This window comes from Mycobacteroides sp. LB1, assembly GCF_013449725.1.
Taxonomy (GTDB): domain Bacteria; phylum Actinomycetota; class Actinomycetes; order Mycobacteriales; family Mycobacteriaceae; genus Mycobacterium.
The window spans coordinates 115,343-230,685 of sequence record NZ_JACCFF010000006.1 but is presented as its reverse complement, the minus strand read 5'-3'; the positions used below and the strand labels follow the sequence as shown (position 1 = coordinate 230,685).

General features: G+C 64.3%; 111 protein-coding genes, 3 tRNA genes and 1 pseudogene (1 of these 115 cut by a window edge). 39 read left to right on the top strand and 76 right to left on the bottom strand.

Features of this window, described 5'->3' with window-relative positions; genetic code table 11:
- Positions 1-83: 83 nt before the first annotated feature.
- Positions 84-392: a type II toxin-antitoxin system VapB family antitoxin gene (locus tag MLB1_RS21155; RefSeq protein ID WP_180751802.1), complete on the top strand. Its 309-nt coding sequence runs from the start codon at positions 84-86 to the stop codon at positions 390-392.
- 27 nt (positions 393-419) lie between these two features.
- Here MLB1_RS21155 and hemW read toward each other — a convergent pair whose 3' ends face one another.
- Positions 420-1,595, bottom strand: a complete 1,176-nt coding sequence (gene hemW, locus MLB1_RS21150) for a radical SAM family heme chaperone HemW (RefSeq protein WP_180751801.1) — start codon at positions 1,593-1,595, stop codon at positions 420-422.
- Between hemW and MLB1_RS24330 the strand changes: the two genes are divergently transcribed.
- From MLB1_RS24330 to MLB1_RS21120, 7 genes are all read left to right on the top strand, one after another.
- Positions 1,521-1,826 carry an Ms4527A family Cys-rich leader peptide gene (locus MLB1_RS24330; RefSeq protein ID WP_371750675.1) on the top strand — a complete coding sequence of 102 codons (306 nt, stop codon included), beginning with the start codon at positions 1,521-1,523 and terminating at the stop codon, positions 1,824-1,826. The genes hemW and MLB1_RS24330 overlap by 75 nt on opposite strands.
- Before the next feature lie 106 nt (positions 1,827-1,932).
- Positions 1,933-3,615, top strand: a complete 1,683-nt coding sequence (locus tag MLB1_RS21145; RefSeq protein ID WP_180751800.1) for a nitrite/sulfite reductase — start codon at positions 1,933-1,935, stop codon at positions 3,613-3,615.
- A complete protein-coding gene (locus MLB1_RS21140; protein WP_180751799.1) occupies positions 3,612-4,334 on the top strand; it encodes a phosphoadenylyl-sulfate reductase in 723 nt (240 codons plus the stop codon). The genes MLB1_RS21145 and MLB1_RS21140 overlap by 4 nt, the downstream gene beginning before the upstream one ends.
- Positions 4,331-5,260, top strand: a complete 930-nt coding sequence (gene cysD, locus MLB1_RS21135) for a sulfate adenylyltransferase subunit CysD (RefSeq protein WP_255486065.1) — start codon at positions 4,331-4,333, stop codon at positions 5,258-5,260. The genes MLB1_RS21140 and cysD overlap by 4 nt, the downstream gene beginning before the upstream one ends.
- 1 nt (position 5,261) lies before the next feature.
- The gene (locus tag MLB1_RS21130) at positions 5,262-6,542 is read left to right on the top strand and encodes a GTP-binding protein (RefSeq protein WP_180751798.1); all 1,281 of its coding nucleotides are present in this window, start codon (positions 5,262-5,264) and stop codon (positions 6,540-6,542) included.
- Complete coding sequence (locus MLB1_RS21125; protein ID WP_180751797.1) at positions 6,535-7,242, top strand: sirohydrochlorin chelatase; 708 nt, start codon at positions 6,535-6,537, stop codon at positions 7,240-7,242. The genes MLB1_RS21130 and MLB1_RS21125 overlap by 8 nt, the downstream gene beginning before the upstream one ends.
- A 93-nt stretch (positions 7,243-7,335) precedes the next feature.
- Positions 7,336-7,488, top strand: coding sequence for a zinc transporter permease (locus MLB1_RS21120; protein ID WP_180751796.1), 153 nt, complete (start codon positions 7,336-7,338; stop codon positions 7,486-7,488).
- A gap of 77 nt (positions 7,489-7,565) precedes the next feature.
- Here the strand turns inward: MLB1_RS21120 and MLB1_RS21115 are convergent.
- From MLB1_RS21115 to MLB1_RS21090, 7 genes and pseudogenes are all read right to left on the bottom strand, one after another.
- A pseudogene (locus MLB1_RS21115) lies at positions 7,566-7,859 on the bottom strand (hypothetical protein); the annotation flags it as partial.
- 90 nt (positions 7,860-7,949) lie between these two features.
- Positions 7,950-8,969, bottom strand: coding sequence for a TOBE-like domain-containing protein (locus MLB1_RS21110; protein WP_180751795.1), 1,020 nt, complete (start codon positions 8,967-8,969; stop codon positions 7,950-7,952).
- Positions 8,970-8,984: 15 nt separating this feature from the next.
- Positions 8,985-9,800 carry a sulfate ABC transporter permease subunit CysW gene (gene cysW, locus MLB1_RS21105; RefSeq protein WP_180751794.1) on the bottom strand — a complete coding sequence of 272 codons (816 nt, stop codon included), beginning with the start codon at positions 9,798-9,800 and terminating at the stop codon, positions 8,985-8,987.
- Positions 9,797-10,696, bottom strand: a complete 900-nt coding sequence (gene cysT, locus MLB1_RS21100; protein WP_180751793.1) for a sulfate ABC transporter permease subunit CysT — start codon at positions 10,694-10,696, stop codon at positions 9,797-9,799. Before cysT ends, cysW begins: the two co-directional genes overlap by 4 nt.
- Entirely contained in the window at positions 10,693-11,748 is a 1,056-nt protein-coding gene (locus tag MLB1_RS21095; protein WP_180751792.1) for a sulfate ABC transporter substrate-binding protein, read from the bottom strand. Before MLB1_RS21095 ends, cysT begins: the two co-directional genes overlap by 4 nt.
- Before the next feature lie 131 nt (positions 11,749-11,879).
- Positions 11,880-11,972, bottom strand: coding sequence for an Ms4533A family Cys-rich leader peptide (locus MLB1_RS24325; protein WP_358146360.1), 93 nt, complete (start codon positions 11,970-11,972; stop codon positions 11,880-11,882).
- Positions 11,973-12,139: 167 nt separating this feature from the next.
- The gene (locus tag MLB1_RS21090; RefSeq protein WP_180751791.1) at positions 12,140-12,388 is read right to left on the bottom strand and encodes a hypothetical protein; all 249 of its coding nucleotides are present in this window, start codon (positions 12,386-12,388) and stop codon (positions 12,140-12,142) included.
- Between the two features lie 59 nt (positions 12,389-12,447).
- On the opposite strand from MLB1_RS21090, the gene MLB1_RS21085 reads away from it, so the two are divergent.
- Genes MLB1_RS21085 through MLB1_RS21065 form a run of 5 tightly spaced genes read left to right on the top strand, consistent with a single transcriptional unit; the run spans position 12,448 to position 17,325 of the window.
- Positions 12,448-14,019, top strand: coding sequence for a hypothetical protein (locus MLB1_RS21085; protein ID WP_180751790.1), 1,572 nt, complete (start codon positions 12,448-12,450; stop codon positions 14,017-14,019).
- Positions 14,016-14,429 (top strand): hypothetical protein, encoded by a 414-nt coding sequence (locus MLB1_RS21080; RefSeq protein WP_180751789.1) that lies wholly within the window; start codon positions 14,016-14,018, stop codon positions 14,427-14,429. The genes MLB1_RS21085 and MLB1_RS21080 overlap by 4 nt, the downstream gene beginning before the upstream one ends.
- A 1-nt stretch (position 14,430) precedes the next feature.
- On the top strand, positions 14,431-15,567 hold the full coding sequence (locus MLB1_RS21075) for a hypothetical protein (RefSeq protein ID WP_180751788.1): 1,137 nt from the start codon (positions 14,431-14,433) through the stop codon (positions 15,565-15,567).
- Entirely contained in the window at positions 15,564-16,085 is a 522-nt protein-coding gene (locus MLB1_RS21070) for a hypothetical protein (protein WP_180751787.1), read from the top strand. The genes MLB1_RS21075 and MLB1_RS21070 overlap by 4 nt, the downstream gene beginning before the upstream one ends.
- Positions 16,072-17,325 carry an FAD-dependent oxidoreductase gene (locus MLB1_RS21065; protein ID WP_180751786.1) on the top strand — a complete coding sequence of 418 codons (1,254 nt, stop codon included), beginning with the start codon at positions 16,072-16,074 and terminating at the stop codon, positions 17,323-17,325. The genes MLB1_RS21070 and MLB1_RS21065 overlap by 14 nt, the downstream gene beginning before the upstream one ends.
- On the opposite strand, the gene MLB1_RS21060 is transcribed toward MLB1_RS21065, so the two are convergent.
- From MLB1_RS21060 to MLB1_RS21040, 5 genes are read right to left on the bottom strand one after another with little or no spacing between them, the layout of a single operon-like run.
- Positions 17,315-18,100 (bottom strand): hypothetical protein, encoded by a 786-nt coding sequence (locus tag MLB1_RS21060; RefSeq protein WP_180751785.1) that lies wholly within the window; start codon positions 18,098-18,100, stop codon positions 17,315-17,317. The two genes, MLB1_RS21065 and MLB1_RS21060, sit on opposite strands and share 11 nt — an antisense overlap.
- Before the next feature lie 18 nt (positions 18,101-18,118).
- A complete protein-coding gene (locus MLB1_RS21055; protein ID WP_371750674.1) occupies positions 18,119-18,877 on the bottom strand; it encodes a hypothetical protein in 759 nt (252 codons plus the stop codon).
- Positions 18,874-20,844, bottom strand: a complete 1,971-nt coding sequence (locus tag MLB1_RS21050; protein ID WP_180751784.1) for a glycoside hydrolase family 15 protein — start codon at positions 20,842-20,844, stop codon at positions 18,874-18,876. The genes MLB1_RS21055 and MLB1_RS21050 overlap by 4 nt, the downstream gene beginning before the upstream one ends.
- Positions 20,845-20,885: 41 nt before the next feature.
- The gene (locus MLB1_RS21045; RefSeq protein WP_180751783.1) at positions 20,886-21,068 is read right to left on the bottom strand and encodes a hypothetical protein; all 183 of its coding nucleotides are present in this window, start codon (positions 21,066-21,068) and stop codon (positions 20,886-20,888) included.
- 8 nt (positions 21,069-21,076) lie between these two features.
- A complete protein-coding gene (locus MLB1_RS21040; RefSeq protein ID WP_180751782.1) occupies positions 21,077-22,075 on the bottom strand; it encodes a nitronate monooxygenase in 999 nt (332 codons plus the stop codon).
- A 55-nt stretch (positions 22,076-22,130) separates the two neighbouring features.
- On the opposite strand from MLB1_RS21040, the gene MLB1_RS21035 reads away from it, so the two are divergent.
- Positions 22,131-22,895: a DUF899 domain-containing protein gene (locus tag MLB1_RS21035; protein WP_255486064.1), complete on the top strand. Its 765-nt coding sequence runs from the start codon at positions 22,131-22,133 to the stop codon at positions 22,893-22,895.
- 90 nt (positions 22,896-22,985) lie between these two features.
- Here the strand turns inward: MLB1_RS21035 and lepA are convergent, their stop codons facing one another.
- Positions 22,986-24,839: a translation elongation factor 4 gene (gene lepA / locus MLB1_RS21030; RefSeq protein WP_180751780.1), complete on the bottom strand. Its 1,854-nt coding sequence runs from the start codon at positions 24,837-24,839 to the stop codon at positions 22,986-22,988.
- Positions 24,840-24,940: 101 nt separating this feature from the next.
- Between lepA and MLB1_RS21025 the strand changes: the two genes are divergently transcribed.
- Positions 24,941-25,528, top strand: a complete 588-nt coding sequence (locus MLB1_RS21025; protein ID WP_180751779.1) for a type II toxin-antitoxin system PemK/MazF family toxin — start codon at positions 24,941-24,943, stop codon at positions 25,526-25,528.
- 22 nt (positions 25,529-25,550) lie between these two features.
- On the opposite strand, the gene MLB1_RS21020 is transcribed toward MLB1_RS21025, so the two are convergent.
- The 4 genes from MLB1_RS21020 to MLB1_RS21005 all read right to left on the bottom strand — a co-directional run bounded on the left by MLB1_RS21020 (position 25,551) and on the right by MLB1_RS21005 (position 29,732).
- Entirely contained in the window at positions 25,551-26,198 is a 648-nt protein-coding gene (locus MLB1_RS21020; protein ID WP_180751778.1) for a TetR/AcrR family transcriptional regulator, read from the bottom strand.
- 62 nt (positions 26,199-26,260) lie between these two features.
- Positions 26,261-27,100 carry a transglutaminase family protein gene (locus MLB1_RS21015; protein ID WP_180751777.1) on the bottom strand — a complete coding sequence of 280 codons (840 nt, stop codon included), beginning with the start codon at positions 27,098-27,100 and terminating at the stop codon, positions 26,261-26,263.
- A complete protein-coding gene (locus MLB1_RS21010; protein ID WP_180751776.1) occupies positions 27,100-28,077 on the bottom strand; it encodes an alpha-E domain-containing protein in 978 nt (325 codons plus the stop codon). The genes MLB1_RS21015 and MLB1_RS21010 overlap by 1 nt, the downstream gene beginning before the upstream one ends.
- Positions 28,077-29,732, bottom strand: a complete 1,656-nt coding sequence (locus MLB1_RS21005; RefSeq protein WP_180751922.1) for a circularly permuted type 2 ATP-grasp protein — start codon at positions 29,730-29,732, stop codon at positions 28,077-28,079. The genes MLB1_RS21010 and MLB1_RS21005 overlap by 1 nt, the downstream gene beginning before the upstream one ends.
- Positions 29,733-29,974: 242 nt before the next feature.
- Between MLB1_RS21005 and rpsT the strand changes: the two genes are divergently transcribed.
- On the top strand, positions 29,975-30,235 hold the full coding sequence (rpsT, locus tag MLB1_RS21000) for a 30S ribosomal protein S20 (protein ID WP_180751775.1): 261 nt from the start codon (positions 29,975-29,977) through the stop codon (positions 30,233-30,235).
- Between the two features lie 84 nt (positions 30,236-30,319).
- Here the strand turns inward: rpsT and holA are convergent, their stop codons facing one another.
- The gene (gene holA, locus MLB1_RS20995) at positions 30,320-31,270 is read right to left on the bottom strand and encodes a DNA polymerase III subunit delta (protein ID WP_180751774.1); all 951 of its coding nucleotides are present in this window, start codon (positions 31,268-31,270) and stop codon (positions 30,320-30,322) included.
- A gap of 134 nt (positions 31,271-31,404) precedes the next feature.
- Here holA and MLB1_RS20990 point away from each other — a divergent pair, with 134 nt between their 5' ends.
- A complete protein-coding gene (locus tag MLB1_RS20990) occupies positions 31,405-32,820 on the top strand; it encodes an FAD-dependent oxidoreductase (RefSeq protein ID WP_180751773.1) in 1,416 nt (471 codons plus the stop codon).
- Between the two features lie 92 nt (positions 32,821-32,912).
- Here MLB1_RS20990 and MLB1_RS20985 read toward each other — a convergent pair whose 3' ends face one another.
- From MLB1_RS20985 to MLB1_RS20940, 10 genes are all read right to left on the bottom strand, one after another.
- The gene (locus tag MLB1_RS20985; RefSeq protein ID WP_180751921.1) at positions 32,913-34,430 is read right to left on the bottom strand and encodes a ComEC/Rec2 family competence protein; all 1,518 of its coding nucleotides are present in this window, start codon (positions 34,428-34,430) and stop codon (positions 32,913-32,915) included.
- Positions 34,431-34,444: 14 nt separating this feature from the next.
- Positions 34,445-35,245, bottom strand: coding sequence for a helix-hairpin-helix domain-containing protein (locus MLB1_RS20980; RefSeq protein WP_180751772.1), 801 nt, complete (start codon positions 35,243-35,245; stop codon positions 34,445-34,447).
- Positions 35,246-35,339: 94 nt separating this feature from the next.
- Positions 35,340-36,176, bottom strand: a complete 837-nt coding sequence (locus MLB1_RS20975) for a DegV family protein (RefSeq protein WP_180751771.1) — start codon at positions 36,174-36,176, stop codon at positions 35,340-35,342.
- 3 nt (positions 36,177-36,179) lie between these two features.
- Positions 36,180-36,929, bottom strand: coding sequence for a diglucosylglycerate octanoyltransferase (gene octT / locus MLB1_RS20970; protein WP_180751770.1), 750 nt, complete (start codon positions 36,927-36,929; stop codon positions 36,180-36,182).
- Positions 36,916-37,581, bottom strand: coding sequence for a glucosyl-3-phosphoglycerate phosphatase (gene gpgP, locus MLB1_RS20965; RefSeq protein WP_180751769.1), 666 nt, complete (start codon positions 37,579-37,581; stop codon positions 36,916-36,918). Before gpgP ends, octT begins: the two co-directional genes overlap by 14 nt.
- Positions 37,578-37,979, bottom strand: a complete 402-nt coding sequence (gene rsfS, locus MLB1_RS20960) for a ribosome silencing factor (RefSeq protein ID WP_180751768.1) — start codon at positions 37,977-37,979, stop codon at positions 37,578-37,580. Before rsfS ends, gpgP begins: the two co-directional genes overlap by 4 nt.
- Positions 37,976-38,608, bottom strand: coding sequence for a nicotinate-nucleotide adenylyltransferase (gene nadD / locus MLB1_RS20955; protein ID WP_358146393.1), 633 nt, complete (start codon positions 38,606-38,608; stop codon positions 37,976-37,978). The genes rsfS and nadD overlap by 4 nt, the downstream gene beginning before the upstream one ends.
- 59 nt (positions 38,609-38,667) lie before the next feature.
- Entirely contained in the window at positions 38,668-40,083 is a 1,416-nt protein-coding gene (locus MLB1_RS20950; protein WP_180751767.1) for a VWA domain-containing protein, read from the bottom strand.
- Complete coding sequence (locus MLB1_RS20945; protein WP_180751919.1) at positions 40,083-40,931, bottom strand: MoxR family ATPase; 849 nt, start codon at positions 40,929-40,931, stop codon at positions 40,083-40,085. The genes MLB1_RS20950 and MLB1_RS20945 overlap by 1 nt, the downstream gene beginning before the upstream one ends.
- Positions 40,932-40,969: 38 nt before the next feature.
- Positions 40,970-42,316 carry a glutamate-5-semialdehyde dehydrogenase gene (locus tag MLB1_RS20940; RefSeq protein ID WP_180751766.1) on the bottom strand — a complete coding sequence of 449 codons (1,347 nt, stop codon included), beginning with the start codon at positions 42,314-42,316 and terminating at the stop codon, positions 40,970-40,972.
- Positions 42,317-42,372: 56 nt separating this feature from the next.
- Here MLB1_RS20940 and MLB1_RS20935 point away from each other — a divergent pair, with 56 nt between their 5' ends.
- Positions 42,373-43,239 carry a ribokinase gene (locus MLB1_RS20935; RefSeq protein ID WP_180751765.1) on the top strand — a complete coding sequence of 289 codons (867 nt, stop codon included), beginning with the start codon at positions 42,373-42,375 and terminating at the stop codon, positions 43,237-43,239.
- A 1-nt stretch (position 43,240) separates the two neighbouring features.
- Here MLB1_RS20935 and MLB1_RS20930 read toward each other — a convergent pair whose 3' ends face one another.
- The 14 genes from MLB1_RS20930 to MLB1_RS20865 all read right to left on the bottom strand — a co-directional run bounded on the left by MLB1_RS20930 (position 43,241) and on the right by MLB1_RS20865 (position 58,532).
- Positions 43,241-43,783: a hypothetical protein gene (locus tag MLB1_RS20930; protein ID WP_358146399.1), complete on the bottom strand. Its 543-nt coding sequence runs from the start codon at positions 43,781-43,783 to the stop codon at positions 43,241-43,243.
- 70 nt (positions 43,784-43,853) lie between these two features.
- Positions 43,854-44,447, bottom strand: coding sequence for a hypothetical protein (locus MLB1_RS20925; protein ID WP_180751917.1), 594 nt, complete (start codon positions 44,445-44,447; stop codon positions 43,854-43,856).
- Between the two features lie 189 nt (positions 44,448-44,636).
- Entirely contained in the window at positions 44,637-45,254 is a 618-nt protein-coding gene (locus tag MLB1_RS20920; protein WP_180751764.1) for a hypothetical protein, read from the bottom strand.
- A gap of 32 nt (positions 45,255-45,286) precedes the next feature.
- Positions 45,287-45,928, bottom strand: coding sequence for a hypothetical protein (locus MLB1_RS20915; RefSeq protein WP_180751763.1), 642 nt, complete (start codon positions 45,926-45,928; stop codon positions 45,287-45,289).
- Positions 45,929-46,041: 113 nt separating this feature from the next.
- On the bottom strand, positions 46,042-47,160 hold the full coding sequence (proB, locus tag MLB1_RS20910; RefSeq protein WP_180751762.1) for a glutamate 5-kinase: 1,119 nt from the start codon (positions 47,158-47,160) through the stop codon (positions 46,042-46,044).
- Entirely contained in the window at positions 47,157-48,605 is a 1,449-nt protein-coding gene (obgE, locus tag MLB1_RS20905) for a GTPase ObgE (protein WP_180751761.1), read from the bottom strand. Before obgE ends, proB begins: the two co-directional genes overlap by 4 nt.
- Before the next feature lie 94 nt (positions 48,606-48,699).
- Positions 48,700-48,972, bottom strand: coding sequence for a 50S ribosomal protein L27 (gene rpmA, locus MLB1_RS20900; protein ID WP_180751760.1), 273 nt, complete (start codon positions 48,970-48,972; stop codon positions 48,700-48,702).
- Between the two features lie 12 nt (positions 48,973-48,984).
- A complete protein-coding gene (gene rplU, locus MLB1_RS20895; RefSeq protein WP_078291167.1) occupies positions 48,985-49,296 on the bottom strand; it encodes a 50S ribosomal protein L21 in 312 nt (103 codons plus the stop codon).
- Positions 49,297-49,481: 185 nt separating this feature from the next.
- The gene (locus MLB1_RS20890) at positions 49,482-52,217 is read right to left on the bottom strand and encodes an Rne/Rng family ribonuclease (RefSeq protein ID WP_371750682.1); all 2,736 of its coding nucleotides are present in this window, start codon (positions 52,215-52,217) and stop codon (positions 49,482-49,484) included.
- Positions 52,218-52,679: 462 nt separating this feature from the next.
- The gene (ndk, locus tag MLB1_RS20885) at positions 52,680-53,090 is read right to left on the bottom strand and encodes a nucleoside-diphosphate kinase (RefSeq protein WP_180751758.1); all 411 of its coding nucleotides are present in this window, start codon (positions 53,088-53,090) and stop codon (positions 52,680-52,682) included.
- A gap of 189 nt (positions 53,091-53,279) precedes the next feature.
- Entirely contained in the window at positions 53,280-53,606 is a 327-nt protein-coding gene (locus MLB1_RS20880) for a DUF4233 domain-containing protein (protein ID WP_180751916.1), read from the bottom strand.
- Between the two features lie 68 nt (positions 53,607-53,674).
- Positions 53,675-55,099: a folylpolyglutamate synthase/dihydrofolate synthase family protein gene (locus tag MLB1_RS20875; RefSeq protein ID WP_180751757.1), complete on the bottom strand. Its 1,425-nt coding sequence runs from the start codon at positions 55,097-55,099 to the stop codon at positions 53,675-53,677.
- 6 nt (positions 55,100-55,105) lie between these two features.
- On the bottom strand, positions 55,106-57,742 hold the full coding sequence (locus MLB1_RS20870) for a valine--tRNA ligase (protein ID WP_180751756.1): 2,637 nt from the start codon (positions 57,740-57,742) through the stop codon (positions 55,106-55,108).
- A 175-nt stretch (positions 57,743-57,917) separates the two neighbouring features.
- A complete protein-coding gene (locus MLB1_RS20865) occupies positions 57,918-58,532 on the bottom strand; it encodes a DUF937 domain-containing protein (RefSeq protein ID WP_180751755.1) in 615 nt (204 codons plus the stop codon).
- A gap of 126 nt (positions 58,533-58,658) precedes the next feature.
- On the opposite strand from MLB1_RS20865, the gene MLB1_RS20860 reads away from it, so the two are divergent.
- Positions 58,659-59,813 (top strand): FAD-dependent oxidoreductase, encoded by a 1,155-nt coding sequence (locus MLB1_RS20860; protein WP_180751754.1) that lies wholly within the window; start codon positions 58,659-58,661, stop codon positions 59,811-59,813.
- A 21-nt stretch (positions 59,814-59,834) separates the two neighbouring features.
- Entirely contained in the window at positions 59,835-60,506 is a 672-nt protein-coding gene (locus tag MLB1_RS20855) for a VOC family protein (protein ID WP_180751915.1), read from the top strand.
- Positions 60,507-60,526: 20 nt separating this feature from the next.
- On the opposite strand, the gene MLB1_RS20850 is transcribed toward MLB1_RS20855, so the two are convergent.
- From MLB1_RS20850 to MLB1_RS20830, 5 genes are all read right to left on the bottom strand, one after another.
- Positions 60,527-61,762 carry a YibE/F family protein gene (locus MLB1_RS20850; RefSeq protein ID WP_180751753.1) on the bottom strand — a complete coding sequence of 412 codons (1,236 nt, stop codon included), beginning with the start codon at positions 61,760-61,762 and terminating at the stop codon, positions 60,527-60,529.
- A 4-nt stretch (positions 61,763-61,766) separates the two neighbouring features.
- Positions 61,767-62,345, bottom strand: coding sequence for a molybdenum cofactor guanylyltransferase (gene mobA / locus MLB1_RS20845; protein WP_180751752.1), 579 nt, complete (start codon positions 62,343-62,345; stop codon positions 61,767-61,769).
- 100 nt (positions 62,346-62,445) lie between these two features.
- The gene (locus MLB1_RS20840; protein WP_180751751.1) at positions 62,446-62,766 is read right to left on the bottom strand and encodes a transglycosylase family protein; all 321 of its coding nucleotides are present in this window, start codon (positions 62,764-62,766) and stop codon (positions 62,446-62,448) included.
- 920 nt (positions 62,767-63,686) lie between these two features.
- Positions 63,687-64,784 (bottom strand): 2-oxoacid:ferredoxin oxidoreductase subunit beta, encoded by a 1,098-nt coding sequence (locus MLB1_RS20835; protein ID WP_180751750.1) that lies wholly within the window; start codon positions 64,782-64,784, stop codon positions 63,687-63,689.
- Positions 64,781-66,742, bottom strand: a complete 1,962-nt coding sequence (locus MLB1_RS20830; protein WP_180751749.1) for a 2-oxoacid:acceptor oxidoreductase subunit alpha — start codon at positions 66,740-66,742, stop codon at positions 64,781-64,783. Before MLB1_RS20830 ends, MLB1_RS20835 begins: the two co-directional genes overlap by 4 nt.
- A gap of 274 nt (positions 66,743-67,016) precedes the next feature.
- On the opposite strand from MLB1_RS20830, the gene MLB1_RS20825 reads away from it, so the two are divergent.
- Together MLB1_RS20825 and fdhD are read left to right on the top strand one after the other, a co-directional pair.
- Positions 67,017-69,365 carry an FdhF/YdeP family oxidoreductase gene (locus tag MLB1_RS20825; protein WP_371750673.1) on the top strand — a complete coding sequence of 783 codons (2,349 nt, stop codon included), beginning with the start codon at positions 67,017-67,019 and terminating at the stop codon, positions 69,363-69,365.
- A complete protein-coding gene (fdhD, locus tag MLB1_RS20820; protein WP_180751747.1) occupies positions 69,358-70,179 on the top strand; it encodes a formate dehydrogenase accessory sulfurtransferase FdhD in 822 nt (273 codons plus the stop codon). Before MLB1_RS20825 ends, fdhD begins: the two co-directional genes overlap by 8 nt.
- Before the next feature lie 4 nt (positions 70,180-70,183).
- Here fdhD and MLB1_RS20815 read toward each other — a convergent pair whose 3' ends face one another.
- Positions 70,184-70,864, bottom strand: a complete 681-nt coding sequence (locus MLB1_RS20815) for a guanylate cyclase (RefSeq protein ID WP_180751914.1) — start codon at positions 70,862-70,864, stop codon at positions 70,184-70,186.
- Between the two features lie 72 nt (positions 70,865-70,936).
- On the opposite strand from MLB1_RS20815, the gene MLB1_RS20810 reads away from it, so the two are divergent.
- A complete protein-coding gene (locus MLB1_RS20810) occupies positions 70,937-71,098 on the top strand; it encodes a hypothetical protein (protein WP_180751746.1) in 162 nt (53 codons plus the stop codon).
- Positions 71,099-71,110: 12 nt separating this feature from the next.
- Here MLB1_RS20810 and MLB1_RS20805 read toward each other — a convergent pair whose 3' ends face one another.
- On the bottom strand, positions 71,111-71,767 hold the full coding sequence (locus tag MLB1_RS20805; RefSeq protein ID WP_180751913.1) for a TetR family transcriptional regulator: 657 nt from the start codon (positions 71,765-71,767) through the stop codon (positions 71,111-71,113).
- A 104-nt stretch (positions 71,768-71,871) separates the two neighbouring features.
- Here MLB1_RS20805 and MLB1_RS20800 point away from each other — a divergent pair, with 104 nt between their 5' ends.
- The 3 genes from MLB1_RS20800 to MLB1_RS20790 are packed head-to-tail and all read left to right on the top strand — an operon-like array spanning position 71,872 to position 74,424.
- On the top strand, positions 71,872-73,029 hold the full coding sequence (locus MLB1_RS20800) for a ferredoxin reductase (protein WP_180751745.1): 1,158 nt from the start codon (positions 71,872-71,874) through the stop codon (positions 73,027-73,029).
- Positions 73,030-73,058: 29 nt separating this feature from the next.
- Positions 73,059-74,216 carry an acyl-CoA desaturase gene (locus MLB1_RS20795; protein WP_180751744.1) on the top strand — a complete coding sequence of 386 codons (1,158 nt, stop codon included), beginning with the start codon at positions 73,059-73,061 and terminating at the stop codon, positions 74,214-74,216.
- 10 nt (positions 74,217-74,226) lie between these two features.
- Positions 74,227-74,424, top strand: a complete 198-nt coding sequence (locus MLB1_RS20790) for a hypothetical protein (RefSeq protein WP_180751743.1) — start codon at positions 74,227-74,229, stop codon at positions 74,422-74,424.
- 64 nt (positions 74,425-74,488) lie between these two features.
- Here the strand turns inward: MLB1_RS20790 and MLB1_RS20785 are convergent, their stop codons facing one another.
- The 7 genes from MLB1_RS20785 to MLB1_RS20755 all read right to left on the bottom strand — a co-directional run bounded on the left by MLB1_RS20785 (position 74,489) and on the right by MLB1_RS20755 (position 80,067).
- A complete protein-coding gene (locus tag MLB1_RS20785; RefSeq protein WP_180751742.1) occupies positions 74,489-75,028 on the bottom strand; it encodes a GNAT family N-acetyltransferase in 540 nt (179 codons plus the stop codon).
- Between the two features lie 19 nt (positions 75,029-75,047).
- On the bottom strand, positions 75,048-75,659 hold the full coding sequence (locus tag MLB1_RS20780; protein WP_180751912.1) for a maleylpyruvate isomerase family mycothiol-dependent enzyme: 612 nt from the start codon (positions 75,657-75,659) through the stop codon (positions 75,048-75,050).
- Between the two features lie 18 nt (positions 75,660-75,677).
- Positions 75,678-76,958 carry an ATP-dependent Clp protease ATP-binding subunit ClpX gene (gene clpX, locus MLB1_RS20775; protein ID WP_180751741.1) on the bottom strand — a complete coding sequence of 427 codons (1,281 nt, stop codon included), beginning with the start codon at positions 76,956-76,958 and terminating at the stop codon, positions 75,678-75,680.
- Between the two features lie 217 nt (positions 76,959-77,175).
- A complete protein-coding gene (locus tag MLB1_RS20770) occupies positions 77,176-77,832 on the bottom strand; it encodes an ATP-dependent Clp protease proteolytic subunit (RefSeq protein WP_078298432.1) in 657 nt (218 codons plus the stop codon).
- Positions 77,829-78,422, bottom strand: coding sequence for an ATP-dependent Clp protease proteolytic subunit (locus MLB1_RS20765; protein ID WP_180751740.1), 594 nt, complete (start codon positions 78,420-78,422; stop codon positions 77,829-77,831). The genes MLB1_RS20770 and MLB1_RS20765 overlap by 4 nt, the downstream gene beginning before the upstream one ends.
- Before the next feature lie 131 nt (positions 78,423-78,553).
- Entirely contained in the window at positions 78,554-79,927 is a 1,374-nt protein-coding gene (tig, locus tag MLB1_RS20760; protein WP_180751739.1) for a trigger factor, read from the bottom strand.
- A gap of 66 nt (positions 79,928-79,993) precedes the next feature.
- Positions 79,994-80,067: transfer RNA gene (locus MLB1_RS20755), tRNA-Pro, on the bottom strand.
- 164 nt (positions 80,068-80,231) lie between these two features.
- On the opposite strand from MLB1_RS20755, the gene MLB1_RS20750 reads away from it, so the two are divergent.
- Positions 80,232-80,305, top strand: a tRNA-Gly gene (locus tag MLB1_RS20750).
- Positions 80,306-80,537: 232 nt separating this feature from the next.
- Positions 80,538-81,359 (top strand): DUF1542 domain-containing protein, encoded by an 822-nt coding sequence (locus MLB1_RS20745; RefSeq protein ID WP_180751738.1) that lies wholly within the window; start codon positions 80,538-80,540, stop codon positions 81,357-81,359.
- Here the strand turns inward: MLB1_RS20745 and MLB1_RS20740 are convergent.
- The 3 genes from MLB1_RS20740 to MLB1_RS20730 all read right to left on the bottom strand — a co-directional run bounded on the left by MLB1_RS20740 (position 81,356) and on the right by MLB1_RS20730 (position 83,381).
- Positions 81,356-82,015: a TetR/AcrR family transcriptional regulator gene (locus MLB1_RS20740; RefSeq protein ID WP_180751737.1), complete on the bottom strand. Its 660-nt coding sequence runs from the start codon at positions 82,013-82,015 to the stop codon at positions 81,356-81,358. The two genes, MLB1_RS20745 and MLB1_RS20740, sit on opposite strands and share 4 nt — an antisense overlap.
- Before the next feature lie 82 nt (positions 82,016-82,097).
- Positions 82,098-82,895, bottom strand: coding sequence for an Fpg/Nei family DNA glycosylase (locus MLB1_RS20735; protein ID WP_180751736.1), 798 nt, complete (start codon positions 82,893-82,895; stop codon positions 82,098-82,100).
- Positions 82,896-82,901: 6 nt separating this feature from the next.
- Complete coding sequence (locus MLB1_RS20730) at positions 82,902-83,381, bottom strand: ribose-5-phosphate isomerase (RefSeq protein ID WP_180751735.1); 480 nt, start codon at positions 83,379-83,381, stop codon at positions 82,902-82,904.
- 60 nt (positions 83,382-83,441) lie between these two features.
- On the opposite strand from MLB1_RS20730, the gene MLB1_RS20725 reads away from it, so the two are divergent.
- Entirely contained in the window at positions 83,442-84,398 is a 957-nt protein-coding gene (locus tag MLB1_RS20725; protein ID WP_180751734.1) for a M48 family metallopeptidase, read from the top strand.
- Between the two features lie 9 nt (positions 84,399-84,407).
- Here MLB1_RS20725 and MLB1_RS20720 read toward each other — a convergent pair whose 3' ends face one another.
- Positions 84,408-85,025 carry a DsbA family protein gene (locus MLB1_RS20720; RefSeq protein ID WP_180751733.1) on the bottom strand — a complete coding sequence of 206 codons (618 nt, stop codon included), beginning with the start codon at positions 85,023-85,025 and terminating at the stop codon, positions 84,408-84,410.
- 138 nt (positions 85,026-85,163) lie between these two features.
- On the opposite strand from MLB1_RS20720, the gene pepN reads away from it, so the two are divergent.
- On the top strand, positions 85,164-87,725 hold the full coding sequence (pepN, locus tag MLB1_RS20715; RefSeq protein WP_180751732.1) for an aminopeptidase N: 2,562 nt from the start codon (positions 85,164-85,166) through the stop codon (positions 87,723-87,725).
- A gap of 75 nt (positions 87,726-87,800) precedes the next feature.
- Here pepN and MLB1_RS20710 read toward each other — a convergent pair whose 3' ends face one another.
- The 4 genes from MLB1_RS20710 to MLB1_RS20695 all read right to left on the bottom strand — a co-directional run bounded on the left by MLB1_RS20710 (position 87,801) and on the right by MLB1_RS20695 (position 90,072).
- Entirely contained in the window at positions 87,801-88,643 is an 843-nt protein-coding gene (locus MLB1_RS20710) for a hypothetical protein (protein WP_180751731.1), read from the bottom strand.
- A 104-nt stretch (positions 88,644-88,747) separates the two neighbouring features.
- Positions 88,748-89,215, bottom strand: a complete 468-nt coding sequence (locus tag MLB1_RS20705; RefSeq protein ID WP_180751730.1) for a DUF5130 domain-containing protein — start codon at positions 89,213-89,215, stop codon at positions 88,748-88,750.
- Positions 89,202-89,465: a hypothetical protein gene (locus MLB1_RS20700; protein ID WP_180751729.1), complete on the bottom strand. Its 264-nt coding sequence runs from the start codon at positions 89,463-89,465 to the stop codon at positions 89,202-89,204. Before MLB1_RS20700 ends, MLB1_RS20705 begins: the two co-directional genes overlap by 14 nt.
- Before the next feature lie 55 nt (positions 89,466-89,520).
- Entirely contained in the window at positions 89,521-90,072 is a 552-nt protein-coding gene (locus MLB1_RS20695) for an HNH endonuclease (RefSeq protein ID WP_358146700.1), read from the bottom strand.
- Between the two features lie 237 nt (positions 90,073-90,309).
- Here MLB1_RS20695 and MLB1_RS20690 point away from each other — a divergent pair, with 237 nt between their 5' ends.
- Both MLB1_RS20690 and MLB1_RS20685 read left to right on the top strand, forming a co-directional pair.
- Positions 90,310-90,729 carry a globin gene (locus MLB1_RS20690; RefSeq protein WP_180751728.1) on the top strand — a complete coding sequence of 140 codons (420 nt, stop codon included), beginning with the start codon at positions 90,310-90,312 and terminating at the stop codon, positions 90,727-90,729.
- Between the two features lie 52 nt (positions 90,730-90,781).
- The gene (locus MLB1_RS20685; RefSeq protein WP_180751727.1) at positions 90,782-92,371 is read left to right on the top strand and encodes a glycoside hydrolase family 13 protein; all 1,590 of its coding nucleotides are present in this window, start codon (positions 90,782-90,784) and stop codon (positions 92,369-92,371) included.
- Here MLB1_RS20685 and MLB1_RS20680 read toward each other — a convergent pair.
- From MLB1_RS20680 to MLB1_RS20660, 5 genes are all read right to left on the bottom strand, one after another.
- On the bottom strand, positions 92,368-93,015 hold the full coding sequence (locus MLB1_RS20680; protein WP_180751726.1) for a hypothetical protein: 648 nt from the start codon (positions 93,013-93,015) through the stop codon (positions 92,368-92,370). The genes MLB1_RS20685 and MLB1_RS20680 overlap by 4 nt on opposite strands.
- Complete coding sequence (locus tag MLB1_RS20675) at positions 93,012-93,437, bottom strand: thioesterase family protein (protein WP_180751725.1); 426 nt, start codon at positions 93,435-93,437, stop codon at positions 93,012-93,014. The genes MLB1_RS20680 and MLB1_RS20675 overlap by 4 nt, the downstream gene beginning before the upstream one ends.
- Before the next feature lie 7 nt (positions 93,438-93,444).
- Positions 93,445-98,118: an NAD-glutamate dehydrogenase gene (locus MLB1_RS20670; protein ID WP_180751910.1), complete on the bottom strand. Its 4,674-nt coding sequence runs from the start codon at positions 98,116-98,118 to the stop codon at positions 93,445-93,447.
- 227 nt (positions 98,119-98,345) lie between these two features.
- On the bottom strand, positions 98,346-100,019 hold the full coding sequence (gene ettA / locus MLB1_RS20665) for an energy-dependent translational throttle protein EttA (protein ID WP_180751724.1): 1,674 nt from the start codon (positions 100,017-100,019) through the stop codon (positions 98,346-98,348).
- 118 nt (positions 100,020-100,137) lie between these two features.
- Positions 100,138-100,620 carry a single-stranded DNA-binding protein gene (locus tag MLB1_RS20660; RefSeq protein WP_180751723.1) on the bottom strand — a complete coding sequence of 161 codons (483 nt, stop codon included), beginning with the start codon at positions 100,618-100,620 and terminating at the stop codon, positions 100,138-100,140.
- 182 nt (positions 100,621-100,802) lie between these two features.
- Here MLB1_RS20660 and atzF point away from each other — a divergent pair, with 182 nt between their 5' ends.
- Positions 100,803-102,416: an allophanate hydrolase gene (gene atzF / locus MLB1_RS20655; protein WP_180751722.1), complete on the top strand. Its 1,614-nt coding sequence runs from the start codon at positions 100,803-100,805 to the stop codon at positions 102,414-102,416.
- Here atzF and MLB1_RS20650 read toward each other — a convergent pair.
- The gene (locus tag MLB1_RS20650; protein ID WP_180751721.1) at positions 102,413-104,422 is read right to left on the bottom strand and encodes a cytochrome c oxidase assembly protein; all 2,010 of its coding nucleotides are present in this window, start codon (positions 104,420-104,422) and stop codon (positions 102,413-102,415) included. The genes atzF and MLB1_RS20650 overlap by 4 nt on opposite strands.
- Before the next feature lie 73 nt (positions 104,423-104,495).
- On the opposite strand from MLB1_RS20650, the gene MLB1_RS20645 reads away from it, so the two are divergent.
- A tRNA-Arg gene (locus MLB1_RS20645) sits at positions 104,496-104,569 on the top strand.
- Between the two features lie 201 nt (positions 104,570-104,770).
- Entirely contained in the window at positions 104,771-105,295 is a 525-nt protein-coding gene (locus tag MLB1_RS20640) for a hypothetical protein (protein WP_371750672.1), read from the top strand.
- Between the two features lie 218 nt (positions 105,296-105,513).
- Here MLB1_RS20640 and MLB1_RS20635 read toward each other — a convergent pair whose 3' ends face one another.
- From MLB1_RS20635 to MLB1_RS20620, 4 genes are read right to left on the bottom strand one after another with little or no spacing between them, the layout of a single operon-like run.
- Positions 105,514-106,281: a MerR family transcriptional regulator gene (locus MLB1_RS20635; RefSeq protein WP_180751720.1), complete on the bottom strand. Its 768-nt coding sequence runs from the start codon at positions 106,279-106,281 to the stop codon at positions 105,514-105,516.
- Complete coding sequence (locus MLB1_RS20630; protein ID WP_180751719.1) at positions 106,278-107,777, bottom strand: NAD(P)/FAD-dependent oxidoreductase; 1,500 nt, start codon at positions 107,775-107,777, stop codon at positions 106,278-106,280. The genes MLB1_RS20635 and MLB1_RS20630 overlap by 4 nt, the downstream gene beginning before the upstream one ends.
- Positions 107,778-107,788: 11 nt before the next feature.
- Positions 107,789-108,709: a ferritin-like domain-containing protein gene (locus tag MLB1_RS20625; protein WP_180751718.1), complete on the bottom strand. Its 921-nt coding sequence runs from the start codon at positions 108,707-108,709 to the stop codon at positions 107,789-107,791.
- A 35-nt stretch (positions 108,710-108,744) separates the two neighbouring features.
- The gene (locus MLB1_RS20620; RefSeq protein ID WP_371750671.1) at positions 108,745-109,623 is read right to left on the bottom strand and encodes an SDR family NAD(P)-dependent oxidoreductase; all 879 of its coding nucleotides are present in this window, start codon (positions 109,621-109,623) and stop codon (positions 108,745-108,747) included.
- A 59-nt stretch (positions 109,624-109,682) separates the two neighbouring features.
- Here MLB1_RS20620 and MLB1_RS20615 point away from each other — a divergent pair, with 59 nt between their 5' ends.
- Positions 109,683-110,744, top strand: a complete 1,062-nt coding sequence (locus tag MLB1_RS20615) for a ferredoxin--NADP reductase (RefSeq protein ID WP_180751717.1) — start codon at positions 109,683-109,685, stop codon at positions 110,742-110,744.
- A 45-nt stretch (positions 110,745-110,789) separates the two neighbouring features.
- Here the strand turns inward: MLB1_RS20615 and MLB1_RS20610 are convergent, their stop codons facing one another.
- Positions 110,790-111,383, bottom strand: a complete 594-nt coding sequence (locus tag MLB1_RS20610; protein ID WP_180751716.1) for a TetR/AcrR family transcriptional regulator — start codon at positions 111,381-111,383, stop codon at positions 110,790-110,792.
- Between the two features lie 98 nt (positions 111,384-111,481).
- Between MLB1_RS20610 and MLB1_RS20605 the strand changes: the two genes are divergently transcribed.
- From MLB1_RS20605 to MLB1_RS20595, 3 genes are all read left to right on the top strand, one after another.
- Positions 111,482-112,384, top strand: coding sequence for a hypothetical protein (locus MLB1_RS20605; RefSeq protein WP_180751715.1), 903 nt, complete (start codon positions 111,482-111,484; stop codon positions 112,382-112,384).
- A 129-nt stretch (positions 112,385-112,513) separates the two neighbouring features.
- A complete protein-coding gene (locus MLB1_RS20600; protein ID WP_219603400.1) occupies positions 112,514-112,966 on the top strand; it encodes a GNAT family N-acetyltransferase in 453 nt (150 codons plus the stop codon).
- Between the two features lie 54 nt (positions 112,967-113,020).
- On the top strand, positions 113,021-115,343 hold the 5' portion of the coding sequence (locus MLB1_RS20595) for a Tex family protein (protein WP_180751714.1). The gene runs 32 nt beyond the window's last position; 2,323 of the gene's 2,355 nt are visible here — the first part of the coding sequence; the start codon lies at positions 113,021-113,023; its stop codon lies beyond the right edge, outside the window.

Genomic DNA, 115,343 nt, shown 5'->3' with positions numbered 1-115,343 from the left:
CGCCAACCCTCCATCGAGGCCGTTCACGCTAACCTCAGGTGTTATGACGGCCGATACGGCGGATCGATACGGATTGATTTGCAGTGATATTTAAAGGCGTTCGCGAGGGAAAGCCCTATCCGGAGCACGGGCTATCGACCCGAGATTGGTCACGCATCCCGCCCCGGCAGATTCGTCTCGACGAGCTCGTCACCACCACCACGGTGCTCGCATTGGACCGCCTGCTCAGTGAGGACTCGACGTTCTACGGGGATCTGTTTCCGCATGCCGTGAAGTGGCAGGGCGTCATCTACCTGGAGGACGGGTTGCATCGAGCCGTGCGAGCGGCGCTTCGTAATCGGGTTGTGCTGCACGCCAGGGTTTTCGATATGGACCAGTTGCGGGCTGTTTGATTCCCAGGTCGGCCCCGCACGCGACACCTAGTCCAGGATGGTGCGCACCACGCCGTCGGCCAGGAGCCGTCCCTGATCGGTGAGCACCAGCCGATCACCCACCAGCTGCCCCAGCCCCTTGGCCACCACGGCGGGTACCCGCTCGCGCTCGTCAACTGTCAAGTCCGCCAAGGCGATTCCGGCGCTCAATCGCACCGCCAGCAGCACCTCCTCGGTGTGCCGTTCGACGGGACTCAGGATCTCGTACCCAGCGACGGGGAGCTGCCCCTCCCCCAGCTGCTTCGCATAAGTGTTGGGGTGCTTGACATTCCACCACCGCACCCCGTTGACGTGTCCGTGGGCACCGGGTCCGGCACCCCACCAGTCGCCGCCTGCCCAGTAGCCGAGGTTGTGCCGGCACTGCCCGCCGGGACGTGCCCAGTTGGAGACCTCGTACCAGCCGAGCCCCGCCTCCGACAGCGCGGTGTCGAGGAGCTGGTAGCGATCGGCCAGGGCGTCCTCGTCGGGGTTCGGTAGCTCGCCGCGGCGAACACGCCGCGCCAGGGCCGTGCCCTCCTCGACGACCAGCGCGTAGGCCGACACATGGTCCACTCCGGCCTCGAGCACCGCGTCGACGGACCGGCGCAGGTCGTCATCGGTCTCTCCGGGGGTGCCATAGATGAGGTCGAGGTTGACGTGCCCGAGACCGGCCTCGCGCGCTTCACGCGCGGCCGCCACCGCACGTCCGGGTGCGTGCACGCGGTCCAGCGTCGCCAACACGTGCGGGGCCGTGGACTGCATGCCCAACGAGACGCGGGTGTACCCGGCGGCGCGAATGGTCTCGAAGAACCTTGGTGAGGTGGATTCGGGGTTGGCCTCGGTGGTGACCTCGGCGCCCGGCGCAAACGTGAAATGGGCACGGATCGCGTCGAGAACCTCGGCGAGCCCCGAACCGCCCAGCAGGGAAGGTGTCCCGCCGCCGACGAATACCGTCTCCACCTGCGAATTCCCGTCCAGGGTCCGCGCGGCCAGCTCCAATTCCACACGCAACGCCTCCAACCAGCCACCGGTCGAGGTGCCCTCGCCGAGCTCATCGGCGGTGTAGGTGTTGAAATCGCAATATCCGCAGCGTGTCGCACAGAACGGCACGTGCACGTAGATCCCGAAGGGACGCCCCGCCGCCGGCACCAACGGCGGCAGTATCGCGATTGCTTCGGGTCTCACCGATCAAGTGTGTGCCAGTGCCCGGCAGGAGAAAAATTCTGTGCGGTTCCTGCCGGGATTAATGTGAGCCCGCTGGGAGTTTTGCTCAGTGTGAGCAGAATTACGACCCGGTCGCGCAGGGTATCAACTTCGCATGGCACAATTGGCCGGGTGAGCACACATCAGGTTCCTCTTGTCGCGCGGCGACACATCGACCTGAAGCGTGTCTGTAGCGCGTGTTGTCTCCCCTAGTGACGTAGTCCTACCCCGTCTGCCACCCAACGGTCGTGAGGATCTGCGCCTCCGGTCAGCCCCCGGTGTGTCGCCCACGACTGTGTCTGCCTTTTTGAGGAGCACCATGACCACCAGCGAGACACGGCCCGCTCGCCCCAAGCAACAGCGCAGCGAAGGCCAGTGGGCGCTTGGATACCACGAACCGCTCAACTCCAACGAGCAGGTGAAAAAGGACGACCACCCGCTCAACGTGCGTGAACGCATCGAAACGATCTACGCCAAGCAGGGATTCGAGAGTATCGACAAGACCGACCTGCGCGGCCGCTTCCGCTGGTGGGGTCTGTACACCCAGCGCAAGCCCGGCTACGACGGCACGTGGACCGGCGACGACAACACCGACATGCTCGAGGACGAGCACTTCATGCTGCGGGTCCGCTGCGATGGCGGCGCGTTCTCGGTCGATGCACTGCGCACCCTCGGTGACCTTTCCACCAAATACGCCCGCGATACCGCCGATATCTCCGACCGGGAGAACGTGCAGTACCACTGGATCCGCGTCGAGGACATGCCCGAGATCTGGCGGCGTCTCGACGAGGTTGGCCTGTACACGACTCAGGCCTGCGGCGACTGCCCCCGCGTGATCCTCGGCTCCCCGCTGGCGGGCGAGTCGCTCGATGAGGTGCTCGACCCGACACCGGCTGTCGACGAAATCGTGCGCCGGTACATCGGGAAGAAGGAGTACTCCAACCTCCCCCGCAAGTTCAAGACGGCGATTTCCGGTCTGCAGGATGTGGTGCACGAGATCAATGACGTCGCCTTCATCGGTGTGGTCCATCCCGAACACGGCCCGGGTCTCGACGTGTGGGTGGGCGGCGGCCTGTCCACCAACCCGATGCTGGCTCAGCGCTTGGGTGTGTGGGTGCCGCTCGACGAGGTTCCCGATGTCTGGGAGGGCGTCGTCGGCATCTTCCGCGACTACGGTTACCGGCGACTGCGGGCCAAGGCGCGGCTGAAATTCCTGGTCAAGGACTGGGGCGTGGAGAAGTTCCGTGAAGTTCTCGAAACCGAGTACCTGAAGCGGCCCTTGCTCGACGGCCCCGCGCTGGTGCCCCCCGCGCATCCGATCGACCACGTCGGTGTGCAGCGACTCAAGAACGGGCTCAACGCCGTGGGTCTCTCCCCGATCGCGGGCCGGGTATCGGGAACCATCCTTTCCGCGGTCGCCGACCTCGCCGAGAAGGCGGGCTCGAACCGAGTGAGCTTCACGCCCTACCAGAAGCTGATCATCCTCGATGTCCCCGACGACAAACTTGGCGAACTGACCGAAGGACTGGACGCACTGGGACTGCCCTCGCGTCCGTCGCATTGGCGCAAAAACCTGATGGCCTGCACGGGTATCGAGTTCTGCAAGCTGTCCTTCACCGAAACCCGTAAACGTGCACAGGATCTGGTACCCGAGCTGGAGCAGCGGCTGGACGACCTGAACGCCCAGCTGGACACGCCGGTCACCATCAACATCAACGGCTGCCCGAACTCGTGCGCACGTTCACAGGTCGCCGATATCGGCTTCAAGGGCCAGATGGTCGACGACGGCGACGGCGCGAGCGTCGAAGGTTTCCAGGTGCATCTGGGCGGAAGCCTGGGACTGGACAGCGGTTTCGGCCGCAAGCTACGCCAGCACAAGGTCACCAGCACCGAGCTCGGCGATTACATCGACCGGGTGGTGCGCAACTTCGTCAAGCAGCGCACCGACGGAGAGCGCTTCGCGCAGTGGGCGGTTCGCGCAGAGGAGGCTGACCTTCGATGAGCGTTCTGGAGGGCCAAAAGAACGCCGACCAGCTGCGTGACATCGCGGCTCGCGGTGCCGCCGAGCTGGAGGGCGCCTCCGCCGAGGAGCTCCTGCGGTGGACCGAAGAGAACTTTGGCAGCGACCCCCACGGATACGTCGTCGCCTCCAACATGCAGGACGCGGTGCTCATTGACCTTGCCGCGCAAGTGCATCCGGGTGTCGACGTGTTGTTCCTGGACACCGGATACCACTTCGCCGAGACGATCGGCACGCGCGATGCGGTGGAATCGGTGTACGACATCCACATCGTCAATGTGGGCCCCGACCAGACGGTGGCACAACAGGACGAGCTGTTGGGCAAGGACCTGTTCGCGAGCGATCCCGCCGAATGCTGCCGACTGCGCAAGGTGGTGCCGCTACGCAAGTCCCTCGCCGGATACTCGGCCTGGGTGACCGGGCTGCGCCGCGTCGATGCACCCACCCGGGCCAATGCGCCGCTGATCAGTTTCGACGAGGCGTTCGGGCTGGTGAAGATCAACGCGATCGCGGCCTGGACCGATGAAGACATGCAGAAGTACATCGACGAGCACGGAGTGCTGGTGAATCCGCTTGTGGACGAGGGGTATCCGTCGATCGGCTGTGCCCCGTGCACAGCCAAGCCCGCGCTCGACGGCGATGCGCGGAGCGGACGCTGGCAGGGCCAGGCCAAGACAGAATGCGGGTTGCACGCCTCATGACGACAACCGAAATCGGAACGGAATCTGTGTTGAATCAGACTGAGACCCTCACCGACCTCGAATCCGAGTCGATTCACATCATCCGCGAGGTGGCCGGCGAGTTCGAGCGCCCGGTGCTGCTGTTCTCTGGCGGCAAGGATTCGACGGTGCTGTTGCACACCGCGCTCAAGGCCTTTTGGCCTGCGCCGCTTCCTTTCGCGCTGCTGCATGTCGACACCGGACACAACCTCCCCGAGGTGCTGGCCTTCCGCGACGAGATCGTCGAACGCCACAACTTGCGCCTAGTCGTCGCGAAAGTTGAGGACTACCTGGCCGACGGCCGACTGACCGAGCGGCCCGACGGTATTCGCAACCCGTTGCAGACCATCCCGCTGCTTGAGGCCATCACGGACAACAAGTTCGACGCCGTGCTGGGTGGCGGACGTCGCGATGAGGAGCGCTCGCGTGCCAAGGAGCGAATCTTCAGCCTGCGCAATGCGTTCGGCCAGTGGGATCCGAAGAAGCAGCGTCCCGAACTCTGGAGCCTGTACAACGGCCGGCACGCACCGGGCGAGCACGTCCGGGTATTCCCGATCAGCAACTGGACCGAGCTGGACGTGTGGCGTTACATCGCTCGCGAAAATGTGCAGCTGGCCGATCTCTACTACGCGCATGAGCGCGAGGTGTTCAACCGTGACGGCATGCTACTGACACCCGGCCCGTGGGGCGGGCCACGCGACGGCGAAGAGCTGCAAACACTTTCGGTGCGCTACCGCACTGTTGGCGACGGATCGACCACCGGTGCCGTGCTCTCGGATGCTGCCGACGTCCATGCAGTGCTCGCCGAGGTGGCCTCATCGCGGATCACCGAGCGGGGCGCGACCCGCGGCGATGACCGAGTGTCCGAGGCGGCGATGGAAGACCGCAAGCGAGAAGGGTATTTCTGATATGTCTGATCTTCTGCGCATTGCCACCGCCGGCAGTGTCGATGACGGCAAGTCCACCCTGGTGGGCCGGTTGCTGTACGACACCAAATCGGTGCTCATCGATCAGTTCGATGCCGTCGCAAAGGCTTCGAAGTCACGTGGGCTCGACGCCCCCGACCTATCACTGCTTGTCGATGGTCTGCGCGCCGAACGCGAACAGGGCATCACCATCGACGTGGCGTATCGGTATTTCGCCACCCCGAAGCGCTCGTTCATCCTCGCCGACACCCCCGGGCACGTGCAGTACACCCGGAACACGGTATCGGGGGCTTCGACCGCACAGTTGGTGATCCTTCTCGTCGACGCACGCAAGGGCGTCATCGAGCAGACCCGTCGCCACGCGGCGGTGCTGGCACTGCTGGGTGTGCCACGGCTGGTGTTGGCGGTCAACAAGATCGACCTGGTTGCCGATAGCGCACGTATCTTCGAGGCGATCAGCGCCGAATTCCACGAGCTGACCAGCTCGTTGGGTTGGAAGCCGGAGAGCGTCGTGGAGATCCCCGTATCGGCATTGCACGGCGACAACATCGCCACCCGCAGCGAGCGGACAGGTTTCTACAGTGGGCCGACCCTCATCGAGCATCTGGAATCGATTCCGGCACAACAGGAGTCGAGCACCGTGGGTCTGCGTTTCCCGGTCCAGTATGTGATTCGGCCGCGTACCGCCGAGTACCCCGACTACCGCGGCTACGCCGGGCAGGTGGCCGCCGGTGTCGTGCGGGTGGGCGACGAGGTGGTCATCTCTCCCGCCGGGCAGCGCACCACGGTGGCGGGCATCGACACCGCCGATGGGCCACTTGAGGTCGCCGAGGCGGGCCGCAGCGTGACGCTGATCCTGGCCGATGACGTGGATGCGTCACGTGGCGATCTGATCGCATCACCCGATGTGCCAGATCCGGTTTCAGAGATTGACGGCACGGTGTGCTGGCTGGCCGATAAGCCATTGAAGGCTGGCGCGCGCCTGCTGCTCAAGCATGGAACCCGCACCGTTCCCGCGATCATCGGGGAGCTGGTGGAACGCTTCGACGAGCAGAACCTGTCGGCAGATCCCCAGCCGGAGTCATTGGAACTCAACGATATCGGTCAGATAAGCATCCGCCTCGCCGAGGCGATCAGTGTCGACGAGTATGTCGACGACCGGATGGCGGGGAGCTTCCTGCTGATCGATCCGTCGAGCGGTAACACGTTGGCGGCAGGGCTGGTCGGCGATGCCCTGCGCGCCGTCGAACTGAATCGTGCGTAAACCAACGCTTGTCGCCGTCGCGCACGGGAGCCGTGACCCGCGGTTCGCGGAGAATGCGCACCGCTTGATAGCGCAGGTACGGACGCTACGGCCAGACCTGGATGTTCTGCTGGCGTTCCTGGAGCTGTCCGAGCCGAATCTCGTTGATGTGCTGGGTGACCTGAGCGGTGACGCCGTTGTGGTGCCGCTACTGCTGTCCGACGCCTACCACGCACGTATCGACCTGCCGACGCTGTTGTCCGACCATGCGCCCATCGGGCTGCGGGTGGTGCAGGCCCCGGTGCTCGGAGCCGATGAACGGCTGCTGCGGCTGGCCCGACGTCGCATCGCCGAGCTCGGCGTCGACAATCCGGGTGTCATCCTTACTGCGGTGGGATCGTCGGACGTCACCGCCAATGCCCGCACCCGGACTCTGGCCGCGCAGTGGACGAGGTCAACCACGGTCTTCGCGACAGGTGAGTCGACCACCCTCGCCGACGCAGCAGACGCGCTCAGGTCTCGCGGCGCCACGGAAATCGTTGTTGCACCGTGGTTCCTGTCCCCCGGCCTGCTGCTGGACCAGGTGCGCGCCGTGGCCGCTGAATCCGGCATCCGCGTGGCGGCCCCGCTCGGTGCGGACCGACTGGTTGCCGAGGTTGTGGTGGAACGGTACGTGTCGACAGTGGCGGCGCTGGACCGCCGCACCCCGTTGCCCCGCTAATCAGTCCCCTGCCGCCCGGATCAAATACCTTGCCGTCCGGCACTTCTGTTCAACACATTGTTACATGCGCATGTATGCGATAGTCTCGTCCACATGACGAGCACCGAGCACGAAACCCACGCGCATCCTGATCATGTTCACGGCCCTGATTGCGGTCACGAGGCAGTCACCCACGACGACCACGTGGACTACATCCACGACGGGCATCGCCACGCAGCGCACGGCGATCACTACGACGAGCACTAAACCTCAGGTAACGAATGGCCTCCGGATAACACCGGGGGCCATTTCTTTATCTGTCCCGCACAGAAACACTCACCTTTGTGCCCGGCTACGAGCGACAACAGCGCCTTCTCCCGCAGAAGTATGCGGTGTTCGGTACCGCGTGGAATTCCGCCAGGGCCATAGCTCCCCCAGTCGTGGTGGATCACCCGGCCTCGGCGTACCTCCCGGCACAGCGCGTCGGATATCGCCTTCGAGGCACGCCCGCCGGTATCGAACCCCTTGTGATCCAACATGTCCACAAGTTCCGACACTGTCGTCGCGCCAAACCGATGCACGTACAACGTCAGCAGATACCGCAGCTCAATCCCACGTACCCGAATCTTCGCCGTCATGACCGCACGATGACACGCGCCACCGACAGAGCGGGATTTGTCGCTCGTAGCCGGGCACCTGCTGGCGTCTTCCGGAAACGCTAAGGCGCCCTAGGACGCGACTTCGATCACGTCGCCCAGATCAGGGACTCGGGTCACTCGCACATACACGTGGTCACCTTCGTGCAGCCCGAGCGCTTCAGCATCACCCCGCGTAATCTGCGCGGTGAACTGCTCCCCGGTGGCGGCACTGGTCAACTCCACACGCACCTCGAAACCGAGATGCACGACCCGTCCTACCGTCGCCTTGGTAACCCCGGTGGTCTCTCCGGTGCCCTCCGCGGCAGCGCGAGAGAGGTCGGCATTGCGGCCCACCCGAATATCGTGCGGGCGTACCAGAATTCCGTTCAGTTTGGCCACCGGACCCAGGAACGACATCACGAAGCTGTTCGCCGGGCGGTCGTACAGGTCGTCGGGGGAACCCACCTGCTCGATGCGGCCCTTGTTGAGCACCGCGATCCGGTCGGCGACATCCAGAGCCTCGGCCTGGTCGTGGGTCACCAGCACCGTTGTGACATGCACCTCCTCGTGCAGTCGACGCAGCCAGGCTCGCAGATCCTCACGCACCTTGGCATCGAGCGCACCGAACGGCTCGTCCAGGAGCAGCACTTCGGGGTCAACGGCGAGCGCCCGGGCCAGCGCCATGCGCTGACGTTGTCCACCGGATAGCTGGTTGGGATAGCGGGCGTGGAAACCGCTCAGCCCCACCACTTCCAGCAGATTGTCGACCTTCTCCTTGATCTCGGCCTTTGGCTTCTTACGGATCTTGAGGCCGAATCCGACATTCTCGCGCACGGTCAGGTGCTTGAAAGCGGCGTAATGCTGGAACACGAACCCGATACCGCGTCGCTGTGGCGGGACACCGGTGACATCACGCCCATTGATGGTGATCGTGCCGGTATCGGGCTGGTCCAGCCCGGCAATAGCCCGCAGCAGGGTCGACTTGCCCGAACCACTGGGCCCCAGTAGCGCGGTCAGCGAGCCCGACGGCACTTCGAAGTCGATATTGTCCAGCGCGGCGAAGTCGCCGTAATGCTTGTTCGCGCCGCGAACGGTAATCGCGTCAGTCATTCTGTGGCTCCTTGCTCATTCGCTATTGGCTTTTGCTCGTCGCGCATCGATGACCACCTGGACGACTAGGACGATCACCGCAACAGCCATCAGCAACGCTGAGACGGCATAGGCGCCGTACTCGGCGCCGCGCTGATGGCGATCGGACACCAGCAGAGTCAGAGTCTGCGATGTCCCGGGCAGGTTCGACGAGACCATGATCACCGCGCCGTACTCACCTAGCGTGCGCGCGATGGTCAGCACGATGCCGTAGGTCAAACCCCACCGGATCGACGGCAACGTGATACGCCAGAACGTCTGCCAGGCAGTGGCTCCCAGCGTCGCGGCCGCCTCTTCCTGCTCCGTGCCGAGTTCATGTAGCACCGGCTCGACCTCACGGATCACGAACGGAATCGTGACGAAGATGCTGGCGAGCACGATGCCCGGGAACCCGAAGATGATCTTGAGACCGAAATCGTTCTCAACGAATCCGAACACGCCCGCCGACCCCCACAGCAGGATCAGCGCGACGCCCACTACCACGGGCGAGACCGCGAACGGGAGGTCGATGATCGCCTGCAGCACCGCTTTACCGCGGAACTTGTTCCGCGCCAGAACCAAGGCCGTGGGAATGCCAAAGATAACGTTCAGCGGCACCACGATCGCGACGATCAGCAGCGACAGCTGCAGGGCCGACACTGCGGCCGGGGTGGCGATCGAGTCGAAGAACGCCCCAACCCCTGGCTCGAACGCGCGCCACAGGATGAGCCCCACGGGGACGATCACCAGGATGCCGACATACAACAGCGCCGCGTACCGGGCCAGATACTTGACGAGCGGTGACGGCGTCACTGCGCCAGCTCCTCTCGCTTGGCCGCACGCGACCCGATGGTGCGCAGGATGAACAGCACAACGAACGAAATAAGCAGCAGCACAATCGAGATCGCTGCGGCACCGGTTCGGTCGTCGTTTTCGATCAGCGTCCTGATCCACTGCGAGGACACTTCCGTCTCACCGGGCACGGCGCCACCGATCAGCACCACCGAACCGTATTCGCCGATCGCACGTGAAAAGGCGAGTCCCGCACCAGATAACAATGACGGGAGCAGCGCCGGAAGGATCACCGCCCGGAAGATCGTCCAGTTGTCGGCCCCCAGGGAGGCGGCGGCCTCCTCGACAGACTGGTCGAGTTCCAGTAGGACCGGCTGCACGGATCGCACCACGAACGGCAAGGTGACGAACAGCAGCGCAATCCCGATACCCCAACTGGTGTGCTGGATGTGGATGCCCACCGGGCTGCCCGGGCCGTACAGCGCGAGCATCACCAGACTCGCCACGATCGTCGGCAACGCGAACGGCAGGTCGATGACGGCGTCAACCAACCGCTTTCCGGGGAAGTCATCACGCGTCAGCACCCAGGCCACCAGCAGCCCGAAAAACAGGTTGATTACGGCCACCGCGAACGAGACCCCCAGGGTGACCCGGAACGAGCTCACCGCGGCGTTAGAGGTGACGGCGTTCCAGAACGCGGTCCATCCACCGCCGGCCGACTGCCAGATGATTGCGGCCAGTGGCAGCAGCACGATGATGCTGAGCCAAATCGATGCCGCACCGACCCGCAGCGAGGTACTGCCGTACCGGCGCCTCAACAGCCCCCCCGTCTGCCCGGCACCGACCTCACGGTCGGGCCGGGCAGACGGTTTCGGCTCGGAAGCCGGTTCCGTCGACTGTTCGGTGGACGCTGTCATCCGGTGGCCTTCTTGTAGATCTTGGTGATGCTGCCGTTTTCCTTATCAAACAGTGCAGGGTCAACGGTCTTCCAGCCGCCCAGTTCGGCGATGGTCCACAGCTTCTCCGGCGTCGGGAAGTCCTTGGCGAATTCTGCCGTAACGGCCGGATCGACAGGACGGAAACCTGCCTCCGCCCAGATCTTCTGCGCCTCCGGGGTGTACAGGAAGTTCTTCAGGGCGTTCACCTTGTCGAGGTGCGCGCTGTCCTTGACGACGGCAACCGGGTTCTCGATCTTGAACGTCTGGGGCGGATTGACGTGCTCGACGTCCTTACCCTGGCGTTCGACGTTGATCGCCTCGTTCTCATAGCTGATCAGCACGTCACCGCTGCCCTGCAGGAACACGTCAGTGGCCTCGCGCCCGGAACCGGGGCGCTGCTTGATGTGCTCGCCAACGAGCTTGCTGACGTAGTCGATACCCGCCTGGTCATCGCGGCCGCCGTTGCTCTTGGCCGCGTAGGGCGCCAGGAGGTTCCACTTGGCCGAACCCGAGCTCAACGGGCTGGGGGTGATTACCGTGATTCCGGGCTGGAGCAGGTCATCCCAGTCCTTGATGTTCTTCGGGTTGCCCTTGCGCACGACGAGCGAGACCACCGAACCAAACGGCACACCCTTGGTGGCGTCTGCGTTCCAGTCCTCGGAAACCTTGCCCGCCTTCACCAGACGGCTCACATCGGGCTCGACCGAGAAGTTCACGATATCGGCGGGCTTGCCGTCGACCACGGCGCGGGACTGATCCCCGGACGCCCCATATGAGGTGGTCACGCCGACACCCTTGCCTTCGGCGGTGTTCGCGAAGGCCGGAATGATCTTCTTCCAGCCCGGTTCCGGAACGGCGTAGGCGACCAGGGTCAAGGTGGTGTCGGCATTCGAGTGCGACTCGCCACCGGCGACATCGCTTGCTCCCCCACCGCAGGCGGAGAGAACAGTTGCGGCTGCAGCAAGAACTCCAATGCGGCGCCAGCGGCTGGCACTGACCGTCTTCGCGACGTTGATCAGGGGGTCAAACATGGGATGCCTTTCGTGGGATGGCGATTATCTGGGGCAATACTCTGAATCCCGTGACGACAGAAAGGTAGCGAAACAGCCAGTGGGCCTTCGAACCAGGCGCTACCGACACCAAACCGCGGACGGGTATGGGTCTAGCGACAACAGTGAACGTCTGCAACAGCGCATGTGCCGACCGCGATGAGCGCCAAAATGTGGCGCACGCGGCTACCGGGAGCGGTGTGCATGGGCGGAAGCGTAGCAGAGCTTCTTGATGCCGTCTTAACGGATGAACGAGCAGGTAGGAGCACTAATGGATCAACCGGCAGGCGCTAGCGGCTCAACAGCCAGGCGACTATCACCAAAACCGCCAGCGCAATCAGCGCCAACGTCACACGCGACTGGGGCATACCACTCATGACGGGTCCACCGGGGCGACGGAGGTCTCGATGGCACGACGGCGCGCCGGGTCAAACCAACCGAGGTGGTTCACCGCGCCGATTAGGAGAAACAAGATCTTGTCACCGGCCATCGCCATCGCATACGCCAAAGTCAGAACCACCGGCATCACGATGATCGTTTGCAAGATGAACCCGCGTCCGCTGAGCCACAGCTCCACGCCGTCCCACCAACCCAGTAGGCCGATCACGCTGTCGCTGTACACGCCGCCAGTTTAGGCGGACCACAACGGGCGCTCGCCAGGGCAGGGCAGACTGGATCACGATGAGCCGCTTGCGCGAGATATGCCTACCGCTGGTACTGGCACTCCTCGCATTGTTCAGCACAACACCCACGGCCGCGGCTGACTCGGCGAACGCAGGTGCCGATGTACAGGTCGCCCAGAGTCTCGGCCAGCGCGAGCTCACCGTGGTGGCGCGCCGTGTCACCAGCATTCCCGGCCCGCTGCGTGTCGATGTCATCACTCACCAGGGCACCGCGGCCGGCCCGCTCCGGCTGCAGCTCGTGCCCACCGGCGCCAGTACCGACGAATATCAACCCGCTTCGGGCGTTCCCACGTCGACCGCGATGGTGATCCTCGGTGAAAAACCCGGCCCGTACGGTGCAACCCTCGACGTCGACCGCACCGGGCCGACCGACCTCACCATCAGCGACGGTGTACACACCGCTCGGATCCCGTTGGTCCTCGTGGGTCAGGCGATGTCACCACCCGAGCGGGTGGCCTATGTGGGCCTGGCCACCACTGGACTGCTGTTGGTGGTTTCCCTCGTCGTGGCCACGCGGGTACGTCGCGGGGTATGGATCGCGCTGCCGGTGACCGCCACGGTGACGGCCCTCGCGGTCGCGATTACCGGCGCCGTGCTCTCCACGTCGGCACCGCCACCGCCCGAACCGGGGCTGCAACGAGACCCCACCGTCGACAACGCCGCCAACCCCTACCGGATCGACCGTCCCGCGGTTACCGACTACTCCCGCCCCTCGGCCATGCTCATCGCCGAACAGCCGGTGGTGGATTCAGGGCATGCAACAGACGTCTTCTTCTCACTCATCGATACGGCGACCGGACTGCCCGCCGACGATCTGGTCATCCACGACAGCGCATTGATCCATCTGTTGGTGGTGGCCCCGGACGGGCAGCTCTCCCATCTGCATCCGATAAGGGTTGCGCCGGGCCGCTATTCGGTGCCGCTGTCGCCAACGGCGGCGGGCCGCTACGCGGTCTCGGCCGAGTTCACCCGACGCGGCGGTGGAGTGCAGACGGTTCGTCTACCCGGTGGGCTCATATCGCGCGGCGAAAAGCCCGCTGCACCCGCGCCGTTCGATGGACCCGGTATGCGCATGATCGACGGGCTGCATGTGCACGTGACTGCCACCGGCCTGCGTGCGGGACGTCCGACGACGCTCACCGCGACCGTCGGATCCGATCCCGTGCTGCAGCCATGGCTGGGCATGCTCGGTCACCTGGTGATCGCCGGCCCGATTCCGCGCGACGCCCCCGCTGACGATCTCGGGACCGCGGTATTGGACTCGGCTGTGTGGGCGCACGCTCATTCCATGGGCGGTCACGGCGGCGCCGACATGCCCGGCATGGAGCACGGCACCAATCATCGGGGTAATAGCGAACCGGTACAAGATGATTCAGCGTCTTCTCTACCTCCGATGGTGGGGGCGCCGCCCCTCAACGGCGATAGCCCGCCCGATGAGACGGTGACTGCCTTCGGGCCGGATGTACCGTTCACCTTCACCTTCCCTCGGCCGGGTCGGTATCTCGTCTGGATCCAGTCCCAGCGTGACTATCGGGTGCTGACGATCCCGGTACGACTGGACATCTCATGACACGTCGCGTGTGGGTGGGGCTCGGGGTGATCGTGGCCGCGGTATTGGCGTTGGCATGGATTGCTTGGCCCAGCCCGCCCAAGGCCATCACCCTGTACTCCGGTACCGAGCACTACACCATCACGGTGACCGTAGACAATCCCCGCGTCGGGATGACCGCGCTGGAAATCGCCATCGCCGACCGGGAGGATCCGGGTCTCCCCGAATCTGAATCGGTGACAGTCGAATTGGTCATGCCGTTGATGGGCCACGCAATGCCGCCGCAGCGGGAGATCATATCCGGACGCACGAAGTTCGACCAGGTGATGCTGTCGATGGCCGGGCCCTGGGAGATAGTCGTGACCGTCACGCCGCCGTCGGGAGACCCAGACGAACGCGCAACGATGCCACTATGGGTAAGTGGAGGTTGAGATGAGCACCGGTACAGAACAGACGACGCGAATCACCCGCGCCACCGTCGAGAAGTACGCACCGCTGGGGGCGTACGGGGTCCTGCTGGGAAGCGTGGTGGGTGCGATTGGCACCACCTGGGACGTGCAATGGCACAGCGACGTGGGACCCGACACGTTCTTCACGCTGCCACATCTGTTCCTGTACTCGGGCAGCGCGATCGGTGGGATCACCAGCCTCATCATGGTTTTGATGAGCACGGCCGCACAGCGTGCGGGCGAAAACATACCGCGCTGGGTGGGTGGAGTTCCGATCCGCGTGTTCGGCGGCAGGTTTACCGCGCCCCTGGGCTTCCTGATCTCCGGCTGTGGCGCCGCAGCCTTTCTCATGTACGGACTACTGGATCTGTGGTGGCACACGGTGTACGGGTTCGATGCCATCCTGGCCTCGCCACCACATTTCGCGTTGTTCGTATCGGGGACCGTCGCCGACCTCGGCAGCATCGTCACCTTCGCCGCGGCACGCCGATTCCGCTGGGGCACGGTCGGTTTGATGGCACAGTCGTCCCTGGTGGCGGCGACGACGGCCGTTCCGTTCACCGCACTGTACGTCTTCAAATTCGAGTTCAACCCGCTCTCACTGGGGTCCGCGTTCATCGTTCCGCTCGTCCTGCTGATCGTTGCGGGCGTATTGCGGTCGCCACTGGCTCCGTTCGGCGTGGCGGCGATCATGGGCGCGCTCCAGGCAATCTTCTGGTGGTTCTCGCCATGGGCCGCACGCGAATACGCCGCAGCGGTGGGATTGCCCCTGCGGGACGACCTGTGGGGCGGCCCACCCACAATACCGGGAATGATGCCGATGTTCCTCGGGATCTTCGCCGCGCTTGCCGCGGGACTGCTGTACCTCGTCAAGGATCATCCGTGGCAACGGCGGCCTATGACGATCGTCGGCGCCATTGTGGGCTCGGTTGCGGGCATGGGCTATCTGGCGCAGGGGGCGATGCTGTACCCCGACGGGACCGAATCCGCGAGCAGCTACGTCACCGTGGGCCTGGCCGGACTGGTGTTGGGCGCGCTCGCCGGATTCCTGGCCCAACGCATTGCACTGATGTTGCGGGTACCCGGGAACGACGCCGACCCGGTAGAGGCCGTCGCATGAGATACACCCGAATGCTGCTGGCGCTCTTCGCCATCGTCGGCCTGTCCCTCGGGATCAGCGCCCCCGCGAATGCCTACGCACCCGTCAACGTGGTGCACACCGAACAGGTGAACGCGGGCCCATACCAGCTGACCGTCGGGTTCTCGACCTGGCCGCTGCGCGCCATGCAATCGCTGGACTTCAGCTTCATCCCCGCCGATGGGATCACCGGCAAGTCGGGCACGCTCACCGTTGTGACCCCCGACGGGCGGCAGCCACGCACCGAACCGTTGGCCCGCCACCCGCGCAAACGCGAGGTTTGGGGCTTGGATATCCGGGCCCTGCAAGAAGAAGGGCAGCACCAGTTCATCTTCGATATCACCGGTCCGCGCGGACCCGGGAAGGGCACCCTCAACTTGGAGGTGCTACCCCAGCCGGGACCGCCGCTGGGGTTGAGTTGGATGATCTCGTTGATACCCGTGTTCGCATTGGCCGGGATCCTGATCGCGGCATGGAGGAGAACTCGTGACGAAACCTGATCAGCCGCAGAGCACCACCTGTGCGATCTCCGGAGGAGGACCCGCCGGAATGATGTTGGCGCTACTGCTCGCACGTGCCGGTGTCAACGTCACTGTTCTCGAGAAACACCCCGATTTCCTGCGGGACTTCCGTGGAGACACCGTGCACGCCAGCACTCTGAACCTGCTCGACGAGTTGGGGCTCGGCCCGCAATTCGCAGCCATGCCGCACAACCTCGTTCAGCAGGTGACGGTGGACCTCGGTGAGCAGACGTTCCGGCTGGGCGATCTCAATCGGCTTCCCGGACCGCATAAGCACATGGCGATGGCACCTCAGTGGGACTTCCTGGAAATGCTGGCCAGCGCCGCAGAGACCGAGCCCACCTTCCGGCTGTTGCGCAGCACTGAGGTCACCGGGATCCTGCGATCCGGTGACCGCATCACCGGAGTCGAATATCGCACCACTGCAGGAGAAACCGGCCAGATCAGGGCGGATCTCACCGTTGCCTGCGATGGCCGCGGCTCGGTGCTGCGCGCAGCGGCAGGAATGCGACCTCGGTCATTCGGCGTTCCGATCGATGTCTGGTGGTTCCGCCTCCCCAAGCATTCCGATGACCCGCAGGGACCGCGCGCACGGGTCGGCGCCAACCGATTCATGGTGATGCTCGATCGCGGCGACTACTTCCAGTGCGGCTATCTCATCGGCAAGGGCACCGACTCGCAGATGCGCAGCGGCGATGTGCAGGTGCTGCGTGACCGAATCGCCGAGATGGCGCCCTGGCTGGCCGATCGCACCGATGCCATTACCAGCTGGGATGACGTGAAATTGCTTGATGTGCAGCTGAATCGGCTCCGTAAATGGTACCGAGAGGGCCTGCTGTTCATCGGTGACGCCGCACACGCCATGTCCCCGGTCGGTGGCGTCGGTATCAACCTCGCGATCGCCGACGCGGTGGCCACCGCGCGCATCCTCGCCGAGCCGCTGCGCGAGGGAACACTCACCACCGCCGACCTTCGCAAGGTGCAGCTGCGCCGGTGGGGGCCGACCGCCCTGATCCAGCGTGTGCAACGCGCCGTACACCGGCGGGTGTTCTCGGCGGTCGACTCTGCGACCACGGTCACCCCAAGCACCAGGATCGCTTCGGTGTTGTCGATTGCCACCAAATACCCATGGTTGCAAGCGATTCCGGCATACGGTGTGGCGATCGGGCCGCTGCCCGAGCATGCACCCGATTTCGCCCGCCGCTTCCCTACTGGCTGAGCACCTTCTGCATCTCCGGAGCCACCAGATCGCGAATCCGCTCCCAGGGCACGGCAACCGGTATGTAGTCCCCGGCAACATGCGCAACGGAGACATAGAAGGTCAGCCCCTTAGGTGCCGGCAGCCAATGCAGGAATTGCTCGGACTTCATGTCCACGGCGGCCTTGATGCGATCGGGCGGACCGAGCTCCAGGGCCAGTTTCCGCAACTGCACTCGGGCCGCCTCCTGATCGAGGAAAACCTGATCGAACATCACCGGCTGGGCCGTATCGGTGTTGATGGTGATCGTCGCCGCCGACTGGTTGGGGTGTGCACCGCCGCCATCCCAGAGAAATACCGCCAGGCCCGCCACCACATGTGGGCCGATGAAGGAGACCCGGCTCGATTCGCGTACCGCCAGCTGCCCGTCGCCTATCGTCGCCGGTTTCGTGAGCTTCGGATCATCCAAGTCGCGCACCACATCCTGAAGTGCCGCACGCATGCCTTCGTTGAATCTGTCCCGAGCCGCGGCCTTATCCCCGGTCACCTGCGGCAGCTGGACCTTGTAAGTCACTCGCCCCTGTTTACCGCTCACCGCCTCCAGCGTCGGGGTGAACCCGAACGCGGGCTTGGCGGTCGGCGGCGCTTGCGCCGGGGTGAGAGATACCGTCGGTTTCGATGTCGTTGTGCTGGTGGAAGACTGGACTTCAACCGGCTGGGGCTGATCCGGCGGTTTGAGGCACCCGCCGACCACGCCACACGTCAACACCAGCGTCAACCCGAGACCATATTTCACAAGCACAGACCCTCCCCGCTATTGGCTCAGCACCGGCAAGATTTCGGGAGTGACCAGATCACGGATCCTCTCCCAGGGCACGGTGACCGGAACGAAGTCACCCGCGTCGTGCGATACCGGCACATAAAACCGCAACCCGGTCGGTACCGGTAGCCATTGCTCAAGTGGCCCATAGATACCGTCGCTCCGTAACCTCCCGGTCGAATCGAGCTCGGGCAAAACCTGCTTGAGGCGTTGCAGAGCCGCGTATTGCTGAGGGAACAGGTCGTCATAGGTGACGGGTTGCGCGGTGTCGGTATTGATCACGATGGTCGCGACCGACTCGGTGGGGTGCGCGCTGCCGGCGAACGACCGGTACAGCTGAACACCGGCCACCACGTGCGGTCCGATCATGGCGACGCGACTACTCTCCGCCTCGGGCCCGAGGTCTGTGATCGACACCTCCACCGTCTTCTCAGGTCCGAGCAGCCCGTCGATCAGGTCACGCAATGCGGTGCGCATACCGTCGTTGAATCGATCTCGCACGACGGGCATGCCGCCGGCGAGTTGCGGCAGGTGCACGTCGTAGGTGACGGCCCCCTCAACACCCTTGACCGCCTCCAACATCGGGGTATACCCAAATGCCGCAGGCACCACCGAAGAACTGGACGGCGTTGTCCTCGAAGAGGACTGAGCCGCGGTAGACGTCTGCTCGGACTGATCGACTGTGCGGCCGCAACCACCCGCGACCACACACAGCATCACCGCAACCGCGGCGGCGTCGGCCCGAGCCCTCACGTGGGTGCGTTAGCGGGCTGGAAAGTACCGCTCACATCTGCCTCTTCTTCGGCTCGAATCACATGCACGACGGCGTTGATCAAGGCCAGATGGGTGAATGCCTGCGGGAAGTTACCCAGGTGCCGTCCGGTGCGCGGGTCGATCTCCTCGGCGTATAACTGCAGTGGGCTGGCGAAGGACAGCAGCCGCTCGCAGAGGTGCCGTGCGCGGCGCACCTCGCCGATCTCGACGAGCGCCGACACCAACCAGAACGAACAGATGGTGAAGGTGCCTTCCTCGCCACTCAATCCGTCATCGGTCTCCTCCACCCGATAGCGCAGCACCAGACCGTCATGGGTCAGCTCATCGGCGATGGCCAGCACGGTGGCGCGAATCCGCGGATCGTCGGGCGGCAGGAAACGGTTGAGCACCGCGAGCAGCAGCGACGCATCCAAAGCCGTTGAACCGTAACGCTGCACCAGCACCCCGCGGCTGTCCACGCCGTGTTCGAGGATGTCGTCCTTGATCTCGTCGGCCACACCGCGCCACTGCTGGGCATAGCTCTTTTCGCCGTGCATCTCGGCGAGTTTGGCGCCGCGGTCCATCGCCACCCAGCACATGATCTTCGACGAGGTGAAGTGCTGTGGCTCTCCCCGCACCTCCCAGATGCCGCGGTCGGGCTCGCGCCAATGCCGCGCAGCCTCTTCGGCCTGATTCTTCAGGATCGGCCACAACGTCGCCGGAATCTGTTCCCTCGACTTGGCATGCACGTACACCGAATCGAGCATGGTTCCCCAGATGTCATGCTGGATCTGATCGAAGGCGCCGTTACCGATCCGCACCGGCCGCGCACCGTCGTACCCGGACAGATGCGGCAGCTCCCCTTCGGTCAATGTGCGTTCGCCACCGACTCCGTACATCACCTGCAACGGGTGTCTCTCCCCGTTGTTCGCACCCGATGCGTCGGCGATGAATGAGAAGAAGTCGTCAGCCTCGCGGTCCAGTCCCAGCGTGTACAGACCCCACAGTGCGAACGTCGAGTCCCGTACCCAGGAATACCGATAGTCCCAGTTACGCATTCCCCCAGGCGTTTCCGGAAGCGAGGTGGTGGACGCCGCCAGTAGCGCGCCGGTCGGCGAGTACGCCAGCCCCTTGAGAACCAACGCGCTGCTCTGTAGGTACGAGCGCCAGGGATGGTCGGGAAATTCGCCGATGTTGATCCACTGCCGCCAGGCTTCGGCGGTCTTCCACATCTTGTCGGAGGCCTCCGCATATGTCTGCGGGACAGGGTGTTTCGACCAGCTGAGCGCGACGAAGGCGCTGTCGCCCTCGGTGAGCCGAGTACGTGCCCGCGCTTCCCGCCCCTCTAGTCCAAGCCGAAGATTCGTGGTGAGCTTGAGTGTCGGATTGGCCTCGGGATTCTTGTCTGCCCGGGCTATCGCCTCACCGTATCCATCGCCGGAGTACTCCCAGGTGGCCCCGTCACGGTGGTAGTCGAAGGCGGGCTCGCAGTTCATCAGCACCTCGACGGTCCCGCTGACACAGCGCACAGTACGCAGCAGGATGTGCTCGGCATCCCAGTCCGTCGGGGTCCGCCGGTGTGTTTTCGACCGCGAATCGACGTCGTGCCAGGGCCCCAGCACCAACGCATCGCGGACGGTGAGCCATCCGGTCTTGGTCTGCCAGGTGGTTTCCACCATCAGGCTGCCCGGCAGATATCGCCGCGAGGCCGGGACGCTGTGTCCGTACGGGCCGATCCGGAAATGGCCTGCACTGCGGTCGAGGATGGCCCCGAAGATACTCGGCGAGTCCGGCCGTGGCACGCACATCCATTCCACCGACCCGTTGGAGGCAATCAGACAGGTGTTCTCCCAGTCCGAGAGGAATGCGTAGTCGGCAATCGGCGGGAAGGGGCCGCGACGCTGAGTGGGAGACTGACTGGAAATCAGTCCTTCTAACGACAGCTCGGGATCAAGGGACGACACCATCGGACCATCGTATGTGCGCCGCCGGGCACACCCCGGTTTATTTAGCGTCGGCGACGAAGGTAGATGCCGAGTCCGGCGAACAGAATCAGATTGAAGACCAAGAGCCCCACCAGGGCACCCGTCGAACTTCCACTACGCGGCCCCGCCGAGTAGATCAGCAGGTCGAGGCCGATCAGTACGGATGCGGCGATGACAACGACCCAGATCAGAGTGACCGGTTTCATATCGGCGCCTACCCCCGAGCCGTATTCAGCTCGGCGGCCAGGGTGACCATCAGTTCCGCCACCGGCAATGCGCGGGCACGGTGATGTTGGGTCCCGGCCCACAGCGACATCACATCCGGGTCGCCGCTTGCCCGTAGCTCCTTGGTCGCCGAGTTCAGCGCCGGGAAGCTCACCGGGGCAACCGATTCCATATCCCGCTGGAATGCATTGGAAATGCTGCGCGCCGGCCGACCGGAGAACACCCGTGTCACCACGGTTTCGGCGGGTTGCAGCAGCGCGTCTTTGTAAATCTGTTTGGCCCCCGACTCCTCAGTTACCACCAGTGCGGTACCCAGCTGGGCGGCCGCAGCCCCCGCGGCAAGCACCCGCGCGATATCGGCGCCGTCCATGATTCCGCCGGCGGCAACCAGCGGTAGTACGGTCACCCCCCGCACGCTCGCAATAAGGTCCGCCAGCGGTTCCTCGGGGGCGCTGGCATCGAAACTGCTGCGGTGCCCACCGGCCTCCGGACCCTGCACAATCAGCGCATCCGCGCCGATACCCTCGGCGATCGTGGCCTCGACGGCACTGGTCACGGTGATCCACACCTCGGATCCGGCATCGCGCAGCCTGTGCGCATCCGCGGCCGAAGGCACCCCAAAGGTGAACGACACCACGGGCACCGGATTGGCGATCAGATATTCGATCTTGTCGGCATAGGCATCGTCATGCCACACCGGGTCACCCGGTGCGACCTCAAGTTTGTCGGCCCAGATCTTCAGCTTGTCCAGATACTCGCCGAGGTCCGCACCCAGATCCGGGGTGGGCACGAACACGTTGAAACCGAAGGGAAGCTCACCCAACGCCTCGCGGTCTTGCTCCAGCTGCGCAACGGTCCGATACCCGGCGGGCATCAGGCCGAAGCCGCCTGCCGCACTTACACCTCGCGCCAGCGCGGCGGTGGTGATTCCCCCTGCCATCGGGGCACCGACCACTGGAAGACGAAGCCCGGCAAGCACGGTACTCATAGACCTCAGCGTATCGACGCGATGAGTTTTCGAACCACAGTGGGTCGGTATGTGTATGACAACTCCAACTGCCCACCCCAGCGTCGCGAGCCGCGAGGACTGGCTGGCGGCCCGGAAGAAGCTGCTTACCCGCGAACGGGAGGCCACGCATCTGCGCGATGCCGTGAACGCCGAACGCCGACGACTCCCCATGGTCAAGGTCGAGAACGACTATCTCTTCGAGGGTCCCGACGGGCCGGTGCGGCTCCTCGACATGTTCGAGGGACGACACACCCTGTACATCCATCACTTCATGTGGATCGACGAGATCGACCGCGGGTGTCCCAGCTGCACCGGGGCCGCCGAAATGACCTTCACCGAAAAGGACCGCAAGCTGTTGACCGACAAGGGCGTCACCTTCGCCTGCGTGTCCCGCGCACCGTATGCGAGCATCACGCGCTACCGGGACGAGCACGGGTGGACGTTCCCGTGGTACTCGACCAACGACGGCGATTTCAGTTACGACTTTCACGTCACGCTCGACCCGACACGTGCTCCGATCCAGTACAACTACAAGTCGCTCGACGAGCTGCACGCCGACGGTTTCAGCGACGAGGACCTACACGGTGATTGGCCGGGCGCCAGCATCTTCGTGCGGCGCGGTGATGAGGTGTTTCATACCTACTCGGCCTTCGCGCGCGGGCTGGACCATTCCGCGGTCGGGTATCCATTCCTGGATCTGACGCCGTATGGACGCCAGGAGCCGTGGGAGGACTCGCCCGCCGGCTGGCCGCAGGGCGGGGCCATCGTCGGTATGCCTAGTCAGGAGTGCGAGCACTGAGCCCGAGCGTGCGGATTCGGTCGGAATTCAGCGAGATCTCGACACCATCCGCACGCTCGACGGAACTACCGACCGGCGAACAGCCGACGGCTACTTCTTCGGCTTGTCCGCGGCCGACTCGGTGGAAAGCGCCGCCACGAAGGCCTCCTGCGGAACCTCGACCCGCCCGATGGTCTTCATGCGCTTCTTGCCCTCCTTCTGCTTCTCCAGCAGCTTGCGCTTACGGGTGATGTCACCGCCGTAGCACTTGGAGAGCACATCCTTGCGGATGGCCCGAATATTCTCGCGGGCAATAATTCTCGCCCCAATGGCGGCCTGTATCGGCACCTCGAACTGCTGGCGCGGGATGAGCTCCTTGAGCTTGCCGGTCATCTTGTTGCCGTAGGCCGCGGCGCTGTCCTTATGCACGATGGCACTGAAGGCATCGACAGCCTCTCCCTGCAACAGGATGTCGACCTTGACCAGATCGGCCTCCTGCTCGCCGGCCTCCTCATAGTCGAGGCTGGCGTAGCCGCGGGTGCGCGACTTCAACAAGTCGAAGAAGTCGAAGATGATCTCGCCCATCGGCATGGTGTAACGCAGCTCGACCCGCTCCGGGGACAGGTAGTCCATGCCGCCGAGCTCGCCGCGCCGCGCCTGGCACAGCTCCATGATCGACCCGATGAACTCGCTCGGCGAGATGATGGTGGTCTTGACCACCGGCTCGTACACCGAGCGGATCTTGCCTTCGGGCCAGATGGACGGGTTGGTCACCTGCGTATCGGTCCCGTCCTCGGTAACCAACCGGTACACCACGTTCGGTGCGGTCGAGATCAGCTCGAGGTCGAATTCACGCTCCAGCCGCTCGCGGGTGATCTCCATGTGCAGCAATCCCAGGAAGCCGCAACGGAATCCGAAGCCCAACGCCACCGAGGTCTCGGGCTCGTAGGTCAGCGCGGCGTCATTGAGCTGCAGCTTGTCCAGTGCCTCGCGCAGGTTCGGGTAGTCGGACCCGTCCATCGGGTACAGCCCGGAGTACACCATCGGCTTGGGTTCGCGATAGCCGGTGAGCGGCTCGGTCGCGCCCTTGCGCGCTGAGGTGACGGTGTCACCAACCTTGGATTGACGCACATCCTTCACCCCGGTGATCAGGTACCCCACCTCACCGACTCCTAGGCCCACAGAGGGTTTCGGATCCGGCGAGACGATGCCCACCTCCAGCAGCTCATGGGTGGCGCCCGTCGACATCATCGCGATCTTCTCGCGAGGGGTGATCTTGCCGTCGACCACACGGACGTAGGTGACGACGCCGCGGTAGATGTCGTACACCGAGTCGAAGATCATCGCACGCGCCGGGCCATCCGAATTGCCTTGCGGCGCTGGGATCAACCGCACCACCTCGTCGAGCAGCGCCTCGACTCCCTCGCCGGTCTTGCCGGAGACCCGCAGCACATCGGAGGGCTCGCAGCCGATGATGTGCGCGATCTCTTGCGCGTATCGGTCGGGGTCGGCGGCGGGTAAATCGATCTTGTTGAGGACCGGGATGATCGTCAGATTCTTGTCCAGCGCCAAGTACAGGTTGGCCAGCGTCTGCGCCTCGATACCCTGCGCGGCATCGACCAACAGCACCGCGCCCTCACACGCCTCCAGTGCGCGGGACACCTCATAGGTGAAGTCGACGTGCCCGGGTGTATCGATGAGATGCAGGACATACTCGGCGGAATCCGCTGCCGTGCTGATTTTCCAGGGCAGCCGAACGTTCTGCGCCTTGATCGTGATGCCACGCTCACGCTCGATGTCCATGCGATCCAGGTACTGGGCGCGCATGGACCGCGCATCGACCACACCGGTCAGCTGCAGCATCCGGTCAGCCAGCGTCGACTTCCCGTGGTCGATATGGGCGATGATGCAGAAGTTACGGATGCGCGCCGGGTCCGTGAACGTCGTGTCGGCAAAACTTGGCACCGCACCATGCTCCCATGCCAAGAGACCTGCTTCTTACACACGCGGGGGGCACCTCCCACTTGTGAGAGCCCCATCCCGCTACCGGTCAGTATGCTCGCACCATGGCGTCACAGTGGCAGACGCTCGGGCGGAGGCTCGGGAAGATCGCGGAAACAATCGTGTTCCGCGAAGGCCCGAAGGTGCTACGGCAACTACAGGGGTCGGAATTCGTCCAGCGCGGACTCCAACGCGGCCTAGAGGCGATCGGTGTCGTAGAGACCGAACAGCAGACCGCAATTCCCGGCCGGCCGGTAACCAACCGCAGTGTGCCCACGGCCCACCGGGCCCGTCGGATCGAATACATGCCCGACCTGGATGGCCGCGCCGATCCCGGGGAGATCGTGTGGACATGGGTGGTCTACGAGGACGACCCCAGCCAGGGGAAGGACCGTCCCGTGCTCGTGGTGGGACGAGACGGCGCGATACTCCTCGGCTTGATGCTGTCGAGCCAGGACCGTCATGAGGCCGACCCGGATTGGGTGGCGCTCGGCAGCGGAAGCTGGGACTACGACGGCCGACCCAGCTGGGTACGACTCGACCGAGTGCTGGACGTCCCCGAAGAGGGAATCCGGCGCGAGGGCGCGATTCTGGACGTGCAGCGATTCAACATCGTCGCGGCACGTCTGCGCACACACTTCTCCTGGAGCTGAACGCTCAACGGATCAGTGCGCCTCAGTGTTCTACAGAGTTGTGCACCGGCGACGGCGTGAACATGGCCTGATCGACGAACTGGGCGGTGTACTCGGCCAGTTCCTCCCGCTCCAGACGCAGCCGTCCGTCGAGCCAGGCAAGTACGGTGCCTGCGACTCCCGCAGCCAGGGCTTCGGCCTGAACCGCGGTGTAGTTCGGATCGGCATCCGGGTCGAACTCGGCACGGGCGGCACCGAGCATCAACGCCATGTAGTGCGTCAACCGCATGCGACGACGAGTGAGCCGCTGACTACCCATCGCCTCGGTGGCGATCACCCGAGCGCGCCGCGGGTCGGCGGTCAAGGCCGTCACCGCACCCACAACGCCGGCGTGCACCTGTGAGCGTGAGTCCTTCTCGGCCGTGGCCATCGCCGAACCTGCCGTGGCGATGCTGTCCTCGATGATCCAGTCGAAGACGGCGACGAGCAGCTCGTCGAGGCCGTCGAAGCACTCGTAGAAGTAACGGGTGTTCAGTCCGGCTGTCTTGCAAATCTCCCGAACCGTTGTCGCTGCCCAGCCTGAGCTGGCCATAACCTCGAGCCCCGCCTCAAGGAGGCGTCGCCTCCGCTCCGCGCGGCGCTCGTCTGCCGTTCGTCCGCCGTATAGCCCGGTAGCTTGTTTGGTCACCATGGTCTACGCATTATTACTCTTCTTGCCAGACACCTGTGCAATAACCCGCAAATTCCAGCGCGTTAGGCGAGTCGTGTGATTTCGACCACGACATCCAAATCCGTCGAGCCGCCCCCCGAATAGATGCCTTTGAGTGGACTCACGTCGGAATAGTCTCGACCGATGCCTATGGTGACGTACTGCTCGTTGATCTCGCTGTCGTTGGTGGGGTCGTAGTCCCACCAACCGCCCGCCCATCCCTGGATCCAGGCATGGCTTTGTCCATCGACCGTCTCGCCCACCACCGCGTCGCGCTTGGGGTGCAGATAACCCGACACATAGCGTGCGGGGATGCCCATGCTGCGCAGCAGCACCAGTGTTAGGTGTGCGTAGTCCTGGCAGACGCCCTTGCGTTCGCGGAGCGCATCCAGCGCCGACGAGTGCACACCGGTGGTCCCCGGTACGTAGTCGAGCTCCGAGTGCACCCATTTCGACGCCGCGACAATGGCCTCGGCGGGAGTGACGTCCTTCGAGATCTTCTTCCCCACCGCCTGAACTCTCTTGCTGTGCGGGACATATGCGCTGGGCGACAAGTATTCGTTAAATCGGTCGATCACCGCCGTGGTGTGCACCTCATCCCAGTCCACAGACTCCTCGAGCTTTTCGACGAGATCGGTCTCCACCACCGACAGACCCGTCACCTCCAGCTCGGTATGCGGCGCATGCAGGTCGAATGTCGTGACTGCAGTACCCCAGTAGTCGACATACCGATACGAGCGCGTGGGCGGGACTGTCTCCACGCGGTTGAGGATGACGTTCTGCCGACCGTCGCTACGCGGCGTCAACCGTGCCTCGTTGTAGGAGGCGGTCACCGGCGTCTTGTAGGCATAACCGGTGGCGTGGACGATGCGCACGCGCCACATCAGAGCTCCCCCTCCTCGATGGGTTCCAGATCTTGATCGTTACCGGCATCGCTCCACGCCACCCATGGCGCGGCGTGGAAGTACTGCAGCGCTACCGCCTCACCGAGATCTCGGCAGGTTTGTTGCAATCCGGCCAGCCGCGTCGGCAGATCCTCCAGCAGCACACCGGGACGCATGAACTCCAGCTCGCTGCGGGCGCGGCCCAGTAACCGTTGCGCCTCGGCACGCGCACCGACTCGGCTGTGCGGTCGGTGATCCAGCTCGTCCAGGCTCAGCTCGGCCTGCCGCAACGAATGGAACACCGATCGGGGGAACAACCGATCCAGCAGCATGAACTCGACAACCCGATTGGCATCCAGCACCCCGCGGTAGGTGCGCAGGTAGGTGTCGTGTGCGCCCGCGCTGCGCAGCAGCGTCACCCAGGCCGGCGAGGAGGCCCGGTCGCCGACACGCGAAAGCAGCAGCCGCACAGTCATATCCACGCGCTCAATGGACCTACCGAGCACCAGGAATCGGTAACCGTCATCACGGCTCAAGGTGGAGTCGGCCAACCCCGCGAACTGGGCGGCACGCCCCTCCACATAGGTGAAGAACTCGTGCGGGCCGAGCCTGCGGGCCGCCCGCTCACGATCCGCCAGCGCGTTGTAGGTGGTGTTGAGACACTCCCACATCTCGGTAGAAGTCACTTCGCGTGCGCCGCGGGCATTCTCGCGGGCTTCAGAGATGGAGTCGACGATCGACCCGCCCTGCACTCCCCGGCTGAACGCAACAAGCTCGGTGAGTGACCACACATCGAGCTCGATGTCCGGCGCATCGATGCCCAGCACCCGCAGCAGCACCCGGGAGGCGTGGTCGGGATCCACGCTGGCGTCCTCGAGCAGCTGATGCACCGTGATATCGAGGATGCGCGCGGTGTCATCGGCACGCTCGACGTACCGGCCGATCCAATAGAGCGACTCCGCGTTTCGCGCCAGCATTAGGACATCACCTGCTGCTGTTGTTGTTGCTGTTGCACCTGCAGCCCCGTGGTACCCGCCTCGGGGCCCTGTTCAACCTCCGTCGCCTGCGGCAGTTCGGGAACCACTTCAGCCCCCGAAAGCTCACGGTCGGCGACGGATGCCCGCGAGGCCAGCACCCAGGTGTCCTTGGAGCCGCCACCCTGGCTGGAGTTGACCACCAGCGACCCCTCCGGCAGCGCCACCCGGGTGAGGCCTCCAGGCAGCACCCACACGTCATCACCGTCGTTGACCGCGAACGGGCGCAGGTCCACGTGCCGGGGTACCAGTTGATCGCCGATCTTCGTGGGCACCGTGGACAGCTGGACCACCGGCTGTGCGACCCACCCGCGCGGATCGGCCCTGATCTTCTTGGCTATCGCGGCGCGTTCCTTCTCGGATGAATCCGGCCCGAACACGATGCCGTACCCGCCGGATCCCTCCACGGGCTTAATGACGAGCGCGTCGATGCGATCAAGCACTTCCTCGCGCTCCTCATCAAGCCAACATCGGTAGGTATCCACGTTCGCCACAATGGGTTTCTCTCCGAGGTAGTACTCGATGATCGTCGGCACATAGGTGTAAACGAGTTTGTCGTCCCCTACCCCATTGCCGACGGCGCTCGAAATGACGACGTTCCCGGCACGCGCGGCGTTGAGCAGCCCCGCGACGCCCAGCACCGAATCGGGCCGGAATTGCATGGGGTCCAGGTAGGTGTCGTCGATGCGGCGGTAGATGACATCCACCTGCAGCTCGCCTTCGGTGGTGCGCATGTAGACCTGGTTGTCGCGGCAGAACAGGTCTCGGCCTTCGACGAGCTCGACACCCATTTGGCGTGCCAGCAGCGAGTGTTCGAAGTACGCGGAGTTGGCCACACCCGGTGTGAGGACAACAACCGTCGGATCGGCCTCGTTGGTGGCCGCCGATTTGCGCAGGGCCCGCAGCAGATGCGAGGCGTAGTCGTCCACCGCGCGCACTCGGTGCGAGGTGAACAGGTCGGGGAACACGCGCGCCATGGTGCGGCGGTTCTCCATCACGTACGACACCCCGGACGGGGACCGCAGATTGTCCTCGAGCACCCGGAAGGTGCCCTGCGCATCGCGCACCAGGTCGATACCCGCGACATGGATGCGTACCCCGTTGGGCGGGTTGATCCCGACGGCCTCCCGGTGGAAGTGCTCACAGGAGGTGATCAAGGCACGTGGGATTACCCCGTCACGCAGGATCTCCTGGTCGCCGTAGATATCGGCGAGGTACATCTCGAGCGCCTTGACCCGCTGGGCGATACCCCGCTCCAGTCGCGACCACTCGGCGGCGGCGATGACTCGCGGCACCAGATCCAACGGAAACGGACGTTCCTGACCGGACAACGAGAAGGTGATGCCCTGATCGACGAATGCCCTGCCCAGCGCGTCGGCACGCGCGGCCAGGTCGGCGGCGTCGGTGGGCGCAAGCTCGGCGTAGATCCCCTTGTAGGGACCTCGCACGTTGCCCTCCGCGTCGAACATTTCGTCGAAGGCCTTGGAGTAGGCGCCCTTCTCCGACACCAGTGCGCGGTATCCGCCGAAGATCTGGTCATCGCGCCGGGTTAGCCGGGGAGATGACGCCGTACGTGTCGGCCGCCCCGAGTTCGGCATCACTGTTCGCGGGCTCACCACGAACATGCTGCACCAATTCGGCGCATTCGGCAGGGCGAGCGCGCGTATCGGCGATACTTGCTGGCAACCTGGTGGTCATCAGACCGTTGGCGGCATCCCTGCGGTTTCAGGTTCCGCCGGTGGCCTGGTAGTCTCTTCCCTTGCGGCGCTGATCAGCTGCCCTGGATCCAACGATCTGGAGGCCCGCCGCCCAACTAGACGATTGACGAAGGAACTGACGCGTGGCCAATATCAAGTCGCAGGAAAAGCGCATCCTCACCAACGAGCGTGCTCGGTTGCGCAACCAGGCGACCAAGTCGTCCCTACGCACGGCCGTCCGCGGTTTCCGCGCGGCTGTCGCCGAGGGTGACAAGGACAAGGCGGGCGAACTGCTCGTGGCGACCAGCCGCAAGCTGGACAAGGCCGTCACCAAGGGCGTCATCCACAAGAACCAGGCCGCCAACAAGAAGTCGGCGCTGGCCCTGGCCCTGAACAAGCTCTGATTCTTTTCTTTCCGATCAACGCCGAGTGAGCGCTAACGCGCACACTCGGCGTTTTTTCGTGCCCTAAGGCTCATCCCCGGCGCATCACGTGTTCACCAATTCGGCCACCCGCCGCACCGCAGATTCCAGGGCGTAGTCGGCATCGGCTGCCGCACCCTTCACATCGGCGTTGAGCGCGGCCACCACTCGCATCGCCTCGGCCACCGCATCACGCGACCACCGGCGTGCCTGTTTCTGTGCCTTCTCGATACGCCAGGGTGGCATCCCCAGCTCGGATGCGGCCGCGTAGGCGTTCTGTTTGATAGGTCCCACCCGCGCGATGGTGTGTACCGCCTCGGCGAGCGCATCGGCCAACAACACATGTGGAACGCCCCGCTGCATCGCCCAGCGCAGCGCCTCCGTCGAGCCGGCGACATCCCCCACCACCGCCTTGTCGGCGATATCGAATCCGGATACCTCCGCACGTCCGGAGTGGTAGCGGCGCACCGCGGCCTCGTCGACATTGCCGTCGGTATCGGATACCAATTGCGAACACGCGGCCGCCAATTCGCGGATATCGGAGCCGACGGCATCGATCACGATGGCGACCACATCGGCATCGACCTTCTGCCCGAGACGACGAAATTCCTTGTGGACGAAATCGGCCCGTTCGGCGGCCTTAGCGATACGCGCACAGTTGTGCACCCGGGCACCGAGGTTCTGCAGCGTGGTCGCCAATGCCTTCGCGCGGCCACCACCCGAATGCTGCACGAGCAGAAAGGTCCCCGGCGGCAGATCCGAGGCAGCCTGCTCGATGAGCACCACCGCGTCCTTACCCGCCTCGGCCGCGGCGTCGACGACGATGACCCTTTCGTCGGAGAACAGCGAGGGGCTCAGCAGTTCGGCCAGTTCCGCCACGTCGATCAGGCCCGCACGCAGCCGGTTGACGGGGATATCAGCACCCGCCTTGCCGCGGACCGCATGGAGCACCGAGGTCACCGCACGCTCGACCAGTAGTTCTTCGTCTCCCAGGATCAGGTGCAGCGCTTCGGTCACCCGACGATCGTCCCACGTGGTGAAGACAGCTTGGCGCGCCCAGCCGCACAGGTCTCAGAGATGCAAATCTAAGGTTTTTCTAAGAAATTAAGAGAGTAGTAAGAGTAGGGTGCATCGAGACGAAAGGATCAGCGATGACACCTGAAAAGCGGGAACACAGAGATCACGCGGTAGTCCTCGGGGCTGGGATGGCCGGACTACTGGCAGCCAGGGTGCTGTCGGAGTCTTACGAATCGGTGACTGTGGTCGAGCGCGACGAATTGGGCGCGGGTGCCACCCCACGCAACGGCGTGCGACAGGGTCAGCACATCCACATGTTCATGAGTTCAGGCACCGAGGCGCTGGAACAACTGTTCCCCGGAATTCTCGGAGAGCTCCGGGCGGACGGAGCCACTGTCTGCGATGAGGGCGACCTCTCGCGCGTCAGGATTCTGATCGGGCCACATGAGATGTTCAACCGATCAGACAAGTTCCGTGACCCAGAGACTTTCAAGCTCTATCTCACGACCCGCCCCTTTCTGGAATCTCATGTTCGACAACATGTTCGACTGATCGACAATGTCAGGTTCCTCGACGGACACGATGTCATCGAGCCGATGACCGAGGAGCACCGCGTCACCGGCGTTCGCGTAGCGCGGCGATCCACGAATCTGGTCACAACCCTCATCGCGGACCTGGTAGTCGACGCCACCGGACGGACTCCACGGACTCAAACCTTCTTGGATCGGCTCGGGTGCGAAAGGCCTGCCGAGGTCCGCATGGCATCGCCCGTAACGTACGCCAGTCAGCTCTTGCACGTTTCCGATGACATCGCCCTGGACAAGCTGACCTTCTTCAACCCGGCACCAGAACACCCGCATGGCGGAGCCATCGCCCGTTGCGAGAACGGCACCGTGATGATGACCCTTGGCAAGTTCAATATGGAGGAACCGCCCACCACCTTCCACGAAATGACGTCATTCGCAGAACAATTCGTTCCCCAAACACTATTGGACACCATCCGGTCCGCGGTACCGATAGGCGACGTGCACACCTTTCGGCATCGCGACGCTGTATGGCGGCGCTACGACCAGATGCAGGAATTCCCGGAGGGTCTGCTGGTGATCGGCGACGCGATCTGCAGTCTGGACCCCATCAAGGGCCAGGGGATGACGATGGCCATCGTCGAGGCGGTTGTGTTGCGGGACTGCCTCGACGAAGGTGATGCCGGGCTCGCCCACCGGTACTTCGGCGCCGTCGCCAAACGCATCAACGTGGTGTGGCAGCAGAACAAGATGGCAGCTCCCCTGTTCACCGCACCGCCCGCGAACGCCCGCCTCGGACAACGGGTCTCCTGGAGACTGACGACGTGGTGGGCGGGCAAGATGATGGCCGCGGCGCAGAACGACATTCGAATCACCGAAACGATCCTCCGCGTCAACCACCTGCACGACTCACCATCGCTGATGCGACGACCCGCATTCCTGCTCCGGGTTGCCGCTCATAGTTGGCGACGACACAAGGTAGCGGCGGAGGCACCTCGCCTCGAACTCGCCGTTTCCGCGGCATAGTCCGCGGTGCCCGACTACGAGCGACACGAACCTGGACGACCTCATCGAATGACCGGAACGGACCCAACATTGGCAAGTGGAAGCGTCGCCGTCTAGCTCACCAGTCTTGCCGACACTATCAACGCGAGTACGCACAGCGCGCCGCACCACCCCACCCAGCGGAACCACCGTCGACGCCATAGCCACACCGAAATTCCAACCGTGACAGCGATAACGACGAAACCGATCGCGCCCGATGGCACCGGGATTGCGGTCGATCCGCCCGCAGACGAGTAGTCCGCGGCTCGCAGCAGCCACCATAGTTCCGGGCCGCAGAACCTCACGAGGAGACCCGCGGCCACCGGGGAGATGACGGCAAGCCCCGCTGCCGCGGTGCCCAGGATGGTAATCGGCGCGATGACCAGGCCCGCAACCAAATTGGCGGCAACGGACGCCACACTGACGCTCCCTGAGATCGCGGCGATCAGCGGCGCGGTCACCAACTGGGCTGCCACGGCAATGCATAACGCGTCAGCGACCGGCTTGGGCCAGCCCCGCGAGGTCAGGTGCGCCGACCACCGCGGCGCCAACACCACCAGCGCGGCGGTGGCAACCACGGACAGCGTAAAACCGATATCAACGGCAAGACCTGGTGACACTGCCAGCAGCACCAAAATCGTTGCCGCCAAGGCAGGTACGGCTTGCCGGCGACGCGCGGTCAGCACGCCAAGCAGGCCGATCGCACCCATCACCGCAGCTCTCAGCACGCTCGGGGAAGGTCTGACGAGGATGACGAAGCCGACGAGGACCAGCGCCGCCAACACCACCGCGGCCCGCGGTCCGATCAGCCGCCCCAGCAGCAGTATCGCACCACACACGATCGACACGTTGGCTCCCGAAACCGCCATCAGGTGAGCGAGCCCCGATGTCCGAAACATCCCGATGGTGCCCGCATCGAGCGCACTGGTGTCGCCGAGGACCAGCGCCGGCAACAGCGCGGCCTGATCAGCGGGCAGCACACTTCGCGCAATATCGACAAATCGATTCCGAATGCTGTTGGCCGTGCCATGAATTGGCGAGCCACCGATCACCCGGGGGTCTCCGGTCGCCGCTAGTGTGGCGACAGTCAGATCATGCCGTCGGGAGCGCGTGACCGCCGCGCGCAACTGAAACGTGTCACCGACGGCGACCGCGCTGAGTAACGACGATGACCCGAAGACCACCACCGGGCCGGCGCTCGGCTGCGCCGGCTCGCCCATCGAGACGAGATCTGCGCGCACCATCGCGCGGCCACCGGTGATGGTCCGCGGGTCGTCGGTCACCCGTAGATGCACCGTAACGACTTTTCCAACAAGAGATCCCAATGGGTGATTGCGCACCCCGTGGTATCTCATCGCCGCTGCCACCGAGAATCCAATACCGGCAATGAGGACCGCTAGCGCCATGGTGACCACGCCCTTGGCCAGCCGCCCGCGAAGCAGCTGCACCGCAAGTGCTCCGATCCCTAGCACTGTTGCGGTGACATAGCCGACCGGCCACAGGATTCCCGCGGCGGTCGCCGCCCAGGCGGCGAGCGCGGGCGGCACTAGTCGCAGATCCAGGAGAGGCTCGTCGGCGCCGGCCGAATGCACGGAGCGGGCACGCGTCACAGCACGACAAAAGCTCGCAGCTTATCCAGCCGCGCGGGACCGATTCCGTCCACCTCCGACAGCTGGTCGATGCTGGTGAACTTCCCATGTTCGGATCGCCACCGCACTATTGACGCCGCCATAACCGGCCCCACACCGGGTAGCGCATCGAGCTCGGATTCTATTGCGGTGTTGAGGTTTACCCGACCCGACTGAACCGTCTCCTTGGGGGCGGGACTACCGGTCGACGCCAGCCCGGCAGCGATAATCGAGCTCGCCATCCCGACCGGCTGTCCCGGCGCCGGAGCCAGACCGACCACTATCTGATCGCCATCGACCACCGGTCGAGCCATGTTCAGCGTGACCACATCGGCGCCGTCCGCGGCTCCCCCGGCCGCGGTCACCGCGTCGGCGACGCGGGCGCCACCGGACAATGTGACCAGCCCGGGCCGCTTGACCAGTCCGACCACACTGATGACCAGTGAACTTGGCGCGGATACCGAGCTCGACGAAGCAGGTTGCACCGGAGGGAGGTTCGCACTCACCGGAGGCGGCGGCTGACGCATCACCGTGAAGACAGTGACCAGTACCGCCAACACACCGACCGCGCCCAGCGCGACTATGCCGGCACGACCAGGATCGGTGCGGATGGACTCCAGCCAGCCGCGCGCACCGCCCGTCGTCAGTGAATCCGGGAGCCAGCGCAACGCTGATTCCGACTCCAACCCAGCCGTCGTCCCCACGACGTCATCATCATCATCGTCATCAAGCTCGCGACCGGCCGGAGCCAGGCGTCGGTGCAGCAGCTCGGATTCCATGTCTCGACGCTAGAAAGCATCGGACCGTCCCACCAGCGGACGAACGGAAACTGTGGATCAATTCTGATCTGTGGAGAACCGCGGACGCCGTACGTCAGTCCACGGGCTCGGCACATACCCCGACGGCACCGGGACCCACATGCACCGCCAGCACCGGACCCATCTCCGAGATCACCGGATCATGAGCGGTGATCAACCGGGAACACACAAGCTCGTTCACCTTCTCGGCAGTTTCGGCGTTATCGACGTGATGGATGGTCACCGAGACACGACGCTCACCCACGAATTCAACAATGTTGTCGACCATCGCCCCGATTGCCTTGGTGGCGGTACGAACACGCTGCGCGAGAACAAGTTTGCCATCATCGTCGATCTGTAGCACTGGCTTGAGGGCCAATGCGGTACCGAGCCAGGACGAGGTTGCACTGATTCGTCCGCTGCGCCGCAGATGGTCCAGCTTGTGTACCACCATGACACATCGACTGCGCCCCACCGCATCCCGTGCGGCCTGGTACGCCGCACCCAGATCGGCGCCGGCGGCCGCGGCCCGTGCCGCGGCCAGCGCGACGAAACCACTGCCCATCGCCGCCGACCGCGAATCAATCACTCGTATCTGCTCACCGCATTCGCGGGCCGCCTGCTCGGCGGCCTCGAATGTGCTCGACAACCGTCCCGACAGATGCACCGCGACCACACCGTCGCCGCAGCTGTCGATGAGGGCCCGTTGGTAAGCCTCGGCCAGCTCGGCAGGCGACGCGCCTGCGGTGGTGGCGCGACCCTTCTCATACACCGAAGCAGGAATGGGATCCACGCCATCGCGCAGATCCAGATCGCCGGTCAGCACGTGCAATGGCACCAGTCGGATGCCCAGCATCTCGACGTCTTGCGGTTGCAGTCGCGCCCCTGAATCCGTCACCACTACAACCGGCATGGATCACCGAACCTTGAGCTCGGGCAGCACGGTCTGCAGTGCGTTGATCATCAATTCGGCAACGCGTTCATGTGCGACAAAGTTCCAGTGGATCCCGTCCGGATTTCCCCGGCCCGAGAAGATCTCCTCGCCGACGGCTTCCTTCAGGTCCACCACGGGCATCTTGTGTTCGGACGCCCATGCCTCGATGGCCGACGCGGTCGCCTCCCTGCCGGAGTGCACGCGACCGTACGACTCGGCGATGTGAACCGATGGCAACGAGGCGATCATGGGAAGCCCTGGACGGTTGAAATCCAGTGCACCACGAGTCTTTTCGAGGTATTCCACGGTGAGTTTGGGCGGCAGCGCCACCCGAGCAATGGGGGAAAGCCGGGGCTGCAGCCAGCCGTACCCGTCGCGGATCCAGCTCCGCAATCTGGGCGGACGGATCAGCCTGATCGACTCCCGCAATGCCGTCGGCAGCGGCGACGGCAGGGAGTCCATCCCGCTGGTCGCGAAGATGACCGCCCCTGTGCGTGGTACCGCCGCCCATGCCCGCGGGTCCTGGATGGCCGCCCACCAGACGTCCCTGCAGGTCCAGCCAATTCGCGCGATCAGCTCGACATCCCAACCGAGGTGCTGACCGACGATATTGGGCCATATCCTGGGATCGTCGGCAGGTAGGCCGCCGGTGGGGCCGTAGTACGACAGCGAGTCGGCGAATATCAGGAGCGTCTTGCGTTCGGTGCCGTCGGTCCGATCAGAGGACGTCATTGGTTACCTGCGCTGAGGCGTTCCACACGTCCAGACGCCACCGGATGTCCTCGAACCCGGCATCCGGCGCCGAATGTCCGCCCAGCTGAACCCAGCTCGCATTGCCCATCCCGCCGAGCACCGGCCAATTGCTCACGTCCAACCGAAGCAGTGCCGCGGTGAGTGCCGCAATCAGACCTCCGTGCGCAACCAGAACCACCGGATGATCGCGCTCATCGGTTCCCCATTCCTTCACCGTGTCAACGAGTTCCGCGACGAGGGGCATACTGCGGTTCGCCACGTCTATGCGGCTCTCTCCCCCATGTGGCGCCAGCGTTGCGTCATCGCGCCACGCGGCCCGGGCACCGGGAGCGATGGCATCGACCTCATGATGTGTCAGGCCCTGCCAATCGCCGAGATGTGTTTCCCGGAGGCGTTCGTCGACGGACACCTGGACATGGCAGCGCTCTTCCAGCGCTGTTGCGGTGTCGTACGCCCGCTGCAGATCCGAGGACACGATGGTCAGGGGCTGCCGCTTGGCCAACACCTCGGCGGCGGCAATGGCCTGCGCCCGGCCCAGATCCGACAATCCGGTATCCAGCTGTCCCTGCATCCGGCTATCGGCGTTGAAGGTCGTCTGCCCGTGCCGCAGCAGCACCAACCGCCGAATCACGCGTCTTCCTCAGCATCGGACGGGCCGTCCACCGGCAGCGCATCCAGGTCAACCGGGATGGTCGGACAGTCACGCCAAAGACGCTCCAGCGCGTAATAATTACGCTCTTCTTCGTGCTGAACATGCACGACGACGTCCACGAAATCCAGAAGCGTCCAACGGCCCTCGCGGCCGCCCTCCCGCCGTACCGGCTTGTGACCGGCCCGGCGCAACTTCTCCTCGACCTCATCGACGATCGCGTTCACCTGGCGCTCATTGGCCGCCGAGGCGATGACGAAGCAGTCGGTGATGACCAACTGCTCGGAGACGTCGATGATGACGACATCGGTGGCAAGCTTGGAAGCGGCGGCCTGGGCGGCCAGCGACGCCAGCTCGATGGCGTCTGGGGCGGCGGTCATGCGGGGTCTCCTCGATTTTCGCTGTAGAGCTGGTGCTTGGCGACGTACTGCACCACCCCGTCGGGTACCAGGTACCAGATGGGCCGCGATTGGCCCATCCGTACCCGGCAGTCGGTCGACGAGATGGCGAGCGCCGGCACCTCGACAAGTGTGAGCCCGTCCGGCGGCAGCTCGGCATGGGCGATGTGATCGGAACTCAGTTCGTACCCGGGTCGGCTCACTCCGATGAACTTGGCCAGGGTGAAGAGCTGTTCCCAGTTCTCCCACGACAGGATCGATGCCAGCGCATCCGCACCGGTGATGAAGTACAGGTCGGCATCGGGATGCGCATCACGCAGATCCGTGAGGGTGTCGGCGGTGTAGGTGGCCCCGCCGCGGTCGATATCTGCCCGGCTGACGGTGAACCGCGGATTTGACGCGGTGGCGATGACGGTCATCAGATATCTGTGCTCGGCGGCGCTGACATTGCGTCGCTGCTTCTGCCATGGCTGGCCCGTCGGCACGAAGATGACCTCGTCGAGCCCAAACCGGTCGGCGACCTCACTGGCGGCGACCAAGTGACCGTTGTGGATCGGGTCGAAGGTTCCGCCCATTACCCCAAGTCGTCGTCGGGCCGATGAGCCGCTCACGCGCAGAGGAGACGGGTCGGATGGCACGAATGGCCAGCTTACTGGAGTGATGGTCGGCGTTAGACCGGTAGCAGGTTGTCGATCACCGCGGCCAGCTGCTTAGCCGATCGGCATTCATGCATGGTGATGGCGTCCTGGTACCGCGTGGCGGCCGAATCACCCGTTCCCCAGTGGTTCTTCGGCTCGGGATTGAGCCAATGTGCGTGGCGGCTGGAGGACACCATGGATCGCAGGGTGTCGAGCTCGGGACTCCGGTAGTTGGTGCGCCCATCGCCAAGGATGAGCAGTGAGCTGCGCGGGGACAGTGCCGTCGGAAAATTCTGGACAAACGTCTTGAAGGCGTGCCCGTAGTCGCTGTGCCCGTCGCCGGTGAACACCTGCGCCTCCCGGGTAATCCGCACGATGGCCTCAGCCAGATCGGTATTTGGCGTGAAAAGGTGAGTCACCTCGTCCGTGGTGTCGATAAAGGCAAAAACGCGAACCCTCGAAAACTGCTGACGCAGCGCGTCCACCAGCAGCAGGGTGAAATGCGAGAACCCTGCTACCGATCCCGACACATCGCACAGCACCACCAGCTCGGGGCGGGCCGGGCGCGGCTTCTTCTGCACGACGTCGATCGGCACGCCACCGGTAGACATCGACTTGCGCAGGGTGCGACGCAGATCGATCTGGCCGGTATGCGCACGCCGACGCCGGGCCGCCAATCGGCTGGCCAGCATCCGCGCCAACGGCTGCACCACCCGGCGCATATTGCGCAGTTGCTCCCCCGAGGCGCGGAGAAACTCCACGTTCTCGGCGAGCTGCGGCACCCCGTAGGCGGTGACCCGTTCCCGCCCCAGCTGTTCGGCAGTGCGGCGCTTGGTCTCCGCCTCCACGAGCTGACGCACCTTTGAGATGCGCTGTTTGGCAACAGCTTTCGCGACCGCCCGGTCCGTTGGTGACGCATCGTCGCCACTGCCGAGCAGGCCCATCAGCAGCTTGGCCTCGATCTGGTCCAGCGACAGCGACTTCATGGCCTGGTACGCCGAGTACGAAGTGCCCCGTGTCGAGTTGTACTTGCCGTAGGCCTCCACGATCTGGGCAATCAAGGAGTTGAGCGGAACGTCCCCCGCGTCGGCAGCCAACAGGTCCACCAGCTGATCACGCACTTGCTCGATATCGTCAATATCGCGCGGCTCACCCTCTGAAACGTCCACGGACCGCGCGCCCAGCGCGAGCGGGAACCACAGGTCGAACAACACATCGAATGTCGGCCGGTGATCGGCGCGGCGCAACACCGCACAGGCCAGGCCTTCGCGCAGCTCGGTGCGGCTTTGCAGCCCCAGCACCATCATCACCCGGCCCGCGTCCACCGTCTCCGACGGGCCCACCGAGATCCCTTGTTCACGTAGCGCTTCCACGAAGCCCACCAGATGACCAGGCAGCCCGTGCGGTGCCAGGGGCAGCACCGCCTTGGGAGGCTTACGCGCGGGCATTAGTTCAGCCTCAACTCTCCTGCGGCGCGCTGCTGATCGGAGTGGTGTTTGAGAATCACTCCGAGGGTGGACGCGATCACCGCGTCGTCCAGGGTGTCCAGGCCGAGCGCCAGAATGGTGCGCCCCCAGTCGATGGTCTCGGCCACCGACGGGACCTTCTTGAGCTGCATATTGCGCAGTACGCCGATGATGCGCACCAGCTCCTCGGCCAGCGCGGCGGGCAGCTCCGGCACCCGCTTGAGCAGAATGCGTCGCTCCAGCTCGGCATCGGGGAAATCGATGTGCAAGAACAAGCAGCGCCGCTTGAGCGCCTCGGACAGCTCGCGGGTGGCGTTGGAGGTCAAGAGGACGAAGGGCTTCCGGCTGGCCTGGATGGTGCCCAGTTCGGGCACGGTGACCGCGAAATCGCTGAGTACCTCCAGCAGCAAGCCCTCGATCTCAATATCGGCCTTATCGGTCTCGTCGATGAGCAGAACCGTGGGGTCCTCGCGGCGGATCGCGGTGAGCAGCGGCCTCGACAACAGGAATTCCTCGGTGAAGACGTCGGTCTTGGTTTCGTCCCAGTCGCCGGACCCGGCCTGGATACGCAAGATCTGCTTGGCGTGGTTCCACTCGTAGAGTGCGCGCGCCTCGTCGACGCCCTCGTAGCACTGCAGACGCACCAGGCCCGAGCCAGTGGTTTGCGCTACCGCCCTGGCCAATTCGGTCTTACCGACACCCGCGGGCCCCTCCACCAGCAGCGGCTTGCCCAGCCGGTCGGCAAGGAATACCGCTGTCGCCGTGGCGGTGTCAGCGAGATATCCGGTCTCGGCCAGCCGGGCGATGACGTCGTCGATGCTCGTGAACATCGGCGCGGTCTCGGTTCGATCCACTCGTTCTCCAGGTGTTAGGCGGGACGGATCTGACCGTCTCCGAAGACGATCCACTTGGTTGTGGTCAGTTCGGGCAGCCCCATCGGGCCGCGGGCGTGCAGCTTCTGTGTCGAGATGCCGATCTCGGCGCCGAAGCCGAACTGCTCGCCATCGGTGAACGCCGTAGAGGCGTTGACCATCACGGCTGCGCTGTCGACACGATCGGTGAATTCCTGGGCCGCACCGAGATTCGCGGTGACGATGGCATCGGTGTGACCGCTGGAGTACTGCTCGATGTGGCGAACCGCGGCGTCGAGGTCGTCCACGACGGCGGCCGCGATATCCAACGATAGGTATTCGGTACCGAAGTCCTCTTCCGTCGCCGGAACGACGCCCGGTACCGCTAGATCGCCGTGCACGGTGACCCCGGCCGCCTGCAGCGCGCCAATCAGCCTGGGCACCGCCGTCTCCGCGATATCCCGGTCTATGAGCAGCGTCTCTGCCGCGTTGCACACACTGGGCCGACGGGTCTTGGAGTTCAACAGGATCCGCTCGGCCAGATCGAGGTCGGCATCGGCATGCACGTACACGTGGCAGTTACCGACCCCGGTTTCGATGGTGGGCACCTGCGCATCGCGGACCACGGCATCGATCAGGCCGGCTCCACCGCGCGGAATGACCACGTCCACCAGACCGCGCGCCTGGATGAGATGGATTACGGTCGCCCGGTCCTGGCTGTCCAGCAGCTGGACGGTGTCGGCGGGCAGCCCGCCGGCGACCAGCGATTCACGCAGCACCCGGACGAGTTCGGTATTGGAGGTTGCGGCCGAGGAGCTACCCCGAAGCAGCACCGCGTTTCCCGACTTGAGGGTCAATCCGAAGGCGTCGACCGTGACGTTCGGTCGCCCCTCGTACACCATGCCGACGACCCCGAGCGGCACCCTGATCTGGCGTAGTCGCAGTCCGTTGGGTCGCGTGGAGCCGCGCAGTATCTCGCCGACCGGGTCGGGCAGACCTGCGACCTGACGCAACCCGGCAGCAATACCGCCAATCCGGCCTGCGTCGAGGGCCAGGCGATCGAGCATGGCGTCACCGATACCGGCAGTCCGTGCGCGCTGCAGGTCATCGGCATTGGCCGCAATGATGGAATCGGTGGCGGCGATGAGGGCATCGGCGGCCGCGAGCAGCGCAGTGTTCTTGGTGTCGGCAGTCAGCCGGGCCAGATCGCGGGCCGCGACACGTGCTCGACGGGCTGCAGCATGAACGTCCGCACGCAGATCGGATGTCGCCGACACTGCGACTCCAGGCTCCGGAGGGGCGCCTGAGACGCCCGCTGCGGGCTGGGCAGATCCGCGGGCCAACTCGTTGGTTGAAACGCTCATCGTGTCAGGGTATCCGGGTGCCCGAAATGTAGCTTCGCCAGTACTAGCCTGGGCAAGTGACTGAGTTAGCCACGGTATGTGTCCTCGGCAGCGTCAACATGGATCTGACGTTGCGGGTGGACTCGCTGCCCGCCCCTGGTGCCACAGTGCTGGCCACATCGGCTCGCCCTGCCCCGGGAGGCAAGGGCGCCAACCAAGCGGTCGCCGCTGCGCGCGCGGGTGCCGCGGTGCAGTTCATCGGCGCGGTGGGCACCGACGGCGCGGCACCGATGCTGCGATCTCACCTGGAGGACAACAATGTCGGCGTCGACGGGCTCGTCGAAGTCGACGGTCCCAGTGGAATGGCCGCCATCACCGTCGAGGACTCCGGCGAGAACAGCATCGTGGTGGCACCGGGCGCCAACGGTACCTTCGCCTTGGACGAGAAGGTGCACAAGGACATCATCTGTTCCCACGATGTGCTGTTATGCCAGTTGGAAATCCCGGTTCACGTCGCGCTGATGGCGGCGCGGTGGGCCGTCGAGGCGGGAAAACAGTTCGTGCTCAACGCTTCCCCGGTGCCCGAACGCTCGCCCGACCTGGCGGAGCTGGCTTTTCGAGCGAGCGTGGTCGTCGTCAACGAGACCGAGGCCAGATCCTGGCTGTACCCGTCACGACACCTGGTGACCACGCTGGGTGACGAAGGGGCGCGTTACCGCAGCCCGCAGGGGGAGATCACGGTTCCGTCGTATCCGGTGCGGCCGCTGGACACCACCGGCGCCGGCGACGTATTCGCCGGCGTGCTGGCGGCATGGTGGCCGCACGGACCCGAGATCGCCCTACGCCGCGCGAATGTTGCCGGTGCGCTCGCCACGCTGCGCTCGGGCGCCGGGAACTGCGCCCCGAGCGCGGCCCGGATCGAGCTGTCGCTGAAGGGCGCCTGAATCAGCGGACGGTCAGTACCGGGTTGCAGTAGCGCCACGCGTCGCGCTCATAGGTCAGGTACCAGTCGGACGTGGACGTCTTGGGCGAGTCGTTGCCCCACACCGTCGACGTGGTCACCGTCACCGTCGCGTTCTTGGCCTCGATGACATTGACCTTGTCGATATTGGCGACCGTCAGATGCGAGTTCTCCCGAACCACCTGGACCGATGCCTGCCGGAAGGCTGCGGCATCCTTCCGCTTGGCGGCGTCGAGTAACTGGTCGAGGGTTTCCTGGGTGAGCTTGGGGAACTTGGCGTACAGGTCCGTGGGCTTGACGAAGTCGTCCCAGGTCGGGATCCGGGACTCGTTGTTCGCCATCTCCCGGTCACGGTACTTATCGCAGGTCAGATCACCGATCTTGTTGGTGTCAACATCGTTGTACGCTTTTTCCCAGGCCCGAACGTGTTCTGCCACCGCGTCTCGGTTGGGCGCAGCACCCGCAGCGGGGGCGCCGAGGGTCGCCAGCACGGCAACCGCCGCGGCGACGACGAGCGCTCGCTTCACGGTTCCCTCCCCTGGTTGGCAGTGCTTCATGACGTTATCGCCCCAGGACACCGGGTCCGTTACTTTCCGGCTAGGCCCCGCCAGTCGGCGGCGCGCAGTCCAGCCACTTTCCGTTTTCCTTGATGTACTTGACGGTCTGCTGCTCGTGGGACGGCGGCTTGTCTCCCGCTGTGGTGGTGATCGTGAGATCCGCGGTCGCCTGGTCACCCTTGATCTCGATGTTCTGGACATCGGTGACCTTGACGGTGATCAACGACTTCAGCAGATTCCGCATCGCCGTCTGATACGCCTGCTCATCCTGGGCGACGAGGCTGTCCACCACCGCATTGATGACATCGGGCGGCACCGTGGGGAACTTCTGAGCCAACAAACCCCGCAGCGCATCGCCTGCACCGGGCACCGTGGCGATCTCCGGCGGCGCGATTTCACTCATCGCCGGAATGGGCGGTCCGCTCTTAGCGGTGGCTTCCCGATACTTGGCGCATTTGGTCTCGGCCAGCTTCGCGAAATCGAAACCCGCGGTGTAGGTGTTCTGCTGCTCGATCAGGGCCTTGATCTGATTCTCGCTATGCGCCGTCGCGAGCGCTTCCGCGTTGGGCTGTCCGTCCCCCGCGACGGTTTGCGTGCAACCCACACCACCGAACAGCAGCGCTCCCAAAAGCACCGCTCCGGCCCATCTACGGCACACCATGACAACCCTCGCTCGTATCGACCACTCGTCTCCGAGCTAATTTCTATCAGTCAAGATCAGCTCGTGCACCCTCACCGAGCAAACCTACCAGTCAGTGAGGGCCTGGAATGGCGCTCAGCAGCCGGTCGGGTGCCTTAGCGATCGCGTCCGAAACAGCCCCGGCTAGCCCTCGGCACCGATCAGGCTCTCCTGCAAGGGGGCATCGTTACCGATCGCCGAATCAGACTGCGTGGACTCGGGCGTGCAGTCCTTCCAGACTCCGGCCTCGTGCACAAACTTCCTCGGCTCGTTCCCGCGCCCCTGGGTGTTTCGGAAGGCGATGGTGGCGTTGGCCGTATCACCGTTCACCGTCACCTTGGTCACCTTGAAGGTCAGGTGGGCGAAGGTCTCAACCCAGAAACGGTGCCATGCGGACGAAAACAAGTCCTGGTCCTGGTTTTCCACCGCAGTGACGAAGTCGTTGATGGTGGCGTCCGAGGCGAGCGGGAAGATCTCACGAACCTTCGCGCGCAGCTTCTTCGAATTCGCACCCTCCAGCTTGCTGACCTCGGGCGGAGAGAACGATTGTCCCCAATCCGATTCGATCTTGTCGCGCAAGTCACCACAGAAGAACGAGGCGTACTGAACCGCGTCAACGGTCTGCAGTGCCGAGAGGCGACCAGCGGTCACGTCCCGGATCGCTGCCTCATCGGTCTCCGTGGCGCTCGCCACCGCTGTTTGCGCAAGCAACCCGAAGGTCACGAAAAACGCTGCTAACCAACCGAAGACCCGTCGGGACATGTGCGTCACCTCTCTGCTTATCGACACTCGGGTCACTCCCCGGTGAGCGGAGCGTCCAGCAGACCCTGCTGACCTTGGCCGCCCACAAGCCCACGAGCGGTCTCCTGCTCAGCCGGAGCTGTGCAGTCCTTCCAGTCCTGGCCCTCGCGGATCAACTCCCAGCGCTGGTTACTGCTGCTACTGCCGACGCGAACGGCCACGGTGGCTTCGGCACTGTCACCGGTGACGTCGACGTTCTTCACCCGATACGACAACTTGGCAAACGAGCTCGCCCACAGCTGGTGCCACGCGGAGTCAACCTCGCTCTGGTCCACATCGGCAACGGCCTGCACAAACGCCTCGACTGCCACGCTCGACGCCGAGGGGAAGATCTCTTTGATCTTGGCGCGCAGCTTCTTGGCATTAGCACCCTCAAGCCGTGTGACATCGGGCGGCGTGAACATTTTGCTGTGGTCGGCCTCAATCTTGTCGCGATACTCCGCACAGTAGGTTGCGCCGTATGCCACGGCATCGACAGCCTGAAGCGCGGACAGCTGGCCCGCGATGAGGCCCCTGATCTGCGTCTCGGCGGTGTCGGGCGAGGCGCTTGCCACGGCCATCGAGCTGAGCAACCCCACCACTAGCGCCACCGCGCTCAAAAAAGCGCTGACGATCCCGATTTTCCGGCCTGCCATCTGAAACCCTCCCAAACGAAGCCCGGGGCACATCCCCAAGCTGCGAACCCGCTGACAATTTCTATCAGGCACCGTTGCGATGCGCCACTCTTTAGAGCAAATGTGCGAAGCGCTCAGGTGACCAGGTCGTCGGCGTGCACGGCAGGGCGCCGAAGATCCTCCGGCAGCTCGTTGGTCGACCGGCCCAGCATGGTCGCCAGTTCGCCCACGTCGTAAGCCACTACACCGCGGCCCACCATGGCTCCTTCGGCATCACGGAGCTCGACGACATCGCCACCATGAAACCGCCCGGAGACCTCCGTGATCCCGGCGGGCAGCAGCGAACGCCGCGAAGTCACCACCGCCCGTACCGCGCCGGCGTCCAGCGTCAGCGAACCCGTCGCCTCGGCGGCGTAGCGCACCCAGAACTTACGGGCCGACATACGTTGCGGTCGTGCGGCGAAGACCGTTCCGCACGATCCGTCCCCCAGTGCCGCCTCGGCCTCGGTCGCCGAGGCCAGCAGCACCGGAACACCGGCGTCCGAGGCCAAAAGGGCCGAGGAGAGTTTCGAGGCCATGCCCCCGGTTCCACGCGAACCGCCCGGCCCCGCGATCACGTCGTCCAAATCCTCCGGTCCACTCACCAGGGGAATCAGGCGCGCAGGATTGTCCGGGGACGCCTTTCGAGGATCGGAATCGTAGAGCCCGTCGATATCAGAGAGCAGCACCAATGCGTCGGCACCCACCAGATGGGCGACAAGCGCCGATAACCTGTCGTTGTCGCCGAAGCGAATCTCATTGGTGGCCACGGTGTCGTTCTCGTTCACGATGGCGACCGCGTGCAATGCCCGCAGCTTGTCGAGCGTGCGCTGTGCATTGGTGTGATGCACGCGCATGGAGATGTCGTGGGCGGTGAGCAGCACCTGGCCCACGGTGCGTTGATACCGGGCGAAGGCCGCGCTCCAGGCGCTGATGAGGGCAACCTGTCCCGCACTTGCGGCGGCTTGCTTGGTCGCCAGATCTGTTGGGCGCTTGGTCAATCCGAGCGGAACCATACCCGCCGCGATGGCTCCCGAGGATACGATCACCACATCGGATCCGGCCTTCATTCGGCCTTCAATGGCCTGAACCAGGTACTCCAACCGATCGGCACTGAAGGTACCTGTCGCATCGGTGAGGGCCGCGGTACCGACCTTCACGACGACGGTGCGTGCCGCCTGAATAGCTTGGCGTGCTTGCGCACCCGGACTCATTCCGGGTCCACCTGCCCGCGCCGCACCCGCCGAGCCTGGCGACGTTCGGTCGCACCGACACGGTCTGTCTGGTCGATCCGCGTATCGGTGCCGCGCCCACTGGGCGTCACATCGACACCGGCCGGGGTCTGCGGTTCCCAGTCGAAGGTCATATTGCCAATGGTGACAGCGCAACCAGGCTGTGCACCCAGCTTGACCAGCTTCTCTTCGACACCCAGACGCGCGAGCCTGTCGCCCAGATAGCCGACGGCCTCGTCGTTTTGGAAATCGGTCTGCCGGATCCAGCGCTCGGGGCGCACCCCGCGCACCACAAAACCACCGGGTGTGGCCGGGTCCGGGGCCACGGTGAATCCGGTCTCGTCGACCGCGATGGGCCTGATAACGGGCCGCGTTCTCACCACAGGAGGCGCGGCGGCACGTGCCGCCTCGATCATCTCCCACAGCCCAAACGTCAACGGCCGCAGTCCGTCACGGGTCAGAGTCGACACCTGGAAGACGGGCCAGCCGCGCTTGGAGACCTCCTCCGTGACGAAATCGGCAAGCTCGGCGGCCTCGGGCACGTCGACCTTGTTGAGCACCACCGCGCGAGGCCGATCTGCCAGGTCACCGAGCGCCGAATCACCTTGCAACGTTGGCTGATATCGCGCCAATTCATTTTCCAAGGCCTCGATATCGGAAACCGGGTCGCGGCCCGGCTCCAGGGTCGCGCAGTCCACCACATGCACCAAGACCGCGCACCGCTCGATATGGCGCAGGAACTCCAGGCCTAGCCCGCGTCCCTCGGCGGCACCAGGAATCAGCCCCGGGACATCGGCCATCACGAACGAATTGTCACCTGCGGACACCACCCCAAGGTTGGGTACCAGTGTGGTGAACGGGTAGTCGGCGATCTTCGGCTTCGCGGCCGAAAGCACTGATACCAGAGAGGATTTGCCCGCCGACGGGAATCCGACCAGCCCGACATCGGCGACGGTCTTCAGTTCGAGAGTGAGCTCGGCTTCGGCTCCGGTCTCGCCAAGCAAGGCGAATCCGGGGGCCTTGCGGGCCCGGGATGCCAACGCAGCATTGCCCAATCCTCCACGGCCACCCGCGACGGCGTCGAAACGCGTACCCGCGCCGACCAAATCGGCCAGGATCCGGCCCGCTTCGTCGAGCACGACAGTGCCGTCGGGCACCCTGAGAACCAGGTCGTCGCCGTTGGAGCCACTGCGGTGGCCACCCATGCCCTGCGTGCCGCTGGGTGCCAGTACATGGGGGTGGAAATGGAAGTCCAGCAGGGTGTGCACCTGCGGGTCCACTTCCAGAATCACACTGCCACCGCGACCGCCATTACCGCCGTCGGGCCCGCCGAGTGGTTTGAACTTTTCACGATGCACGGATGCGCAGCCATGCCCGCCTGTACCGGCTTTAGCGTGGATGACGACACGGTCGACAAAGCGAGGCATAAGGCCTCCTTTCAACCGCCGATTGTGACGCTATTGCGGGACTCTCTTCGAGAACCTCGCGCTTGCGTCACATTCGCGTGAAAGTCCTCGCCTCTTAGGCGTCGACGGTTTCAGCGACGACTGGGACGATGTTGATGACGCGGCGACCGCGCTTGGCGCCGAACTCGACGTGACCGCTCGAGGTTGCGAACAGGGTGTCGTCACCGCCACGGCCGACATTCACGCCGGGGTGGAAGTGGGTACCGCGCTGGCGAACCAGGATCTCTCCGGCCTTGACCAGCTGACCACCGAATCGCTTGACGCCGAGTCGCTGCGCGTTGGAATCACGACCGTTGCGCGAGCTAGACGCGCCCTTCTTATGTGCCATGAGTCAAATCCTCTACTTGATCCCGGTGACCTTGAGCACGGTCAACGGCTGACGGTGACCCTGCCGCTTGTGGTAGCCGGTCTTGTTCTTGAACTTATGAATGCGGATCTTCGGGCCCTTGGTGTGCTCGAGGATCTCGCCGGTCACCGCGACCTTGGCCAGCTTGTCTGCGTCGGTGGTGACGGTAGCGCCATCCACGACCAGAGCAACGGGCAGCTGGACCGAGGAGCCAGGCTCCGATTCGATCTTCTCGACCTTCAACACGTCACCGACGGCAACCTTGTACTGCTTGCCACCGGTCTTGACGATTGCGTACGTCGCCATCGTTGCGCTACCTCTGCTCTGCTCTTCGGACGCGCGCAACCAGGTCGGCTGACGCATCTGGATCGTGGGTGGGCCCGCTCAAGTTCTTCCACTAGGCCGCATGTCGCGGGCCGGAAGCCTCGTGACAACTGCTCAAGGCTACGTGACCAGCGGGCTAAGGGTCAAACTGACACCCTTAGTTGGGGCTATCCGGTCTCGTGATCTACCGGAGGCCCCGCGGCGCGAGCGGCCGAACGCCTCCGTCGGGGCCGCGTAGGCGCCTTAGCGGCAGGTTCCGGGGCTACGGGGCTCGCCTCGGATTCGTCGACAGTAACCTCAGGCGCACTTTCGGCCTCGGTTTCCTGCGTGACGCCACCGTCGGCGGGCACGGACTCAGGCTCGGAAACCTCGTCGCCTGGGGTGAGGGTGTCCTCGGCGATGGCCTGCGACACGTCATCGGCGGCATCCGCATCCTCCGAAGCGATCAGCTCCAGTTCGTCGCGGTCCACATCGTCGTCGTCGGAATCCTCGTCCTCGGGGTGATCATTCGCCGCCGCCATCGCCCGGAACATCGGGTGGTCGCCCTGCGGGTGAGGTGGTGTGTGCGCCACCACCACCACCACCTCGTCGGCCTTGCCCTTGCGGGAGCGCTTGGCGCGCCTCCCGGTTTCGGTCTTCTTGGCAGTACTGGGCGCGGCGCTGGCGTTGTCGACGGGGTCGACGTGCAGCACGATTCCACGGCCGGCGCAGTGGGTGCAGTTCGACGAGAACGCCTCAATCAGGCCCGTGCCGAGTTTCTTGCGGGTCAGCTGCACCAATCCCAGCGACGTGACCTCGGATACCTGGTGGCGGGTGCGGTCCCGGCCCAACGCCTCGGTCAGCCTGCGCAACACCAGGTCCCGGTTGGATTCCAGCACCATGTCGATGAAGTCGATGACGATGATTCCGCCGACGTCGCGCAAGCGTAGCTGTCGCACGGTCTCCTCGGCAGCTTCCAGGTTGTTGCGGGTGACGGTCTCTTCCAGGTTGCCGCCGGCACCGGTGAACTTCCCGGTGTTGACGTCGACAACCGTCATGGCCTCCGTGCGGTCGATGACGAGAGTTCCGCCCGAGGGCAACCACACCTTGCGGTCGAGCGCCTTGGCCAGCTGTTCGTCGATGCGGTGCACCGCGAACACATCCGGACCTTGTTCACCGTCGTACCGTCCGATCCGCGAAAGAAGATCGGGGGCAACATTTTTCACGTACTCGTCGATGGTGTCCCAGGCGGTGTCACCCTCGACGATGAGCTTGGAGAAGTCCTCGTTGAACAGGTCACGGACCACCTTGACCAGCACGTCGGGCTCCTCGTAGAGAGCCATCGCAGCACCGGATGCCTTAGCTGAGAGATCGGCGGAACGCTGCTCGATCCCGTGCCACTGCTCCTGCAGCCGCTGCACGTCGGCCCGGATCTCCTCTTCCCGCACGCCTTCTGAGGCGGTGCGGATGATGACACCGGCATCCGACGGGATGATTTCCCGCAAGATCTCCTTGAGACGCTGACGCTCGGTGTCGGGGAGCTTGCGGCTGATGCCAGTCGACGACGCACCCGGCACGTACACCAGATAGCGGCCTGCCAGTGAGATCTGGGTGGTAAGCCGGGCGCCCTTATGTCCCACCGGGTCCTTGCTGACCTGGACAAGGACATAGTCGCCGGACTTGAGAGCCTGTTCGATCTTGCGGTTCGAACCGCCGAGACCGGCGGCGTCCCAGTTGACCTCACCGGCGTACAGCACACCGTTGCGACCACGGCCGATGTCGACGAATGCGGCTTCCATGGAGGGCAACACGTTCTGCACGACGCCGAGGTAGATGTTCCCCACCAAAGAAGCAGAAGCCGCCGATGTCACGAAGTGTTCGACGAGCACACCGTCCTCCAGGACGGCGATCTGCGTGTACCGAGCGCCCTCATGCGGCGGCTCGGTGCGGGTCTTGTCCCGTACCACCATCACCCGGTCGACGGCCTCGCGTCGGGCCAGGAACTCCGCCTCGGTCAGGATCGGTGGGCGGCGCCGTCCGGCATCGCGTCCGTCGCGGCGGCGCTGACGCTTGGCCTCCAGACGGGTTGACCCGGAGATGCCCTGAATCTCATCGCTTCGCTCGGCACGCGGCTTGCGCTCGTGCACAACGGTGTTTGGCGGATCGTCATCCGACGTGCCCTCGGCATCGTCACCGGTTCCAGCCTTGCGGCGACGACGCCGACGCCGGCGCCGGCTGGCGCCCTCGGGAGAGTCGCCGTCTTCGGCGCTCGTCTCATCGCCGTCCGATGAATCGGCAGCGTCATCGGTATTCTCGGGCGCGTCCTCACCGTCGGTGACCTCGCCACCCTCGGCATCAGATTCCTCTGCCTCGTCGGCACCTGCCTGCTCGCCTCGACCACGCCCCCGGCCGCGGCGTCCCCGACGCCTGCGACGCGCGGGACGGTCACCGTCCTCATCGGCTTCAGCTTCGGGGTCATCCGTGTCGATGGAGTCTTCGTCGGCGTCCTCGGTGCTCTCAGCGCGGACCGGTGCGGGACGCTCCTGGGGCTCCGGAGCCTGCGGTGCCACGAAGAGCGGACCGTAGTCATATGCGGTGGGACCTGATGTCGCCTGTGCCGGTACCGCGGCAGCCTCGATGGCCGTCACCTCCGCGACAAGGGTCGGCGCGGTCGCCGGTGCATCGGGATCCTGGGCCGGGTCCTCGACGGCTACCGGCGCTGGTTCCGCAGTCGGTTCCGGGGCCGCCTCCAAGGTCGGTTGCACAGGAACTTGTTCGGCCTCATCGGCGAGCACCTCGCGCACCTTCGCGGCGTCCTGCTTGTCGACGTTCGAGTGGGGGCTGCGGGCGCGCCCGTCCAGTTTGGACAGAGCGTCGAGCACGCGGCGGGTGGAGGTGCCGAGGACACGCGCAAGGGAGTGCACCCTCAGCTTCTCGGGTAGTTCTCCCTGCTCAGCAGGGGCTTGCGGGGTGTCCGGCGTTTGCGCGGCCTGGTCCCCTTCTGGAGTGCTGGTGTGTAGGTCTTCTGGTAGCTCAAAGTCGGCCACTTATTCTCCTCAAGCCCCCGGGCGCGTCACTAGACGCGGCCACGCGAGGGCTTTCTCTCTATGTACCCGGGCTAGGTCCGGGTTTGTGGTGGTCTCGCTCCGAGCGATCCGCGACGCGAACCCACTCAGTGCCTGGCTGGAATGATGGCGTGACGCGCTGCGGTGTCGTTCAGTCGTGCAACCGCGCTCGTCGTGCCGTCATTCGGGATGCCGGCCGGCCCCTATTGGGGTCGAAGTGCCGTAGCCCACACCTAGTATCCCATACGAATCAGATGGCAGGCACCAAGCGGTGAACCTGTGCGATTCCCGGAGCCCCAAATAGGTCAAGTGGGCTAGGTGTCAGAGCGCGGGGAACCAGAGCGCGATCTCGCGCGCCGCCGACTCGGGTGAATCGGATCCGTGCACCAGGTTCTCTTGGGTCTCCAATGCGAAGTCCCCGCGGATGCTGCCGGTTGCGGCCTTCTCCACGGGATCGGTGCCGCCGGCAATCTGGCGGAAGGCGGGAATCGCCCGCGGCCCCTCCAGCACTGCCGCCACCACGGGTCCCGAGGTGATGAAGTCGAGCAGCGAGCCGAAGAACGGCTTGTCCTCATGCTCGGCGTAATGCGCCCGGGCCAGTGGCTCGCCGACGTTCTTGAGCTCGAGGGCGACCAGCGTCAGGCCCTTACGCTCAATCCGATTCAGCACCTCACCGACAAGTCCCCGTTGCACACCATCGGGCTTGATCAAAACCAGCGTCCGCTCAGTCACGGGCGACAGCCTACTGGTCGGTAGAGGTGTGCTGTTACCCGATGCTCTTCGCGCAAGCGGCTCATCCGATCAAACCCTCTTCGCGCAAGCGGCTCATCCGATCAAACCCTCTTCGCGCAAGCGGCTCATCCGATCAAACCCTCTTCGCGCAAGCGGCTCATCCGATCAAACCCTCTTCGCGCAAGCGGCTCATCGCTGACCCGGGAGCTCCCCGCGGCTCTGACGGTCACGGACCTGATTGCGCATGTACCAGATCAGCAGCCAGACGCCGAGGAACAGCAGCCCGACGAAGCCGATCGCGGCGTGGACGAAGAATCCCGCAACGAGAACCACCTGGAGTGTCAGGTTGGCCTGCAATGCCCACGACCGGCCCTGTCTGCCCGAGAGCAGGATCATCACCGCGGCGACCGCGATGAGGTAAGTCAACGACAACGTTGTCAGCCCGCCACCGACCATCTTCACCACCGGGATAGCCAGCAGCACCACGATCGACTCCAGGATGAGCGTGCCTGCCATCACCCCGCGGAAACCCCGCCAGGGATCCGGTGGCGCCGGTTGGGTTTCCCCCTCTTCGCTCTCGGTGCTCACTCTGGGTCCTTTCCGAACAGTGTCCGTGCTGCACCCGCGGTGACGACCGATCCGGTTATGACGATTCCGGTGCCCGAAAAGCCTTCCGCTCCCCCGTCTTCAGCCGCTTCCTCCACCATCGCGGTGGCGGTTTCGATCGCATCGAGCAGTGTGGGTGCGACGACGACGCGGTCCTCGCCGAAGATTTCCAGGGCCAGTTCTGCCAGTTGATCGGCACCCAACGCGCGGGGAGAACCGTTGTGCGTCACCACGATCTCGTCGAATGCCGGTTCGAGCGCGGCAAGAATTCCGGCGACGTCCTTGTCAGCCATCACGCTGATGACGCCGACAAGACGCCGGAAGTCGAATTCTGATTGCAAGGTGTCGGCCAACGCGGCGGCACCGTGCGGGTTATGGGCGGCATCCAGGAAGACGGCGGGAGCGCTGCGCACTCGCTCCAGCCGTCCGGGCACGATCACAGACGCGAATCCCGCGCGCACTGCATCGATATCGAGTTGTCGTTCGGCACCCGCACCGAAGAATGCCTCCACCGCGGCGAGCGCGAGCGCCGCGTTATGCGCCTGATGCTCACCGTGCAGGGGCAGAAAGACCTCCGAGTACGCCCCACCGAGACCCTGTAGTTCGAGCATTTGCCCGCCGACGGCGACCTGACGGGACAACACCGAGAACTCCGAGCCTTCCCGTGCGACCGCGGCGTCGGCCTCGACGGTCTGGCTCAGCAGCACCTCCATCGCCTCGGGCGTCTGCTGTGCGATGACGGCAACTGTATCGGAACCGGCCTCGCCCGTCATTCCATCAAGCTTGTGCCGCTTGATGATTCCGGCCTTTTCCGAGGCAATTGTCGCAATGTCCGACCCCAGGAATTCGACATGGTCTATACCGATCGGCGTGATGACGGCGACCGGGGCGTCGATGATATTGGTGGCATCCCACCGGCCGCCGAGCCCGACCTCCACGACCGCGATGTCGACAGGCGCGTCCGCGAACGCGACGAAGGCCATGGCGGTCAGCACCTCGAACTTGCTCATCGCGGGCCCGCCCTGCTCCTGCGACTGCTTGTCCACCAACTCCACGAACGGTTCGATCTCGGCGTAGATCTCGACGTAGCTCGCCGGCGAGATCGGTTGGCCGTCAATGGCGATGCGCTCAACTGCCGATTGCAGATGCGGACTGGTGGTGCGTCCCGTGCGCCGGTGCAGCGCCGTCAACAGCGCGTCGATCATCCGCGTCACCGAGGTCTTGCCGTTGGTGCCGGCGACGTGAATGGCCGGATATGCGCGCTGGGGCGAACCCAGCAGTTCCATCAGGGCGACAATGCGGTCGGTCGACGGTTCGATCTTGGTTTCCGGCCACCGTTGGTCGAGCAGATATTCGATCTGCAGCAGAGCGGCGATCTCGTCGGGCGAGGGTTCTGGATTCATGACTGGTTACACCAACCCGCCGAGGCGGGCGGTGATCCGCTCGACCTCCTCGGTGGCCAACCGCTGGCGGCCACGAATCTTCTCAACCACGGCGTCGGGCGCCTTAGCCAAGAACGCATCATTGCCCAACTTGCTTGTAGTGCCGTCGAGTTCCTTACGTGCGGCGGCCAGATCCTTCTCCAATCGCCGACGCTCAGCCTCGACGTCGACGGTGCCGGAGGTGTCCACCTCGACGGTCACGGTGGCGCCGGACAGCCGCACCTCCACCGAAGCCGTCGGGCTGAAACCTTCCTCGGCGGGGGTCAGCCAGGCCAGGGAGGTCACCGCGGCAAGCTGTCCGTCCAGTCCCGCCTCGGAGACACCGGCCAGACGGGCCGCGACCTTCTGGCGGTCACCCAAGCCCTGATCGCTGCGGAATCGCCGAACTTCCGTCACCAGCTTCTGCATATCGGCAATACGCTGCACCGCAGCGTTATCCAATTCGATACCCGAGGCGGTCGGCCAGGCCGCGATGACCACCGACTCCTGGCCGGTGACCGCCTTCCACAACACCTCGGTGACGAACGGAATCACCGGATGCAACAGCCGCAGCAAGGCGTCCAATACCGTCGCCAGCACAATGCGGGTGCCCTCCGGCTTCTCGGCCATCTGCACCTTTGCCAATTCCAGGTACCAGTCACAGAACTCGTCCCACGCGAAGTGATACAGCGCCTCGCAGGCCACGCTGAACTCGTAGCGATCCAGTGCGACATCCACCTCTGCCCGCACCTGTTCGAGGCGGCCCAGGATCCACCGGTCGGCATCGGTGAGATCGGCGGCGGAAAGTTCGCCCAGCGCGGCACCGTTCATCAATGCGAATCGGGTGGCGTTGAACAACTTCGTGGTGAAGTTACGTGAGGCGCGGGCGGCATCCTCGCCGACGGATAGGTCACCACCCGGGCTGGCGCCCCGGGCGAGCGTGAAGCGCAATGCGTCGGCGCCAAACCCTTCCACCCAGTCCAGCGGATCAATACCGTTGCCCTTGGACTTGCTCATCTTCTGGCCGAACTGATCACGGATCAGGCCGTGCAGGAAGACGTTCTGGAATGGGACGCGGGCGTCGCCCAATGCGGGATCCCCAGCCACGAACGTGCCGAACATCATCATCCGCGCCACCCAGAAGAACAGAATGTCGTACCCGGTGACCAGAACGCTTGTGGGATAGAACTTCTCCAGCTCCGGGGTGGCATCGGGCCAGCCCATCGTTGAGAACGGCCACAGCGCCGAGGAGAACCAGGTGTCCAACACATCCGGGTCCTGCTCGTAGCCCTCGGGGGCGGTCTCGTCGGGACCGAGACACACGATCTCCCCGTTAGGGCCGTGCCAGATCGGGATGCGGTGGCCCCACCACAGCTGACGGGAGATGCACCAGTCGTGCATATTGTCGACCCATGCGAACCAACGCGGCTCCAGGCTGGCTGGGTGAATCACGGTGTCGCCATTGCGAACCGCATCACCGGCGGCCTTGGCCAGCGACTCGACCTTGACCCACCACTGCAGGGATAACCGCGGCTCGATGGGCTCGCCCGAACGCTCGGAATGACCGACGCTGTGCAGGTAGGGGCGCTTCTCGGCGACGATGCGCCCCTGCTCGGCCAGCGCCTCGCGCACCTTGACCCGCGCCTCGAACCGGTCCATGCCGTCGAACTGAGTTCCGCTGTTCCAGATCCGGCCGTGGATATCCATGATCGTCGGCATCGGCAGCTTGTGTCGCAGCCCGATCTCGAAGTCATTCGGGTCATGCGCTGGAGTGACCTTGACGGCGCCGGTGCCGAATTCGGGGTCGACGTGAGTGTCGGCGACGATCGGGATGCTGCGGTCCTGGAACGGGTGCGCCAGCGTCTGACCGATTAGCGCACTGTATCGATCGTCGTCGGGATGCACCGCGATGGCGGTATCCCCCAGCATCGTTTCCAGGCGGGTGGTGGCCACCACCAGATGCGGTTCGTTGTCGTCCAGGGAGCCGTACCGGAACGAGACCAGCTCGCCCTCGACCTCCTCGTATTTGACCTCGAGGTCGGAGATGGCGGTCTTCAGTTCCGGTGACCAGTTGACCAACCGTTCGGCGCGGTAGATCAGCCCGGCGTCGAACAACTTCTTGAAGATGGTGCGCACCGCGCGGGACAGGCCCTCGTCCATGGTGAAGCGGTCACGGCTCCAGTCGACGCCGTCACCGAGGCGGCGCATCTGCCCACCGATGGCGCCGCCGGACTCACGTTTCCAGTCCCACACCTTCTCGATGAACAGCTCGCGGCCGAACTCCTCTTTGGTCTTGCCGTCGGCGGCCAGCTGCTTCTCCACCACGCTCTGAGTGGCGATACCGGCATGGTCCATACCGGGCAGCCAGAGCACCTCGTAGCCCTGCATGCGTTTGCGGCGGGTCAGCGCGTCCATCAGGGTGTGGTCGAGCGCGTGTCCCATGTGCAGGCTGCCGGTGACATTCGGCGGTGGCAGCACGATCGAGTAGCCCGGCTTGTCGCTGGACGGATCGGCGGTGAAGTATCCGGCGTCGACCCAGCCCTGATACAGGTCCGCCTCTACCGCTCCCGGGTCCCACGAGGTGGGCAGGGAGCTGGCGGCGTTCGTGTCAGGGGTTTGGGTCACCCATCAGATTCTAGGGTTGCCGGTCCACGGCATTTCACGCGCCGAGTGTGACCCCACCGCGGGAATCCGGCCCGAACGCCGCGCTGACGCCACATTCGTCAGACCGGATGGGCTATAACGCGACGAAACCACCCGGCCCGTGAGGCGCCGGGTGGTTCCGTGTGAGGCCGCGCGGTTACTTCTTGCCGCCGAGCAGGCCGCCCAGAATGCTCCCGAGGGCGTCGCTGCCACCCTTGCTGCTGAGGACGCTACCCAGGATGCTGCCCAGCGGGTTGTTACCACCGGAGGCTGCCCCGCCACCGACGGCGCTGCCGAGGATGTTGCCCAGGATGTCGCCAATACCGCCACCGCTGGCCGCGGGCGCCTCGGCGGGAGCAGCCTGCGCGCCTCCACCGGTGAGCTTCTTGGCGACGAAGGCAAGCACGATCGGCGCAAGGATCGGCAGCAGCTGCTTGATCAAGTCGCTGCTGCCGGCTCCGGCGCCGGACAGCTTGGCGGCTACGTCGTCGGCATTGTTGTCACCGAACAACGAAGCAACGACCGCGTTGCCTGCGTTCTGATCGACATCGTCGACATTCACACCGCCGTCAAGGAGGGTGCTCGGCGCGCTGCTGACATTGGCCTGCAGATCAGCGGCCTTGTCCGGGTCGTCGGCGTTGGCCTGCAGGCCGCCCACCAGCAGCGGCACCACTGACTTGATCGCCTTCTCGGCCGTCTCGTTGTCGACTCCGAGCTTCGCGGCGATCTGATCGGTCGGAATCTCGTTAAGTAGCTCTTCGAGTGTGGCCATGGGTCTCCTCCTAGATGTCTGGGTTTGGTGAACCTTAGCCAAGCAGATCAGCCCCGAGTAAACGAATGCCGAACATCACAGACCCAGACCCTTTACCCCTGTGGGGTCCGCCCATACCGTCGAACCATGAGCGGCCACATCGTCGTGGTTGGCGCCGGGATCGCCGGTCTTGCCACCGCAGTCGCGTTACAGCAGTCCGGGCGCGATGTCGTGGTTCTCGACGATCGAGATGGCACCTCCACAGGCTACGCGATTACCTTATGGCCCAACGCATTAGCGGCATGCGACGCCCTCGGTGTCGGTGACGACGTGCGTGATGCGAGCGCGCGGGCGGAGGCGGGCATGATGCGCTGGCGGGATGGGCGAATACTCCGAGAACCTCCGAACGGACAGCTCACCAGGGCAATCGGCGAGCCCGTCGCGGTCACCGAACGCAATCAACTCCTGGCGATTCTGGCGGGCCGGCTCACGCCGGGGACCGTCCGCTACGGCGCTCGCGTGGCCAGAGTTCGCGACGGGCTTCACGGGACCTCCGTCGAGCTGGCCGACGGCGAGGCACTCACCGCCTCCGCGGTCATCGGTGCCGACGGGATCGGATCGCTCGCAGCGCAATATCTCAATGGACCACTCGCGTTCCGATACTCCGGGTACACCGCATGGCGCGGTATCGCCGACATGGCGGTCTCCGAGGAGCTGGCCGGGATCACCCTGGGACCGGGCATCGAATTCGGCCATCTGCCGATGCCCGGCGGCCGTACATACTGGTTCGCCGGCGAACGATCCCTCGAAGCACAACGCGCGTCCAACGGCGAAATCGACTACCTGGCAAGAAAGTTCAGCGATTGGGCCGACCCGATCCCGGACCTGCTGAAGCAGAGCGACGAGTCGTCGGTGCTCCGCGGCGATATCTTCGACCGCGGGCGCCTGCGCCGAATCACCGGCGGGAGGGTCGTGCTGGTGGGCGACGCGGCGCACCCGATGCGACCACACTTGGGCCAGGGCGGATGCCAGTCCCTTGAGGACGCCGCAGTGCTCGGCGTGGCAGTATCCGAACGATCCTCTCTGCCAAGCGCTTTCCGTGAATACGCGCGCCAGCGCAAATCCCGCACCCGCACAGTGGTCAATCGGAGCCGTCACATCGGTCACGCGACCTATGCGCGCCCCGCCGTGTTGAGCGGACTGCTGACCCGAGCATCGGCTCGGATACCCGCAGCCGTGTTCTGGCGCCAGCTACGGGGCATCTCCGGATATGACGCGTGTGACATAACCGTTCGCCCATAGGATTCGCCTGTGTCGATTCCCATGCCCAGTGCCAGTCTCAAGGACTTCTGCATCGACGCGATGCTGCCCGTGCCCGTCGCCAAGTTCTGGGCCGCGGCCATCGGGGGTGAGGTCGATGTCGACGAGGCAGGCGAAGCGCTGATCCGGCGCGGCAAGGATGTCGATATCTGGGTCAATCGCGTCCCGGAGCCCAAAGCCGTCAAGAACCGTGTGCATTTCGATGTATACGCACGTGGCGCCGAGGACCTCATCGCGCTGGGCGCGACGGTGGTGGCGGAGTATGGGCCAAACCGGGCCGTACTGGCGGACGTCGAGGGCAACGAGTTCTGCGCCTTTCTCGATCCGCAACTCGAAAGCGATACGCCTGCAAGGCTATTCGCAGTGTGCACCGATAGCGAAAATCCGGTCGAGATCGCCCGGTGGTGGCAGGGCCTCGTCGGCGGCACACTGATACCCGGCTCCGACGGGGCGCCGCGGTGGCTGCGCGACGGCGCCGGATGGGGTGACCTGATCTGGAAGTTCGTTCCGGTTGCCGATGAGCGTGTGGTCAAGAACCGCTGGCACTGGGATGTACGTGCCGATGCCGCCGAGTTGGTGCACGACGGCGCCCGCGCGCTCCGCGGCCCCGATACCGATATCCGCTGGACTGTGCTCACCGACCCGGACGGAAACGAGTTCTGCGCCTTCGGTTAGGGCCGCTTGCCCGCCTTCGGCTAGGCCCGCTTGCCTGGTGTCGCCAACGCCGCTGCGATCGCAGTCGTCAACGGAACCGACAGCACCAGGGCGATGCCACCCACCGCGGATCTGGCGATCTCGATCGCCACTCCCTCGCTAGTCAGTACGTCACCCAGGGATCGATTGGCGACGCTGAACAACAGCAGGAGCGGCAGCGAGTTCCCGGCATACGCCAGCACCAGCGTGTACACCGTGCTGGCGATGTGATCGCGCCCCACCCGCATGGCGCCCAGGAAAATGTCGCGTCGCGTCGAGCCGTCGCCGAGCTCTGCCAGTTCGAAGACCGTTGAGGCCTGCGTGACCGTCACGTCGTTGAGAACGCCGAGCGATCCGATGATGAACCCGGCGAGCAACAACCCGGAGATCGACACCCCACCCATGTACGCGGCGACTTCGTTGTTCTGCTCGTCCGATAGGCCGGTCAGATGTGTCAGCCCGATGACGGCCCAAGACAGTCCGGCCGCGAACAGCATCGCCGTGAGGGTGCCCAATAGCGCCGCACTGGTGCGCATGCTCACACCGTGAGCAAGGTAGATGACCACGAACAGGATCAAGCCCGACGCCACCAGCGCCAGCGGCAACGCGGGGCCGCCGTCACGCACTGCCGGAAGCAGGAACACGGCGAGCACCATGAACGCCACCACGATGCCCACCAATGCCCGTAATCCGCGCCAGCGCGCCACCAGGCAGATGACGATCGCGAAGGCTGCGGCTACCGCCGCCAGCGGCCACGCGCGTTCGTAGTCATAGAAGCTGTAGGTGGTGGCGCCCTGCGCGTCGACCTGCCTGGTGATCCGAATATCTTCTCCGGCAGCGAGAGTCGGCTGCCCGCCACCGGCCGTGAATTCCAGCTGAGTCTTGGCGCCCGAGTTGGGGCCGGAGGTGATGGCGATGAGGTCGAGCGAGCACGTCGACTCAGGTGTCTGACCCGGCACCGGGTCAGCGGTGAGCACCTGCCCGGTGGAGGGGCTGCCGCACTCACCGATACGCGTCGCTACCACCTGGCCCGATTCTGTGGTGACCGCACCGCCATGGGCATTCTGATACGGCTGCGGTATATCCACCGTGCGGTGCTCCGGCCACAACACAACGAGGCCGACGAGGACCGCAATCCCCATCACACCGAGGAGACCCACCACGGTCCGGGCGGCGGTGGAGCCGAAAGGGGCGGGGCCCGTCGGCATCGTGTGGGAATGGGTATGCGAATGCGCCACTCTGTCAGGGTAGAGGTGGCAACGCGGCCAGCTCCGCCTCCGTGTTCACGTTGGCGACCCATTTCGGGTTGGATATCGAAATTCGTTGCGCACCAACGCTCTCGAAAAGCGAGCCGAGCCGTCGCTCCCCGGTGGACGTCAACTCATCAATGGTGTCGCATAGGTCCGTGTCATACACGGCCGCCAGGTAGTGATCCCGGCCGTCCGCAGTGGCGAGGGTGATGCGGCCACCGCCGGTGGCGAGTTCATCGATGAGCGCCGAGGCAAGCAACGGCATGTCGACGGCACAGACAAAGGCTCTGAGTGCTCCCCGTTCCGCGGCGGCCCGCAAGCCCTGTCCCAGCGCCACCAGCGGCCCCTGCCCCGGCTGCGGGTCGACGACGACGACCGTGTCTAAACTCCCTCCGAGATCACCCATGTCCTGATGCGGCGCGCGCACCACGATCACCGGCGCACAGCGTGAGCTCACTGTTCGCACGATGCGTTCCGCCAGGCTCTCCCCGCCCCAGCGGATGGTCGCCTTGTCGCGGCCCATGCGGCGCGAGGCTCCCCCGGTGAGCACCACCGCCGCGAGTGCGTTCATACGGGAAAGGTACGCACAGATGCCAACAAGCCACCAAGGGGTAGGTTCACCGGTCGAGGTGTGCCACGCCCTTGGTGGCTCGTTGAGGTGGTTCTACGGCTTAGCCGCGCCGTCCGCAGACCGGCCATGCGCCGATCCCCTGACGGGACAGCACGTTCTCCGCGATCCGGATCTGCTCCTCGCGCGAAGCGAGGTGCGGTGAGCCGGCGCCGCCGTTGGAGCGCCAGGTGCCCATGTTGAACTGCAGGCCGCCGTAATAGCCGTTTCCGGTGTTGATTCCCCAGTTGCCACCGGACTCGCAGTTAGCGATGGCATCCCAGTTGACCGGATCCGCACTCGCTGTTCCAGCCAGCGCCATCGGAGCCGCGACGAGCGCGCCGGTGATGGCCGCCGTGGTGAGCGTTTTGCGGATGTAATTCATGTCGTTCCTCTCGCCGGGCACGCACCGACCACCACCCGCTTGCGGATAACCGCAGCGGGCTCTGGCACACCTACAGGCGAGGTGGACATCTTCGTCGGATCGCGCCGTCTCGGTCGGGCGCGACAAGGGAGGCGGCTGTTGCCTCACCGGCTCATCTCGCCGGCGGCCAGGAACTGCCTACTGGCGTTCCTGTCCCCATTTACTTACAGGGTTCACGGTTCGGAGTTTTGCTCCGATTTGTTGACCCGTCGGACCGTACGGAAGGACTCAGCGAAAGTCATCCCACGACACGCACATCCCAAACCAATAACAAAACAATCACGGAGGGAATCTATAGCGACTAACCGCAGGTCACTTACGAAATTCTCAGGTTGGCCCAGAGTGCGCTCTAGCTGGCACAAGTGAGTCAGATCACGGCAATATTGTGAGCCACGCCACGATTCAGCAAATCACACGCGTCACGATAGAAACTTCAACAACATGCGGCGTGGCTAATTGACAAATTAACTCTATTCACATTGGTATCACAAGTAACTCAATTTGCCAATTGCCACAAATGTAGACAGCAGAAAGGAAATCATATATTCCCAATACCCAAGGGATTGACCAAAAGCCAAGGGGTGTCTACGAATTCGTTACCGCAGCGAGTGACGTCAGCAAGCGCCATCGCAGGCGCACACAATCCACCTAAGTGAGATGTGAGTGAGGTACGCGCCCGACACGGGGGCAACCTGACGGTGCCCTACCTAGACACCAAAGCCGGTGCCACCAAAGACTTTCCAGCCAGCCGGCGGACCCCATCGGCGCTATCGCGCATAGCATCGCCGACCGTGTGGGTTACGGACGCATCCCGCCCGTTTCGCGACCTCCCCCCACACTCGACGAGCGAGCCCGGGGACAGGGTCAGCTAGAAGTTCTAGCTAGCCGACGGTCCAGGTGTCGCGACCGGTCAACAGCGCCTGCAACGCGGCGGTGTCGCTCGGCTTGGCCGCCGCAGCGACGGCCAGCTGCTCCCGAGCCATATCGTCATAGCTCGGCCGCTGCACGCTGCGGAACACACCCATCACGGTGTATTCAAGATCCTGTTCGGACAACCGTGACAGTGCGAACGCGTAGGCGGGATCATCCGAATATGCGTCGTGCACCACGATGTCCTCGGCCTTCACATCCGCAGTCTTAGCCACTTCAAGGCTGAAACCGGAACGGACGACACAGAGTTCACCCTCGGCGCCGAAAGTGATCGGCTGGCCGTGGCTCACATTGATAACGCGCTGCTCGAAGCCTTCCTTGCGCAACAGGTCGAAGGACCCGTCGTTGAAGATCGGGCAGTCCTGCAGGATCTCGACAAGCGCCGAACCACGGTGCGCGGCCGCGGCACGCAGCACCTCCGACAGGCCCTTCTTGTCCGAGTCAAGTGCTCGGCCGACGAAGGTGGCCTCGGCGCCCAGCGCCAACGACACCGGGTTGAAGGGGTAGTCCAGCGAGCCCATGGGCGTCGACTTGGTGACCTTGCCGGTCTCCGAGGTGGGCGAGTACTGCCCCTTGGTGAGGCCGTAGATCCGGTTGTTGAACAACAGGATTGTCAGGTTCACGTTGCGGCGCAGGGTGTGGATCAGGTGGTTGCCGCCGATGGACAGCGCGTCACCATCACCCGTCACCACCCACACCGACAGGTCCTCGCGAGCCAGCGCCAGGCCGGTTGCGATGGCCGGGGCACGCCCGTGAATCGAGTGCATGCCGTAGGTATCGAGGTAGTAGGGGAACCGGCTGGAGCAACCGATGCCGCTGATGAACACGATGTTCTCGCGCTTGAGACCAAGCTCGGGCAGGAAGCCTCGGATGGTGTTGAGGATGACGTAGTCACCGCATCCGGGGCACCAGCGCACCTCCTGATCGGAGGTGAAGTCCTTCGACTTCAGCTGCTCGTCGCTGGTGGGCACCAGCGCATTGGCGCTCAGGCCAAGATCCACACCGGTGAGACCGTTCACGCTGTCGGTTCCGTTCAAAACGTCGGTCATGCTCGATCCCCTACGGCCACCGCTGATTCGCGCGCGAGTACAGCCTTCTGACTTTCCTTTTCGGCGAGTGACCCGTCCAGGGCCGCATCGATGATTTCTTCGACCTCGTCGGCGAGGAAGGCCATACCCTGCACCTTCGTCACCGATTGCACATCCACCAGGAACTTGCCGCGCAGCAGTAGCGAGAGCTGTCCAAGGTTCATCTCCGGCGCAACGACCTTCGGGTATTTGCGTAGTACCTCACCCAGGTTCTGCGGGAACGGGTTGAGGTGACGCAGGTGGGCATGGGCCACCTTGAGGCCCTTCCGGCGGGCGCGCCGGCATGCCTCGCCGATGGGGCCGTACGAGCTGCCCCACCCGACCATGAGCAGTTCGGCACCGCCGCTCGGATCGTCAACCTCCAAGTCCGGCACGGTGATTCCGTCGATCTTGAGCTGGCGCAACCGCACCATGAGGTCGTGGTTGGCCGGGTCGTAGGAAATGTTGCCCGAACCGTTGGCCTTCTCCAGGCCGCCGATACGGTGCTCCAGCCCGGGGGTGCCGGGCACGGCGAACTGGCGGGCCAGTGTCTCGGGATCGCGGTTGTAGGGCGCGAAGTCCTGGTCCGGTGTGGCGAATGTGTGCTCGATCGCCGGGTAGCTCGCGATATCCGGAATGGCCCACGGCTCAGAGCCATTGGCGATTGCTCCATCGGACAGGATCATCACCGGGGTCCGGTAGGTGAGCGCGATACGCACCGCCTCGACGGCGACATCGAAGCAGTCCGAGGGCGACCGCGGTGCCAGCACCGCGATGGGTGACTCACCGTTGCGCCCGTAGAGGGCCTGTAGCAGATCGGCCTGCTCGGTCTTGGTGGGCAGACCCGTCGACGGTCCGCCGCGCTGCACGTCGATCACCAGAAGCGGCAGTTCAGTCATGACCGCCAGCCCCACCGCCTCGCTCTTGAGCGCCACACCGGGGCCGGAGGTGCTGGTGACGCCCAGGGCGCCACCGAACGAAGCCCCAAGGGCCGCACCGATTCCAGCGATCTCATCCTCGGCCTGGAAGCTCAGCACGCCGAAATGCTTGAGCTTGCTCAGCTCGTGCAGGATGTCGGATGCCGGGGTGATCGGGTAGGTACCGAGCACCACCTGGGTTTTCGCAAGCTGTCCCGCGGCGACAACGCCGTAGGACAACGCCGTGTTACCCGAAACCTGCCGGTACTCGCCAGGCGGAAGCGAAGCCTTGGCCACCTCGTAGGTGGTTCCGAAGGCTTCGGTGGTCTCGCCGTAGTTCCAGCCGGCCCGGAAGGCCAGGATGTTGGCCTCGGCCACATCGGGCTTCTTCGCGAACTTCTCCCGCAGGAACTGTTCGGTGCCCTCCAAGGGACGGTGGTACATCCAGGACAGCAGCCCCAACGCGAACATGTTCTTGGTGCGTGCGCCGTCTTTCTTCGAGACTCCGGCGGGCTCGACGGCACCGAGCGCCAAAGTGGTCATCGGGACCTGATACACCACATAGTCCGACATATCGTCGTGCTCGAGCGGATCGGACTGGTAGTCGACCTTGGCCAGGTTCCGCTTGGTGAACTCATCGGAGTTGGCGATCACCATGCCGCCGCGCGGCAGATCGCCGATGTTGGCCTTGAGAGCCGCCGGGTTCATCGCCACCAGTACGTCGGGCCTGTCGCCCGCGGTGAGGATGTCGTAGTCGGCAATCTGAATCTGGAAGGACGAAACACCGGGCAGCGTGCCCTGTGGGGCGCGGATTTCGGCGGGGTAATTGGGCTGTGTGGCGAGGTCATTACCGAAGACCGCGGCCTCGGAGGTAAATCGGTCTCCGGTGAGCTGCATACCGTCGCCCGAGTCTCCAGCAAACCGGATGACGACCTTTTCCAGCTTCTCCGATACGGCTCCGTCGCCCACCGGTGACCTACCTTTCACGACGAACTCCGGCGGTGGCGGTACGTACGCCACCATTCAGCGGAGTTTTCTGTCACTCTCAGTACCGATTATTACACTTTCGCACCGCTGACCTTGACGAGGGCGTGCCCGTAGGCGCGAAACTTGACACCTGTCGAGACAATTCCTACTGCCTGGCCAGTGCCGTTGCCTCACTACCCGCCAGTAGACGTGAGGCAAATCACAAGGATCAGCCAAGCATCTGCTTGGTTGCCCGTTGGCGCCATCGCTCCGCGACGACTATCAGGGGGTTGTGGCGCCGAGACCGGCCGACAGGTCCAGAATGAGAATCATGACCGGGCACCGGATACCGACGGTTGGTGACGGCTTTGGCCACGGCAGCGCGCCTGAGTCGGGTGAAGGCGGCGAACCCCATATCGCGGTCACCGGGGCGAAGGACGTCGCCGCAGGAATGACCGCGGTGGGAGTTTCTCTGCAACGCGCCTTCGAACAAATGGGTCCGCTACGCACCGTCGCGACACTGACCAAGCTGAATCAACGCCACGGCTTCGACTGCCCCGGCTGCGCCTGGCCCGAAACTCCGGGCCACCGCAAACTCGCCGAGTTCTGCGAGAACGGGGCCAAAGCGGTGGCCGAAGAGGCAACTAAGCGCACGGTCACCCCGGAGTTCTTCGCCCAGCACTCCGTAGACGAACTCCGTGAGCTACCCGAATACTGGCTCAGCCAGCAAGGTCGCCTCAGCCACCCGATGGTGCTGCACACGGGCGAATCGCACTACCGGCCGATCGACTGGGACGACGCCTACCGGCTCATCGCCAGTGAGATCAACGCCGCTGCCGACCCAGACCGCCTGGCGTTCTACACCTCGGGGCGCACCAGTAACGAGGCAGCATTCTGCTACCAGCTGATGGTCCGCAGCCTGGGCACCAACAACCTGCCCGACTGCTCCAATATGTGCCACGAGTCCTCGGGTACCGCACTGACGGACTCGATCGGAATCGGTAAGGGTTCGGTATCCATACCGGATATCGAGCACGCCGACGTCATCCTCATCGCCGGCCAAAATCCCGGCACCAATCATCCCCGCATGCTGTCGGTGCTGGAGAAGGCGAAAGCCAACGGCGCCAAGATTATTGCCGTCAATCCGCTCCCGGAGGCCGGGCTGCTTCGGTTCAAGGACCCGCAAAAGGTCAACGGCGTTGTCGGCCACGGCGTGGCGATCGCCGACGAGTTCCTGCAGATCCGCCTCGGCGGCGATATGGCGCTCTTCGCCGGCCTGGGCAGGCTGCTCCTGGAAGCCGAAGACGCCAACCCGGGGAGCGTCGTCGACCGGCAATTCATCGAGGAGCATTGCGCGGGATACGAGGAATGGGCCGCGCAAACCCGGACGGTCGACTGGGAAACCGTCTCGCAGGCAACGGGAATCGAGATGTCCCAGCTGCGTACCGTGGCGAACCTGCTTGCCGAGTCAAAGCGCACCATCTTCTGCTGGGCGATGGGCCTCACCCAGCACCGGCATGCGGTTGCCACCATCGGCGAAGCGACGAACCTGCTGCTGATGCGCGGCATGATCGGCAAGCCGGGTGCCGGAGTGTGCCCCGTGCGTGGTCACTCGAACGTCCAGGGTGACCGCACCATGGGCATCTGGGAGAAGATGCCCGAATCATTCCTGGCCGCATTGGATTCCGAGTTCGGCATCACCACCCCGCGCAAGCACGGGCTCGACACCGTCGACGCGATCCGGGCCATGCGGGACGGCAAGGTCTCGGTCTTCATCGGCATGGGCGGCAATTTCGCCTCCGCCACCCCTGACACCGCCGTTACGGAGGCCGCGCTACGCAATTGCGCACTGACGGTGCAGATCTCCACCAAGCTCAATCGCAGCCACCTGGTGAACGGTCGCACTGCACTTATCCTGCCCACCCTCGGGCGCACCGACCGCGATATCCAGAAATCGGGAAAGCAACTTGTTTCCGTGGAAGATTCGATGTCCATGGTGCACCTGTCGCGCGGCAGTCTGCACCCGCCCAGCACGGAGCTGCGCAGCGAGGTGGCCATCGTCTGCCAGATGGCACGCGCCGCCCTGGGCCCAACGCATCCGGTGCCGTGGGAGAGGTTCATCGAGGACTACGACACCATCCGCGATGCCATCTCACGAGTAGTGCCCGGATGCACTGACTACAACACCAAGGTCCGCCAACCAGACGGGTTCGGTCTGCCGCATCCGCCACGTGACGATCGCCAATTCCCCACCCACACAGGCAAGGCCAACTTCTCGGTGGCACCGCTGGAATGGGTGCAGATCCCCGATGGCCGGCTGGTCTTGCAGACGCTGCGCAGCCACGACCAGTACAACACCACCATCTACGGCCTGGACGACCGATACCGCGGCGTCAAGGGCGGCCGCCGGGTGGTCTTCGTAAACCCAGAAGACCTGGTGGCATTTGGGTTATCCGAGGGCGCGCGGGTGGATCTTGTCTCCGAATACACCGGCGCCGACGGAACACTCGAGGAGCGGCGGGCCGAGGACTTCCTGGTGGTGCCGTATTCCACGCCCCGGGGTAACGCGGCCGCCTACTATCCCGAAACCAATCCGCTTGTGCCCCTTGATCACGTCGCGGAGCGTTCCAACACCCCGGTGTCCAAGGCGGTCGTGATCCGGCTGGAAGCCCGTGGGTAGGGTCACCGACAGGCGGCGCATTCGGCGCATCGAGGGTGTCGAACACAACGACCGCAGCGAGACACTGGTCGTCGAGGAGCCCCTGGAGATTCGGGTGAACGGGCAGGCGGTGGCCGTCACAATGCGCACCCCCGGATCGGATGTCGAACTCACCCAAGGGTTCCTGCTCACCGAAGGGGTCATCGCCGGCCGCGAAGATCTGTTGACCGTGCGCTACTGCCAGGGCGAAGGACCCGACGGTCTGAACACCTACAACGTCCTGGATGCCACCTTGGCCCCCGGAGTTCCCGCACCGGACCCGGCGGTGACGAGGAACTTCTACACCACCTCCTCCTGCGGTGTCTGCGGCAAAGGCTCCTTGGAAGCGGTACGCACAATCAGCCGCTTCTCCCCCGGTGACGACCCGTCCACGATCGAGTCGCACACACTGGTTGGCCTGCCCGACAAACTTCGTTCGGCACAAAAGGTTTTTGCGACGACGGGCGGCTTGCATGCCGCGGCACTGTTCACCATCGACGGCACCATGCTGGCAGTGCGCGAGGATATCGGCCGGCATAACGCGGTGGACAAGGTCATCGGGTGGGCACTGGAGAACGACAGGCTGCCACTGACCGGAACGGTGCTACTGGTGAGCGGAAGGGCCTCCTTCGAGCTCGCCCAGAAGGCCACCATGGCAGGGATTCCGATCCTAGCCGCGGTGTCGGCGCCGTCCTCGCTGGCCGTCGATCTGGCGGCGCAGTCGGGGATGACGCTCGTTGCATTCCTGCGAGAGGACAGCATGAATGTCTACACCCGGGCAGACCGCATCCGTTAGCGCCTCACGGCACCTCGACGGCGATCTCCCTACCCAGTGAGTAGCCCGGCGCCAACGGCAAGCCGTCGCCGCTCCAGAACGATCCCGGGTCGAAGTAGTTCGACCGCTTCTCGGTGAGGAGCAGTCCCATCTCCTCATAGCTGATCGCCACCGTCTCTGCACAGAACGCAGTCTCCAACCCGGCCTGGCGGTGTTCCACCTTGTCGCGCTCGGCCACCTCGCGAACCTTCTTGTGCACGAACGGGATTCCACGTGTCCAATCGCTGACGGTCGGAAACCGGCCTCTCATCCAGCGGCCCGTCAACCGCGCGGTGGCCGGAAAGGGCGTCCCGTCCATCCGGGCGACGACGCGCAGCGCGGCGTCCTCCTGCTCGCGACTCAGCCGCGGGCTCAGCTGCCGAAGCCAGCACCGCTGCCCGTACACGTGTACCCATCGCTCGATCGCCGCGCGCGCATCGTGCAGCTGCACTCCTCGGTGATTATCGCCGGTCCACACATCGGTGAGTTTGTTGCCGAGCTCGGCGTGCCACATGAGCGGCGGCAGGTCGTCGATCGCCAACGTCATGCCAACATGATTGACCGGGCTGTTCGACAACGTCTGGATAAGACGATCGGGGCCCGACCGTCCGCGGAACACCCAAATGTCGCCGGTCCGTGTCGCATCGAGCGCCTGCTCAATCGACACGGACCGATTGTCTTCGCGCAAGCGGCTCATCCTGTCGCCTTCTCGATCATCTCCGCACCGTAGCCTGGACCGATGGCCAACATGTGGAAGTGGCTCGGGCTCGCCGGGGCCGTCGGGGTGGCGGCAGGGGGCGTACTGGTCGCCCGCGATCAACGCAGACGCAAGGCGTACACCGTGGACGAGATCCGCGACCGGCTGCATCAGCGACTCGGCGAATCGGAGCGTCGCGACTAGCGAGGCCTCGAACTAGCTGGACTTCCAGTTCTGCAGGCCGACGAAGGCCATCCTCAACGAGCTAGTCGCGGTACTGACCACCTCATCGGTGTCGGCATCTGGCTGTACCAACTCCGCGACCGCATTCGCGGCGATCGACAGAATGAGATTCGCCGCCGTCGTCAGGTCGGCGGAGTCCCACATCCGCATCTGATCGCGTCGAGCCAGGTCGATCGCCAGCTCCCCCGCCAGCAGCCGCATCTCGATGTTCACCGCACGCCGCACCTCGGTGGGCGCGGTGTATCGCTCGGTCACGACGAACCGCAACTGATCGGGACTCTGCCGCACCTGCTCTGCCAGGATTCCCATCGCCTCGCTCAGTGTCTTGGGCTCGCCACGGCGGATCTCGCGCGCTATGCCCCGCGCGCTCCTCATCCCCTCCTCGGCCAGGGCCACACCCAGCTCGTCGAGTGACGAGAAGTGGCGGTAGAACGCCGTCGGCGAGATCCCGGCTCCACGCGCCACATCGCGCAGGCTCAGGCCCGAGAAAGCCTGGGTACGGGAGAGATCAAGAGCGGCCTCGATCAGTGACGTCCTGGTGCGCAACTTCTGCTCACCCCGGACCGATTCACGCCGCGCGGAACCACCCGAATGCGGTCCCCGCTCACGACGACTGGTCATGGCGGCCACTTTATCGCTGTGATGGCCGACACGGTGATTGCGGCTTGACTGAGTGGGGGTCTCTTGGTTCACAATTTCAGTGTACATTCGTTAACCTAACGGAGGCAGTTCGAATGACATTTCTAACTAAAGCCACCCGGCGCATCCTGACTCCCGAGTCCTCATTGGGCCGGCTACTGTCAGCCGCGCTCACCCCACACGCCGTCGACCGCTACCTCGAACTCGTCGACCCGATGATCACCTGGGAAGAGGCCCGCGCCCGCGTCGTTCGCGTCCAGCGCCGCACTACTCGATCGGTGACCTTGACCCTGCGCACAACCCGCCAGTTCAAAGGCTTTCGAGCAGGTCAGTTCGTCCAATTGGGCGTCGTCATCGACGGTGTGCGGCATGTCCGATGCTTCTCGCCCTCGTGCGCCGACGACGCCCGGGAAATCATCGAGCTGACCATCGCCCGACGACCCGAAGGCTTGGTCTCGAACTATCTGTACAAGCACGCCGCGGTCGGTGATGTGTACAGCATCACCCCGGCCACAGGCAGCTTCACCCTGCCGAACCCGCGACCCTCGCGGACCCTACTCATCGCGGGCGGTAGTGGGATTACACCTGTTATCTCAATGGCACGAAGCCTTGTAGGAAATGGGTATCCGGGAACCCTGACAATCCTCTACTACGCTCCTAGCGCCGCGGAGAACCCGTACGCCCGCGAGCTGGCCGAGCTGGCCGAGCTGCCCTCGGTCACGGTGCACACCGAGTACACCCGCGCAGGCGGCCAATACTTCGGCCCTGAGCAGCTTGACGCAGTCGCGCCATGGATGAGTCCCCCGCAAGCGGGAGGTACCCCCAGCTTGCGCGAAGACCAGGCCCCTGCGCATGCCGACACCCAGACATTCCTGTGTGGCCCGCCGTCTCTGCACGAGGCAGTCGGCGCGCTGTATGCGGAACGCGGAATCTCCGACCGTCTGCACACCGAAGAATTCACCCTCACCACGTCGGGCACCACTGCCGAGGCCGGGGGCGTGCTGCGATTCGCCACGTCCGACAAAGGCACAGTCACCGCCGAAAACGACGGCCGGCCCATCCTCGAACAGGCCGAAGCGGCCGGTCTGCAACCCGAGTTCGGCTGCCGGATGGGTATCTGCTTCGCCTGTTCGGCGGTGAAGACGTCCGGGTGCACCCGGAACCTGCGTACCGGCGACGAGAACGACGACCCCGATCAACACATCCAGCTCTGCATCACCACCCCCGTCGGTGACGTCGACATCAACCTCTAAACCCGGCTACCCACCAGGAAGGCAGCGAGATGACAAGCAACGAAATCACCATCAACGCAGCAGATGTCGAGGCACTCGGCAGGGAGTTCGACGCGCTGCGCTCCCGCGTCGTTGCCGATTTGGGCGACCGCGACCGCGAGTACATCTACTCCATCATCAAGACCCAGCGCGGCTGCGAGCTCGCCGGACGCGGCCTGATGTACCTCGGGTTCATCCCGCCGGTCTGGCTCGCGGCGGTGGGCGCTCTTTCTGTTTCGAAGATCCTCGACAACATGGAGATCGGGCACAACGTCATGCACGGCCAGTACGACTGGATGCGCGAAAAGGGGCTCAATTCAAGGGAATTCGAGTGGGACACGGTGTGCCCCGCCGATCAGTGGCGGCATTCGCACAATTACTTGCACCACACCTTCACCAATGTCGTCGATATGGATCGCGATATCGGTTACGGCATCCTGCGGATGGTGCCCGAGCAGAAGTGGAACCCGTACTACCTGGGGAACATCGCCTGGGCGACGGCCCTGATGCTGCTGTTCGAGTGGGGCGTCATGGTGCATGACCTGGAGGTCGAGAACATCCTCAAAGGCAAGCGCAAGTGGTACGACGTCAAGACACTCGTCAAGGGCATGTGGCGTAAGGCAGGAAAGCAGGTCCTCAAGGATTACGTGATCTATCCGGCGCTGACCGGGCCGCTGTTCCCGATCACCTTCCTCGGTAATGCGTCCGCCAACCTGATACGCAATATCTGGACGTTCTCGATCATCTTCTGCGGACACTTTCCCTCCGGTGTGCAGACATTCAGCAAGGAGGAGACCGCGAACGAAACGCGCGGCGAGTGGTATGTCCGCCAGCTGCTCGGCTCTGCGAACATTGAGGGCAGCAGACTGTTCCACATCATGAGCGGCAACCTGTCGCACCAGATCGAACACCACCTGTTCCCCGACCTACCCGCCAACCGCTACCCAGAGATGGCACCCGAGGTCCGGGAGCTGTGCCAGAAGTACGGACTGCCGTACAACTCCGGCGGCTTCTTCCAACAGATCTCCTCGACGTGGAAGAAGATCGCGCGTCTATCGCTGCCCAACGGCTGGTTCGGCGGCGAGCCGGAGCTCGTCGTGCATATCGATCGAGAGAAGCGGCCCGAGATCGTCGTAGTTGACGAGCGCGGCGAGCTGGTCGACGCGTAAGTTAGGTGGCGTGGTGAGCAAGTTCGAACGCAACAAGGACCTGGCACAGGAAGTCGTGTCGTCGACCGCTGAGCACGTGGGCGAGATCGCCAAGATCATCACCAATGCGGTGGTGGATGTCACCAGGCAGATCGGTGAGATCGCCACCGACGCCTTCGAGATGCGCGAGGCTGCGAAAACAGCCGAGCGCGACCAGGAAGAAACGTAATACGTTGACTCTGCGCTGAGGCCGGCCAGCACCGCGAAATGTCCGCCCTCAGCGCGGAGTCACGTCAGTCGGAGGCTTCTCGCCAGTCGGTCGCGGTGATGGTGAAGTACACGTAGTTCTCCAGTGCGCCGTTGATCTCGCGCTTCTGGCGGTGATGCTCCTGGGCTCCGATCTTGGCCAGCGCCCGCTGCGACCGCACATTGGTGGCACCCACGTGGAACCACACCAGGTCCGCGTTGATGAAGGCGTAATCCAGCATGAGCGTCTTGAGCTCGGCGTTGACGGTGCCACCCCAGTACTCGCGGGTGATGAAGGTATACCCGATCGCGACCTCGCGCGTCTCCGGATCCCATTCGTAGAACCGGGAGGACCCGATCATCTCCCCCGTCGAATGGTCGATGATGACAAGCGATTTCGCGGCAAGAGCCTCGGCGAACCACCGCTCGAAGATAGCCCGCTCGTGGCGGTCCGGGCTCGGGTGTTGCTCCCAGATCAGCGGATCACTGGCGGCGAGGTACAGCGGCTCAAGGTCGTCCGCTTCCAACGGACGCAGGGTCAACGTGGGACCCTCGAGAGTGGGCTGGCTCAGGAACTCCGCGGACATATATCCAGCATACGGACATCTATGAAATGTGTTGTGCCAGGGTTGATTTACCCGGGCCTTCCAGGTCTGTGAGTGCGTGTGGGCGTGCGGCCATCGCCATCAGCAGCGCTTCCGCGGGACCGGTGACCTCGGGCCCGCTACCGCGCGACCAGTCGATGTCGGTGGCCACCAGACGGACCCCCCTAGCCCGCAGCGCGCCACGAACCGGAGGGGCCCATCTCGCGAAATCCAGTGCCGGGACCAGCCGCTCTTGCGGGATGATGCGCGGGATGCCCAGCGGACGGCGGATGTCTTGTTGGTGGACTATGCCGTCCAGCAACGCAATCCGACCCCCGAATCCCGATGTGAGTGAGCGCGGAGTTTCCGAGGCGCGGACCATCTCCAACAGTTGCGCGGGGGTCCTATCGGCGAGCTCGGCGAGGCGGTTGGCATTGATCCGGTTCGGGTTGCAGCCACCCTTGACAACGCGGGGAAAGAACTCGGCGTAGCTGAGCTCTTCGTAACCGATCAGGTGCGTGACCACGTCACGCACCCGCCATTTGGTGCAGAGGGTCTGTGCATCCCACTGCTCAGGGGCTAGCGCTGCCAAAAACTTCGCGAGATCGATACGCTCTGCCCGCGCCAACTGCATGGCGCTCATGACGACGAGCTATGCAGACTTGTCGCGCCGCTCAGTGCGCGAGGGCTTACGCGGCACGATGGTCGGCAGCACGTTGTCGATGACGGTCTCCCCAGTCACCACAACCTTGGCGACATCGTCGCGGCTCGGGATGTCGTACATCACTGGCTGCAGCACTTCCTCCATGATGGCGCGGAGCCCGCGGGCACCGGTGCCACGGTGGATGGCCTGATCGGCAATGGCCTCAAGCGCATCCTGCTCGAATTCCAGCTCGACGCCGTCCATTTCGAAGAGGCGGGTGTACTGCTTGACCAACGCATTCTTCGGCTCGGACAGGATCGTGATGAGCGATTCGCGGTCGAGGTTGGTCACCGAGGCGACAATCGGCAGACGGCCAATGAACTCGGGGATGAGCCCGAACTTGATCAGGTCCTCCGGCATGACGTCGGCGAAGTGGTCGGCGGTGTCAATATCGGCCTTCGACTTGACCTCGGCACCGAAGCCCAGGCCGCGCTTGCCGACACGGTCCGCCACGATCTTCTCCAGGCCCGCGAAGGCACCGGCCACGATGAACAGCACGTTCGTGGTGTCGATTTGGATGAACTCCTGGTGCGGGTGCTTACGGCCGCCCTGCGGGGGCACCGAGGCCTGAGTACCTTCCAGGATCTTCAGCAGCGCCTGCTGCACACCCTCGCCGGACACATCACGCGTGATCGACGGGTTCTCGCTCTTGCGGGCGATCTTGTCGACCTCGTCGATGTAGATGATTCCGGTCTCGGCGCGCTTCACGTCGTAGTCGGCCGCCTGAATCAGCTTGAGGAGAATGTTCTCGACGTCCTCGCCCACATATCCGGCCTCGGTGAGGGCGGTGGCGTCGGCGATCGCGAAGGGCACGTTAAGCATCTTGGCCAGCGTCTGCGCCAGGTAGGTCTTACCGCAGCCGGTGGGGCCCAGCATCAAGATATTGGATTTGGCCAGCTCAACGGTCTCGCCGCGGGCGTCACGGGCCTTGTCTCCGGCCTGGATGCGCTTGTAGTGGTTGTAGACGGCGACGGCCAGCGTCTTCTTCGCATTGTCCTGGCCGATGACGTAGTTCTCCAGGAAGTCACGGATCTCGACGGGCTTGGGCAGCTCATCGAGCTTGACGTCGTCGGCGTCGGCCAATTCCTCTTCGATGATCTCGTTGCAGAGGTCGATGCATTCATCGCAGATGTACACGCCGGGGCCGGCAATGAGCTTCTTGACCTGCTTCTGGCTCTTTCCGCAGAACGAGCATTTCAGCAGGTCGCCGCCGTCTCCAATACGTGCCATGGTGGCCAGTCCTACTTCCTGTCACGCGGTGGTGGATCGTGGTGTCAGCACGTCCTCTGACCTGTTCGTCCCGACGCTACCCGCTACACCGGACACCCCGCGACCGATAAACCGAATAGCACCGACGGCATTTACGCCCGCCGTGCTGGAGAACATATCGCCTCACACCGACCGCGGCACCCGATGACGCGCGACCGAGACCGGTGTGTCGCAACCGTTACGAAGCGGCGCTGGTCGCCGAGAGCTTGCGGTACTCCAGGACGACGTCGATGATCCCGTACTCCTTGGCCTCTTCGGCCGTGAAGATCTTGTCGCGGTCGGTGTCCTTGCGGATGACTTCTTCGGCCTTACCGGTATGCCGGGACAGAGTGGTCTCCTGCAGCACCCGCATGCGCTCGATCTCTTTGGCCTGGATCTCCAGATCGGTGAACTGGCCCTGGATAACTCCCGACAGTGACGGCTGGTGAATGAGCACGCGGGCGTTGGGCAGCGCCATCCGCTTACCGGGGGTTCCCGCGGCGAGCAGCACCGCAGCGGCCGATGCGGCCTGGCCCAGTACCACCGTGCGGATATCGGAGCGGACGTACTGCATGGTGTCGTAGATCGCCATCAACGAGGTGAACGAGCCACCCGGGGAGTTGATGTACATGGTGATCTCGCGATCGGGATCCAGCGATTCCAGCACCAGCAGCTGGGCCATGATGTCGTTGGCCGAGGCGTCGTCCACCTGCACGCCGAGGAAGATGATGCGCTCCTCGAACAGCTTGTTGTACGGGTTGGACTCTTTGACACCGAAGCTCGAGTGCTCGATGAACGAGGGCAGGATGTACCGGGCTTGCGGCGCCAGTTCTGGGTTGAGGTGCTTGCTGATCACTTTGAAGCTCCCTTGCTGCCGTTCAGGTTTGCGCGGGTGATGATCTGGTCGACGAAGCCGTATTCGAGTGCCTCCGGCGCGGTGAACCAGCGGTCGCGGTCCGAATCGGTCTCGATCTGCTCGACACTCTTGCCGGTGAACTCGGCGTTGAGGCGGAACATTTCCTTCTTGATGACCTGGAACTGCTCGGCCTGGATGGCGATATCGGACGCGCTGCCGGTCACGCCACCAAGCGGCTGGTGCATGAGGATGCGGGCGTGCTGCAGGGCATGCCGCTTGCCCTTGGCACCGGCCGCCAGCAGGAACTCGCCCATGGAGGCCGCCATGCCCATCGCGTAGGTGGCGACATCGCATTCAGAGAGCTGCATGGTGTCGAAGATCGCCATACCGGCGCTGATCGAGCCACCCGGCGAGTTGATGTAGAGGTGGATGTCCTTAGTGGGATCCTCTGCCGTCAGCAGCAGGATCTGCGCGCAAAGCCGGTTGGCGATGTCGTCGTCCACCTGCTGGCCCAGGAAAATGATGCGCTCGGAGAGCAGGCGCTCATACACCGAGTCGATGAGGTTGAGCCCGGCTGTCGCCGAACGCATTTCAGTCACTGTGCAACCTGCCTTCGTCTAGCTCTTCGGGATATCGCTTTGGAACCAATTCCGTGTACTGCCGACATTAACCAACATCGGCGGTCGTGCACTCCCCACCACGGGCGAGTTCGCTCAGAGCGTTATTTGGTGTCTTCCGCATCATCGGCGCCGTCAGCATCCGCCAGGGCCTCGCGACGCGGTCCCAGCACGGCTTCGACGTCAACATCGGCGCCGGTGGAATCGGTCACCTTGGCCTGACGAATGACCTCCGCGATCGCCTTGCCGCGGCGCACGTCGACATACAGCCCAGGCAGCTGCTGCTGCTGGGTGAGGTACTGAACCAGCTGCTGCGGCTCAATGCCGTACTGGCGCGACATGAGCACGAGACGTTCGGTGAGGTCCTGCTGGTCGACGTTGATATCGAACTTGTCGGCGATCACGTCGAGCAGCAGCTCGGTCTTGATGGACTTGGTCGCGGACTCACGCAGGTCCTTGTCGAACTCCTCGCGCGTGGTGCCCTGCTCCTCGAGCAGTTCGTTGAGCTTGTCCTCGTTGTGGTCCAGTCCGTGAACGGCCTCGTGCAGGCTGTTCCCGATCTGCTCCTCGAGGATCTTCTCGGGTACCGGAATCTCGATGGTGTCGAGCAGCGTGGTGATGGTCTCGTTGCGGATCTCATCGGCCTGCGCGATGCGCTTGCGGCCCTTCACCTGCTCGGTGAGGCTCTCCTTGAGCTCGCCGATGGTGTCGAATTCACTTGCCAGCTGGGCGAAATCGTCGTCGGCGGCGGGAAGCTCGCGTTCCTTGATGGACCCGACCTTGACGGTGACCTCAGCGTCCTGTCCGGCGAACTCACCGGCGGCCAGCGTGGTACTGAACACCTTCTCTTCGCCGGCCTTCAGGCCGATGATGGCCTCGTCCAGGCCGTCGATCAGCTGCCCGGAACCGATCTCGTGGGACAGCCCGGAGGTCGCGGCTTCCTCGACGTCCTTGCCATCGACCGTGGCCGACAGGTCGATCGACACGAAGTCACCGTCCGCGGCGGCGCGCTCGACGCCCTTGAGGGTTCCGAACCGCGCACGCAGCGCGTCCAGCTCGGTCTCCACCTCGGAGTCCTCGACGGTGACCGGCTCGACGGTGACCGTCACGGTGCTCAGGTCGGGCAGCTCGATCTCGGGACGCACGTCGACCTCGGCGGTGAAGGTCAGCTCCTCGCCGTCCTCAATCTTGGTGACCTCGATCTCCGGTTGACCCAGCGGCTTCACATCGGAGGCGGTGACGGCCTCGCTGTACCGGGTCGGCAGGGCCGAATTGACGACCTGCTCCAGCACGGCGGCGCGGCCAACGCGGGCCTCAAGCAGCTTGGCCGGAGCCTTGCCGGGGCGGAAACCGGGCAGGCGCACCTGCTGGGCCAGCTCCTGGTAGGCCTTGGAGAAATCTGGTTCAAGCTCTGCGAAGGGAACCTCGACGTTGATGCGAACCCGGGTCGGGCTCAGCTTTTCGACGGTGCTCTTCACGTGCAGTGCTCCTTTATAGTTCGCGGCAGATCGTCGTGACCTGCAGTTCTTCGTGCTGTCGTGCTGTCGGGGTGACAGGATTTGAACCTGCGACCCTCCGCTCCCAAAGCGGATGCGCTACCAAGCTGCGCTACACCCCGTCCAACCAATCCGCGGCTGGGCGTTTGACCAAGCGATCCTACGGCGTTCCACATGCTCTTCGCGCACGCGGCTCATCGCATGACGTGGCCTCGGCCCTTAAATTGGATTTGATCCGCCCCGGCGCTGTACATTCGTCAACGCAAGCGGGGCAACCCGTAAGCGTGCGGGCGTAGCTCAATGGTAGAGCCCTAGTCTTCCAAACTAGCTACGCGGGTTCGATTCCCGTCGCCCGCTCCACCAGTCAGTACAGGGCCGCGTCCCGCCGCACGGATGTTTGGGTAGGCGGGGCGGCAAGTGGACCGATATGGAGATGCTGCTCACGCTGGGAGCGTGCGAACGCACTGCCGGGAGTACCGGGCCCTTCCTCAAGCCGGCCGGTTTCCAAATGACCCGGGTCGTCCCGACAGCGTCACCATTCGGCCTCGTCGAGGCTGAAGTCGAGTAGTCAAACACCAGTACGGTGGTTCCCATGGAAATCATCCTGGGCCTACTTCTCGTTGGCGTGATCGTCGGCGGCGCGATCATCTACACGCAGGGATCGAGCCGCCGTCGCGGCGAGCAGCTCGAGGATGCCAAGGCCGACGCGCGCCGCCTCACCGAGCGTCTCGGCGGCCAGGTGCTGGGGCTTTCCGGTACCGATGATGCCTCGAAACAAGCTCTCGCGGATGCCTCCGAGCGCTACACCGCCGCGTCCTCGGCCATTGAGCAGTCCAGGACCGCCGCGCAGGCGACGCTGGCCAAGGAGAGCGCCATCGAGGGACTTTATTACGTCCGCGCTGCTCGGGTTGCCATGGGTATGGATCCCGGGCCGGAACTCCCCTCGACCACCGGACAGAGCAGAGCCGGTTCGGTCAGCGAGGATCGGCGGATCAACTTCGAGGGCCGCGAGATCGAGGCCTCCCCAGAGCCGTCCGGCCGGACACCCAACTACTACCCCGGCGGCTCCGTCGCCGGACGTCCGGTTCCCGCCGGCTGGTACTCGGAGCCGTGGTGGAAGCCCGCTCTCGTTGCCGGCGCCTGGGGTGTGGGTTCGGCCCTGCTGTTCAACTCGCTCTTCTCCGGTATGCACGGAGTCGGGTATGGCGCCTCCGGGTTCGAAAGCGGCTTCGGGCAAGGGTATTCGGACGGATACGACGCCGGACTCGGCGCGGGGAACGAGGGTGGTGGCGCGGATCAGAATGGCTGGGACCAGGGCGGTGCCGATCAAGGCTCGGGCTGGGACCAGGGCGGCGGTGGTGGCTGGGATGGCGGTGGCGATTTCGGTGGCGACTTCGGCGGTGGAGACTTCTAGCCGACCTTTGGCTCGTTGGGCGCCAGCAGGATCGGTGAGAAGGTCTCGCGGGCAAGGGCCCTGACCTCGATGGGATTGGCGAGATCAACGGGAGACTCGGGTGACACGAGATATCCGAGCACGATATGGATCAACACGTCAGCCTGACGTTCCGAATCCCCGGGGGGAATCCGGCCCTCGGCACGTAGCTCGTCGATCTTCGACACGAAGTAGCCCCGCGCGAGATCCTTGGGCGAGGGCGATCCCTGACCGATAGCGTCGATGAAACTCGCGCGCCCCCGAGCGGATGCGTTGCGCAACAACGGATGGCCGGTGATTTCAATGCACACCGCAAATGTCTCGGCCACGCGGTCCGCGACATCGTCGAAGTTCTCGGCGCGTTGTTGGACCTCGCTCAGGAATCGGTACATCTCCCGACCGAGGGCACGCTCGAAAAGTTGGTCCTTGCTCGAGAAGCGCCGAAACACTGTGGCGCGGCCCACCTTTGCCCTGCGCGCCACCTCGTCGATGGTGGCGGACTGGGTGCCCTGTTCGGCAAGCACCGCGATGCTGGCATCCAACAAGCGCGCCTCGATGTCATCGGGTTCGGGGTGTGATCCCAATCCACGAACTGCGCGGGCCATGAGCTTTCCCAACGGCGCGCCCGGTCGCGTCATTAACCCGCCTCTCGGTTGTTCGCACTAGCTACTTGGTACCCGGCGTCCCACTCTAGCAACCAGATGTGTCATTGCGGTGACATCAGCGCATTTGACATGAGGGGCACCAGAACAGGTTTCGCGCCTCCAGCTCCGCGGTGAGGATGGGTGTGCCGCACACCCGACACGGCGATCCCGCGCGTCGGTACACATAGGTGCGGGGACGGTCCCGCGCGTATGACGGTTCTCCGCAATCGTGTTCGGCATCGACGGTGACGATCTTGCCGACCCGCAACCCAACGCGCATCCGGTCGACTAAATCGCCCCAGAGCGCACTGAGCTCTTCCGGATCCAATCGACGACCCTGACGGTAGGGGTCGATCCGACGACGGAACAGCACCTCGCTGCGATAGACATTGCCAACCCCGGCGATGATCTTCTGATCCATCAGCAAGGCGCCGATTGGTCTGTGCGACTTTGCGATCCGTTCGAAGGCCGTTGCCGGGTCGGATCGGGGACGCAATGGGTCGGGACCGAGGCGCGCCAGGATCACGTCAACCTGCTCAGGACCGATCAGCTCACACGCGGTCGCGCCACGTAGATCGGTCCCGAACTCATGTCCTTCGACGCGCATCCGCACCTGACCGACAGGTACACCCATCGGTACCGGCAGCTCGGTGAAGGTGCCGTACAACCCCAAATGCACGTGCACGACCCCCGCCGAGCCGTAGTCGTGAAACAGATGCTTGCCCCAGGCATGCGCTTTGACGAAGGTGCGTCCATTGACTGCGGCCGCACCTTCGGTGAACCGTCCCTGCGGACTGCTGACCGCCACCGGTGAGCCCGCGAACCGGCGCTGATGCAACCGGGCCAGCCGGTGCAGGGTATGCCCTTCAGGCACAGACGTTTACGACTTGGCGCCCGGTACCGGCGGCGCAACGCGGGTCGCCTCATACTCGGCCAGGATGTCGATGCGGCGCTGGTGCCGCGGCTCCTCCGACCAGGTGGCCGCAAGGAAGGCGTCCACGATGGCAAGCGCCTCCGGCACGGTGTGCATGCGCCCGCCGATCCCGATCAGCTGCGCGTTGTTGTGCTCACGGGCCAGCACCGCTGTCTCCAGGCTCCACGCCAGCGCGCAGCGGGCACCCGGGACCTTGTTGGCGGCGATCTGCTCACCGTTACCCGAACCCCCCAGCACGATGCCGAGGCTGCCCGGGTCGGCGACGGTGCGCCGGGCGGCGTCGATACAGAACGCCGGGTAATCATCCTGCGGGTCCACCTCGTAGGCACCGCAATCCACCGGCTCGTGGCCGCGGCCGCGAAGGTGCTCGATGATCTTCTGCTTCAACTCGTAGCCGGCGTGATCCGCTCCCACATAGACGCGCATGTCCCAATTGTGACAGCCGTGTTGTGTCAGGTTGCGCTTCGGTCGGTTACCGTGGCGCGCATGTACCCGGTCGGACTGCCCCAGTACACCTATCCCCCGCGTCGCCATCCGTGGGAGATCGGGTTGCTCGTCGTCGTCATCCTGTTCACGCTGCTGCTGTATGTCGTCGCGATCTTCAGCATCATCGGGTTCCTCGCCGATCCCGAGCATGTCCAGCTGAACATCATCATCGTCGCGCTGGCCGCTACTCCCCTAACGCTGTACCTGGGCCGCGGCCTCCTCTATGGGCAGCAGCGGGTGAATGGCGTGAAGATGTCGCCCACCCAGTTCCCCGAGGGATTCGCGATGGTGGTCGAGGCGGCGCAGCGGTTCGGCCTGCACGAAGTGCCCGACGCCTACGTCGTGCTGGGCAACGGCCAGATCAACGCCTTCGCGAGCGGGCACGGCTTCCGCCGGTTCGTCGTCATCTACAGCGACCTTTTCGAGATCGGCGGCGAGGCCCGTGATCCGGAAGCACTGGCCTTCATCATCGGCCACGAGGTCGGCCATATCGCCGCCGGGCATGCGTCGTATTGGCGCCAGTTCGCTCAAACCGCGATGAACTTCGTCCCGTTTGTCGGCACGTCGCTGTCACGGTCCATGGAGTACACCGCCGACAACCACGGATACGCCATGCGCCCCACCGGGATTCAGGGCGCAATCGGGGTAATGGCGGCCGGCAAGTACCTGCTCAAACGAGTCGAGTTCGACACGCTGGCCAACCGCGCCACCCTGGAGACCGGGTTCTTCGTATGGCTGGTCAACATGCTGTCCAGCCATCCCGTGCACACCTGGCGCGCGGCGGCGTTGCGGAATCGGCAGCAGGCCGGGTCGTTGTTCTTCCGACCCAAGTTGCTGCCGCCGACTCCCATCCCACCGGTACCGCCGCTGCTTCCCCCCGCACCGCCCCCGATACCGTACGGATACGCACCGCCTCAGCAGGGCTACACGTTCGACAATCCACCCCCGCGTTATTAAGCCGCGTTACTAGTCGAAGGTCGGCGGTTCGGTGCGCGTCCGCTTGAGCTCGAAGAAGTACGGGTACGACGCAAAGATCACCGACGCATCCCAGAGCTTGCCCGCCTCTTCGCCGCGCGGGATCTTGGAGATCACCGGGCCGAAGAACGCCACACCGTTGACGTGGATGGTCGGGGTGCCCACATCGGGCCCCACCTTGTCCATGCCGGCGTGGTGGCTGACGCGGAGCGCCTCGTCGTAGTCGGTGGATTCGGCGGCCTCCGCGAGCTCGGCGGGCAGACCCACCTCAGCCAGCGATTCGGCAATCACGGCGGGTAGGTCTTTGTTGTCCTGGTTGTGGATCCGGGTGCCCAGCGCCGTGTACAGCGGCTCCAGGATCTCCGGGCCCTTGGCCTGTTCGGCGGCGATGGCAACGCGCACGGGCCCCCAGGCACTCTTCATCAGTTCCACATAGCGCTCCGGCAGATCGTCGCGTCCCTCGTTGAGGACGGCCAGGCTCATCACGCGGAATTTCACATCGATATCACGAACCTTCTGGACCTCCAGAATCCACCGCGAGGTGATCCAGCACCACGGACACAGCGGATCGAACCAGAACTCGGCGAGGTCCTTCTTGCCTGCAGACATAGCGCGCCTTTCGAATGTGAGTTGGACGGGAGGGTCCTAGTGCATCCCAACTCCCAATCCTGCCGCCCTGTTCCCGTCGCGCACGAACACGGTCCCTCCCACCGCCCCGCCCGGCCGGCTACCGGCTACCTTGGGTACGTGGCACTTCCCAACCTCACCCGTGACCAGGCCGCGGCCCGCGCCGCTGCGATCGACGTCCAGCACTACGCAATCACCCTCGACCTCACCGACGGCGAAGGCGGTCCGAGCGAAGAGACCTTCCACTCGTCGACGACCGTGACCTTCACCGCGCAGCCGGGGGCGTCGACCGTCATCGATATCGCTGCGCGCACGGTGCGGCGCGTCGAGCTCAACGGCGCCGACGTGGACGTCAGCTCTTACGACGAGGAGCAGGGCATCACGCTGCCCGGGCTGTTGGCTTCGAACACCGTGGTGGTGGAGGCCGATTGTGAGTACTCGCACACGGGCGAGGGCCTGCACCGCTTCGTCGATCCGGTCGACGACGAGGTGTACCTCTACTCGCAGTTCGAAACCGCTGATGCCAAGCGGATGTTCGCCAGCTTCGACCAGCCCGACCTCAAGGCGACCTTCGACGTGACGGTGACCGCGCCCGCGCACTGGCAGGTGATCTCCAATGGTGCGACGCTGTCCGTGGCCGACGGTGTACACACCTTCGCCACCACTCCGAAGATGAGCACCTACCTGGTGGCGCTGATCGCCGGCCCGTACGCGCGGTGGAACGATGAGTACTCCGATGACCACGGCAGCATCGATCTGGGTATCTACTGCCGCGCCTCGCTATCCGAGTTCATGGACGCCGATCGGTTGTTCACCGAGACCAAGCAGGGATTCGGCTTCTATCACAAGAACTTTGGCGTCCCGTATGCCTTCGGCAAGTACGACCAACTCTTCGTCCCGGAGTTCAACGCGGGTGCCATGGAGAACGCCGGCGCGGTGACGTTCCTGGAGGATTACGTCTTCCGCAGCAAGGTCACCAAGTACTCCTACGAACGCCGCGCCGAGACCGTGCTGCACGAGATGGCACATATGTGGTTCGGCGATCTGGTCACCATGCGTTGGTGGGATGACCTGTGGCTCAACGAGTCCTTCGCCACCTTTGCCTCGGTGCTATGCCAGGCGGAGGCCACCGAGTACACCGAGGCGTGGACCACATTCGCCAATGTCGAGAAGTCGTGGGCGTACCGCCAGGACCAGCTGCCGTCGACCCACCCGGTGGCCGCCGATATCCCCGACCTGGCTGCGGTGGAGGTGAACTTCGACGGCATTACCTACGCCAAGGGCGCCAGCGTGCTCAAACAGCTTGTGGCATATGTCGGTTTGGAGAACTTCCTGTCGGGTCTGCGCGCGTACTTCACGGCGCACGCCTTCGGCAATGCGACATTCGACGATCTGTTGGGCGCTCTGGAGGAGGCCTCGGGACGCGATCTGTCCGACTGGGGCACGCAGTGGCTCAAGACGACCGGGTTGAACACCCTCTCGCCCGATTTCGAGGTTTCCGACGAGGGCACGTTCACCCGGTTCGCCGTCAAGCAGTCCGGCGCGGCGCCGGGTGCCGGCGAAACGCGGGTGCACCGGTTGGCCGTCGGGATCTACGACGATGTGGACGGCAAGCTGGTCAGGGTCCACCGCGAGGAACTGGACGTCGAGGGGCCGTTGACGGATGTTCCCGCGCTGCAGGGTATTTCCCGAGGCAAGCTGATCCTGGTCAACGACGATGACCTGACGTACTGCTCCCTACGACTGGACGACGATTCGCTTCAGACCGTGCTATCGCGGGTAGCCGATATCGCCGAGCCACTGCCACGCACGCTGGCATGGTCGGCCGCCTGGGAGATGACCCGCGAGGCCGAGATACGGGCGCGCGACTTTGTCGCCCTAGTGTCCTCCGGTGTGCACGCCGAATCGGAAGTCGGTGTGGCACAACGCCTCCTGGTGCAGGCGCAGACGGCGTTGAACTCGTACGCGGAACCCGAATGGGCGAAAGAGCACGGTTGGCCGGCATTCGCCGACCGGTTACTGGAGCTGGCCCGTGCCGCCGAGGCGGGCTCGGATCATCAGTTGGCGTTCGTCAACGCGTTCACCACCTCGGTGCTGTCGGCGGGGCACACCGTGGTGCTGCAGGCACTACTGGACTCCGATCCGGCCTCACTGGATCTGCCCGGCCTGACGGTGGATACCGACCTGCGGTGGCGAATCGTGAACGCGCTGGCGGCATCCGGCGCCCTGGAGCCGGATGCTTCGGTGTTCATCGACGCGGAGCTGGAGCGCGATCAGACCGCGGCGGGTAAGCGTCAGGCCGCGCAGGCGCGGGCCGCTCGACCGGTCGCCGAGGTCAAGCAGGCCGCGTGGAAGCAGGTCATCGAGGATGACGCGCTGCCGAACATCACCGCACGATCGGTGATCGCGGGAATCGTCCAGCCCGGACAGGCCGAGCTGCTGGCCCCGTTCGCGGGACGCTACTTCGATGTCATCGAAGAGGTGTGGGCGCGGCGTTCCAGCGAAGTGGCTCAGACCGTGGTGATCGGCCTGTACCCGTCGTGGGATATCTCGCAGCGGGCCGTCGAGTCGGCGGACGGCTTCTTGGCCAAGGAGATCCCGGCAGCTCTCTACCGCCTGGTATCTGAGGGCCGCGCGGGCATCGTCAGGTCATTAAAGGCCCGCGAGTTCGACGCCCAGTAGCAACCCCTCTCTGCGAACCCCTTTGCGCCGAGCGTGAATCCACGGCGGGATTTCGGCCCATTTCCCGCCCACGTTTCACGCTCGGCGCAGGGCTAGCGCTTCGTGTACTCGGCGGATGATGTCGTCGGGATGATCCTCGGCGACCACCCTGACGATCAGCCAGCCCAGGCCTTCGAGCATCTCGAGGCGCTTGATGTCCTTCACGTATTGCCGCCGGTCGCTGCGGTGCTGGTCGCCGTCGTACTCGACACCGACCATGACGTCCTCCCAGCCCATGTCGATATAGGCGAGCGGAACGAAATCGCCGTTGTGCACCAGGATCTGCGTGCTTGGGCGGGGTAGCCCGGCCCGTATCAGCAGCAGTCGGAGCCAGGTCTCCTTAGGAGACTGCGCACCGGCATCCACCAAATCGATGGCTGCCTTCACCTGTCGGATGGCGCGACGGCCCTTGTAGCGCTCCGCCAGCTCCAGCACCTCAGACGGTTTGAGTTCGGTGGCCCGGCACAAAGCATCGATGGACGCCACCGCGTGGCCTGTCGGGTACCGGCACGCCAGGTCGAGCGCCGTGCGCGCAGGTGTGGTGGCCCGCATGCCGTCAATGAGGCAGATCTCGTCGTCCGAGATGTCCGATGACCACACGGCGACGCCGGGCGGACTGTGTCGATTGTCGTGAATGATCTCGGCGTTGCGCGCGGGATCGACCCAGCCTGCACCATGCAAGGCCGACGCAGAGTGGCCCGCCAGAACTCCGCGGCGATCGGTCCACAGCCAGCATGCCTTCGCTCGCGATGACGCCGTCAGCACCTCATCCCGCCGGATGAAAACATCCGGGTAGACCGCGCGATATCGCGTCCGCAATGCATGACGGGTAAGGACGCCGGACCGCACCACCGCGCTACCGACGAATGGTTCCCCCATGTGCGCAGTCTGCGTTCACGGTCCGACAAGTCGCCGAGCGTGAATCCATGGCGGGAAATGGACCGAAATCCCGCCGAGGTTTCACATTCGGCGCAAAGAGGAACTTATGGACGCGCGATTGCGGCGCTCATCACGCGAACGGCGCTGATGATCCCGTCGAGCAGGTTGCCTTCCTTGAAGGAAGCCACCGCTGCGGCGACACCAAGGTCGGCGGCAGACTCGGCGCCACGTCCCTTGAGTGCCTCGCCGTAGACGACCTCCACGACATGCTGGTCGGGCGATACGGCAATCAGCACGGACTCGTCCGGAGTCGGCACCTTGAGGAACACATCGCGCGCTCCGGAGGTCGTGTCGGACCCCAAGTCGCCGATATACACCGCGAATCGCGCCTTCGACGAGCGGCTGCCATAAGTCAGGGCATCGTCCAGGGTCGCCAGCTCGTAGTTCGGGAACGGGTAATCGACCGAGAGAGCGCCCGGTTCTGTAACGCCCGAGATCCGTCCGGTTGTAGTCAGCACCCATCCGCGCGGTAATTCGACGGGAGCAGTCTTGGTGACTTCACCACTTGCCACGTGCGGACCCTCCAATCGCCTCAGCGCTCGCGTGATCGCCATGCCCGTGGCCGTGGCCACTGCCAACGTTCTCGTCGACGGCTGCCCACAGGACCGGGGGGTGCGTCCAGCCGTCGTTCATGTTGAATGTCGCGGGGTGCGGGCCCTTCTTGCGCATCGTCCACAGACCGACGAGCACGAAGAAGACTGGCGCAATCAACACCACCCAGACCGGTGCCCCGATGTATGTGGGGCTGTTGAGGAAGCTCACGATGCAAACCGTATCCGAGCACTCTGGTGTTCGCACAAGCGGCTCATCCGTGGTGTCATGCCGCACCTTCGCCTAGGTATCGCACCCAGGCCGGGTCGAGTTCCTTGACCGACGACAGCAGCCGCCAGTGCTGCCCCTTGGGCGGCATCGGCGTGGTGTGCAACACCCAGCCGAGCTCGGCCAGCAGCCGGTCCGCCTTGCGGTGATTACACGAGGAGCAGCAGGCCACACAGTTCTCCCACGAGTGCGCACCTCCCTTGCTGCGCGGGATCACGTGGTCGATGGTGTCGGCCCGCCCGCCGCAGTACGCGCAGCGGAACCGGTCGCGATGCATCAGGGCCGCGCGCGTCATCGGAACCCGCGCCCGGTAAGGCACCCGCACAAAGGTCCTCAGTCTGATCACCGACGGGACCGCCACCGACGTCGTCGCGGAATGAATGACGGGAGCACCCGGGTCGTCGTGCACCACATCGGCCTTACCGCACAGCAGCATGATGACGGCGCGCCGCATCGGCAGTGCGGTGAGCGGCTCATATGTGGAGTTCAGCAATAACACGCGACGCCGGCCCCATAGGGAACCGGCGTCGTTGGACTGCTGCGGGGGAATGGCCCCGGGGACCCTCGTCCCTGGGACACTGTGCAGTATTCGGACCGACCCGTTCTGGGTCGGCCCAGCGCTGGCACTGTTACGCCGGTGCCCACGGCTCTTCTTCTGTGGCGCCATTACAACCAGTGCACCACGATTCCGCGGTCTTCGCACGACAATTTCTGCCGTGCCCGCAGGTCAATCCAATGAACATCCCGTAACCAACCCGGCTGATCGCCCGAAGCAGCTACCGGCACAATGGCCTACGTGGCAGAGCTCTCCCCGGCGCCTACGCCGAGTAACTTCTACGACGCCGTCGGTGGCGCCGCCACTTTCCACGCGCTCGTGGCCCGCTTCTACCAGCTCGTGGCCGATGACGAGGTGCTACGCCCCCTCTATCCAGAAGAGGACCTGACCGGCGCCGAGGACCGTCTCCGGATGTTCCTCGAACAGTATTGGGGCGGGCCGCGCACCTACTCGGACCAGCGCGGACATCCACGGCTGCGGATGCGTCACGCGCCATATCGGATCGGCCCCATCGAACGTGATGCGTGGCTGCGATGCATGCGGACCGCCGTCGATTCGATCGACCGGCACACCCTTGACGACGACCATCGCGCCCAGTTGTGGAGCTACCTGGAGATGGCGGCACAGTCGATGGTCAATTCGCCTTTCTGATCCGTGGATCTTGGTTCAACACCGCCCGCGCCATGGTGCAGAATGATCAACCGTGACTGCCGCCTACTTGGGCCAACGTGACGACCCTTGGTGGTCGCGCGCCGTTTTCTATCAGATCTATCCGCGGTCGTTCGGCGACAGCGACGGCGATGGCGTCGGCGATCTCGACGGCATTTCAGCAAAACTTGGCTACCTTGACCTACTCGGCGTCCAGGGAATCTGGCTAAATCCCGTCACCAGATCTCCGATGGCCGACCACGGCTACGACGTGTCCAACCCGCGGGAGATCGATCCGTTGTTCGGCGGGCTGACGGCGATGCACCGGCTCATCGCCTCGGCTCATCGGCACGACATCAAGGTCATCATGGACCTGGTCCCCAACCACACCAGTTCCGAACACCGCTGGTTCATCGAGGCGCTGACCGCAAAGCCCGACAGCGACGCTCGTTCGCGCTACATCTTCCGCGATGGCAAGGGCACCAATGGTGAACTGCCGCCTAATAATTGGCCTTCAATCTTTGGGGGTCCGGCCTGGACTCGTGTCACCGAAGCCGATGGCACTCCCGGTCAGTGGTACCTGCATCTGTTCGCTCCCGAACAGCCGGATCTCAACTGGGACAACCCGGAGGTGTTCGACGACTTCGCCGACACCCTGCGCTTCTGGCTCGACCGCGGCATCGACGGATTCCGCCTCGACGTCGCCCACGGTATGGCCAAAGCTCCAGGGCTGCCCGATATCGAGGACACCGACACCTTGATACTGCATGCCACCGACGAAGACCCGCGGTTCAACAACGAGGGCGTACACGAGTACCACCGCAAGATCCGCAAGGTGCTCGACCAATACCGCGATGTGGTCGCCGTCGGGGAGATCTGGGTGAACGACAACACCCGCTTCGCCGAATACGTCAGGCCCGACGAGCTACATCTCGGATTCAACTTCAAATTGGTGGAGGCCGATTTCGACGCCGAGAAGATCCGCGCCGCTATCGACAACTCGCTTGCCGCAGTGGATTCCGTAGGAGCAACACCTACGTGGACGTTGTCCAACCACGATGTGGAACGTGAGGTGACGCGTTACGGCGATGGCTCGATCGGCCAATGGCGGGCCCGCGCCATGGCTTTGGTGATGCTGGCGTTGCCCGGAACGGTGTTCATCTACAACGGTTCCGAGCTGGGCCTACCAAATGTGGACCTGCCCGACGCTGCCCTGCAGGATCCGGTCTGGGAGCGCTCCGGCCATACCGAGCGAGGCCGTGACGGCTGCCGGGTGCCGATCCCCTGGGAGGGCACCGATCCCCCGTACGGCTTCTCGAGTAACGACCAGACATGGCTGCCGATGCCGCACGGCTGGGCCGATTTAACCGTGGAACGCCAGCTGGAGCGCACCGATTCCACACTGTCGTTGTATCGGCGTGCCATCGAACTGCGCAGGAGCCGCAAGGAATTCGACGGCACCAGCCTTGAGTGGTATGGCAGCCCGCCGAACACACTCGCGTTCCGCGTCAAGGGTGGCGGGCTGACCTGCGCCTTGAACGTCAGCAGCGACCTGGTGGATCTGCCTCCGGGCGAGGTCATCCTGGCCAGTGGGCCACTCGTCAACGGCAAGCTGCCACGCAACACCGCGGCCTGGATCGTCTAACGCACTAGCAGCGAAAGATCGTTACGCCGGCGGTACACCGATCCGAAGCGGGCGTCCAGCCGCAACCATGCCTGCGATGCCCGCACCCGCACCGGTTCGTCTTCCGCGGGGCTCGTCGGAATGAATCCCATTGCGGTCAAGGCAAACATGCATCGCATGGGCACATCGACCTGTTGGCCGTCGGCTCCATCGATGGTGACGACCGACTGGTCAAGCAGCGACGTGGGCGGGCCGTGGGCGCTGCCATGTTCGCGGGCCAGCTCTCCCCCGCGCTGCGCCAGTTCGAGCACTGACCGCGCGGGTATGTCGTCGAGATACTCGAAGCCGTTATCGGCAGGCAGCGCGCCTCGCCACACCGAGTCCATCGGGAATCCCGTGTTCACATATCCACTCGCGTCCGGCGTCTGAAGGCCACGCAGCAGTTCGTCCGCGGCGGCGGTGATATCGGGTGTGCCCAGCTCTCCGCGTACCGCGCGGCAGGCCAGGACATCGAATTGTGTTGCGGCCCAGATAACTATCCGTCCGTCAGCACGTGCACGCAGCCTCACCACGGCCGCCTCGTCGATGCGCGATGTGCGGGTGAGGAAGGTCGCTAGGTCCTGGCGATCAACCGCCTCGGGTACCCGCAACGGAGCCTCGCTCATTCTCGAGACCACCGCTGCAGGTACTCGCGGTGGGTGTCGGTGAGACGCAGCATGGTTTGACTGTCGAGGTGGAAGGTCACCAGTTGGGTGTCTGCGACCACCGCAGGCTTCGAGTCCGGCGCCGCGCTCACCGAACGCACCTCGTAGTTGATCGTAAAGTCCACCGCCCGGATCTTCGATACCCACATGGTGACCTGCAACGGCGAGTCCGCGAGCCGTACCTGCCCCTTGTACTTGACGTGGACATCGGCGATGAGCAGGCCCGTGGTGGTGATCTCGGCACCAAAAACGTCACGCAGGAAGGGCACTCGCGCCTCTTCCAGGATCGTCACCATCGTCGCGTGGTTCACGTGCTGGTACATATCGATATCGGACCAGCGGACCGGCACCGCCGCGACATAGCCGGGCTTCTCAGAACTCATGGCTCCATCATGCAGGACCGGTGATGCTGCTCCTGATCATCCCTCGGATCTGGCGTGATGCTACCGACAGTGTCGCCAGATCCGGTTCTCCAGAAGCGAAGATCTCGGCCAGCGTGCCGCGGGCCCGCTGCAGCCGCGCCGCATTGGTGAACTCCCATTCTGCGATCTTCTGCTCACCCGTCTCGTCAGGCTCACCAACGGCGAGCACATCCATGGTCAGCGCCCGCAGCGAGGAGTAGATATCGTCGCGGATCGCCAACCGGGCCAATGAATGCCACCGGTCGTTGCGCTCCAGTTGCGACACGGCCGTCAGCAGATCGTCGACTCGCAGGTCGTCCATCAGGGTGAAGTACAGGTCGGCAACCTCCGCGCCGTCGCGGTCCGCAATGTCCGCAATGTCGATGATGTCCAGCAGGCTGAATCCGTAGAGGCAGCCGGCGACGTCGCCGGCGAGATCTAGCGGAACACCCAGCGCCATCAAGTCTTCGGTCTGTTTGGTGACGATCTCCAGATCGTGACCGCGCAGCCAGGTGTTGAGCAGTGGGGTCAGCTCAGCAATACCTTGCGCGAATCGGTTGATCTCGGCACCCACCGCCAGCGGCTGCGGCCGGTAACTGATGAGCCACCGCGAGGCGCGGTCCAGCAGACGGCGCATGTCCAGGGTCAGCCGATCCGAGACCGCCACCGGCAGATCGGCATGGCGGATGCGATCCCACAACGAGCGCAGCCCGAAGATGGCCTCCACCGCCACATAGGTCTTGAGACCGTCCACCGAACCCGTCCCGGCGTCTTCGAACAGCCGGTACACATAGGTGATTCCGCCGCAGTCGACCACCGCGTTCACCAACATGGTGGCGTAGATCTCCTTGCGCAGCGGGTGCTGGCGGATTTCCGCGTCGAAACGTTCCCGCAGCTGGTTCGGGAAGTAGTGCACCATGCGCCGTAGCGTGACCTCTTGTTCCGGGGCGTCACTGGCCAGCAGATCCGCCTTCAGTGCCAGCTTCACGTGCGCCATCAGCGTCGACAATTCCGGTGACGTCAAACCGATTCCGAGTGCAGCGCGGCGCTCGATCTCCTTCTCCGAGGGCAGCACTTCCAGCTCACGGTCCAGTCCACGTTCGGCGACCAAATAGGCGATCTGGCGCGCGTGCACGCTCAGCAGTGAGGCAGCATTGGCGCGACTGGTGCCCATGAGGTGGTTCTGGGACTCGTTGTCGGCCAGCACAAGTGCGGCGACATCGTCGGTCATGGATTCCAGCAGCGCCGTGCGCTCAGCGGCCTCGATCTTGCCGGCGCTGACCAACGAGTCGACCAGGATCTTGATGTTGACCTCATGATCGGAGCAGTCCACACCGGCCGAGTTGTCCAGCGCATCGGTGTTGACGCGACCGCCGTTGAGTTCGAATTCGATCCGCCCGCGCGAGGTCAGGCCGAGGTTACCGCCTTCACCGATTACCTTGGCGCGCACCTGGTTTCCATTGACGCGGACGGCGTCATTGGCCTTGTCCCCCACCTCGGCTTGCGATTCACTCTCGGCCTTGATGTAGGTGCCGATGCCGCCGTTGAAGAACAGGTCAACCGGGGCCAGCAGGATGGCGCGAACGAGCTGGGGAGGCGTCATCTCGCTGATATCGCCGGCGATTCCGAGCGCCTCACGAACCTCGGGGCTGATCGGTACCGACTTTTGTTCCTTGCTGTAAACGCCGCCGCCGGCGCTGATGAGTGCGGCGTTGTAGTCGGCCCAGCTGGAGCGCTCCAGGGCGAACATCCGCTTGCGTTCGGCCCAGGAGGACGCCGGATCGGGATCGGGATCCAGGAAGATGTGCCGGTGGTCGAAGGCGGCCACCAGCTTGATGTGCTGGGACAGCAGCATGCCGTTACCGAACACGTCCCCGCTCATATCGCCGACCCCGGCGACGGTGAAATCCTCTGTCTGGGTGTCGATTCCCATCTCCAGGAAGTGCCGTTTTACGCTCTCCCAGGCGCCGCGGGCGGTGATGCCCATGGCCTTGTGGTCGTAACCGACGGAACCACCGGAGGCGAATGCGTCGCCCAGCCAGAATCCGTACGACTTGGCGACGTCGTTGGCGATATCGGAGAAGGTCGCGGTGCCCTTGTCCGCTGCCACCACCAGATAGGTGTCAGCGCCATCGCGGCGGCGCACCCCGGGCGGCGAGACGACGGCGTTGGTGGCCCGTTCCAGATTGTCGGTGAGGTCGAGTAGACCGCCGATGAATCGTCGATAGCATTCGACGCCCTCAGCGCGGAACGCATCTCGATCCACCGCCGCATCGCCCGTGGCCTGCGGCGGCTGTTTGACGACGAACCCGCCCTTGGCGCCGACGGGGACGATGACGGCGTTCTTCACTGCCTGCGCCTTGACCAGTCCCAGGATCTCGGTCCGGAAGTCCTCGCGGCGATCCGACCAACGCAATCCGCCGCGGGCAACGGCGCCGAAGCGTAGATGCACTCCTTCGACGCGGGGTGAGTACACGAAGATTTCGAATCGCGGCCTCGGCTCGGGTAGTTCCTCGATCTCACGCGGGTTGAGCTTGAAGGCAAGCACTCCCTTTGCCCGGGCCGAGTCCTCTTGCGTCACAAAGTAGTTGGTGCGCAGTGTGGCCTGGATCAGCGCAAAGAACGCACGCAATACCCGGTCGGTGTCGAGGCTGACGACCTTCTCGATCTCGGCGAGGACCTGCTCTGCCTTGGTGTCGGCCAGAGTGTCGTCGGTGATGGCCGGATCGAAGCGGGCCTCGAACAGTTCCACAAAATCACGCGCGGTCGCGGAGTTGTCGGCGAGCACCGTCTCGATATGTGCCTGGCTGTACGGGAACCCGGCCTGACGCAGGTATTTGGCATATCCGCGCAGGATGGTGATCTGACCGGCGGTGAGTCCGGCGCGCAGCACCAGCTCGTTGAATCTGTCGGTCTCCACACGGCCGTTCCAGACATCGTCGATCGCGTCCGTGAAGAGCTTCGCGCGGTGCTGCACGCCCTCGGCATCGAAGGCACGCGCGATCGCCGGATGTACCACGATGCGGAATGCGTAGAGCGATACGGCGAGGCCGTCCGGACGGATGAAGTGATAGGGGCGCTCCTCCAACACATCGACGCCCATGCTGTGCAGGACCGGGAGCACCTGGCTCAGCGAGGCTGAGCGCCCGCCCAGGTACATGCTGAGCACGCCGGTGGCCGGCTCTTCGGCGGCGTCATAGGCGAGGTCCAGCGAGTTATCCTGGAGTCCTTCGATTCTTGCGATGTCGTCGAGGGCATCCGCGGGTGCGACGTTCGTCTTGAAGACCTCGGGCAGGATGACCGAATAGCGTTCCGCGCAGGCGCGGTCGATCGGCGAGTCGGGGCGCACCGCGCTGACCAAGCGGTCACTCCAGGTACGGCTGGTCTGAGTCAGCAGGCCCTGCAATCGAATCCGGTTGGCCTCAGAAGTGTCGACATTCGTGGACAGATTGTCCTCGGGCATACGGATCGTGAAATGCACCAATGCCCAGGGGGATTCGCTGACTCGCGCGGTGTAATCGATACCGGTGCCGCCAAGCTCGCGCACCAAGGTGTCCTGCATGGCCAGTCGAACAGTCGTGGTGTAGCGGTCACGGGGCAGGTACACGAGGGCGGTCACGAAGTTTCCGAGCTCATCGGATCGCAGAAACAGCAGCGAACCCGGGTGTGCACCAATGTTCCTCACGGCGGTGACGATGTTTTGCAGTTGGTCCACACCCACCGCGAACAGCTCCGCACGGGGCAGATTCTGCATGATGTCGATGAGCATGTGCCCGGCCAACGAGTCCTGGTTGGCGTCCGAACGCGCCAGCACCTGGTGGACCCGATCGGAGATCACCGGGATATCCAGAACATCCGCGTTCATGGCTGCCACTGTGAACACGCCCACGAGGCGGTGCTCGATGGCGGGACCGGTGCCGTCGTCCTGCCTAATCACCACGATGTTCGGATAGATCGCATAACGCAGATACGTCGGCACAGTGGCCTGCGCCAGGACCAACAGCTCGTCGTTGTGGGTGAGCTGCGGAAGCACCTCTTCGCGCCGCTTGAGCAGGCCGAGCCGACTCGATTCCTCCACGGTGGCCCGCCCGTCCTCGACGGTGCAACGCTGATATCCGAGCACCGTGAAGTTGCCTTCCACGAGCCAGCGCAACAGGTTGGCCACCTCGGTCAACTCGGCGGAGGAGAACCGGGCGGTGCCCGCGGAGGCGTCCAGGTCGGCAGCCAGGTCGATGACCGCATCACGCATGGCATCGGTGTCCGCAGCGACATGGCTGCCGTCTTCGAGGGTGTGCGGCAGCTGCGTCTCGATGAAGGCGAGCCGCTCGGCGTCGATGGACGGCGGCAGCTGCAGGTGGATCCAGCACTCGGCACCGATGGCGGTATCGCTGTGTGGGTTGTCGACCGGTATCGCGGAGAGAAGAGTGCCGTCGGCGGAGCGCTCGACGATGAAAACCGGGTCCATCAGGTCCACGATCGCCACACCCAAACGTCGCAACAGCACGGTGACGGAGTCGGCGAGCAACGGCGTGTAATCGGTGACCAACTGCAGGGCGGTACCGAGGCCGGCATCGTCTCCGTTGCGGTACACGGCCATCGAAATCGCATGCGGTCGACGTTGTGCGGCCAGGCGCAGCAGCGCCCGCATGAGCGCTTCACGCACGGGCGGCGTCGGCGACGTGGCATGGCCGTCGGCGTCGCCGACTTCGTCCCATTCCTGGTCACCCAGGAAGCGGGCGTGGCTGAACGCAGCCGCCAGAACGTCGATCGTCGGAACGCCAGATCCATTGGTAGATGGCGTGTTTTCGGAAGTTGTGGTCCCAGTGTTAACCGTCACGCAAAGCACTCCTGGCCGAGGTTGCGTGCCGGGCATTGGCACGCAACCTCACCCTAGTCGCGTGTCAGGCGGCGGTGGGTCACTCTGTGAGGTCTGGCTGCATCGATACCCAAACGTTCAACTTTGTTTTCCTCATACGCCTGGAAGTTGCCTTCGAACCAGAACCAGGACGCGGGATTGTCGTCGGTTCCCTCCCACGCCAGGATGTGCGTGCAGGTGCGGTCCAGGAACCACCGGTCATGCGAGATAACGACCGCGCAGCCGGGGAACTGTTCGAGCGCGTTCTCCAGCGAGCCCAGGGTTTCGACATCGAGGTCGTTAGTGGGCTCGTCGAGCAGGATCAGGTTGCCGCCCTGTTTGAGGGTGAGCGCCAGGTTGAGGCGGTTGCGCTCACCACCGGACAGCACACCGGCTGGCTTCTGCTGATCCGGGCCTTTGAACCCGAATGCGGAAACGTAAGCCCGCGAGGGCACTTCGTTCTGGCCGACCTCGATGTAGTCGAGACCGTCGGAGACGACCTGCCACACGTTCTTCTTGGGGTCGATCCCGGCGCGGCTCTGGTCGACATAGCTCAGCTTCACGGTTTCGCCCACCTTGGCAACACCACTGTCGGGCTCTTCCAGCCCCACGATCGTCTTGAACAAAGTGGTCTTACCGACACCGTTGGGCCCGATGACACCGACAATCCCGTTGCGGGGCAGGGTGAACGACAGGTCCTTGATAAGCGCGCGGCCGTCGAACCCTTTGTCGAGATGCGCAACTTCGACCACCACATTGCCCAGCCGCGGGCCAGTCGGGATCTGAATTTCCTCGAAGTCGAGCTTGCGGGTCTTCTCCGCTTCGGCAGCCATCTCCTCGTAGCGTCCGAGGCGGGCCTTGTTCTTAGCCTGGCGGGCCTTGGCGCCCGAGCGGACCCAGGCAAGTTCCTCCTGTAGCCGCTTATGCAACTTGAGGTCCTTGCGTCCCTGGACCGCGATCCGGTCGGCCTTCTTTTCCAGATAGGTGGAGTAGTTGCCCTCGTAGGGGTAGGCCCGCCCACGGTCCAGTTCGAGGATCCATTCGGCCACGTTGTCGAGGAAGTACCGGTCGTGAGTCACCGCCAGGATGGCGCCTGGGTAGCTGGCCAGGTGCTGCTCGAGCCACAGCACGCTTTCCGCGTCGAGGTGGTTGGTGGGCTCATCGAGCAGCAGCAGGTCTGGCTTAGACAGCAGCAGACGGCACAGTGCTACCCGGCGGCGCTCACCACCTGACAGATGTGACACGGGCTCGTCTGGCGGCGGGCAGCGCAGCGCATCCATGGCCTGCTCCAGCTGCGAGTCGATATCCCAGGCGTCGGCGGCGTCCAACTCTTCCTGGAGCTTGCCCATCTCTTCCATGAGCTCGTCGGTGTAGTCGGTCGCCATCAACTCGGCGACCTCGTTGTAGCGATTGAGCTTGCCCTTGATGGCCACGCCCGACTCGACGTTCTCACGTACCGTCTTCGTCTCGTCGAGCTGCGGCTCCTGCTGCAGGATCCCTACGCTGGCGCCGTTGGCCAGGAAGGCCTCGCCGTTGTTCGGTGTGTCGAGCCCCGCCATGATCTTCAGGACACTGGACTTACCGGCGCCGTTGGGACCGACCACACCGATCTTGGCGCCGGGCAGGAAGCTCAGCGTGACATCGTCGAGGATGACCTTGTCGCCATGCGCCTTGCGGACTTTCATCATCGTGTAGATGTACTCAGCCATTGCCGCGCTGTCGCCTCTCCTCTAAGTTCTTTTGCCGCAGCTCACGACCGTTCCGGTGAGCTGCCCGACCCATCCTAGGTGAGAGGCGACCGCGCGGTCGCCGGCGTCAGCTCAGATATCAAGCACTCAACGGAAGGTTTACCGACTCCTCGCTGCTCTCGTCGGTATCCACGGGCTCCTCCATCGATTCCTCGGCCCCGGAACCGGGTTGCTCCCCGGCCGTGGTGTCCTCCTGCTTGCCGGTGTATCCGGCCTTCTCTATCCGGGCGATCGTCCGTGATAGGTCTGGCCCGACGGCGATCGCTTTCATCTCGGTGACCTGACGGCGGTTGCCGTCCTTGTCCTCGAACTCGCTGGTGTGCAGATGGCCGTGCACGATCACCGGCGCTCCCTTCCCCAACGCCGCGCCGACTCCGGTGACCAGCCGGCCCCAGCACGTGACATTGATGAACAGGGAGTTGGAGTTCACCCAGCTGCCGTCGTCACGCCGACGACGTGCATTACTGGCGACGCGGAACTTGATCATCTCGTCGGAGCCGACCTGGCGCCGCTTGAGGTCTCCAACGATGGAGCCGATGACAGTGACTGGAGTTTCAAACATTGTCCGTGCCTTTCCCTTTTTCATTCGTGCACCGCCGAACCGGGTGCCCTTGGTGGCTCCAGTAACTCGTCTCGTACCGACACCCCGGCCCGACACATACGGAGCCGCGGGTGCTGATTGTGGATGGGCGTCGGATTGGGGATAACTGGCCGATGAGTCCGGCCACCCGTACCTTGCTTGACATGACGGTTTGGATCATGCGCCGCCCCGAGGACGACATCGCCGCCGAATTGGCGGGCTCATCAGGGCCGTTGGCCAGAGTGCGACTCGCGGTCAAGGACAACGTGGACGTCGGCGGTGTGCCCACCACCGCCGCCTGCCCGGAGTACGCGTACCTTCCCGAACACGACGCCCCGGTGGTCGCAGCCTTACGTGGCGCGGGTGCAGTGTTCGTCGGCAAGACGAACCTGGATCAATTCGCGACGGGGCTCGTCGGCACGCGCTCCCCCTACGGTGCGGTATCCGACTCGCGCCGCCCTGAATACATCAGCGGCGGTTCCAGTTCGGGATCCGCAGTCGCGGTCGCAACCGGACAGGCCGATATCGGGATCGGAACCGATACCGCGGGATCCGGGCGAGTACCCGCAGGGCTGCAGGGCATCGTCGGGATCAAACCGACCGTCGGCGTCATCTCCACCGAGGGTGTAGTTCCAGCCTGCGAATCCTATGACTGCGTCACCATTTTCGCCCGGACGCTGGACACCGCCAACGCCGCGATGGCTGCCATGGGAAGCGCTGTCGGGCCGCGCTCCTGGCCCACCAACACACGACTGGCCGCTCCCCCACAGCCCACCGTCGCCATTCCGAGCGAGCTTCCCGCACTGGATGAGACGTGGCGCAATGCGTTTCACGCGGCGGTCGAACGTCTTCGAGCAATCGGAGCGACAATCGTCGAGATCGATCTGGCGCCCTTCCTGGCGGCCGCGAAACTGCTGTACGAGGGCGCGCTAGTCAGTGAACGTTATGCCGCCACCGGTGAATTCATCGATGCCAACCCTGAGGCCGCACTCGATCCCACTGTTGCACAGATCATTTCGAATGCACGCGATATCCCCGCGCACTGGCTGGTGCGAGACCGCGCCGAGGTGCAGCGTCTCCGCAGGGAAGCCATGATCTCCCTCGCGGGTGCGGACGCACTGCTGGTACCCACCGCACCGCTGCATCCGACTATCGAGCAGGTGGCGGCCGACCCGATTGGCGTCAACGCGGCGATGGGGACCTACACCAACTTCTGCAATCTGTTCGATCTGTGTGGGGTGGCAGTCCCCGCGGGAACCGCGGGTGACGCCCAGTTCGGGGTGACGGTCCTAGCCCGCGCCTTCGACGACGCGGTCGCCTTCGATATCGCCGCGATGGTCACCGGAGATGCGGTGGGACAGGACGTTTGGCCCGCTGCGAGCACCCTGTCACATGAGCTTGCGGTGTTCGGCGCTCACCTCAAGGGTGGCCCGCTGGAGTTCCAGCTCACCGACCTGGGGGCACGTTGGATCGGCCCGGTACGTACCGCGCCGAAGTATCGAATGGCGGCACTGCACACCACACCACCCAAACCCGGCCTCACCCGCTCCGAAGAGGACGGGGTGAGCATCGGCGGCGAGATCTGGCGGCTTTCCCCCGCAGCGCTGGGCACCTTCCTCGCACAGCTGCCCGAGCCAATGCTGCTGGGCAAGGTCGAATGCGATGACGGCCTGTGGCGCACCGGATTCGGCTGTGACGGTGCCGCGGCGCGAGCGGGCACCGATATCAGTGAGTACGGCAGCTGGCCGGCGGCCATCGCCGCAGGTGCGGTGGGTTAGCTCGGCTTCTCTTCGTACTGAGCCATTTTGGCCAGCATGGCGTTGTAGGCGGCCAGATCGGCGTCGTCATCACGTTCGGCGGCACGGTCCTGTCGGCGGGCCAGCCGCTCATCCGAACGTGACCACTGGATCACCAGGGCAATCATGACCACCAGCAACGGCAGTTCCCCCGTCGCCCAAGTGATGGCGCCGCCCATGTGTTGATCGGCGGCCAGATCGATCCGCCACGGCAAGGCCAGATTGCTGTAAAACTTTTCGCCGAGAATGGCTTTCGTGCCCATCAGGATGACGCCGAAGAACGCGTGCAAAGGCAGTGACACCAGCACAATGCCCAATTTTGCGACCGGAGGCAGACGCCGCGGAGACGGGTCGATACCAATAACCACCCAATAGAACAGGTACCCGCTCAGCAGAAAGTGCAGATTCATCGCCAGGTGCGCGGCGTGCACATCGACGGCGGCGTCATAGAGCCCACTCAGGTACAAGCCGTAGAACCCGCCGATGAACAACGACGTCGCCACCAGCGGATGCGTCACGAAGCGAGAGAACGCGCTGTGCAGTGCCATCTGCACCCACTCGCGTAGCCCCGGCGGATCGTCCTTGCCCGCGGCGGGCAGTACACGCAGCAGCAGCGTGATGGGGCCGCCGAGAACGAGGAGCACGGGCACCAGCATCGAGAGCGTCATGTGCGCGACCATGTGAATGCTGAACATCGCGGGCATGTACCGGCCGACGCCCGACGATGTAGCGATGAGCAGAAAGGCGCAACCGAATACCCATGAGATGGTGCGCCCCACCGGCCATTCGTCACCGCGTTTTTTCAGCCGACGGACACCGACCAGGTAGGCGACGGCGAAAACAATGGCGGCCGTTCCGAAGATGAGGTCGAAGCGCCAGTCGAACATCAGACGCTGCGGGGTCGGCGGACCGGCAATCGGGTAACCGATGGCGACCTCGACCGGTGAAGGGTTGAGGTTCAGCGGCGGCGGTGGCGGGGTGCGACCCAACCCGACGGCGATTCCGAAGGTGACCGCGAAGATGACCGCTTCCAAGCCTGCGAGCCGAATCAGCGGCCGACGATTCTGTGGATCCTCGGCCAATGCCGTCATCGCCGAACGCCGTTGCAGATATCCCAGCACGCCGAGGACAAGCAGCGCGGTCGTCTTGCCGACCAACAACCATCCGTAGCGGGTGGTAAGCAGGTCCGAAAGCTGCACCCGGATAAGCGCGTTGATGATTCCGCTGAGCCCTATCGCGACATAGCACCACAGTGCCACCGTGGAGAACCTGCGCGCCGCCACATCGAGATAGCCGCCACCGCGCAGCGCGTGTATCAGCAGCGCCAGCAGCCCACCGGCCCACAGCGCCGCGGAAACCAGGTGGATGATGAGGCTGTTGGTTCCGAGGTCGTGCGCGCCGCCGGATGCCGAATGCCCCACCAATGCCAGCGGCATCAATGTCGCCACCGATCCGAGTACCAGCAGCGGCGTCCATGCCCAGCGCAACACCACCCGGCTCGCGATCGCGACGCCGGCGGCGATGAATGCCATCCAGCGCCACGCGTTTACGGTGTCGATTTCACCCGCGAGCGACCACAGCTCGCCGGGGTTCAGGAAAGTACTCACCGGCTGACCCGACACATCGGACACCGACAACGGCACCATGGCCGCCGAGAACACCGCCAGCGCGGTTGATGCGGCCGTGCCGATGCGCAGCGAGCGGTAGCCGTCCACGTCGAGCACGCCGTTGGATTGCGGTGGGACGAAAAAGGCCGCGAGCAGGAATGCGCCGACGGCGCCGACGGCGCAGATTTCGGCGGCGGCCCGAACGAACGGCACGCCGTAGGAGGTGACGAGGCCCGGGTTTGGCAGACCGGTCGCGAGCAGGGCGTCGGTGAGCGAAAGCGCCCCGATAGTGGCCGCGACCAGGCCCGCTAACGCGGCGGCACCGACAACGACCGTCCAGATCGGCGAATCGGTCTGCCTGGCGGTGGGGGTCGTCGTCACCAGTCAAGGGTATGGCGAGATGCGATCCGCACGGTCACCGGTTCGATAGACTACGGTCCGGCTAGCGCCACATGCCTCCGTAGCTCAGTCGGATAGAGCAAGGGCCTTCTAATCCCTAGGTCGCAGGTTCGATTCCTGCCGGGGGCGCAGTTCAGATGCTGTTTTTCACCGTAATTATCCGCTGTGAGAAGGCTCGTACCCGCGCAGCGTCCTCGCGCGGATCAATGGTGCGTTCCCGGCAAGGTTTGCACTGGCGGCCGGGGAAACGCCACGCCCACAGCACACACTTTTGTCCTGAAATCTGTGGGTGCGGTTACATTCGCGGATTGCTCCGTGCATACTTTGCTCATGATTCGCTGGATGGGATCCGCCGCGACCGTCTTCACACTTGCAGCCGGGGGTATTACCGCATCTGCTGTTGTAGCGCCGGGCGTAGCGTGCGCTTGCTCATGCGTCGCTGTCCGCAAGGACGCGGCCTCGGTCAAGGAATGGCTCGGGCACGCGCAAGCAATCTTCGTCGGGACACCTACTGACACCTTCGGGATCGGCAACCCCGACACCGGCCGCACCATCTACGAGTTCGCAGTCCGCGAGGTCTACAAGGGTGATGTCGGTGCAGTGACAACAGTCAAGGTAGAGAACTTCGGGCCATCCTGCGGGCGTGGGTACGACATTGGTACGGAGTACTTCGTGGTGGCGGGTAAGCCCGACGAGATACCCAACGACAGCAGACCCAACGCACCCGCCGCCTACGGGGACAACATGTGCTCCTTGACTCAAGTGGCCGCAGGGTCCGACCTACCCGGCCCTTCGGAAGCCGTCTACGGGAAACCTCATGCGGCTACTGGGCCGTCTGTCACGCTGCCCACATAAGGCGTCGCCCGGGATAGCGCTTCCAGCGACGCCCCGGATGATGCACCCCGCACCTGTCGAGTACCTCGCTCATCATTGATCTCAGCGCTAGCAGAGCGGGGCGGTGCCGAGGCCGTGGGAATGTCCTGGTGTCTGCCCCTGTCTGGAGCTAGCGGTTATCTATTACACGGAACAGGTATGGGGGTTTCCTGCCGGGGCACTTACCAACTGCGCGCTTGTCAGTCCTGGGGCGGCGCTTCTGCCGTCAATTCGGCTTTCTGACGGTACAGCTCCATTTCGGCACTCAGCGCGTCGTCAAGCGCACGGTTCATGGCGGCGTGTGTTGAATGGCTCGCGGCCCGCCGCATTGTCCCAACAAGGTCTGTAGCCCAAGCGATTTCGTCATCGGTGCCCGGAATCCAGCCAGGCCCGCGCTGGCGGGTCACCTCGTCATGCGCGGCACCGATAAGTACACGCGCGGCATCGTCGAGCTTCTCGTTCATCTTGACGTGGATATCGACCAGGTTGGCCAGCGCCATTCCGCGCGAGATCAACGCTGCGAAGGTGTCGATCGTGTCCAGATCATTGACGAGGTATGAGTCGGAAGCATCAACGGGTTCGAGTAGCCCGGCATCGACCAACCGTGCCAGTACCGCGGGATCGATGGGGCCCAGTAGCTCCTCAAGCTTCCCCATCGACAGCGTCCCTTGGTCCGCGTTGGACCACCGCTGCTCAAGCAGGCCCTCAAGATCCGAGAGATCGAGAACATCGGCAAGCTGGGCACCCCGCTGCAGCCCGGTGAAGAACTTGGTGATGTGTTTAAGGGTGAAACCCTCACTGAGCAAGCGATTTATCGCCCGCAATTGCCGAAGATGCCAGTCGTTGTAGATAGCGGTCCTGCCCCGGCGCAGCGGCCGGGGCAGGAGCCCTCGTTCTTGGTACCCGCGGATATTCCGCGTCGTCGTCCCCGAGGCTTGTGCGAGGTCGTCGATCCGGTACTCGGTCATGGTTTCGAGGCTGGCCCTGTCAGTATCAGTTCGTCGCTGGTGTGCGAGACAGTGATTTTATAGTCCTGCAGGTCGAATCTCTTGAGTTGGTTGACGTACTGCGTGGCGAATCCAGGGAACATCGTCGCATTGAACCCGTCGTCCGTGAGGTACCAACTCTGGCACCCTGAGTTCCACGTGGTGGATTGCAGCCGACGTTGGATGTCCTGGTTGTAGCGTTCCTGGATTTCGGGGCGTGCGTCCACCGATTTCCAGTCGTTGGTGATCAGCGCAGAGATCGCGTCGGTGATGTAGTTGATCTGCGCCTCCATGTACACCAGCGCCGAGCTGTGCCCGGGTCCTGAGTTGGGGCCGAAGGTAAAGAACAGATTCGGGTAGCCCGATACCGCCACGCTGCGGTAGGCGTAGGCGCCACCGCCCCACTCGGCGGCCAGGTCCCGGCCGTCGAGCCCGATGACCGGGTAGGGCGTACCTGCCTTGCACACGTCGAAACCGGTTGCGAAGACGATGCAATCGAATTGATGCTCGATGCCCTCGACTGTGCGGATGCCCTTCGGGGCCAGCCGGGCGATGGGCCAGGTGACCAGCTTGCAGTTCTCTGCCTGCAGCGCGGGGTAATAGTCGCTGGTCATCAGCAGGCGCTTGCACCCTGCCGAGAAATCGGGCTTCAGCTGCCGGCGCAACCAGGGGTCCTTCACCTGTCGCCGCCGATGTGCGGAGCTGACCGCCTCGACGATGCGGGTGAAGGGGGTGTCCCAGACCACGCCCAGCGCCACCGACTCGTGCCCCCAGAACCACGCCGCACGCGCCAGCCGCTGGCTGAGCGGCCAGTCGCGGTACAGCTGCTTGAGCCGCCCGCCAGTTGTGCGGTTCAGACGCGGCAGAACCCAGCCGGGCGTGCGCTGGAACACCTTCACCATTTCGGCGGTCTTCACCAGCTCCGGAATGATCTGGACGGCACTGGCTCCCGTGCCGACGACGGCAACGCGCTTACCGGTGAAGTCGTAGTCATGATCCCAGCGGGCACTGTGGATCTTGTGGCCCTCATACGTGTCGAGACCCGGGATCGCCGGAAAACTCGCGTTCGCGAGCGGGCCGGAGGCCATGATGACGCTGCGGGCACGCACCGGTTCCTGGTTATCGAACTCTAGGGTCCACTCCCCTGCGCCCTCGTCGTATGTAACCCCGACGACGTTGTGGCCGAAACGGATATACGGCGACAGCGTCGAGGACTCGACCATCTGGTCGATGTAGCCGAGGATCTCGCCGCTGTCGGAATACGTGTGCGACCACTCGGGATTGGGGGCAAAGCTGTACGAGTACAACCGCGAGGGGATATCGCACGCCGCCCCGGGGTAGGTGTTATCGCGCCAGGTACCGCCCACCCGGTCGCCGCGCTCGAAGATCGCGAAGTCGTTGACGCCCTTGTCTTTCAGGCGGATGGCGGCACCGATACCGGCGAACCCGGCGCCGATGATGGCTACGGAGATATTCATGCTGGCTGCTTTCACGCGACGGGTTCGTAGGTGAGTTCCTGGGACCAGGTGGGGGTGCGCTCCACCAGTCGCATCGGGATGACGCCGGTGATCTTGACCAGCGAGTCCGCTATCCAGTGGTATTTCGACTTGCGGTTGATCACCTTCATCGCATGCCAGGAGATCAACCGGTACATCGGCAGCCGCCGGACGTATTCGCTGCGCTCACCGACACTCTTGAAGCGTTTCATCGCACCGTAGAGGCGCTCCTCGTCGACACCCATGGCCACGATGTTGTCGCGCATCTTATTGAGCAGCGGCACATAGCTCAGCAAGCCGATCAGCAGGCTGGGCTTGAGCCAGCCGCCGACGAGCTCAGTGAGCAACTTGCGCATCTTGGAGTGGCCCAGGATATCCATGACCTCGAAATCCACTGCAAGATGGCGAGATTCGTCAGAGTTGATCCGCTTGAATGCTTCCTGCGCGATCGGGTCCTTGACCTCGTCGGTAATGAATTTGATGAGGGCTCCGTCAAGGGCGACCTCCAGCATCGGGATCACCGTGCCGAGAAAGGACAGCGACATCCCGTCGGAGTACTTGTCGAGAAAGTTGATCACCAGCTGCACATTGATACTCGGGGAAGGGATCTCGTCGTTCTCGAGCATCCCCCACCGGCGCATCAGCGCAAGCTCTGCGTTGGCGTGCTTCTGTTCCTCGGCATGGAAGTGCTCGTAGATGCTCTTCAGGGTCGGGGTCGGCGCCTTCTTGGCCAGTGCCGCGAATCCGCGTGCCCCGACATTCTCGATCCACATCAGGTCCGCGATGAACGGCTTGAGCTTCGCATGCAGCTCAGGCTCGATCAGCTCGGCGCCAGGTGCCTCCCAGTCGATATCAGCAAGTGCCCACTGCTTGTCCTTGATCATCTGCAGCATGTTGTCGAGATCCATTGCCATGGAATGTTTTCCCTTTCAGCGAGGTAGTGAGAAGTTCAGTCGGTGGGCAGGAGCCGGCCCAGCAGGCCGGCTCCCCGCGTGTACAGGGTGGGAAAGTGCCGTTTGAGGTGCCAGATGACGTTGGCGTCGAATTGCGGCAGCACATACAGACGGCCGCGGTCATGGGCATCGAGGGTGCGGGCGGCGACCTTCTCCGGGGAGAAGCCGGTTAGCTCGATGATCCGGTCGAGCAGGCCCGATGTGGCCGCCCCGGTGAGGCGCCCATCCTTGAAGACATTCGTTTTGACGACGGTGGGGCACAGCACGGTCACGTTGATCCCCGTGCCGCTCAGTTCGGCGGCCAGGGTTTCCGACAGCGACATGACGCCTGCCTTCGACACGTTGTACGCGCCCATCGCCGGTGCCGCGGCGAACCCAGCCGCGGAGGCGACGTTGATGATCCCGCCGCGCCCGCCGGCGCGGAGCAACGGCGCGAACAGCTCGCATCCGTGGATGACGCCCCACAGGTTGATGCCAAGCGCCCAGTTCCAGTCGTCCAGACCGATCTCCCCGACCGGTTTGCCGCCGATCCCGACGCCCGCGTTGTTGATCACCAAGGTGGGCGGTCCGGAGAAGACCTCCTGTGCCTCGAATGCCAGCGCCTCCACCTGGCTCCGTGAAGCAACATCGCAGGCAACGGCATGAGCACGGCCTGTGGAAAGCCGGTCCACCAGAGCCGCGGTCTCCGCGGCCCGCTCGGCGTTGATATCCGCACAGACCACGTGGCCACCGCGCCGGGCCAATTCGAGGGCAAAAGCGCGCCCGATACCGCTGCCAGCACCGGTGACTACCGCTTTTGCATCTACCGAAATCGGCTGGCGTCTGAAGACGTCAAGAAGCCCCATGGCGGAATACAACATCACCAACTGTGCCATTTGTCAACGGCACAGTTGATGATGACAATGAGGTGTTGACCACTCCGGAAGGAACTCGTATGCCGACGCACACGGCCACCGCACCCGGCGCTTACGCGCTGGAGGTGCTCGAAGTCATCGCCGAGACGCCCGATGCGGTCTCGATCGTGTTCGCCGCACCGCCCGATGCCCAAGCAGACTTCGCCTACAAGCCTGGGCAGTTCCTGACCCTGCGCGTGCCGGCTGGCACGGATACCGATGCGGTGTCCCGGTGCTATTCACTATCGAGCGCACCAAGCATCGATGAACACCTGAAGGTCACCGTCAAACGAACCGCCGGCGGCCGGGCCTCGAACTGGCTCTGCGACAACGCCCGAGCCGGAATGGTACTCGAATCACTGCGCCCTGCAGGAACATTCACCATGCGCGATACCACAGCGGTTCCGGTGTTCGTGGCGGCCGGCAGCGGCATCACGCCGATCATGTCCATGATCCGCACGGTGCTGCCCGAGTCCACTCAGGACGCCGTCCTCGTATACGCGAACCGAGACCGCGACTCGGTGATCTTTGATGCCGAACTTGCAGCACTGCAGTCAGAACACGGACGCAGGCTGACCGTCTTGCACTGGATTGAGGCCGAATCCGGGTTGCCGACCGCCGACGGGCTGCGCGCACTCTTGCCAGCCGACAGCACCGCCACGGCCGCGTACCTGTGCGGCCCAGCCGCCTTCATGGACGTGGCAGCGGCCGCGCTGTGCGGTATCGGCCTGGCGCGCGAGGACATCCATCGCGAGATCTTCGTGTCGCTGACCACCGACGCCTTCGCCGCCGCACCGGAGCCTGCGGCCGTACCGGCCGATCCGGACGCGGTAAGCGCCACAGTGGAAATCGATGGGAACACCCACCAGATCTGCTGGCCGAAATCGCAGATCCTCCTCGACGTACTCCTGGGCTTGGGCATCGACGCGCCCTATGTATGCCGCGAGGGCAACTGCGGAGGCTGCTCGTACACCCTCCGAGCGGGCGAGGTGACGATGCAGGTCAATGACGCCCTCGATGACCATGAGATCAGCCACGGCGTGCGCCTCGCGTGCCAGTCGTTGCCGCAATCGGATCAACTCAGCATCGCCTTCGACCGCTGACAGAACTCCACTGCCTGGCATCCGCCGTTCAAACGCCAGTACTGATTACGCCTTCACGGCATCCCAGGCCGCTTGCCCCAGAACCGGAGCCGCGGAAAGAACGTCAAAATCGGCCGAACGTGCCAGCCACAGCCGGGCATATTCCACACAGGGCCCCATCCATAACGACTGGCACAACCTGGGCGGCAGGGGCTTGATACGACGCTTCTCGACGTGCGGTTGTAACCACGCACTCGCCTTGCCGTAGAAATCCTCATTCAGCGCGGCGATCGCCGATCGCGACTCCTCGATGACTTCGAACTCCCTGCAGTGAAAGAGAAAACGGGCCCGCAATTCGTTCGCGGCAACCCACTCCAGGTGAAAGCGAACGGTGCCTTCGATCCCGCGGCGAGCACTCGAATTTCCCTGCAGCACAGCAAGATAGGCGTTGTAGTAATCCCGCAACGTTTCGAGGTACAGCTCGGCGGCCACACGCTCTTTGCTTCCGAAGAAGTGGTAGATGCTGCCCACACTGGCCCCGGACTCACGGTGCAGGGCCTCGATTGTGGTGCCCGCCACCCCATTCTTCAGAAAGCTCGTCAGCGCCGAATCAAGGATCGCGCGCCGGCGCGCTACGCCGGCATTCGAGGCAGTGGACACCACCAAGACAATACTGTCCCGCCTCTTGACTGGAGAATTGTTCTAGAATATTTTTCTAGTCACGAAACCCCATCGGATCACCGAAAGGACTGTGGCGGATGAGCACGAGCACCGACGACCGCACAAGTAATGACGCGCGACGAACGACTCCCCTCGACATCGCCCTCGGCGTCGCCTGCGTGGTGTGGGTCGTCATGACGCTGTGGTCGGGCATTTCGACCGGCGGCGCGGGTCTACCTGTCATCGCGCAGACGATCACCACATTGGCACTGGTGGTGGCGGTCTTCGGGCACATGCTCAAACACCTGGGCGTCAAACTCGCCTTGGCATATTTCGTCATCGCGTCTGTTGTCGAGTGGGCATTCGAGCAGGCAAACATCAGTTTCGGCGGGTTCATTTGGGGAGATCTGCGCTACGGCGACATACCGATGATGGGCCCGCATATCGGCAGTGTTCCCCTACTGGTTCCCATCGGAATGGTCGCGTTGCTGTGGCCGGTCTACGTGATCATCAACGTGATACTCGACGGGAAGATCGTGGTGGACCCCCGCACACTGCGTCCGTGGCAGGTCGTGTGGCACTGCGTGCTCTACGGCACGCTGCACGCCTGGATCGCCTTCACAGCCGACGGCTTTTGCACGAAGTTCGGCATCTATGAATGGGTCGGCAAGTCCAAGGCCCTAGCCCCCGAGGACTCGTTCTTCGGAGATCCGGCACTGCCGATCGGCTGGGCAATCTGGGGTTTCCTGATCACCCTCATCATCTCCTTCGTGCTCCTGCCCATCCTGGGCAAGGATGCCCTCGCGCGGTCGGAACAGCGTCCGCTCAGCTGGGTAGACGCCGCACCCATCGTGGTCATCGGGGCATACGCCGTCGGACTGTTCCTCAACCCGGTAAACCAAACCACCGGCAGCGTCATCCTGTTCATGTTCGGATTTGTTTCGCTGCTCTCCCTCTACCGATTCACGGCAGCCGTGCTGGAGCAAGACCGAAACCACTGATGTAGCACGACCCGGGAATCACCCAGACTGCAAGCAGATCATGACAGTCAGCAAGCCACCTACTTACTGCTGATCAAACAGATACTCGACGAGACCGGGGCGATCCAAGACACCTGTTACCGGTGAACCGTGCTCTCCGGTAGAACCGGTGGGGTGCTCCTCGTACGCCGCTTCTGCCGTGATGACTGGGATTGGGTACAGGAGTGGTTCCGGGACCCCGTGCTCGATCAGGAACTCGGCCCGCTGGATGACGAATGGTTAGAGCACGTCCTCACCGACCCCGGCAGCGCTGAGCTGGTCGTCATTCGGGAGAGCGAACCGGTCGCTCTGGTGGGATGTGTCTGGGGCCCAATCGAGCACACCGTGTCCGATATCGCGGTGCCGCGCTCATTGCGCCGGTCGGGTGTGGGCAGCCTGGCGCTGCGCGCAGTCTTGACCTGGCGCGGCCATCCCCCGGTATCGCGGTGGGTGGCCTACGTCCATCCGTCGAACCCTGCGGCCTTCGGATTCTTCACCGAGCAGGGCTGGGAGCACTTCGGTATCGACGACGGCATGCATACCTTCCGCCTCGTACTGACCTGACTCACGCCATCCGCTGCCGCGTTCTGTCGTCCGTATTCGGTAGGGTCCCTGCGCGTGACTCAGAGCGTGACCGTGAAATCTGTAAATGCCCGCCTAGCTGCGGAACTTGCTGTCGCCGAAGCCCAGGTGGCGGCCGCCGTGCGGCTGCTCGACGAGGGCTCGACGGTCCCGTTCATCGCGCGTTACCGCAAGGAGGTCACCGGCAGCCTGGACGACGGCCAGCTGCGCGATCTGGAGGAACGGCTGCGGTACCTGCGGGAACTCGACGACCGTCGCGCCACGGTCCTGGCCTCCATCGAGGAACAGGGCAAGCTCACCGACGATCTCAAGGCGGCGCTGCTGTCGGCCGATACCAAGGCGCGCGTCGAGGACATCTATCTGCCGTACAAGCCCAAGCGACGCACCAAGGCACAGATCGCTCGCGAGGCCGGGCTCACCCCACTGGCCGATCGGCTGCTGGCGGACCCAAGCCTGGTGCCCGATGAGGTGGCCGCCGAGTTCCTCACCGAGAACGTCGCCGACACCACGGCCGCACTCGACGGAGCCCGCCACATCCTCATCGAGCGCGCGGCAGAGGATGCCGAGCTCGTCGGTACCACTCGCACCAAATTCTGGTCGGAGGGCGCCCTGCGGACCGCACCCTGGTCCGAGGAGTCGGCGAAAACCGATGCAGCACAGAAGTATCGTGACTACTTCGAGTTCTCCGAATCGCTGGAGACCATGCCCTCGCACCGCGTTCTCGCCGTCATGCGCGGTGAGAAGGAGCAGGTCCTTGCCCTCAATTTCGATGGCGGCGACGACGCGCCGTATGAGGCCATGGTCGCGCAATCGCTCGGGGTCAATCTCACCGCGAAGACCCCGGCGACAACGTGGCTGGCCGGTACCGTTCGCGTCGCCTGGCGCGCCAAGCTCATGTTCTCCGCTTCCGTCGACGCCCGCTTGAAGCTGCGTCAACGGGCCGAGGAAGAGGCCGTCGCGGTCTTCGCCCGCAACCTCAAGGATCTGCTGCTCGCCGCTCCCGCAGGTACCCGCGCCACGCTCGGCCTAGACCCCGGCTTCCGGACGGGTGTCAAGGTGGCCGTTGTGGACAGCACCGGCAAGGTGGTGGACACCTGCGCGGTCTACCCCCATCAGCCGCAGAAGAAGTGGGATGAGGCCAAGGCGACCCTGGCGGCGTTCGTCGCCCGCCACGGTGTCGAGTTGATCGCCGTCGGCAACGGAACCGCATCCCGCGAAACCGATGCCCTGGCAGCCGAACTCATCGCCGATATCAAAGCGGCGGGCGCCAAGGCTCCAACGAAGGCGATGGTGAGTGAAGCCGGCGCTTCGGTCTACTCCGCCTCCGCCTATGCCGCACATGAAATGCCCGACCTCGATGTGACGCTGCGCGGCGCCGTGTCGATCGCACGACGCCTGCAGGATCCGTTGGCCGAGTTGGTGAAGATCGAGCCCAAGTCCATCGGCGTCGGGCAGTACCAGCACGATGTCACCCCCGGGACACTCGCCCGCAGCCTGAATGCGGTCGTCGAGGATGCGGTGAACGCCGTCGGAGTCGACCTGAACACAGCCTCGGTGCCGCTGCTCGCGCGCGTGTCCGGGGTGACCGAATCCCTCGCTGAATCCATCGTCGCGCATCGCGAGAAGGTGGGCGCGTTCCGCAGTCGCAAGGGGCTGCTGAAGGTTCCCAGACTGGGCCCCAAGGCTTTTGAACAGTGCGCCGGATTCCTGCGTATCCGCGAGGGCGACGATCCGCTCGATGCATCCGGGGTGCATCCGGAGTCCTACCCGGTGGTGCACAAGATCCTGGACCGCTCGGGCATTACCCTCGCCGAGCTGATTGGCAACGAACGCTCGCTGCGGTCACTGAAGCCCACCGACTTCGCCGATGAGCGGTTCGGAATTCCCACCGTGACAGACATTCTCGGCGAGCTGGAGAAGCCGGGACGGGATCCGCGGCCCGCGTTCACGACGGCCACCTTCGCCGCCGGCGTCGAAAAGGTGACAGACCTGAAGGTCGGCATGGTGCTCGAGGGTGTGGTGACCAATGTCGCGGCCTTCGGCGCCTTCGTCGACGTCGGCGTGCATCAGGACGGCCTCGTACACGTCTCGGCGATGGCGGATCGATTCGTGTCCGACCCGCACGAGGTGGTCAAGTCCGGTCAGGTGGTGCGGGTCAAGGTCACCGATGTCGACATTCCGCGTCAGCGGATCGGTCTGAGCCTGCGCCTGAACGACGAGCCACAGCGCACCGAAGGCAAGCGTCCCGACCGCGGCGATGCACCCCAACGCGACAACAAGAATCAGGGTCGGCCAAACCAGAACCGCGGCAAGAATTCCCGCCAGCGCGAAGAGACCCGGCCGGGAGGGTCCATGGCGG

Bases quoted from the DNA above. Each gene is read 5' to 3' on its own strand.
- MLB1_RS21145 (WP_180751800.1), top strand. From the start codon at position 1,933: ATGACCACCAGCGAGACACGGCCCGCTCGCCCCAAGCAACAGCGCAGC.
- MLB1_RS21140 (WP_180751799.1), top strand. From the start codon at position 3,612: ATGAGCGTTCTGGAGGGCCAAAAGAACGCCGACCAGCTGCGTGACATC.
- cysD (WP_255486065.1), top strand. From the start codon at position 4,331: ATGACGACAACCGAAATCGGAACGGAATCTGTGTTGAATCAGACTGAG.
- MLB1_RS21130 (WP_180751798.1), top strand. From the start codon at position 5,262: ATGTCTGATCTTCTGCGCATTGCCACCGCCGGCAGTGTCGATGACGGC.
- MLB1_RS21120 (WP_180751796.1), top strand. From the start codon at position 7,336: ATGACGAGCACCGAGCACGAAACCCACGCGCATCCTGATCATGTTCAC.
- MLB1_RS21110 (WP_180751795.1), bottom strand. From the start codon at position 8,969: ATGACTGACGCGATTACCGTTCGCGGCGCGAACAAGCATTACGGCGAC.
- cysT (WP_180751793.1), bottom strand. From the start codon at position 10,696: ATGACAGCGTCCACCGAACAGTCGACGGAACCGGCTTCCGAGCCGAAA.
- MLB1_RS21095 (WP_180751792.1), bottom strand. From the start codon at position 11,748: ATGTTTGACCCCCTGATCAACGTCGCGAAGACGGTCAGTGCCAGCCGC.
- MLB1_RS24325 (WP_358146360.1), bottom strand. From the start codon at position 11,972: ATGCACACCGCTCCCGGTAGCCGCGTGCGCCACATTTTGGCGCTCATC.
- MLB1_RS21085 (WP_180751790.1), top strand. From the start codon at position 12,448: ATGAGCCGCTTGCGCGAGATATGCCTACCGCTGGTACTGGCACTCCTC.
- MLB1_RS21080 (WP_180751789.1), top strand. From the start codon at position 14,016: ATGACACGTCGCGTGTGGGTGGGGCTCGGGGTGATCGTGGCCGCGGTA.
- MLB1_RS21075 (WP_180751788.1), top strand. From the start codon at position 14,431: ATGAGCACCGGTACAGAACAGACGACGCGAATCACCCGCGCCACCGTC.
- MLB1_RS21070 (WP_180751787.1), top strand. From the start codon at position 15,564: ATGAGATACACCCGAATGCTGCTGGCGCTCTTCGCCATCGTCGGCCTG.
- MLB1_RS21050 (WP_180751784.1), bottom strand. From the start codon at position 20,844: ATGGTGTCGTCCCTTGATCCCGAGCTGTCGTTAGAAGGACTGATTTCC.
- MLB1_RS21045 (WP_180751783.1), bottom strand. From the start codon at position 21,068: ATGAAACCGGTCACTCTGATCTGGGTCGTTGTCATCGCCGCATCCGTA.
- MLB1_RS21040 (WP_180751782.1), bottom strand. From the start codon at position 22,075: ATGAGTACCGTGCTTGCCGGGCTTCGTCTTCCAGTGGTCGGTGCCCCG.
- MLB1_RS21035 (WP_255486064.1), top strand. From the start codon at position 22,131: ATGACAACTCCAACTGCCCACCCCAGCGTCGCGAGCCGCGAGGACTGG.
- MLB1_RS21025 (WP_180751779.1), top strand. From the start codon at position 24,941: ATGGCGTCACAGTGGCAGACGCTCGGGCGGAGGCTCGGGAAGATCGCG.
- MLB1_RS21020 (WP_180751778.1), bottom strand. From the start codon at position 26,198: ATGGTGACCAAACAAGCTACCGGGCTATACGGCGGACGAACGGCAGAC.
- MLB1_RS21015 (WP_180751777.1), bottom strand. From the start codon at position 27,100: ATGTGGCGCGTGCGCATCGTCCACGCCACCGGTTATGCCTACAAGACG.
- MLB1_RS21010 (WP_180751776.1), bottom strand. From the start codon at position 28,077: ATGCTGGCGCGAAACGCGGAGTCGCTCTATTGGATCGGCCGGTACGTC.
- MLB1_RS21005 (WP_180751922.1), bottom strand. From the start codon at position 29,732: ATGCCGAACTCGGGGCGGCCGACACGTACGGCGTCATCTCCCCGGCTA.
- MLB1_RS20990 (WP_180751773.1), top strand. From the start codon at position 31,405: ATGACACCTGAAAAGCGGGAACACAGAGATCACGCGGTAGTCCTCGGG.
- MLB1_RS20980 (WP_180751772.1), bottom strand. From the start codon at position 35,245: ATGGAATCCGAGCTGCTGCACCGACGCCTGGCTCCGGCCGGTCGCGAG.
- MLB1_RS20975 (WP_180751771.1), bottom strand. From the start codon at position 36,176: ATGCCGGTTGTAGTGGTGACGGATTCAGGGGCGCGACTGCAACCGCAA.
- octT (WP_180751770.1), bottom strand. From the start codon at position 36,929: ATGACGTCCTCTGATCGGACCGACGGCACCGAACGCAAGACGCTCCTG.
- rsfS (WP_180751768.1), bottom strand. From the start codon at position 37,979: ATGACCGCCGCCCCAGACGCCATCGAGCTGGCGTCGCTGGCCGCCCAG.
- MLB1_RS20950 (WP_180751767.1), bottom strand. From the start codon at position 40,083: ATGCCCGCGCGTAAGCCTCCCAAGGCGGTGCTGCCCCTGGCACCGCAC.
- MLB1_RS20945 (WP_180751919.1), bottom strand. From the start codon at position 40,931: ATGTTCACGAGCATCGACGACGTCATCGCCCGGCTGGCCGAGACCGGA.
- MLB1_RS20940 (WP_180751766.1), bottom strand. From the start codon at position 42,316: ATGAGCGTTTCAACCAACGAGTTGGCCCGCGGATCTGCCCAGCCCGCA.
- MLB1_RS20920 (WP_180751764.1), bottom strand. From the start codon at position 45,254: ATGTCCCGACGGGTCTTCGGTTGGTTAGCAGCGTTTTTCGTGACCTTC.
- MLB1_RS20915 (WP_180751763.1), bottom strand. From the start codon at position 45,928: ATGGCAGGCCGGAAAATCGGGATCGTCAGCGCTTTTTTGAGCGCGGTG.
- proB (WP_180751762.1), bottom strand. From the start codon at position 47,160: ATGAGTCCGGGTGCGCAAGCACGCCAAGCTATTCAGGCGGCACGCACC.
- obgE (WP_180751761.1), bottom strand. From the start codon at position 48,605: ATGCCTCGCTTTGTCGACCGTGTCGTCATCCACGCTAAAGCCGGTACA.
- rpmA (WP_180751760.1), bottom strand. From the start codon at position 48,972: ATGGCACATAAGAAGGGCGCGTCTAGCTCGCGCAACGGTCGTGATTCC.
- rplU (WP_078291167.1), bottom strand. From the start codon at position 49,296: ATGGCGACGTACGCAATCGTCAAGACCGGTGGCAAGCAGTACAAGGTT.
- MLB1_RS20880 (WP_180751916.1), bottom strand. From the start codon at position 53,606: ATGGCAGGCACGCTCATCCTGGAGTCGATCGTGGTGCTGCTGGCTATC.
- MLB1_RS20875 (WP_180751757.1), bottom strand. From the start codon at position 55,099: ATGAATCCAGAACCCTCGCCCGACGAGATCGCCGCTCTGCTGCAGATC.
- MLB1_RS20865 (WP_180751755.1), bottom strand. From the start codon at position 58,532: ATGGCCACACTCGAAGAGCTACTTAACGAGATTCCGACCGATCAGATC.
- MLB1_RS20860 (WP_180751754.1), top strand. From the start codon at position 58,659: ATGAGCGGCCACATCGTCGTGGTTGGCGCCGGGATCGCCGGTCTTGCC.
- MLB1_RS20855 (WP_180751915.1), top strand. From the start codon at position 59,835: ATGCCCAGTGCCAGTCTCAAGGACTTCTGCATCGACGCGATGCTGCCC.
- mobA (WP_180751752.1), bottom strand. From the start codon at position 62,345: ATGAACGCACTCGCGGCGGTGGTGCTCACCGGGGGAGCCTCGCGCCGC.
- MLB1_RS20840 (WP_180751751.1), bottom strand. From the start codon at position 62,766: ATGAATTACATCCGCAAAACGCTCACCACGGCGGCCATCACCGGCGCG.
- MLB1_RS20835 (WP_180751750.1), bottom strand. From the start codon at position 64,784: ATGACCGACGTTTTGAACGGAACCGACAGCGTGAACGGTCTCACCGGT.
- MLB1_RS20830 (WP_180751749.1), bottom strand. From the start codon at position 66,742: ATGGTGGCGTACGTACCGCCACCGCCGGAGTTCGTCGTGAAAGGTAGG.
- MLB1_RS20825 (WP_371750673.1), top strand. From the start codon at position 67,017: ATGACCGGGCACCGGATACCGACGGTTGGTGACGGCTTTGGCCACGGC.
- MLB1_RS20810 (WP_180751746.1), top strand. From the start codon at position 70,937: ATGGCCAACATGTGGAAGTGGCTCGGGCTCGCCGGGGCCGTCGGGGTG.
- MLB1_RS20800 (WP_180751745.1), top strand. From the start codon at position 71,872: ATGACATTTCTAACTAAAGCCACCCGGCGCATCCTGACTCCCGAGTCC.
- MLB1_RS20795 (WP_180751744.1), top strand. From the start codon at position 73,059: ATGACAAGCAACGAAATCACCATCAACGCAGCAGATGTCGAGGCACTC.
- MLB1_RS20785 (WP_180751742.1), bottom strand. From the start codon at position 75,028: ATGTCCGCGGAGTTCCTGAGCCAGCCCACTCTCGAGGGTCCCACGTTG.
- MLB1_RS20780 (WP_180751912.1), bottom strand. From the start codon at position 75,659: ATGCAGTTGGCGCGGGCAGAGCGTATCGATCTCGCGAAGTTTTTGGCA.
- clpX (WP_180751741.1), bottom strand. From the start codon at position 76,958: ATGGCACGTATTGGAGACGGCGGCGACCTGCTGAAATGCTCGTTCTGC.
- MLB1_RS20765 (WP_180751740.1), bottom strand. From the start codon at position 78,422: ATGCGTTCGGCGACAGCCGGGCTCAACCTCATCGACTCGGTGTATGAG.
- MLB1_RS20745 (WP_180751738.1), top strand. From the start codon at position 80,538: ATGGAAATCATCCTGGGCCTACTTCTCGTTGGCGTGATCGTCGGCGGC.
- MLB1_RS20740 (WP_180751737.1), bottom strand. From the start codon at position 82,015: ATGACGCGACCGGGCGCGCCGTTGGGAAAGCTCATGGCCCGCGCAGTT.
- MLB1_RS20730 (WP_180751735.1), bottom strand. From the start codon at position 83,381: ATGCGCGTCTATGTGGGAGCGGATCACGCCGGCTACGAGTTGAAGCAG.
- MLB1_RS20725 (WP_180751734.1), top strand. From the start codon at position 83,442: ATGTACCCGGTCGGACTGCCCCAGTACACCTATCCCCCGCGTCGCCAT.
- MLB1_RS20720 (WP_180751733.1), bottom strand. From the start codon at position 85,025: ATGTCTGCAGGCAAGAAGGACCTCGCCGAGTTCTGGTTCGATCCGCTG.
- MLB1_RS20710 (WP_180751731.1), bottom strand. From the start codon at position 88,643: ATGGGGGAACCATTCGTCGGTAGCGCGGTGGTGCGGTCCGGCGTCCTT.
- MLB1_RS20690 (WP_180751728.1), top strand. From the start codon at position 90,310: ATGGCCTACGTGGCAGAGCTCTCCCCGGCGCCTACGCCGAGTAACTTC.
- MLB1_RS20680 (WP_180751726.1), bottom strand. From the start codon at position 93,015: ATGAGCGAGGCTCCGTTGCGGGTACCCGAGGCGGTTGATCGCCAGGAC.
- MLB1_RS20675 (WP_180751725.1), bottom strand. From the start codon at position 93,437: ATGAGTTCTGAGAAGCCCGGCTATGTCGCGGCGGTGCCGGTCCGCTGG.
- ettA (WP_180751724.1), bottom strand. From the start codon at position 100,019: ATGGCTGAGTACATCTACACGATGATGAAAGTCCGCAAGGCGCATGGC.
- MLB1_RS20660 (WP_180751723.1), bottom strand. From the start codon at position 100,620: ATGTTTGAAACTCCAGTCACTGTCATCGGCTCCATCGTTGGAGACCTC.
- atzF (WP_180751722.1), top strand. From the start codon at position 100,803: ATGACGGTTTGGATCATGCGCCGCCCCGAGGACGACATCGCCGCCGAA.
- MLB1_RS20640 (WP_371750672.1), top strand. From the start codon at position 104,771: ATGATTCGCTGGATGGGATCCGCCGCGACCGTCTTCACACTTGCAGCC.
- MLB1_RS20635 (WP_180751720.1), bottom strand. From the start codon at position 106,281: ATGACCGAGTACCGGATCGACGACCTCGCACAAGCCTCGGGGACGACG.
- MLB1_RS20630 (WP_180751719.1), bottom strand. From the start codon at position 107,777: ATGAATATCTCCGTAGCCATCATCGGCGCCGGGTTCGCCGGTATCGGT.
- MLB1_RS20625 (WP_180751718.1), bottom strand. From the start codon at position 108,709: ATGGCAATGGATCTCGACAACATGCTGCAGATGATCAAGGACAAGCAG.
- MLB1_RS20620 (WP_371750671.1), bottom strand. From the start codon at position 109,623: ATGGCACAGTTGGTGATGTTGTATTCCGCCATGGGGCTTCTTGACGTC.
- MLB1_RS20615 (WP_180751717.1), top strand. From the start codon at position 109,683: ATGCCGACGCACACGGCCACCGCACCCGGCGCTTACGCGCTGGAGGTG.
- MLB1_RS20605 (WP_180751715.1), top strand. From the start codon at position 111,482: ATGAGCACGAGCACCGACGACCGCACAAGTAATGACGCGCGACGAACG.